Annotated in this window: 98 protein-coding genes and 2 tRNA genes (2 of these 100 cut by a window edge); 71 read left to right on the plus strand and 29 right to left on the minus strand. The window is 77.6% G+C overall.

The window, feature by feature from the left end; all coding sequences use genetic code 11:
- The 4 genes in view from glgB to D5H78_RS04595 are tightly spaced (each overlapping or abutting the next) and all read right to left on the minus strand, a layout consistent with a single transcriptional unit that may run on beyond the window.
- A protein-coding gene (glgB, locus tag D5H78_RS04580) for a 1,4-alpha-glucan branching protein GlgB (protein WP_119949112.1) crosses the window boundary here: on the minus strand, positions 1–623 show its beginning. It extends 1,741 nt beyond the left edge of the window; only the first 623 of its 2,364 coding nucleotides appear in the window; the start codon lies at positions 621–623; its stop codon lies beyond the left edge, outside the window.
- A complete protein-coding gene (locus tag D5H78_RS04585; RefSeq protein ID WP_119949113.1) occupies positions 623–2,026 on the minus strand; it encodes a maltokinase N-terminal cap-like domain-containing protein in 1,404 nt (467 codons plus the stop codon). The genes glgB and D5H78_RS04585 overlap by 1 nt, the downstream gene beginning before the upstream one ends.
- On the minus strand, positions 2,023–3,723 hold the full coding sequence (gene treS, locus D5H78_RS04590; protein WP_119949114.1) for a maltose alpha-D-glucosyltransferase: 1,701 nt from the start codon (positions 3,721–3,723) through the stop codon (positions 2,023–2,025). The genes D5H78_RS04585 and treS overlap by 4 nt, the downstream gene beginning before the upstream one ends.
- Complete coding sequence (locus tag D5H78_RS04595; RefSeq protein ID WP_165865598.1) at positions 3,720–5,717, minus strand: alpha-1,4-glucan--maltose-1-phosphate maltosyltransferase; 1,998 nt, start codon at positions 5,715–5,717, stop codon at positions 3,720–3,722. Before D5H78_RS04595 ends, treS begins: the two co-directional genes overlap by 4 nt.
- 178 nt (positions 5,718–5,895) lie before the next feature.
- Here D5H78_RS04595 and glgP point away from each other — a divergent pair, with 178 nt between their 5' ends.
- A complete protein-coding gene (gene glgP / locus D5H78_RS04600) occupies positions 5,896–8,502 on the plus strand; it encodes an alpha-glucan family phosphorylase (RefSeq protein WP_119949381.1) in 2,607 nt (868 codons plus the stop codon).
- Positions 8,503–8,598: 96 nt separating this feature from the next.
- Here glgP and glgX read toward each other — a convergent pair whose 3' ends face one another.
- The gene (gene glgX / locus D5H78_RS04605; protein WP_218566232.1) at positions 8,599–10,722 is read right to left on the minus strand and encodes a glycogen debranching protein GlgX; all 2,124 of its coding nucleotides are present in this window, start codon (positions 10,720–10,722) and stop codon (positions 8,599–8,601) included.
- Positions 10,723–10,821: 99 nt separating this feature from the next.
- Between glgX and D5H78_RS04610 the strand changes: the two genes are divergently transcribed.
- On the plus strand, positions 10,822–11,247 hold the full coding sequence (locus tag D5H78_RS04610) for an organic hydroperoxide resistance protein (RefSeq protein ID WP_119949384.1): 426 nt from the start codon (positions 10,822–10,824) through the stop codon (positions 11,245–11,247).
- A gap of 12 nt (positions 11,248–11,259) precedes the next feature.
- On the opposite strand, the gene D5H78_RS04615 is transcribed toward D5H78_RS04610, so the two are convergent.
- From D5H78_RS04615 to D5H78_RS04650, 8 genes are all read right to left on the minus strand, one after another.
- Positions 11,260–12,777, minus strand: a complete 1,518-nt coding sequence (locus D5H78_RS04615) for a DUF885 family protein (RefSeq protein WP_119949385.1) — start codon at positions 12,775–12,777, stop codon at positions 11,260–11,262.
- A gap of 25 nt (positions 12,778–12,802) precedes the next feature.
- Positions 12,803–13,948, minus strand: a complete 1,146-nt coding sequence (locus tag D5H78_RS04620) for an FAD-dependent monooxygenase (protein WP_165865599.1) — start codon at positions 13,946–13,948, stop codon at positions 12,803–12,805.
- Complete coding sequence (locus D5H78_RS04625) at positions 13,945–15,051, minus strand: 3-dehydroquinate synthase II family protein (protein ID WP_119949115.1); 1,107 nt, start codon at positions 15,049–15,051, stop codon at positions 13,945–13,947. Before D5H78_RS04625 ends, D5H78_RS04620 begins: the two co-directional genes overlap by 4 nt.
- Entirely contained in the window at positions 15,017–15,925 is a 909-nt protein-coding gene (locus D5H78_RS04630; protein WP_119949116.1) for a 2-amino-3,7-dideoxy-D-threo-hept-6-ulosonate synthase, read from the minus strand. Before D5H78_RS04630 ends, D5H78_RS04625 begins: the two co-directional genes overlap by 35 nt.
- A complete protein-coding gene (locus D5H78_RS04635; protein ID WP_119949117.1) occupies positions 15,916–17,544 on the minus strand; it encodes a class I adenylate-forming enzyme family protein in 1,629 nt (542 codons plus the stop codon). Before D5H78_RS04635 ends, D5H78_RS04630 begins: the two co-directional genes overlap by 10 nt.
- A 147-nt stretch (positions 17,545–17,691) precedes the next feature.
- Entirely contained in the window at positions 17,692–17,862 is a 171-nt protein-coding gene (locus D5H78_RS04640) for a thiazolylpeptide-type bacteriocin (RefSeq protein WP_119949118.1), read from the minus strand.
- 270 nt (positions 17,863–18,132) lie between these two features.
- On the minus strand, positions 18,133–19,650 hold the full coding sequence (locus D5H78_RS04645) for a SagB/ThcOx family dehydrogenase (protein ID WP_218566233.1): 1,518 nt from the start codon (positions 19,648–19,650) through the stop codon (positions 18,133–18,135).
- Between the two features lie 32 nt (positions 19,651–19,682).
- On the minus strand, positions 19,683–20,246 hold the full coding sequence (locus tag D5H78_RS04650) for a hypothetical protein (RefSeq protein WP_119949119.1): 564 nt from the start codon (positions 20,244–20,246) through the stop codon (positions 19,683–19,685).
- Positions 20,247–20,553: 307 nt separating this feature from the next.
- Here D5H78_RS04650 and D5H78_RS04655 point away from each other — a divergent pair, with 307 nt between their 5' ends.
- The 9 genes from D5H78_RS04655 (at position 20,554) to D5H78_RS19240 (ending at position 32,691) form a co-directional block, all read left to right on the plus strand.
- Positions 20,554–21,702, plus strand: a complete 1,149-nt coding sequence (locus D5H78_RS04655) for a hypothetical protein (RefSeq protein ID WP_218566234.1) — start codon at positions 20,554–20,556, stop codon at positions 21,700–21,702.
- Entirely contained in the window at positions 21,699–24,224 is a 2,526-nt protein-coding gene (locus tag D5H78_RS04660; protein ID WP_119949120.1) for a lantibiotic dehydratase family protein, read from the plus strand. The genes D5H78_RS04655 and D5H78_RS04660 overlap by 4 nt, the downstream gene beginning before the upstream one ends.
- Positions 24,221–26,023 (plus strand): hypothetical protein, encoded by a 1,803-nt coding sequence (locus tag D5H78_RS04665; protein WP_133412001.1) that lies wholly within the window; start codon positions 24,221–24,223, stop codon positions 26,021–26,023. Before D5H78_RS04660 ends, D5H78_RS04665 begins: the two co-directional genes overlap by 4 nt.
- Positions 26,020–27,960, plus strand: a complete 1,941-nt coding sequence (locus D5H78_RS04670) for a TOMM precursor leader peptide-binding protein (protein WP_218566235.1) — start codon at positions 26,020–26,022, stop codon at positions 27,958–27,960. Before D5H78_RS04665 ends, D5H78_RS04670 begins: the two co-directional genes overlap by 4 nt.
- Positions 27,957–29,471 carry a nitroreductase family protein gene (locus D5H78_RS04675; protein WP_218566236.1) on the plus strand — a complete coding sequence of 505 codons (1,515 nt, stop codon included), beginning with the start codon at positions 27,957–27,959 and terminating at the stop codon, positions 29,469–29,471. Before D5H78_RS04670 ends, D5H78_RS04675 begins: the two co-directional genes overlap by 4 nt.
- Before the next feature lie 24 nt (positions 29,472–29,495).
- A complete protein-coding gene (locus tag D5H78_RS04680) occupies positions 29,496–30,434 on the plus strand; it encodes a lantibiotic dehydratase C-terminal domain-containing protein (RefSeq protein ID WP_119949122.1) in 939 nt (312 codons plus the stop codon).
- 140 nt (positions 30,435–30,574) lie between these two features.
- Entirely contained in the window at positions 30,575–31,591 is a 1,017-nt protein-coding gene (locus tag D5H78_RS04685) for an ATP-binding cassette domain-containing protein (RefSeq protein ID WP_119949123.1), read from the plus strand.
- A complete protein-coding gene (locus D5H78_RS04690; protein ID WP_119949124.1) occupies positions 31,581–32,333 on the plus strand; it encodes an ABC transporter permease in 753 nt (250 codons plus the stop codon). Before D5H78_RS04685 ends, D5H78_RS04690 begins: the two co-directional genes overlap by 11 nt.
- Positions 32,334–32,472: 139 nt before the next feature.
- A complete protein-coding gene (locus tag D5H78_RS19240; protein ID WP_165865600.1) occupies positions 32,473–32,691 on the plus strand; it encodes a hypothetical protein in 219 nt (72 codons plus the stop codon).
- Between the two features lie 203 nt (positions 32,692–32,894).
- On the opposite strand, the gene D5H78_RS04695 is transcribed toward D5H78_RS19240, so the two are convergent.
- Complete coding sequence (locus D5H78_RS04695) at positions 32,895–36,044, minus strand: AfsR/SARP family transcriptional regulator (protein ID WP_133412002.1); 3,150 nt, start codon at positions 36,042–36,044, stop codon at positions 32,895–32,897.
- Positions 36,045–36,397: 353 nt separating this feature from the next.
- On the opposite strand from D5H78_RS04695, the gene D5H78_RS04700 reads away from it, so the two are divergent.
- The 8 genes from D5H78_RS04700 (at position 36,398) to ligA (ending at position 44,957) form a co-directional block, all read left to right on the plus strand.
- Entirely contained in the window at positions 36,398–36,805 is a 408-nt protein-coding gene (locus D5H78_RS04700) for a hydroxyisourate hydrolase (RefSeq protein ID WP_218566237.1), read from the plus strand.
- Between the two features lie 31 nt (positions 36,806–36,836).
- Complete coding sequence (locus D5H78_RS04705; protein WP_218566238.1) at positions 36,837–37,448, plus strand: response regulator transcription factor; 612 nt, start codon at positions 36,837–36,839, stop codon at positions 37,446–37,448.
- Between the two features lie 114 nt (positions 37,449–37,562).
- Positions 37,563–38,351: an electron transfer flavoprotein subunit beta/FixA family protein gene (locus D5H78_RS04710; RefSeq protein WP_119949127.1), complete on the plus strand. Its 789-nt coding sequence runs from the start codon at positions 37,563–37,565 to the stop codon at positions 38,349–38,351.
- Positions 38,352–38,392: 41 nt separating this feature from the next.
- Entirely contained in the window at positions 38,393–39,367 is a 975-nt protein-coding gene (locus tag D5H78_RS04715) for an electron transfer flavoprotein subunit alpha/FixB family protein (RefSeq protein WP_119949128.1), read from the plus strand.
- A gap of 40 nt (positions 39,368–39,407) precedes the next feature.
- On the plus strand, positions 39,408–40,598 hold the full coding sequence (locus D5H78_RS04720; RefSeq protein WP_119949129.1) for a cysteine desulfurase family protein: 1,191 nt from the start codon (positions 39,408–39,410) through the stop codon (positions 40,596–40,598).
- A 1-nt stretch (position 40,599) separates the two neighbouring features.
- The gene (gene mnmA, locus D5H78_RS04725; protein ID WP_119949130.1) at positions 40,600–41,769 is read left to right on the plus strand and encodes a tRNA 2-thiouridine(34) synthase MnmA; all 1,170 of its coding nucleotides are present in this window, start codon (positions 40,600–40,602) and stop codon (positions 41,767–41,769) included.
- Positions 41,766–42,812 carry a uroporphyrinogen decarboxylase/cobalamine-independent methonine synthase family protein gene (locus tag D5H78_RS04730; RefSeq protein ID WP_119949131.1) on the plus strand — a complete coding sequence of 349 codons (1,047 nt, stop codon included), beginning with the start codon at positions 41,766–41,768 and terminating at the stop codon, positions 42,810–42,812. Before mnmA ends, D5H78_RS04730 begins: the two co-directional genes overlap by 4 nt.
- Positions 42,813–44,957 carry an NAD-dependent DNA ligase LigA gene (gene ligA / locus D5H78_RS04735; protein ID WP_119949132.1) on the plus strand — a complete coding sequence of 715 codons (2,145 nt, stop codon included), beginning with the start codon at positions 42,813–42,815 and terminating at the stop codon, positions 44,955–44,957.
- Positions 44,958–45,054: 97 nt separating this feature from the next.
- Here the strand turns inward: ligA and D5H78_RS04740 are convergent, their stop codons facing one another.
- Genes D5H78_RS04740 through D5H78_RS04750 form a run of 3 tightly spaced genes read right to left on the minus strand, consistent with a single transcriptional unit; the run spans position 45,055 to position 48,601 of the window.
- On the minus strand, positions 45,055–46,329 hold the full coding sequence (locus D5H78_RS04740) for a S1C family serine protease (RefSeq protein WP_119949133.1): 1,275 nt from the start codon (positions 46,327–46,329) through the stop codon (positions 45,055–45,057).
- A 35-nt stretch (positions 46,330–46,364) separates the two neighbouring features.
- Positions 46,365–47,912, minus strand: a complete 1,548-nt coding sequence (locus D5H78_RS04745; protein WP_218566239.1) for a sensor histidine kinase — start codon at positions 47,910–47,912, stop codon at positions 46,365–46,367.
- Positions 47,909–48,601: a response regulator transcription factor gene (locus D5H78_RS04750; protein ID WP_119949134.1), complete on the minus strand. Its 693-nt coding sequence runs from the start codon at positions 48,599–48,601 to the stop codon at positions 47,909–47,911. Before D5H78_RS04750 ends, D5H78_RS04745 begins: the two co-directional genes overlap by 4 nt.
- 92 nt (positions 48,602–48,693) lie before the next feature.
- On the opposite strand from D5H78_RS04750, the gene gatC reads away from it, so the two are divergent.
- From gatC to D5H78_RS04775, 5 genes are all read left to right on the plus strand, one after another.
- Positions 48,694–48,993, plus strand: coding sequence for an Asp-tRNA(Asn)/Glu-tRNA(Gln) amidotransferase subunit GatC (gene gatC / locus D5H78_RS04755; protein WP_119949135.1), 300 nt, complete (start codon positions 48,694–48,696; stop codon positions 48,991–48,993).
- Positions 48,990–50,495, plus strand: coding sequence for an Asp-tRNA(Asn)/Glu-tRNA(Gln) amidotransferase subunit GatA (gene gatA, locus D5H78_RS04760; protein WP_119949136.1), 1,506 nt, complete (start codon positions 48,990–48,992; stop codon positions 50,493–50,495). Before gatC ends, gatA begins: the two co-directional genes overlap by 4 nt.
- Positions 50,492–50,704 (plus strand): hypothetical protein, encoded by a 213-nt coding sequence (locus D5H78_RS04765; protein WP_119949137.1) that lies wholly within the window; start codon positions 50,492–50,494, stop codon positions 50,702–50,704. The genes gatA and D5H78_RS04765 overlap by 4 nt, the downstream gene beginning before the upstream one ends.
- Positions 50,701–52,206 (plus strand): Asp-tRNA(Asn)/Glu-tRNA(Gln) amidotransferase subunit GatB, encoded by a 1,506-nt coding sequence (gatB, locus tag D5H78_RS04770; protein ID WP_119949138.1) that lies wholly within the window; start codon positions 50,701–50,703, stop codon positions 52,204–52,206. Before D5H78_RS04765 ends, gatB begins: the two co-directional genes overlap by 4 nt.
- A gap of 137 nt (positions 52,207–52,343) precedes the next feature.
- Complete coding sequence (locus D5H78_RS04775) at positions 52,344–53,177, plus strand: O-methyltransferase (protein ID WP_119949139.1); 834 nt, start codon at positions 52,344–52,346, stop codon at positions 53,175–53,177.
- A 9-nt stretch (positions 53,178–53,186) separates the two neighbouring features.
- On the opposite strand, the gene D5H78_RS04780 is transcribed toward D5H78_RS04775, so the two are convergent.
- A complete protein-coding gene (locus tag D5H78_RS04780; RefSeq protein WP_119949140.1) occupies positions 53,187–54,392 on the minus strand; it encodes a PQQ-dependent sugar dehydrogenase in 1,206 nt (401 codons plus the stop codon).
- Positions 54,393–54,487: 95 nt separating this feature from the next.
- On the opposite strand from D5H78_RS04780, the gene D5H78_RS04785 reads away from it, so the two are divergent.
- The 3 genes from D5H78_RS04785 to ilvD all read left to right on the plus strand — a co-directional run bounded on the left by D5H78_RS04785 (position 54,488) and on the right by ilvD (position 58,278).
- A complete protein-coding gene (locus tag D5H78_RS04785; RefSeq protein WP_119949141.1) occupies positions 54,488–55,588 on the plus strand; it encodes a patatin-like phospholipase family protein in 1,101 nt (366 codons plus the stop codon).
- Complete coding sequence (locus tag D5H78_RS04790) at positions 55,585–56,511, plus strand: 2-hydroxyacid dehydrogenase (RefSeq protein WP_119949142.1); 927 nt, start codon at positions 55,585–55,587, stop codon at positions 56,509–56,511. Before D5H78_RS04785 ends, D5H78_RS04790 begins: the two co-directional genes overlap by 4 nt.
- Before the next feature lie 78 nt (positions 56,512–56,589).
- Positions 56,590–58,278, plus strand: a complete 1,689-nt coding sequence (gene ilvD, locus D5H78_RS04795; RefSeq protein ID WP_119949143.1) for a dihydroxy-acid dehydratase — start codon at positions 56,590–56,592, stop codon at positions 58,276–58,278.
- Between the two features lie 107 nt (positions 58,279–58,385).
- On the opposite strand, the gene D5H78_RS04800 is transcribed toward ilvD, so the two are convergent.
- Positions 58,386–59,792 carry an MFS transporter gene (locus tag D5H78_RS04800; protein ID WP_119949144.1) on the minus strand — a complete coding sequence of 469 codons (1,407 nt, stop codon included), beginning with the start codon at positions 59,790–59,792 and terminating at the stop codon, positions 58,386–58,388.
- Between the two features lie 356 nt (positions 59,793–60,148).
- Here D5H78_RS04800 and D5H78_RS04805 point away from each other — a divergent pair, with 356 nt between their 5' ends.
- The 7 genes from D5H78_RS04805 to D5H78_RS04835 all read left to right on the plus strand — a co-directional run bounded on the left by D5H78_RS04805 (position 60,149) and on the right by D5H78_RS04835 (position 69,102).
- Positions 60,149–61,975 (plus strand): acetolactate synthase large subunit, encoded by a 1,827-nt coding sequence (locus D5H78_RS04805; RefSeq protein ID WP_119949145.1) that lies wholly within the window; start codon positions 60,149–60,151, stop codon positions 61,973–61,975.
- Between the two features lies 1 nt (position 61,976).
- Entirely contained in the window at positions 61,977–62,513 is a 537-nt protein-coding gene (gene ilvN, locus D5H78_RS04810; protein WP_119949146.1) for an acetolactate synthase small subunit, read from the plus strand.
- Between the two features lie 34 nt (positions 62,514–62,547).
- A complete protein-coding gene (gene ilvC, locus D5H78_RS04815) occupies positions 62,548–63,573 on the plus strand; it encodes a ketol-acid reductoisomerase (RefSeq protein WP_119949147.1) in 1,026 nt (341 codons plus the stop codon).
- 183 nt (positions 63,574–63,756) lie between these two features.
- Positions 63,757–64,941 carry a galactokinase gene (gene galK, locus D5H78_RS04820; protein ID WP_218566240.1) on the plus strand — a complete coding sequence of 395 codons (1,185 nt, stop codon included), beginning with the start codon at positions 63,757–63,759 and terminating at the stop codon, positions 64,939–64,941.
- A gap of 56 nt (positions 64,942–64,997) precedes the next feature.
- A complete protein-coding gene (gene serA / locus D5H78_RS04825; protein ID WP_177891097.1) occupies positions 64,998–66,629 on the plus strand; it encodes a phosphoglycerate dehydrogenase in 1,632 nt (543 codons plus the stop codon).
- 253 nt (positions 66,630–66,882) lie between these two features.
- Entirely contained in the window at positions 66,883–67,914 is a 1,032-nt protein-coding gene (locus D5H78_RS04830) for a 3-isopropylmalate dehydrogenase (protein WP_119949149.1), read from the plus strand.
- Positions 67,915–68,013: 99 nt separating this feature from the next.
- The gene (locus tag D5H78_RS04835; protein WP_119949150.1) at positions 68,014–69,102 is read left to right on the plus strand and encodes a branched-chain amino acid aminotransferase; all 1,089 of its coding nucleotides are present in this window, start codon (positions 68,014–68,016) and stop codon (positions 69,100–69,102) included.
- A 1,218-nt stretch (positions 69,103–70,320) separates the two neighbouring features.
- Here D5H78_RS04835 and D5H78_RS04845 read toward each other — a convergent pair.
- On the minus strand, positions 70,321–71,172 hold the full coding sequence (locus D5H78_RS04845; protein ID WP_119949151.1) for a 3-methyladenine DNA glycosylase: 852 nt from the start codon (positions 71,170–71,172) through the stop codon (positions 70,321–70,323).
- Positions 71,173–71,229: 57 nt separating this feature from the next.
- Between D5H78_RS04845 and D5H78_RS04850 the strand changes: the two genes are divergently transcribed.
- Both D5H78_RS04850 and gltX read left to right on the plus strand, forming a co-directional pair.
- Positions 71,230–72,003, plus strand: a complete 774-nt coding sequence (locus D5H78_RS04850) for a fumarylacetoacetate hydrolase family protein (RefSeq protein ID WP_119949394.1) — start codon at positions 71,230–71,232, stop codon at positions 72,001–72,003.
- On the plus strand, positions 71,996–73,480 hold the full coding sequence (gene gltX / locus D5H78_RS04855) for a glutamate--tRNA ligase (protein WP_119949152.1): 1,485 nt from the start codon (positions 71,996–71,998) through the stop codon (positions 73,478–73,480). The genes D5H78_RS04850 and gltX overlap by 8 nt, the downstream gene beginning before the upstream one ends.
- A 4-nt stretch (positions 73,481–73,484) precedes the next feature.
- Here gltX and D5H78_RS04860 read toward each other — a convergent pair whose 3' ends face one another.
- Entirely contained in the window at positions 73,485–76,124 is a 2,640-nt protein-coding gene (locus D5H78_RS04860) for a CHAT domain-containing protein (RefSeq protein WP_133412003.1), read from the minus strand.
- Positions 76,125–76,195: 71 nt separating this feature from the next.
- Here D5H78_RS04860 and D5H78_RS04865 point away from each other — a divergent pair, with 71 nt between their 5' ends.
- The 3 genes from D5H78_RS04865 to D5H78_RS04875 all read left to right on the plus strand — a co-directional run bounded on the left by D5H78_RS04865 (position 76,196) and on the right by D5H78_RS04875 (position 77,814).
- A complete protein-coding gene (locus tag D5H78_RS04865) occupies positions 76,196–77,524 on the plus strand; it encodes a S8 family serine peptidase (RefSeq protein WP_119949154.1) in 1,329 nt (442 codons plus the stop codon).
- Between the two features lie 75 nt (positions 77,525–77,599).
- A tRNA-Gln gene (locus tag D5H78_RS04870) sits at positions 77,600–77,671 on the plus strand.
- A gap of 70 nt (positions 77,672–77,741) precedes the next feature.
- A tRNA-Glu gene (locus D5H78_RS04875) sits at positions 77,742–77,814 on the plus strand.
- Between the two features lie 152 nt (positions 77,815–77,966).
- On the opposite strand, the gene D5H78_RS04880 is transcribed toward D5H78_RS04875, so the two are convergent.
- A complete protein-coding gene (locus D5H78_RS04880; RefSeq protein WP_119949155.1) occupies positions 77,967–78,686 on the minus strand; it encodes an IclR family transcriptional regulator in 720 nt (239 codons plus the stop codon).
- A gap of 54 nt (positions 78,687–78,740) precedes the next feature.
- On the opposite strand from D5H78_RS04880, the gene leuC reads away from it, so the two are divergent.
- The 4 genes from leuC (at position 78,741) to D5H78_RS20435 (ending at position 82,557) form a co-directional block, all read left to right on the plus strand.
- Entirely contained in the window at positions 78,741–80,141 is a 1,401-nt protein-coding gene (leuC, locus tag D5H78_RS04885; RefSeq protein WP_119949156.1) for a 3-isopropylmalate dehydratase large subunit, read from the plus strand.
- Positions 80,142–80,152: 11 nt separating this feature from the next.
- Positions 80,153–80,749: a 3-isopropylmalate dehydratase small subunit gene (gene leuD / locus D5H78_RS04890; RefSeq protein ID WP_119949157.1), complete on the plus strand. Its 597-nt coding sequence runs from the start codon at positions 80,153–80,155 to the stop codon at positions 80,747–80,749.
- A 7-nt stretch (positions 80,750–80,756) separates the two neighbouring features.
- Positions 80,757–81,566 (plus strand): class I SAM-dependent methyltransferase, encoded by an 810-nt coding sequence (locus D5H78_RS04895; protein WP_119949158.1) that lies wholly within the window; start codon positions 80,757–80,759, stop codon positions 81,564–81,566.
- Positions 81,567–81,711: 145 nt separating this feature from the next.
- A complete protein-coding gene (locus D5H78_RS20435; protein ID WP_119949159.1) occupies positions 81,712–82,557 on the plus strand; it encodes an HU family DNA-binding protein in 846 nt (281 codons plus the stop codon).
- Between the two features lie 73 nt (positions 82,558–82,630).
- Here D5H78_RS20435 and D5H78_RS04905 read toward each other — a convergent pair whose 3' ends face one another.
- Both D5H78_RS04905 and cofC read right to left on the minus strand, forming a co-directional pair.
- Positions 82,631–82,825, minus strand: coding sequence for a hypothetical protein (locus D5H78_RS04905; protein ID WP_119949160.1), 195 nt, complete (start codon positions 82,823–82,825; stop codon positions 82,631–82,633).
- 10 nt (positions 82,826–82,835) lie between these two features.
- Complete coding sequence (gene cofC, locus D5H78_RS04910) at positions 82,836–83,474, minus strand: 2-phospho-L-lactate guanylyltransferase (protein WP_119949395.1); 639 nt, start codon at positions 83,472–83,474, stop codon at positions 82,836–82,838.
- 73 nt (positions 83,475–83,547) lie between these two features.
- Between cofC and D5H78_RS04915 the strand changes: the two genes are divergently transcribed.
- Together D5H78_RS04915 and D5H78_RS04920 are read left to right on the plus strand one after the other, a co-directional pair.
- Entirely contained in the window at positions 83,548–84,306 is a 759-nt protein-coding gene (locus D5H78_RS04915) for a lysophospholipid acyltransferase family protein (protein ID WP_119949161.1), read from the plus strand.
- Positions 84,303–85,328: an NAD(P)H-dependent glycerol-3-phosphate dehydrogenase gene (locus D5H78_RS04920; protein WP_218566242.1), complete on the plus strand. Its 1,026-nt coding sequence runs from the start codon at positions 84,303–84,305 to the stop codon at positions 85,326–85,328. The genes D5H78_RS04915 and D5H78_RS04920 overlap by 4 nt, the downstream gene beginning before the upstream one ends.
- A 1-nt stretch (position 85,329) precedes the next feature.
- Here D5H78_RS04920 and D5H78_RS04925 read toward each other — a convergent pair whose 3' ends face one another.
- The gene (locus tag D5H78_RS04925; protein WP_119949162.1) at positions 85,330–86,397 is read right to left on the minus strand and encodes a trans-sulfuration enzyme family protein; all 1,068 of its coding nucleotides are present in this window, start codon (positions 86,395–86,397) and stop codon (positions 85,330–85,332) included.
- Between the two features lie 40 nt (positions 86,398–86,437).
- Here D5H78_RS04925 and D5H78_RS04930 point away from each other — a divergent pair, with 40 nt between their 5' ends.
- Positions 86,438–87,598, plus strand: a complete 1,161-nt coding sequence (locus D5H78_RS04930) for a D-alanine--D-alanine ligase family protein (RefSeq protein ID WP_119949397.1) — start codon at positions 86,438–86,440, stop codon at positions 87,596–87,598.
- A 52-nt stretch (positions 87,599–87,650) separates the two neighbouring features.
- On the opposite strand, the gene D5H78_RS04935 is transcribed toward D5H78_RS04930, so the two are convergent.
- Together D5H78_RS04935 and D5H78_RS04940 are read right to left on the minus strand one after the other, a co-directional pair.
- Positions 87,651–88,145, minus strand: a complete 495-nt coding sequence (locus D5H78_RS04935) for a DUF3515 family protein (protein WP_218566243.1) — start codon at positions 88,143–88,145, stop codon at positions 87,651–87,653.
- A 101-nt stretch (positions 88,146–88,246) separates the two neighbouring features.
- A complete protein-coding gene (locus D5H78_RS04940) occupies positions 88,247–88,483 on the minus strand; it encodes an Lrp/AsnC ligand binding domain-containing protein (protein ID WP_119949163.1) in 237 nt (78 codons plus the stop codon).
- Positions 88,484–88,602: 119 nt separating this feature from the next.
- On the opposite strand from D5H78_RS04940, the gene D5H78_RS04945 reads away from it, so the two are divergent.
- A complete protein-coding gene (locus tag D5H78_RS04945) occupies positions 88,603–89,580 on the plus strand; it encodes a thiamine-phosphate kinase (protein WP_119949164.1) in 978 nt (325 codons plus the stop codon).
- Between the two features lie 94 nt (positions 89,581–89,674).
- On the opposite strand, the gene rpmB is transcribed toward D5H78_RS04945, so the two are convergent.
- Entirely contained in the window at positions 89,675–89,860 is a 186-nt protein-coding gene (rpmB, locus tag D5H78_RS04950; protein ID WP_119949165.1) for a 50S ribosomal protein L28, read from the minus strand.
- Between the two features lie 181 nt (positions 89,861–90,041).
- Between rpmB and D5H78_RS04955 the strand changes: the two genes are divergently transcribed.
- From D5H78_RS04955 to rnc, 7 genes are all read left to right on the plus strand, one after another.
- On the plus strand, positions 90,042–91,631 hold the full coding sequence (locus tag D5H78_RS04955) for a DAK2 domain-containing protein (RefSeq protein ID WP_165865601.1): 1,590 nt from the start codon (positions 90,042–90,044) through the stop codon (positions 91,629–91,631).
- Positions 91,632–91,704: 73 nt separating this feature from the next.
- Entirely contained in the window at positions 91,705–93,984 is a 2,280-nt protein-coding gene (recG, locus tag D5H78_RS04960; RefSeq protein ID WP_119949167.1) for an ATP-dependent DNA helicase RecG, read from the plus strand.
- A gap of 1 nt (position 93,985) precedes the next feature.
- Positions 93,986–94,573 (plus strand): 16S rRNA (guanine(966)-N(2))-methyltransferase RsmD, encoded by a 588-nt coding sequence (gene rsmD / locus D5H78_RS04965; RefSeq protein WP_119949168.1) that lies wholly within the window; start codon positions 93,986–93,988, stop codon positions 94,571–94,573.
- A gap of 9 nt (positions 94,574–94,582) precedes the next feature.
- The gene (coaD, locus tag D5H78_RS04970; RefSeq protein WP_119949169.1) at positions 94,583–95,062 is read left to right on the plus strand and encodes a pantetheine-phosphate adenylyltransferase; all 480 of its coding nucleotides are present in this window, start codon (positions 94,583–94,585) and stop codon (positions 95,060–95,062) included.
- A gap of 102 nt (positions 95,063–95,164) precedes the next feature.
- Positions 95,165–95,728 carry a YceD family protein gene (locus tag D5H78_RS04975; RefSeq protein WP_218566244.1) on the plus strand — a complete coding sequence of 188 codons (564 nt, stop codon included), beginning with the start codon at positions 95,165–95,167 and terminating at the stop codon, positions 95,726–95,728.
- 2 nt (positions 95,729–95,730) lie between these two features.
- Entirely contained in the window at positions 95,731–95,934 is a 204-nt protein-coding gene (gene rpmF, locus D5H78_RS04980) for a 50S ribosomal protein L32 (protein ID WP_119949170.1), read from the plus strand.
- A 203-nt stretch (positions 95,935–96,137) separates the two neighbouring features.
- Positions 96,138–96,848 carry a ribonuclease III gene (gene rnc, locus D5H78_RS04985; protein WP_119949400.1) on the plus strand — a complete coding sequence of 237 codons (711 nt, stop codon included), beginning with the start codon at positions 96,138–96,140 and terminating at the stop codon, positions 96,846–96,848.
- A 27-nt stretch (positions 96,849–96,875) separates the two neighbouring features.
- Here rnc and mutM read toward each other — a convergent pair whose 3' ends face one another.
- A complete protein-coding gene (mutM, locus tag D5H78_RS04990) occupies positions 96,876–97,730 on the minus strand; it encodes a bifunctional DNA-formamidopyrimidine glycosylase/DNA-(apurinic or apyrimidinic site) lyase (RefSeq protein ID WP_119949171.1) in 855 nt (284 codons plus the stop codon).
- A gap of 61 nt (positions 97,731–97,791) precedes the next feature.
- Here mutM and D5H78_RS04995 point away from each other — a divergent pair, with 61 nt between their 5' ends.
- The 17 genes from D5H78_RS04995 to D5H78_RS05075 all read left to right on the plus strand — a co-directional run.
- Positions 97,792–98,079, plus strand: a complete 288-nt coding sequence (locus D5H78_RS04995) for an acylphosphatase (protein ID WP_119949172.1) — start codon at positions 97,792–97,794, stop codon at positions 98,077–98,079.
- A gap of 164 nt (positions 98,080–98,243) precedes the next feature.
- Positions 98,244–98,465: a hypothetical protein gene (locus tag D5H78_RS05000; RefSeq protein ID WP_119949173.1), complete on the plus strand. Its 222-nt coding sequence runs from the start codon at positions 98,244–98,246 to the stop codon at positions 98,463–98,465.
- 132 nt (positions 98,466–98,597) lie between these two features.
- The gene (gene smc / locus D5H78_RS05005; RefSeq protein ID WP_177891099.1) at positions 98,598–102,272 is read left to right on the plus strand and encodes a chromosome segregation protein SMC; all 3,675 of its coding nucleotides are present in this window, start codon (positions 98,598–98,600) and stop codon (positions 102,270–102,272) included.
- A gap of 83 nt (positions 102,273–102,355) precedes the next feature.
- Positions 102,356–103,051 (plus strand): hypothetical protein, encoded by a 696-nt coding sequence (locus D5H78_RS05010; RefSeq protein WP_119949174.1) that lies wholly within the window; start codon positions 102,356–102,358, stop codon positions 103,049–103,051.
- Positions 103,052–103,165: 114 nt separating this feature from the next.
- Positions 103,166–104,356 (plus strand): signal recognition particle-docking protein FtsY, encoded by a 1,191-nt coding sequence (gene ftsY / locus D5H78_RS05015; RefSeq protein ID WP_119949175.1) that lies wholly within the window; start codon positions 103,166–103,168, stop codon positions 104,354–104,356.
- A 217-nt stretch (positions 104,357–104,573) separates the two neighbouring features.
- Positions 104,574–105,923 carry an ammonium transporter gene (locus D5H78_RS05020; RefSeq protein WP_119949176.1) on the plus strand — a complete coding sequence of 450 codons (1,350 nt, stop codon included), beginning with the start codon at positions 104,574–104,576 and terminating at the stop codon, positions 105,921–105,923.
- The gene (locus D5H78_RS05025; protein ID WP_119949177.1) at positions 105,920–106,258 is read left to right on the plus strand and encodes a P-II family nitrogen regulator; all 339 of its coding nucleotides are present in this window, start codon (positions 105,920–105,922) and stop codon (positions 106,256–106,258) included. Before D5H78_RS05020 ends, D5H78_RS05025 begins: the two co-directional genes overlap by 4 nt.
- Positions 106,259–106,307: 49 nt before the next feature.
- Positions 106,308–108,665, plus strand: coding sequence for a [protein-PII] uridylyltransferase (locus D5H78_RS05030; RefSeq protein ID WP_119949178.1), 2,358 nt, complete (start codon positions 106,308–106,310; stop codon positions 108,663–108,665).
- A gap of 89 nt (positions 108,666–108,754) precedes the next feature.
- A complete protein-coding gene (ffh, locus tag D5H78_RS05035) occupies positions 108,755–110,332 on the plus strand; it encodes a signal recognition particle protein (RefSeq protein ID WP_119949179.1) in 1,578 nt (525 codons plus the stop codon).
- A 221-nt stretch (positions 110,333–110,553) separates the two neighbouring features.
- Entirely contained in the window at positions 110,554–111,021 is a 468-nt protein-coding gene (rpsP, locus tag D5H78_RS05040; RefSeq protein ID WP_119949180.1) for a 30S ribosomal protein S16, read from the plus strand.
- 1 nt (position 111,022) lies between these two features.
- Entirely contained in the window at positions 111,023–111,265 is a 243-nt protein-coding gene (locus D5H78_RS05045; protein ID WP_119949181.1) for an RNA-binding protein, read from the plus strand.
- A gap of 130 nt (positions 111,266–111,395) precedes the next feature.
- Positions 111,396–111,923, plus strand: a complete 528-nt coding sequence (rimM, locus tag D5H78_RS05050) for a ribosome maturation factor RimM (RefSeq protein WP_119949182.1) — start codon at positions 111,396–111,398, stop codon at positions 111,921–111,923.
- Positions 111,924–112,745, plus strand: a complete 822-nt coding sequence (gene trmD, locus D5H78_RS05055) for a tRNA (guanosine(37)-N1)-methyltransferase TrmD (protein WP_119949183.1) — start codon at positions 111,924–111,926, stop codon at positions 112,743–112,745.
- A 142-nt stretch (positions 112,746–112,887) separates the two neighbouring features.
- On the plus strand, positions 112,888–113,244 hold the full coding sequence (gene rplS / locus D5H78_RS05060; RefSeq protein ID WP_119949184.1) for a 50S ribosomal protein L19: 357 nt from the start codon (positions 112,888–112,890) through the stop codon (positions 113,242–113,244).
- Between the two features lie 118 nt (positions 113,245–113,362).
- Positions 113,363–114,181 carry a signal peptidase I gene (lepB, locus tag D5H78_RS05065; protein WP_119949185.1) on the plus strand — a complete coding sequence of 273 codons (819 nt, stop codon included), beginning with the start codon at positions 113,363–113,365 and terminating at the stop codon, positions 114,179–114,181.
- 100 nt (positions 114,182–114,281) lie between these two features.
- Positions 114,282–114,716 carry an NUDIX domain-containing protein gene (locus tag D5H78_RS05070; RefSeq protein ID WP_245941599.1) on the plus strand — a complete coding sequence of 145 codons (435 nt, stop codon included), beginning with the start codon at positions 114,282–114,284 and terminating at the stop codon, positions 114,714–114,716.
- An 11-nt stretch (positions 114,717–114,727) separates the two neighbouring features.
- Positions 114,728–114,909, plus strand: partial view of an NUDIX hydrolase gene (locus tag D5H78_RS05075; protein WP_119949187.1) — the start only. Its footprint extends 331 nt past the window's final position; the window shows 182 of its 513 coding nt (coding positions 1–182); it begins with the start codon at positions 114,728–114,730; the stop codon falls past the right edge of the window.

Below are 114,909 nucleotides of genomic sequence, written 5' to 3' on the forward strand. Positions count from 1 at the left end.
TCGCTGCCGAGGACCTCGAACTTGTAGTGGGTGCCGTCGCCCACGTCGGGGACGAACAGCTCCCACACGCCGCTCGAGCCGAGCGAGCGCATGGGGTGGGCCCGGCCGTCCCAGTAGTTGAAGTCGCCGATGACCCGCACGCCGCGGGCGCTCGGCGCCCACACCGCGAAGGACGTCCCGGTGATGTCGCCCTGGGCGGAGCGGTAGGTGCGCACGTGCGCGCCGAGGACGTCCCAGAGCCGCTCGTGGCGGCCCTCGCCGATGAGGTGCAGGTCGACCTCGCCGAGCGTCGGCAGGAACCGGTACGGGTCGTCCTGCCGGGTGGGCGGGCCGCCGTACGCGACCTCGAGGCGGTAGTCCGGGGCGTGCCCGCCCGGCGCGGGCAGCACGGCGACCCACACGCCCTCGTGCTCGTGCTCGAGCTCGTGCCGCTCGTCCCCGACGACGGCGGCCACCGCGGTGGCCCACGGGCGCAGCACGCGCAGGGTGGCGCTCGTCCCCTCGACGTGCGCCCCGAGGACGCCGTGCGGGTCGTGGTGGGCGCCGCCGACGAGGCGGTCGAGCTCCTCACGGCCGACGGGCCGCGGGGCGGGGGTGGTCGCGGTCGGCTTCGAGGGGGGCATCAGGACCTCCGCTCGCCCTGGGTGGCGAGCCGTTCGATGGCGGACAGGGGGATGCGCAGCCAGCCGGGCCGGTTGCGCGCCTCGTACACGGCCTCGTAGACCGCCTTGTCGACCTCGAAGGCGCGCAGGACGGCGCCGTCCTCCCGGGGGTCGCGCCCGGCGGCCTCGCCGTAGCCGGCGCAGAAGGCGTCGCGGTTGCGCTCGGCCCACTCCGTCGCCCGGTACTCCAGGTGCGGCTCCGGGCGGTCGACGAGCAGGTGCCGCGCGGCGTAGTCGAACGAGCGGAGCATGCCCGCGACGTCCTTGAGCGGGGAGTCCATCGCCTGCCGCTCGCGCAGCGGACGCGCCGGCTCGCCCTCGAAGTCGAGCAGCTTCCAGCCCTTGAGCGTGCGCATGGTCTGGCCGAGGTGGAAGTCGCCGTGCACCCGCTGCACCGGCAGCCCGCCCGGCAGCGCGGCGAGGTCGTCGAACGCCGCGGCGAGCGCGTCGGCGTGCTCCTCGAGCCCCGGCACCTCGGGCAGCGCGCGGCGCAGGCGCTCGTGCATGCCCTGCGCCAGGGCGCGCAGGGCGTCCTGGTCGAGCGTGCCGGTGCCGAGGGTCTCGCGCAGCGCCTGGTGCACCTGCGCGGTCGCCTCGCCCAGGCGCGAGGCCTCGCCGGCGAAGTCGCCGCCCACCTCGTCGGCGTGCAGGTCGCCCTCGGCGTAGAGGTCGCGGACGCTGGCCTTGGCCGACTCCCAGCCCTCGGTGGCCGTGGTGAGGAAGCACTGGAGCATCGCGAGGCTGCCGGTGCCCGCCTCGCCGGAGGCCGGGTCGGTCCAGCGGCCCTCGACCCAGCCGAGGATCTCGGCCACGTGCTCGGAGCCGGCGCGCACGAGCGCCTCGTGGATCTCGATGTCGGGGTTGAGCCCGAAGGAGACCTTGCGGAACACCTTCATGATGGTGCTGCCGCCGTACACGAGCGAGGTGTTGCTCTGCTCGGCGCCGATGACGATCGAGGTGGCGTCCTCGTCGACCTCCGCGCCGCCGTCGACCCGGTGGAAGACCACGCCGTCCTCCCTGCGCCCCGACGCCACCCCGCCCGTCCAGAGGCCGGTGGCCTCCTTGTCGTGCAGGGCGTCGTAGAGCCACGTCGTGCCGCCCCCGCCGGTCACCTCCTCGACGAGGACGTGCGCGAGGCCCTCGACCGGGGCGTCGCGGCGCACCAGGGGCAGCTGGTACGTCTCGGCCTCGCCGTCGGCGTAGCGCACGTGCACGAGGTCGAGCGTGGTGCGCTCGTCGAGCGCCGCCACCGTGGTCGTGCCGGTGACCTCCCACTGCCGGCTCTTGCCGGCGAACCACCGCTGGGCGGGCAGGAAGGCGGTCAGCGCCTCGACGGACGGGCGCACCGCGGGGTCCGCGCTCATGCGGGGAGCACCTCCTCCGGGGATCGGGCGAGCCGGAACCAGAGGAACCCGTGGCCCCCCAGCGTGAGCAGGTACGGCAGCTCGCCGACGGTCGGGAACTCCACCCCGCCGAGCAGCTCGATGGGCCGGTAGCCCTCCCAGCGCCGCAGGTCGAGCTCGACCGGCTGGGCGAAGCGGGACAGGTTGTTCACGCACAGGACGATGTCGTCGCCGAACTCGCGGATGAACGAGAAGACGCTGGGGTTGCTGCCGCCCAGGTCCTCCCACGAGCCCATGCCGAACGCGGGGTTCTCCCGGCGCACCGCGATGAGCCGGCGGGTCCAGTGCAGCAGCGAGGTGGTGTTCGCCAGCTGCGCCTCGACGTTCGTCACCTGGTAGCCGTAGACCGGGTCCATGATGACCGGCAGGTAGAGCTGGCCCGGGTTGCAGGTGGAGAACCCGGCGTTGCGGTCGGGCGTCCACTGCATCGGGGTGCGCACCCCGTCGCGGTCGCCGAGCCAGATGTTGTCGCCCATGCCGATCTCGTCGCCGTAGTACATGACCGGCGAGCCCGGCAGCGACAGCAGCAGGGCGTTGAAGAGCTCGAGCTGGTTGCGGTCGTTGTCCAGCAGCGGCGCCAGGCGCCGGCGGATGCCGATGTTCGCCTTCATGCGGGGGTCCTTGGCGTACTCGCCCCACATGTAGTCGCGCTCCTCGTCGGTGACCATCTCGAGCGTCAGCTCGTCGTGGTTCCGCAGGAACACGCCCCACTGGCAGCCCTCGGGGATCTTCGGCGTGGCCGCCATGATCTCCGAGATGGGGTAGCGCGACTCCCGGCGCACGCCCATGAACAGGCGCGGCATCACCGGGAAGTGGAACGCCATGTGGCACTCGTCGTCGTCGCCGAAGTACTCGACCACGTCGTCGGGCCACTGGTTCGCCTCGCACAGCAGCACGCGGTCCGGGTAGAGGCGGTCGACCTCGGCGCGGACCCGGCGCAGGAACTCGTGCGTCCTCGGCAGGTTCTCGCAGTTGGTGCCCTCCTCCTCGAAGAGGTAGGGCACGGCGTCGAGCCGGAAGCCGTCGATGCCGAGGTCGAGCCAGAAGCGCAGCGCCTCGAGGATCGCCTCCTGCACCCGCGGGTTCTCGAAGTTCAGGTCCGGCTGGTGGCTGAAGAAGCGGTGCCAGAAGTACTGCTTGCGCACCGGGTCGAACGTCCAGTTCGACGTCTCGGTGTCGACGAAGATGATGCGCGCGTCCTGGTACTTCTCGTCGGTGTCGGACCAGACGTAGAAGTCGCCGTACGGGCCGTCCGGGTCCGAGCGCGAGGCCTGGAACCACGGGTGCTGGTCCGAGGTGTGGTTCATGACGAAGTCGATGATCACGCGCAGCCCGCGCGAGTGCGCCTCGTCGACGAACTCGGTGAAGTCGCCGATCGTGCCGAACTCCGGCAGCACGTTGGTGTAGTCGGCCACGTCGTACCCGCCGTCGCGCAGCGGCGAGGTGAAGAACGGCGGGAGCCAGAGGCAGTCGACCCCGAGCCACTGGAGGTAGTCGAGCTTCTCCGTCAGGCCCTTGATGTCGCCGGTGCCGTTGCCGTCGCCGTCCTTGAAGGTGCCGACGAGCACCTCGTAGAAGAGGGCGCGCTTGAACCACTCCGGGTCGCGGTGGACGTCGGTCTCGTCGAGGAACGGCTCGATGGTGCCGTCGTCGTTCACGCGTCCCTCCGAACGGTGATCACGTGGGCGGGCTCGTGGTGCGGGTCCAGGCGGACGTAGTCGTACTCGCCCCACCGGTAGTCCTCACCGGTGATCTCGTCGTGGGCGGTGAAGCCCTCGTGCCACTGCATGCCCAGCGCGCCCATGTCGAGCTTGACCGTGGCCTCGCGCGTGGAGTGGGGATCGAGGTTGACCACGACGATGACGACGTCGTCGCCCTCGCGCTTGGACCAGGCCATGACGGCGTCGTTGTCGGTGGCGTGGAAGTGCAGGTCGCGCAGCTGCTGCAGCGCCGGGTGCGCCCGGCGCACCGCGTTGAGCCGGGTGAGGTACGGCGCGAGGCTGCGCCCCTCGCGCTCGGCCGCGGCGTAGTCGCGCGGGCGGTACTGGAACTTCTCCGTGTCGAGGTACTCCTCGCTGCCGGGGCGCACGGCGACGTGCTCGAAGAGCTCGTAGCCGCTGTAGACGCCCCACGTGGGGGAGAGCAGCGCCGCGAGCACGGCGCGGATCTTGAACATCGGCGGGCCGCCGTACTGCAGCGACGCGTGGAGGATGTCCGGGGTGTTCACGAAGGCGTTGGGGCGCATGTACGCCGCGGCGGGCCCGCTCAGCTCGCGGAAGTACTCCTCGAGCTCCCACTTCTCCGTGCGCCAGGTGAAGTAGGTGTACGACTGGTGGAAGCCCACCTTGGCCAGCGCGTGCATCATCGGCGGGCGGGTGAACGCCTCGGCGAGGAACACCACGTCCGGGTCGGTCTTGCGGACCTCGCCGAGCAGCCACTCCCAGAAGTTCACGGGCTTGGTGTGGGGGTTGTCCACGCGGAACACCCGCACCCCGTGCGCCATCCAGTGCCGCACGATGCGCAGCACCTCGGCGTAGATGCCCTTGGGGTCGCGGTCGAAGTTGACCGGGTAGATGTCCTGGTACTTCTTCGGCGGGTTCTCCGCGTACGCGATCGAGCCGTCGGCCAGGACCGTGAACCACTCCGGGTGCTCCTGCACCCACGGGTGGTCCGGCGCCGCCTGCAGCGCGAGGTCGAGGGCGACCTCCATGCCGAGCTCGCGGGTGCGCGCGACGAAGGCGTCGAAGTCCTCGATCGTGCCGAGGTCGGGGTGCACCGCGTCGTGCCCGCCGGCGGCCGAGCCGATCGCCCACGGCGAGCCCGGGTCGTGCGGGCCGGGGGTGAGCGTGTTGTTCGGCCCCTTGCGGTTCACCGTGCCGATCGGGTGGATCGGCGGCAGGTAGACGACGTCGAAGCCCATGGCCGCGATCGCCGGCAGCCGCTCCTGCGCCTGGCGGAACGTGCCGGACGCCCACGACCCGTCCTCGCGCTGCACCGCGCCCTCCGAGCGCGGGAAGAACTCGTACCAGCTGCCGTAGAGCGCGCGCACGCGGTCGACCTGCAGCGGGAGCCGGTCGCTGCTCGTCACGAGCTCGCGCAGCGGCGACTCCGCGAGCACCGCCTCGACCTCCGGCGCGAAGGCGGCCCCCAGGCGCACCTCCGGCGGGCGCGAGGCGTCGCGCAGCGCCACGGCCACGTCCTTGAGGAGCTGGCGCGGCTCCCCCTTGGGGGCCTGCCGGCTCGCCCGCTCGAACAGGCGCGCGCCCTCCTCGAGCATGAGCTCGACGTCGATGCCGGCCGGCACCTTGATCTCGGCGTTGTGGTGCCAGGTCGCGACCGGGTCGCTCCACGCCTCCACGGCGTACGTCCAGCGGCCCTCCACGTCGGGGCGCACCTCGGCGACCCAGCGGTCGGTGGCCCCGCCGAGCCCTGCCGGCACCGCGCCCTCGCCGGGCGCCAGCTTGCGCATCGGCGTCCAGGGCCCCTTCGTGCCGTCGGGCCGGCGCAGGGCCACGTTGGCGCTCACCGCGTCGTGGCCCTCGCGGAACACCGTGGCGCTCACCTCGAAGGCCTCGCCGACGACCGCCTTCGCCGGGTAGCGCCCGCAGCCCACGAGGGGCTGCACGTCCATGATCGGGATGCGTCCAGTCATCAGCGGCAACCTACCCAGGGGGTCCTGCGGGGGACACGTACGGAGGTCACGCTGTCCCGGTCGCGGCGGGTCGAAACCGCGGGGCGCGCCCGCCCTGGGCCGGACCGGTCGGCCGCAAGAAGTTGCGACACGTGCAAGGGAATGACGTGACGGACGGTGTGCCCGTATCGTCGTGCGGGTGAGAGCGATCCGACGGTTCACCGTCCGCACCGTGCTGCCCGCGCCCCTCGCCCCGCTCGGCGAGCTCGCGCTCAACCTGCGCTGGTCGTGGCACCCGCAGACCCAGGACCTGTTCCGGTCCGTGGACCCCGCCGCCTGGGAGGCGGTGGGGCACGACCCGCTGGCGCTGCTGGGGACGCTGACCCCCGCCCGGCTCGAGGAGCTCGCCGCCGACCGCGAGCTCGTCGCCCGGGTCGGCGCGGCCGCGGAGGACCTCGACGCGTACCTGACGGGGGACCGCTGGTACCAGGGGCAGCCCGCCGGGGCGCCCGCCTCGATCGCCTACTTCTCGCCCGAGTACGGCATCACCGCCGTCCTGCCGCAGTACTCCGGCGGCCTCGGCATCCTCGCCGGCGACCACCTCAAGACCGCCTCCGACCTCGGCGTGCCGATCGTCGGCGTCGGGCTGCTCTACCGGCACGGCTACTTCACCCAGTCGCTCTCGCGCGAGGGGTGGCAGCAGGAGCACTACCCGCTGCTCGACCCCGACGCGCTGCCCATCACGAAGCTGCGCGAGGCCGACGGCAGCCCGGTGCGCGTCGCCGTGGACCTGCCGGGCGGGCGCCAGCTGCACGCCGACGTCTGGAAGGCGCAGGTCGGGCGCGTGCCGCTCCTGCTGCTCGACTCCGACGTCGAGGACAACGACCCCACCGAGCGCGACGTCACCGACCGCCTCTACGGCGGCGGGTCCGAGCACCGCCTGCTGCAGGAGATGCTCCTCGGCATCGGCGGCGTGCGCGCGCTGCGCGCCTGGTCGCGCATCTCCGGCGCGCCCGCCCCCGAGGTGTTCCACACCAACGAGGGCCACGCCGGCTTCCTCGGCGTCGAGCGCATCCGCGAGCTCATGACCGGCGAGGGCCTGTCCTTCGACGAGGCGCTCGAGGCGGCCCGCTCCGCGACCGTCTTCACCACGCACACCCCCGTCCCCGCGGGCATCGACCGCTTCGGCCGCGACCTCGTCGCCCAGCACTTCGGCGGCGACAGCGCGACCCCGGGCGTGCCGGTCGACCGCATCCTCGCGCTCGGCGCGGAGACGTACGAGGGCGGCGACCCGGGCGTCTTCAACATGGCCGTCATGGGCTTCCGCCTCGCCCAGCGCGCCAACGGCGTGGCCAAGCTCCACGGCGTGGTCAGCCGGGGCATGTTCAACGGCCTCTGGCCGGGCTTCGACCGCCAGGAGGTGCCGATCGGCTCGGTCACCAACGGCGTGCACGCCCCGACGTGGGTGGCCCGCGAGGTCTTCGAGCTCGGCGAGAAGGCCGCCGGCGGCCCGCTGACCGAGCCCGACGACGCCTGGCGCGCGCTCGACACCGTGAGCGACGCCGACGTCTGGGGCCTGCGCCGCGTCCTGCGCGAGAAGCTCGTGCACGAGGCCCGCGCCCGCCTGCGCGCCGCGTGGGCCGAGCGCGGCGCCAGCGACGCCGAGCTGGGCTGGGTCCAGGACGTCCTCGACCCCGACGTCCTCACCATCGGCTTCGCCCGGCGCGTGCCGTCGTACAAGCGGCTCACGCTCATGCTCCGCGACCCCGAGCGGCTGCGCTCCCTGCTGCTGCACCCCACCCGCCCGGTGCAGATCGTCGTCGCGGGCAAGGCGCACCCGGCCGACGAGGGCGGCAAGCGGCTCATCCAGGACCTCGTCCGCTTCGCCGACGACCCGGCGGTGCGCCACCGGATCGTGTTCCTGCCGAACTACGACATCGCCATGGCGCAGACGCTCTACCCGGGCTGCGACGTGTGGCTCAACAACCCGCTGCGCCCGCTCGAGGCCTGCGGCACGTCGGGCATGAAGGCCGCGCTCAACGGCTGCCTCAACCTCTCCATCCTCGACGGGTGGTGGGACGAGATGTACGACGGCAACAACGGCTGGGCCATCCCCACCGCCGACGGCGTCGAGGACCCGGACCGCCGCGACGACCTCGAGGCCGCCGCGCTCTACGACCTCGTCGAGTCCAACGTCGCGGCGCGGTTCTACGACCGCGACGCCGACGGGCTGCCGCGCCGGTGGCTCGAGATGGTCCGGCACGACCTGAAGTCCCTCGGGCCCAAGGTCCTCTCGAGCCGCATGCTCGCCGACTACGTCCGCGACCTCTACGTCCCCGCCGGCGCCTCGGGCCGCGTCCTCGACGGCGCCGGGCACGAGCGGGCCAAGGAGCTCGCGGCGTGGAAGCTGCGCGTGCGCGGCGCCTGGGGCGGCGTGCGCGTCGACCACGTCGAGGCCGACGGCGTGGGGGACACCCCGCAGCTCGGCACGACGGTGGGCGTGCGCGCCTTCGTCAGCCTCGGCGCGCTCTCGCCCGAGGACGTCGAGGTGCAGGTCGTGCACGGCCAGGTCGACGCCCACGACGACCTGACCTCGACCACGGCGGTGCCCCTGCAGCACGCCGAGGCGTTCGAGCAGGGCCGGCACCGCTTCGAGGGGCAGATGCGCCTCGAGCGCACGGGCCCCTTCGGCTACACGGTGCGCGTCCTGCCCCGCCACGAGCTCACCGCCGGCCCCGCCGAGCTCGGCCTCGTGGCGCTGCCCACCGTCACCGCGTCGGAGCCGTCCACCGACTACCTGCGCTGACCCTCCCGATCCCCGGGATCCGCAGAAGGCGCCCTCCTGGCGGCTAGATCGCCAGAAGGGCGCCTTCTGCGGTTACGGAACGGGCCGGAGCACCGCTCAGGACGCGCGCAGCAGCACCAGCGAGCGCCCGGCCATGGGCACCGTCGCACCCGCGGGGTAGGCGAGGGCGACGTCGGGCGCGGCGGTGTCGAGCACGACGTCGTACCCCGACAGCGCCCACGGCGCGCCGGGCAGCGTGAACTCGACCGGCTCCGCCCCGGCGTTGAGCAGCAGCAGGAACGAGTCGTCGACGATGCGCTCGCCGCGGGCGTCGCGCAGCGGCATGGCGTCGCCGCCGAGCAGCATCCCGAGGGTCCGCAGCCCCGGGTCGAACCACGCCGCGTGGTCCATCTCGCGGCCGTCGCGGCGGAACCACGCGAGGTCCTTGCGCCCGCCGTCCTCGAGCGGGGCGCCGGCGAAGAACCGGGGCTGGCGCAGCACGACGTGCTCGCGGCGCAGCCGCAGGAGCAGGCGGGTGAAGCCGAGCAGCGAGCGCTGCTCCGCGTCGAGGTCCCAGTCGAGCCAGGAGACCTCGTTGTCCTGGCAGTACGCGTTGTTGTTGCCGCCCTGCGTGCGCCCCATCTCGTCGCCCGCGGTGATCATCGGCGTGCCGGCGGACAGCAGCAGCGTGGCGAGCAGGTTGCGGCTCTGCCGGGCCCGCAGCGCGAGCACCTCGGGGTCGTCGGTGGGCCCCTCGACGCCGCAGTTCCAGGACCGGTTGTCGTCGGTCCCGTCGCGGTCGTCCTCGCCGTTGGCGAGGTTGTGCTTGCGGTCGTACGACACGAGGTCCCGCAGGGTGAACCCGTCGTGGGCGGTGACGAAGTTGACCGAGGCGTACGGGCGGCGGTCGTCCGGCCCGCCGAAGACGTCCGAGGACCCCGTGAGCCGGTACGCCACCTCGCGCACCCCGTCCGAGCGCCCCCGCCACAGGTCGCGGACCGTGCCGCGGTACTTGTCGTTCCACTCCGCCCACGGCGGCGGGAAGGCGCCGACCTGGTAGCCGCCCTCGCCGAGGTCCCACGGCTCGGCGACGAGCTTGGCCCGCGAGAGCACCGGGTCCTGCCCGACCGCGGTGAGGAACGCGGAGGCCCGCGAGAACGCCTGCGGCCCGCGCGCGATCGCGCTCACGAGGTCGAAGCGGAAGCCGTCGACGTGCATCTCCTCGACCCAGTAGCGCAGCGAGTCCATGACGAGGGCCAGCGCCGCGGGGCTCGTCGTGTCCACGGTGTTCCCGCAGCCGGTGAGGTCGGTGTAGTGGCGCCCGTCGCGCAGCCGGTAGTAGCCGGCGTTCTCCAGCCCGCGGAACAGCAGCGTCGGGCCGGTCTCCGAGGCCTCGGCGGTGTGGTTGTAGACGACGTCGAGGACGACCTCCAGGCCCGCGGCGTGCAGGGCGCGGACCATGTCGCGGAACTCGCGCACCTGCTGGCCGCGGGTCCCCGACGCGCTGTAGCCGCTGTGCGGGGCGAAGAAGCCCACGCTGTTGTAGCCCCAGTAGTTCACCCGGCCGCCGGCGAGCAGGTGCTCCTCGCTGACGTGCTCGTGCACGGGCAGCAGCTCGACGGTCGTCACGCCGAGGTCGACGAGGTGCTGCACGGCGGCCGGGTGGGCGAGGCCCGCGTAGCTGCCGCGCAGCCCCTGCGGCACGCCCGGGTGCAGCATCGTGAAGCCGCGCACGTGGGCCTCGTAGACGACGGTCTCCTCCCACGGCACCGCGGGCGGGCGGTCGTCGCCCCAGTCGTACGGGTCGTCCACCACGACGCTGCGGGGGACGAACGGCGCCGAGTCGCGCTCGTCGCGCAGCGTGTCGTCCCCGGAGGCGCGCACGTGGCCGAAGACCGCGTCGTCGAGGACGAAGCGCCCGTCGACGGCGCGGGCGTACGGGTCGAGGAGCAGCTTGCGCGGGTTGCGGCGCTCGCCGTGCCAGGGGTCCCAGCGCCCGTGGGCGCGGAAGCCGTAGCGCCGGCCGTGCCCCACCCCGGGGACGAGGCCGTGGTGGACGCCGTGGGTGCGCTCGGCGAGCCGTACGCGCTCCTCGCGGCCGCGGTCGTCGAAGAGGCAGAGGTCGACCGCCTCCGCCCCCGGCGCCCACACCGCGAAGGACGTCCCGTCCGGGCCGGGCGTCGCGCCGAGCGGCCGGGGCCGCCCCGGCAGGGCGTCAGGGGGCTGCGGGCCGGTGCTCACCCGGGCGATCCTGGCAGACCGGGCCCCGCCGGGGCGGTCGGGACGGCCCGGACGCGGCGCCGGGGTGCAGGACGGCCGCGGCGGGGCAAGGGTGGGCGCATGGAGACGATCGACCAGCAGCTGTACACGACCACGGTGAGCTCCAAGGGCGGGCGCGACGGGCACGTCCGCTCCGAGGACGGCGTCATCGACCTCGAGATGAAGGCGCCGAAGGAGCTCGGCGGCCCGGGCGGGGCGAGCAACCCCGAGCAGCTCTTCGCCGCGGGCTACGCGGCGTGCTTCCACTCCGCGCTGACGCTCGTGGCGAGCAGCCAGGGCGTGGACACCTCGGACTCGACGGTCACGAGCACCGTGCACCTGGGCAAGGGGTCCGAGGGCCAGTACGTCCTCTCGGTGGAGATCGTCGCCGAGATCCCGTCGGCCGACGCCGAGACGACCCAGCGCGTGGTGGACCAGGCGCACCGGACCTGCCCCTACTCGCGGGCGACCACCGGCAACATCGAGGTCACCGTCCGCGCCGCCTGAGCGGCCGGCGGGTCAGCCGCGCTCGAGCGCCGTCGGCAGCAGCCCCAGGGGCGGGCTGCCGAGGGCGAGCAGGGCGCGGTGGAAGCGCGGCAGGGAGAAGCCCGGGCCCCAGGCGGCCCGGGCCTCCTCGCGCAGGCGCAGCAGGGCGAGCTTGCCCCAGGTGTAGCGCCCGTACGTGGGGTCGAACGTCCCGCGCCGCGCCTCCGAGGCGGCCGACGCGCGCGCCATGAGCGCGTCCTGCTCGAACCGCCGGGTCGCGTCCTCGACGGTCATCGCGCCGGTGTGCAGGCCGACGGCGCACGCCATGCGGGTCACCCGCACGAGGGCCTCCAGCCACACGCCGGCCGCGAAGCGCGGGTCGTCGCCGCGGAAGCCCTGCTCGACCATGACCTCCTCGGTGTAGTGCGCCCAGCCCTCGGCGAACGCCATCGACTGCAGGACCCGCCGCTCGGGGGTCGCGGCGCGGCGCAGCGAGCGCCCGTGCGCGAAGTGCCCGGGGGCGACCTCGTGCGCGGTCACCGCGGGCAGCGTGGTGCGGCTGAAGACCGACAGCCAGTCCTCGACGTCCTGCGCGGGCCAGGACGGGTCGGGCGGGGTGACCCAGTACCAGGACGGGCCGTCCGGCTCCTGGGGCGCGGCCCAGGCCATCATCGCCATCGACCACCGCTTGGACGCCGGCGCCGGGCCGACCCGGCACTCGCCGTCCAGGTGCGGGGCGAGGTCGTGCTCCCGGGCGAACGCGAGCACCTCGTCGACCTGCGCGCGCGCCTCGCGCAGCACGCCGGACGCGTCGGGGTGGTCCGCGAGCAGCCGCGGCACGACGTCCTGCGGCCGCTCGCCGGGGGCGATCCGGTCGCACGCCTCGGCGAGCAGCCCGTGCAGCCGGTCCCGCTCGGCGTCGGCGGCCGCGGCCAGCCGGCCGAGGTCGGCGTCCTGCTCGCCCAGCCCCTCGGGCAGCGCGAGCAGCCGGGTCAGGGCCCGCGCGCCGAGCGAGGGGTCGGGGTCGCCCTCGCGGGCCGCGCGCTCCAGGTGCGCCAGGAAGCGGTCGAGCGCGGCCAGGGCGGCCGGGTCCTCGACGTCCTCGCCGAGCCCCCGCGCCGCGCCCAGCAGGGCCTGCGCGACCGGCGCGCTCACCGCGTCCAGCGCCTCGACCGCCGCGTCGACGGCGTCGGGCCAGGCCGCGAGGTGCCGGCCCCGGGCGGCGGCGCGCTCCTCGAGCGGGGCGTACTCCCGGTCGTACCCCGAGACGTCGAGCGCCTCGACGTGCAGCCCCGGGTCGCGCCGGTGCATGCCCAGCTCGCCGAGCACGAGCCGCGCGCGGGCCTCGAACGCCGCGACGTGGCGCTCGTCGTGCGGGTCGGGGCGCTGCGGGCCCCCGAGGCGGGCCAGCCCCGCGCGCACGCCGTCGGGGGAGAGGTCCTGCACCGCGCCGTCGTACCGGTGCAGCCCGGCGCCGTCGCGCGCCTCGGGCACCGCGAGGTCGGTGAGGGCGTCCAGGCGCGGGTCGGCCGCGGGGTCGCTCGGGCTCATGCCCTGCACCCCACCACACGGCGGGTCACCGCGCGGCGGCGGCGTCGTGCCCGTACAGCCAGGCCATCCCCGCCAGGGCGGCGGTGCCGTCGTCGTCCCGCGCCGCCGGCGGCGGGGGCGGGTCGGGCAGGCGCGCGGCGGCGCGGGAGGCGCGCACGACGCGGGCGGCGCGGCCGGCGCGGCGGCGCTCGTACGCGGCGAGGGCGGTGGCGGTCCCGCCCGGCCCGGCGTCGCGCAGGCACGCGGCGAGCGCGGCCGCGTCCTCGACCGCCTGGTTGGCGCCCTGGGCGAGGAACGGGAGCATCGCGTGCGCCGCGTCGCCGGCGAGCGTGCAGCGCGCCGTCGACCACCGCCGGCGCGGCCGGCGGTCCTGCAGGGGACGGGCCGCCACGGCCGCGGCCTCGCGCCGGCCCGCGGCGAGCAGGGCGCGCACCCGCGGGTCCCAGGCGGCGTACCCGTCGAGCCCGTCCCCCTCCGGGACGGTCGCGACCCACGCGACCCGGCGCCCGCCGTCGACGGGGTAGTGCACGAGGTGCCGGTCGTGGGCCAGCCAGACGACGGCCCGCTCGGCCCACGGCCCGGGCCCCAGCGCGCCGACCGGGACGACCCCGCGGTGGGCGAGCTGGCCGGAGGGGCGCGGTGCGTCCGCGTAGAGGCCGGCGCGCACCGCCGAGCCGATGCCGTCCGCGCCGACCACGACGTCGGCCTCGTGCAGCGAGCCGTCCTCCAGGACGAGCCCCACGCCGTCGGCCGACTCCTCGACCCGCGCGACGCGCGAGCCGGTCCGGACGAGCCGGGGCCCGGCCAGCGCGAGCAGGGCCGCCTGCAGGTCGGGGCGCAGGAGCGTGAGGTACGGCGCCCCGTACGCCCCGGCGCAGGCCGCCCCGAGCGCGGTGCGCTGCACGACGGTGCCGTCGTCCCAGCGGCGCACCTCGCGCCCGTGGGGGAGGCCGACGCGGTCGGCGCGCAGGTGGCGCCCGAGGCCGAGCGCGCGCAGGTGGCGGGTGGCGTTGGGGGAGAGCTGGATGCCGGCGCCGACCTCCTCGAGGCGGCGGGCCCGCTCGTGCACGACGACCTCCGCGCCGTCGGCGGCGAGCGCCGCCGCCGTGCAGAGGCCGGCGAGGCCCCCGCCGGCGACGGCGACCCGCAGCGGGCGGCCCACGGCGCTCACTGCTCCAGGCAGAACTCGTCGATGGGGTAGCCGACGTGGCGGTCCGCCGTCGGCAGGTGCCCCAGCAGCCGGTGCCCGGGGCGCAGCTCGGTGCTGTTGAGCACCTCCGCGCCGGGGCCGAGCACCCGCACGTGCCAGTCGTGCTGCAGGATCAGGTTGACCGGCCGCCCGTCCGCGGACACCGCGTCGACGGAGATGAGCGGGCGGGTCTCCATCTTGACCCGGCCCACCGGCACCTCGCGGGTGCGCCCGTCCGCGCCGACGGCGGTGACGGTGCTGCCGGAGCGCAGCTCGGAGAGGTACTGGGTGCGGCCGCCGGCGCCGAGCGTGTACGAGTGGATCGCGCCCGCGTTGATGCGGAACGGCCGGGTCGGCATGTAGGGCAGCGGGTGGGTCTCGCTGACGCACAGCACCATGCCCTTGGAGTGCGAGCCGACGAGCAGGCCCTCGTCCTTGGCCAGGTAGGCGCAGGTGTCCACGCAGGCCCGCTCGCCCATCCCGATGTCGCTCGTGCGCACGACGGTGAGCTCCTCGAGCTCGAGCGTGCCGGCGTTCGCGGCGGCCGCGGCCCGCAGGCCCGTCGCGTCGCCGACGGCGCGGCCCGGCATGAGCACGCCGTCCGAGCCGAGCTCGAGGACGCCGAAGACGATGCGCGCCTCCGCCGGGTCGGCCGCGGTCGTGACGAGGGTGCCCTGCGCGCCGCTCGCCGCCGCGATGACGATCTCCAGCGGGATCTTCGTGGGGTCGCGGAACTGCAGGACCGTCCAGCGCTCGGTGCGCGCCGCCTGGCAGGCCCGCTCGAGGCTCTCGGCGTCGACCACCTCGATGAACACGCCGGTCTCGACGTCCGGCCGCTCGCGCTGCAGGTCCGCGCGGTCCACCGGGTCGCGCAGGACGACGACGTCCGCGGGGCCGGTCGCGTCGCCGGGGCGGCGCTGCTCGGGGAGCAGGACGCGCCGCACGCTCGGCGGCAGCCCCTCCAGGTCCGCGGGGTCCGAGGCCACGACGCCGTCGATGCCGGCGTGCAGGGCCTCCTCGACGACGGCCGGGCGGGACGCGCCCGCCTCCCTAACGTCGAGCCAGCACAGTCTGCTCGGTGCCACTGGTCTCTCCTCCCTGCTGCGTGCGGTCGCCGGTGCGGGCCGCGGTCCGGTCGGTGCGGTCGGTGCGGTCGGTGCGGTCGGTGCGGTGGTCCTGCTGCGGGAGGCCGTGCACGAGGCGGGCCACGACCTCAGCCGTCGTGCGGGGGTCCCGGGACCGGAAGACGCCGCGCCCCATGGCCACCCCGGCGGCCCCGCCGAGGATCGCGTCGCGGACGAACTCGATCGTGCTGCTCTCCTCGGGCCGCTGCGGGCCGCCGGCGACGAGGACCGGCACGGGGCTGGCCGAGGTCACCTCGCGCAGCGCGGCCACCGAGCCGGGGAACACCGTCTTGACGACGTCGGCCCCGAGCTCGGCGGACACGGTCACCGCGTGGGCGACGAGCTCCGGGTCGCGCGGGTCCGCCACCCGCGGCCCGCGCGGGTAGGCCATGACGAGCAGCGGGACGTTCCACCGGTCGCACGCCTCGCCGACGCGGCCGAGGTCCTCGAGCTGGCGCGCCTCGGTGTCCGAGCCCAGGTTGACGTGCACGCTCACGGCGTCCGCGCCGAGGCGCACCGCCTCGGCCACGTCGGTCACGAGGTACTTCGCGTCCGGGTCGGGGGCCGCGCGGGTGCTGGCGCTCAGGTGCAGGACGAGGGACAGGTCGCGGAAGCGCTCGGGCCGGACCTGGCGCAGGCTGCCCTTGTGCAGGCAGACCGCGTCGACGCCCGCGGCGGCGAGCCGGCCGACGAGGCCGTCGAGGGTGGTGCCGCGGGGGAGGACCGGGCCGTCGCTGACGGGGTGGTCCACCGGGACGACCATGAGCCGCTCCGGGTGGTGGCGGAAGAGCCGCCGCAGGCGCAGCGACCGGGCGGGGTGCGAGATCACGGGCATGGCGTGCTCCTGTCGGGGGTGGCGGCGGGTGCGGAGCCGGCGGCGAGCCGGGCGACGTCGGGCTTGCCGCTGGGGGTCAGCGGGAGCCGCGCGGCGACCTCGACCCGCTCGGGGCGGTACGGCCCGCCCAGCAGGCCGGCCACGTGGTCGGCGAGCGCTGTCCCGGTCGCGGTGGCGGCGGGCCGGACCTGCACGGCGGCGAGCAGGTGCTCGACCCGCTGCGCGTCGCTCACGCCCCAGGCGGCGGCCAGCACGACGTCGGGGTGGGCCAGGAGCGCCTGCTCGACGGCGGCGGGGTGGACCTTGAGGCCCCCGACCTTGAGGACCCGACCGCGGCGGCCGACGAGCTCGAGGTGCCCGGTGGGCGTGCGGCGGGCGAGGTCGCCGGTCCGCACGGCGCCGTCGGGCGCGCGTCCCGTGCCCGCCTCGCCGAGGTAGCCGTCCATGGTCGTGGGGCTGCGCACCCAGACCTCGCCGACCTCGCCCGGCGCGGCGTCGCGGCCGTCCTCGCCGACCAGGCGCAGGTCCACCCACGGGAACGGGCGCCCGACGGTGCCGTGCAGCTCCGGCTCGGCGTGGTCGAGGGCGTGCAGGCAGCTGATGCCGCCGGTCTCCGTGGTGCCGTAGACCTGCACCAGCGCCGGCCCGACGCGGCGGGCGGCCTCCGCGACGCGGTGCGGCGCCGCCGGGGTGCCGCTGTAGACGACCCGGCGCAGCCGGGACAGGTCGGTCGCGCCCAGGCGCGGGTGGTCGAGCAGCGCGTAGAGGTGCGGCACCGCGAGGTAGGCGTCCGTCACGGCGTCGGCGGCGACCGCGTCGAGCACGGCGCCGGCGTCGAAGCCGGCGTGCAGGACGACGGAGCCGCCGCGGGCCAGCGCGGCGTCGAGCATCGGCGCCACGGTGTGGCCGACCGGTGTCGCGGCGAGGACGCGCGGGCGGTAGTCACGCGCGTCCTCGCCGAGCAGGCGGACGAGGCGCTCGTACGTGCCCCAGGACTGGACGACGGCCTTGGGTCGGCCGCCGCTGCCGCTGGTGGAGGTGACGAGCGCGCGGTCGTCGGGTGCCGGCGCGGGCGCGTCGGCGGGGTCGAGGCGGTCGGGGCCCTCGAGCGGCGCCAGCCCCGTCCCGGGGCCGGTCGCCAGGAGGCGCACCCCGGTCGAGCGGGCCAGCAGGCGGCCTCGCGCCGCCTGCGGCGGGTCCACGACGAGCAGGTGGGCGCCGGTCAGGCGCAGCAGCCGCGCCTGCGCCGCGCCGTCGAGCTCCTCGTCGTCGGTGCGCGGGTTCATCGAGCGCACGTGCACCGCGCAGGCGCCGAGCAGCTGCGCGGCGTGGCGGGCGACGAGCTGGTCGACGCCGTTCCCGGTGAGCAGGAGGGCGACGGTGGTGCCGGGACCGGCGCCGAGCCGGCGCAGCGTGGCGGCGGCGGCGAGGACCCGGTGGGCGTACCGGGCGCCGGTCGTGGTGCCCGCGGGCCCCAGGACCGCGGGGCGGTCGCCGAGCCGGGCGGAGGCCGTGACGATCCGTACGACGGAGCGCTCTGCGCTCGCGGTGCCCGGCGTGGCCTGCTCGGAGCTCGGTGCTGCGGTGGCGGTGCTCGTGGGGGTCGCGGTGGTGGTCACGGTGCCTCCTCCCTGTGCCTCGGTCGTGCGGGTGGTGCGGTTCGTGCGGGTGGTGCGGGTCGTGCGGGTGGTGCGGGTCGCCGGCGCCGACGCGCCCGGCCGGCCCGAGGGCCGGACGGGCGCGTCGCACGGCGTGGGGGAGCGTCCTCAGCAGGCCGAGCAGGTGGAGCTGGAGGACGACGAGGTGCCGATGCTGCCGCTCGAGGCGCCCATCTCCGGCAGGGCCGTGCCCTGCGCGACGTCGAGCGTCTCGAAGCCGTCCACGTCGAACGCGCCGAAGACGTCGTCGGTGGTCGGCTGCTGCGTGTTCTTCGCCATGGTGCTGTCCTTCCGGTTGTCCCCGGCCCCTGCGGCCGGCGTGGTTCCAAGGTGCCCCACCCGGACGGCGGGGGGAAGGGTTTTCCCGCCCGTCCTGACGGTTGTCACCTGCGCGCTGAGAAACCGCTCTCCTGCGTCATGCGGGACTTGCGCGTCCTGCCGCCCACCGGTGCGCTGGGAGGTCGGCCCTGCGCGCCCGGGCGCCGGCCCCGCACGGCAGCGGCCCCGCGCTCGACGGACGAGCGCGGGGCCGCGGGGGGCGTGGCGGTGCTAGGGCAGCTGCTCCTGGGCGCGCACCGGCCAGTCGGACCCGTTGCCGAGGTGCCACCCCGGGTGCGGGCCGGGGTCGAGGCCGCCGTCCTCGGGCATGCTCCCGAGCATGAAGTCGCCGACGGACGACTCCTCGAGGTAGTCCAGGCCGAGGACGCGGGCGGACAGCGCCGCGTCGCCGTTGCCGAGCGCGCAGCCGGCGAGGCCCATGGCGGTGCCCACGAGGTACATCGTCTGGTAGAGCACGCCCGTGTGCCGCAGGGTCGTGGCGTAGGCGATGGCGCGGTACTTCCACGACAGCCGCTGGAACCGCGACGTCACGGTGACGAGGACGTCCGGCGTCACGTCGCTGCCGACCGCTCGGCGGGCGACGGCGAGGACGGCCTCGCGCGGGCCCGGGTCGCCCTCGACGAGGACGAGGCGGTGCGCGACGGGGTCGTGGTAGTAGACCCCGGGGTCGAGCCCGCGGCAGCGGGAGACGGTGAGGTACAGCTCGAGCTCGTACGCCCGCCCGCCGCTGGGGTAGGGGCGCGAGACCGCCTCGTCGGCGTCCGCGCCCCCGGGGTCGTCGTCCGGCACGTAGTGGGCGCGCACCCGGTGCACGCGCCAGAGGAACTCCCCGAGCTGCTCCAGCGTCAGCGGCTCGCGGCCGTGGTGGCGCACGGAGCGGCGGCCCTCCAGCGCGGCGGTCAGGCTCGGGTCCCGTACGGCGACCTCGTCCCACGCCGGGCGGTGCAGCGGCACGACGGGCCCCGCAGGCGGCTTCCGGACCGCGGGGCGCGGCGCGATGCTGCCGCGGTACGGGTAGAGGGCGCCGAGCGGCTCGTCGAAGCTGCCCGAGCGCACCCGGCCGTGGGCCAGCAGGTCGTGGTAGTCCCACTGGCGCAGCACCGGGTCCGCCTCCGAGGGGAACCGCTCTCCCGGGCCCGCGGCCTCGACCAGCCCGGCGTCCACGAGGGTGTCGACGAGCTGGCGCTCCACGGGTCCGCCGACCCCCGAGGTCTCCTGCGGTGCGCCCAGGCCGGCGACCAGCGCGCGGGCGCGGGCCGAGGTGAGCACCGCGCGCACCCCGGACAGCGGTGACTCGAGCACCAGCCGGTCGCCGCGGGTGCGGAGCAGCGCGAACCGGGAGAGGCGCACGCACGCCACCTGCACCGGCGGTGGCCCGGCCGGGGCGGTGCCGCCGGGCGAGGTCCGCTCCATGCGCAGCAGCTCGGTGCCGCCGTCGAGGAGCACCTCGGCGAGCAGCGGCCGGGCGCGGTCGAGCACCGCCCGCAGGACCCCGCGCGCGGACTCGTCGACGCCGTCGACGAGCCGCGCGGGGTCGGAGGGCCCGCGGGCCAGCCGCAGCAGCGCGTCGCGCACGCCGGGGGCGGGGCGGCGCAGCCGGAACGAGCCGGCCGGGCCGCGGACGACGACCGCGTCGGCCTCCAGCGCGAGCGACGCGTCGTCGCGCAGGACGAGGGCGCGCGCCAGCAGCGGGGCGGGCGCGCGGGACGGGAGGGGGAGGGTGGTCACGGCGCGCCTCCTGGGCGGGCGGGGACGGGGGGTCAGCCGCGCGACGCCACGCGCAGCGCGCTGCCCCAGAGGACGAGGGCCGCCACGGCGCCGACGACGAGGCGCGAGGCCTCGGCGTCGACCGCCGCGAGCAGCACGAGGCCCGCGACGGCGGCGGCGCACAGGCCGGCGGCCGTCGCGCGGTACTCCGGCTGGGCGAAGTCGCGGGCCAGCGGCACGAAGTGCACGCCCACGACGAGGCAGACCAGCGGCGGCACGAGCTGGGGGGCGTCGGCGACGAGGCACCCGACGACGACCAGGGCGATGACCACGAACTGGCCGGCGTTGACCAGCCCGACCCGGCGGTGCCACCCCTCGGGGAGGCTGCGCGGGCGGGGCGGGCGGCGCCGGGCGAGGGCGACGGCCCCCGCCACGACGAGCACGGCGGCGACCACCGCCGCGACGCGCAGCGCGGCGGCCGCACCGCCGGCGCCGGAGGCGGCCACCATGCCCCAGAGCAGGCCGAACGGACCGAGGACGAACGCCGCCCGGAGGGCGAAGGGCGCGTCCTCGCCGCGCGGTCCGCGGTGGGTGGGTCGTCCCGCCTGCATCGTCATCGCTCCGCTCCTGCCGTCGCCGGTCGTGCTCGGGCTGCCGTGCGCCGCCACGCTAGGGCGGCCACGCCCCACCCTGCCCGGCCCGCGCGCCGTGTCGACCCGATGTCACCAGGTCGATGACACCCGTCACGGGCGCCGCCCCGCCGCCGCCGCGGCCCCGCCCCCCGGGAGCAGTGTCCCGGCAGGAGCCGCCGCCGGGGCCGTCCCGACCGGACCCCGCAGCGGCGGCCCCAGGAGCCACCGCCCGAACGACCGCCCAGCCCATCCACCCACCCACCCACCCACTCCCGGAAGAGGTGCCTCACCGATGGCCGTCGCCGCACCCGAGCGGGCCCCGCAGGTCGCGCAGCGCCCCCACGGCGTCGCGACGGGGGTCCGGCTGCACACCCGCGGGCCCGTCACGCTCGCGTGGCTGTCCCGCACCGTCGTCCCCGTCGTGCGCCGCCTGCGCGAGCAGGGCGCCGGCACCGTCTACCTGCGCCGCGGCTGGCGGCACGGCCCGCACGTGGACGTGGTCGCCCGCGACCCGCGCGGCGCGGCCGTCGACTGGCCCGCCCTGGCCGTGCGCCTCGACGCGGGGCCGCTCGACCCGGCGCAGGCCCTCGACGAGGCCGACTACCTCGACAGCGCCCGCGAGCTCGGGCGGCTCGAGGACGTGCCGCCGCCGTACCTGCCGCTGCGCCCGCACGGGTGCGTCGAGCTGCTCGACGCCCCGGCCGCCGCGTCCGGGGACCCGCGCCTCGACGGGCTGCGCGAGGTCGTCGCCAACGCCTTGTGCCCGGTGGTCGTCGACACCGTCGACGAGCTCGCGGGGCACCCCGACCGGGGCGTGGAGCGCCTGGCCGAGGCGTTCGCCGCCGTCGCGGACACCCACGCGCTGGGGGCGGCGTACGGCGTCTTCTCCCTGCGCTCGCACGCCGAGGCCTTCCTCGCCTGGACCCGGCCGAGCCGCGACCTGCGCCCCGCCTTCCGCGAGCGGGCCGCCCGCGACGCCGCCGTCCTGCGCCCCGTCGTCGAGCGCCGCCTCGCCGGCGCGCCCGGCCCGTCCGGCGCCGCCTGGCGCACCGCCCTCGCCTACGGCCAGGGCGTGCTCGACGCCGCGGTCGCGGAGGGGCGGCTCACCAACGACCTGCTGGACAGCGTCACCGCCGGCGTCGACCAGGCGCGGCTCGGCCCGCCCGGTGCCGCGACGTCGGGACCGGCGGGTCCCTCCCCGGACAGCGACTTCCACCGCGACGTCGAGGCCTCCGGCGTCGTCGCCGCGCCCACGGAGTGGTTCGCGGCCTACCGGCTGCTCGTCAACCTCTTCTACCAGCAGCTGCCGCTGCTGACGGTGTCGCCGCTGCAGCGGGCGTACACCTGCTTCGCGGTCGCCGAGGCGGTCGACGAGGTGCTCGGGATCCCCTGGCAGGAGCGCCTCGTCCGCGAGCAGCTCGTGCAGGGCGGTGCCCGGTGAGCGCGCCCCTGTGGTTCCTGCGCGCCAACCCGCTGGCCCGCCGCCGCATCGCGGACCCCGCGCTGCGCGGCGCCGTCGCACGGCTGGCCGACGCCGAGCAGGCGCTCGCCGCAGAGGCCGGGCGGGCGTCCGACGCCCTGTACGCGCTCGTCGGCTCGGCCGACGACGACGCCGCGCGCCGCCGCCTCGTCGCCCTGCGCCGGGCCGTCCGCGACGACAAGGCCCCCAAGGGCGAGGTGCCGGCCGTCCTCGCGCCGTGGGCCGCGGCCCGCGCCGCCCGGGACGACGCCCGCGCCGCGCTGCTCGCCGCTGCGGAGGGTGCCGCCGACGCCGAGCGGCGCACCCTCGCCGGGCTGCTCGGCGACGAGGACCTGCGCCGCGCGCTCGCGCTGGTCGCTCCCGAGGTCGAGCAGGGGGCGCGGCGCTACCGCGAGGCGGTGCTCGCCGGCGGTGCCGTGCCGGCCCGCACCCGCAAGTCCGAGCGCGGGCTCCTGCAGTACCTCTCCCGCGCCCTGGTGCGCACCAGCCCGCTGTCCCGCTTCACCGCGGTGGGGCTCGCCGTCGAGGACCCCGCGGGAGCGCCGCTCGACGCCCCGTCCCTGGAGGGGGCAACCGCCTTCCCGGGCGTCGACCGGGTCATGCTCGACCACGTCCTCGGCGGTCTCGACGCGCCGGCCGCGCCCGAGGACGCGTACGTCGGCCTCGCGCCGACCTCCGCGCTCGACGCCGCCGCCGGCAAGCTGTTCTTCCTGCGCCCGACGCCGGAGGGGCTGCAGCGGATGGCCGCCCCCGTCACGCCGGGGCTCCGGCTGCTGCTCGACGCGGTGGCCATGGGTCCGCGGCCCGCGCGCCGGGTGGCGCAGGACCTCGCCGCCGCCGGCGGGGTCCCGTACGAGCAGGCCCTCGCGCACGTCCTCGGCTCGGTCGCCGGCGGCCTGCTGACCGCCTCGGCGCGCGAGGAGGACGGGCAGGCCGACCTGGCCGCCCTGCTCGACCGGCCGGGCGACGGCGCCGCCGCGCACCTGCGGGCCGCCGGTCAGCTGCTGCCGCGCCTGGCCGCCGCGCCCGCGGACGACCGCCCGGCCGTGCTCGCCGACCTCGAGCAGGCGCTGGCGGACGCGAGCCGCGCCGCGGGGCGCCCGGCACGGGTCGTGGTCCACGAGGACTACGTCCTGCCGCCGTCGACCGTGGCGACGCAGGGGTGGGAGGGACCGCTCGACGACCTCGGCGCCGCGACCGACCTGCTGTCGGTCTACGACTGGCTGCACGACGTCCGCGCGCTCATGGCCGCCGCGTTCGTCGAGCGCTTCGGCGCCGGCGCGGTCGTGCCGCTGGCCGAGCACGCGCCGTACCTCGTGGGGGAGGTCTCGCGCCGGGCCCTCGTCATGGACGAGGCCTTCCGCACCGGCGGGCGCCCCGCCGGGGTCGGCCCCGCCGACGGCAGCCTCGAGGCGCTGTGGGCGGTCCGGCGCCACGTCGAGGACGCCGTGCACGCGCACCTCGGCAAGGCCGCCGCCGCCGGCGACGCCGAGGTGGTGCTCCCCGCGCAGGACGTGCGCGAGCTCGTCGCCGGGGTGCCGGAGCGCTTCCGCCGGGACCCGCTGCTCTACGGCGTGCTCGTGCAGCCGTGGCAGGGCCGGCTCGTCCTCAACGACGGCCTGCCGGGGCACGGGATGCTCGTCGGCCGCTTCCTGGAGGCGGACCACCGCCTCGGCGGCGACGCCGTCCCGCGCCTGGCCGCCCGGCTGCAGGAGGTGTACGGCGCCGGGGGCGCCCGGGTCGTGGAGGACCTCGGCCTGCACGGGCTCAACGTCAACGTGCACCGCCGGGTGCTCCCGGACGGGCTGCGCCCCGACGACTGGTACGCGCTGCGCCTGCGCCACGACCCCGCCACCGACGCCCTCGCGGTCGAGGACGCCGAGGGGCGCACCCTGCGCGTGCTCCCGCTGGGGGCCGGGCACCCCGGGCTCTTCCCGCCGCCGCTGTCCGTCGCGACCGGGCTCGTCATCAGCGGCCGGCTGTACGGCGGGCTCGCGAGCAGCTGGCTGCGCACCACCGGCTGGGACGCGCGGGCCACCACGACCTGCCCCCGCCTGTCGGTCGGCGACGTCGTCGTCGGCCGCCGCCGGTGGTGGGGCGGGGACGAGCTGGCCGGCGCGGCCGGCGCCGCCACCGAGCAGGAGCGCCTCCTGGCGCTCACCACCTGGCGCGCCCGGCACGGCGTGCCCGAGGAGGTCGTGCTCAAGACGACCCCCGCCGACGAGGGGCCGCTGTCCGTCAGCGCGCCCGACGCGCAGGCCCGGCGCCTGCAGCAGAAGCCGCAGTACCTCGACCTCGCCAGCACGACGTACGCCCGGGTGCTCCCGCGGCTGCTCGAGCGGCGCGGGACCGAGGGGCAGGGCCACGGCTACCTCGAGGAGGCCACGCCCGCCGTCGGCGACGGCGGGCACGCCTCGGAGTGGGTCGTGGAGGTCGGCCGCCGCCCCGGCGGCCCGTTCCGCTCCGCAGGAGGCACCCGATGACCCGTACGACCGCTCCCGTGCTCCGGGCGCGACCCCACCTGCACTACGCCCCCGTCCCCGGCGGGGTGTACCTCGCGGGAGCGCGCGCCGAGCTCGTGCTCCGCGGCTCCGACGCGCTCTTCACCGTCGCCGACGCGTGCGTGCCGCTGCTCGAGGACGGTGCCAGCGAGGACGACCTCGTCGCGGCGCTGGGCACCGAGCGGGCCCGCCCGGCCGTGCGCCACGTCGTCGCGCAGCTGCGCCGGCACGACCTGCTCCTCGACGAGGAGCGCTTCACCGTGCCGGCGCCCCCGGCGCCGGTGCGCGAGCGGCACCCGGAGGTGCTGGCGCACCTCGAGGCGGTGAGCGACGACCCGTACGCCGCCTTCGCCCGCCTGCGCGCGGCGGTCGTCGTCCTGGCCGGGCCCGGGGAGGCGGTGGAGCCGGCGGCGCGGAGCCTGCGGCGCAACGCGGTGGGCGAGGTGCGCGCCGGCGGGGCCGGGACCGACCCCGCGGGCGCCGACGTGGTGCTGCTCTGCCTCACCACCCGCCCGGGGGCACCCGGGGAGGACGGGCTCGACGCCGCGGCCGCTGCGCTGGAGCGCACGCTCGCGGCGGGCGCGCCCGTGGTCCCGCTGCTCCTCGACGACCGCGCGGTGCTGGCCGGCCCGGCCGTGCGCGACGCCACGGGCGCCGCCGCCTGGCGCGGCGCCGCGCGACGGGTGCTGTCCCGCGCCGGCGCCGGGGTGGGCAGCGAGGGCAGGCCGGTCGCCGACGCGCTCGGCGGCGCCCTCTCCGCGGGGCTGCTCCTCGACGAGATCGCGGGCGTCGGCGAGCCCGGCGCCGCGCACGTCGTTCACGGGCCGGACCTCGCGGACGAGCGGGTCGTCGTCCCCGGCGTCGCCGCCCCGTGGCCCACCGGGCCGCAGGTGCTGCGGGACGCGCACGACGGTGCGGCGCCCGACGAGGACGAGGGCCTCGCGGCCGCGGAGGAGCTCACCGGCCGCTGGACCGGCCCGGTCGAGCTGCTCCCCGGCACCGACCTGCTCCAGCTGCCGCTCGCCCTGCGCCTCGCGCAGGTCGAGGTCGCGGGGGAGACCGTGGTGGGCGCCGGCGACGACCAGCGCGCGGCCACGCTGGCCGCGGTGCTCGAGGCGCTGCGCACCGGCGTCCGGCACGACGGCCCCGGCGACGGCCCCGAGGAGGAGGTGCCCGACGGCGTCCCGCCGTACGGCGCGCCGCCCCGGGGCGTCGCCGCCGCCGGGACGACGCGGGGCCGCTGGCTGCTCGACGCGGCGCTGCGCGTCCTCGCCGCCGACGCCCGTCCCGTCCCGGAGCCGGGGGACGACCCGGTCGCGGAGGCGGGGCCCCAGGCCGCGCGGCTGCGCGACGCGTACGTCGCCACCGGAGCCCCGCCGCCGCAGGCGGGCCTGCTGCGCGTGCCCGGCGTGGACTGGGTGCTCGCCCGGCTCGCCGACCCGGCGACCGGCGTCGAGCTGGGCAGCGCCTGGGGCGTCGACGCCGCCGCGGCGGTGACCGACGCCCTCGCCGCCGCGCTGGTGCCGCGGCTGGTGCCCGAGGCGCACCTGGTGCCCGGCACCCGCACCGACGCGCTCGTCCGGGCCGACGACGCCACCGTCGCCGCGCTGGCCAAGCAGGTCATCGCCGTGGCCCTCGCCGACGCGCTGCGCTTCGAGGGCCGGCGGCACCGCGACCCGGTGCTCGGCGACGGCCGGATCTGGAGCGGAGCCGTGCGGGCCCGCCCGCTGCACGAGGACGACGCCCCCGCGGGGGCCCGCGACGAGGAGGACAGGCCGTGACCGAGCTCGCCGACACCCGCCCGGCAGGGGCCGCCGCCCCGCCGACGCCGCCCGTGGCGCTGGGACCGGCCGCGGGACCGGCGCCCGCCTGGGCCGGCGCCGTCGCCGCGCTGGCCGGGGTGGTCGACGCGGCGGTCGTGGCCAACCGGGGCTGGGACCTGGCGTGGGAGCGGCAGTCCTGGCAGGACAGCGCTTCCCAGGGACGGGAGCACCTCAGCGTGCGCGTGCACGACGACGAGGTGCAGATCGGGCCCCGGTGGGTGCCGGGGACGACCGCGGGCTGCCCCGGGTGCGCGGAGGCGCGCTCGCGCAGCGCCGTGGGGCACCCCCTCGCCTCCAGCCCGGCCGTGCCGCGCCGCCGCGTGGGCGCCCTGGCGCCCGTGCTGCCCGAGCTGCTCGAGGCCGCCGCGCGCCACCTGGCGCGGGCCCCGCTCGGCCCCGGCGAGCTGCTCGCCGTCGGGCCCGCCGGCACGCGGCGGCACCGGGTCCACCGCAGCGTCCACTGCGCCCTGTGCGGCCCCGTCCCGGGGCCCGCCACGACGCCGGGCCCGCTGCGGCTCGTGGCGCGGCCCGTCGCGGCCGACGACCCCACGCGAGGCGCGGTCGGCACCCCGGTCCTCGACCGGGCGGCCCTGCACCGCGACCTCGTCGACGACCGCTTCGGCCCGGTGCGGGCGGTGCTGCGCGAGTCGCGCGTGCCGTTCGCCATGAGCATGGCCGTGCTGCCCGAGGCCCCGGCCATGGGGCACGGGCGGGCCAGCACCTTCGCGCAGACCGAGTCCGTGGCGGTCCTCGAGGCGTACGAGCGCCTCGGCGGCTTCCCCTTCGACGCGCCGGTGCTCGAGGACGTCCCGTGGTCGGAGGTCGCCGACCGCGCCGTCGACCCGCTCACGCTCGGCCGGCTGACCGGGGAGCAGCTCGCCCACCCCTCGTGCCGCGTGCGGCCCTTCGACGCCTCCACCCCGATGGACTGGGTGTGGGGCCACGACCTGGTCACCGGCCGGCCGCTGCTCGTCCCGGCGGACGTCGGCTTCTACCAGTACGACTACGCGTTCCGCCGCGACCGGCGCGCCGCGCGCGAGGCCGGGCCGGGGGCGCAGCGCCGCTGGTTCCACGAGTCCTCGAGCGGGTGCGCGGTCGGGTCGAGCTTCGAGGAGGCCGCGCTGCACGCCCTCTTCGAGGTGGCCGAGCGGGACGCGTTCCAGCTCGCCTGGCACGCCGCGCGCCCGCTGCCCGCGATCGACCCCGGCTCGGTGCCCGACGGCACGACGCAGGCGCTGCTGAGGCTCGTCGCCGCCCGCGGCTTCGACGTGCACCTGCTCGTGGCGACGCAGGACGTCGCCGTCCCGGTGGTGTGGGTGCTCGCCGTGGACCGGGAGGGCCGCTTCCCCGCCACGTTCTCCTCCGCCGGCTCGGGGGCCGACCCGGTGGGGGCCGTGCGCGGCGCCCTGCGCGAGGTGGCCCAGCTGGTCACCAACCCCGTGGACTGGACGCGCGCGCAGGCCGAGGCGATGCACGAGGACCCCTGGCTCGTCCGCGAGCTCGAGGACCACGTGCGCGTCAACTCGCTGCCCGAGGCGCTGCCGCGGGTGACCGCGGCGCTCGGCGGGCCGCGGACCACCTTGGCCGAGGCGTTCCCCGACTGGCCCGGGCGGGTCGGCCGGGCCGCGCGGGGGGACCTGCGCGGCAGCCTCGCCCTGGTGCGCGACCTCTTCGTGGCCGCGGGGCTCGACCGGCTCGTGCTCGTGGACCAGACGAGCCGCGACCACGCGGACGTCGGGATCTCCGTCGTCAAGGCCGTCGTGCCGCACAGCCTGCCCATGTGCTTCGGGCACGCCCACCAGCGCCTCGCCGGGCTGCCGCGCCTGGACCGGGCCCTCGCGGGCACGCCCCAGGCGGCGCGCCGCCCGCCCTACGACCCCCACCCCTTCCCGTGAGCCGCGCGGGCGCCGCGGGCGCCGTGGGCGCCCCACCGGGGGCGTGCCCCGTCCACGTGCCGGGGGACGAGGGCGCCACCGCCATCGCGCGCGAACCGCTGTGGCACGCGTACGCGACCGGCGTCGACCGGCCGGCCCCGCCCGCCTGGGCGGGGCTGGCCGAGCCGCCGCCGCCCGAGCACGTCCCGCCACCCGCTCCCGGGGGCGGGGCCCGCGCGCCGCTGCCGGTCGGCGCGGTGCGGCACCTGCAGGCCGCGCGGTACCCGACCGTCGGGGGCGCCCCGGCCGTCCCGCAGGCCCTGGGCCACGCCCTCGCCACGGCCTTCGCGCCGCTGCGCCGCGAGCCGGCCAACCCCTACAACGACCACCGGCCGTACGCCTCGGCCCGCTGCCTCTTCCCCGTGCAGGCGGTGCTCGCGGACCCGCACCGCGCGCGGCTGCTCGACCCCGCCCGCCGCGCGCTCGTCGACCTGCCCGGGCGCGGGCCCGGCGCCGGCGAGGAGGTGCTGCTGACCGGCCGGTACGCCGCCGTCCCGCGCGGCTACCGGTGGTTCCGGGGCTCCCTCGTCGACCTCGAGTCCGGGTTCGCGCTGCGCTCCCTGGCCCTGGCGCTCGGCCTGCACGGCGTCGCGGGGCGGCTCGTGCTGCCCGACGGGCAGCGCGACGCGGGCGTGCCGCACGCCCTGGGGCTGCCGGCCGGCGAGCACTGGTCCCTGCCGCTGCGCGTCCAGGTGGGTGCCGCCGCGGGCCCCGACCCCGCCCGGTCCACCGCCCGTGCGGAGCGGGTCGACGGCGACCCGGTGCTGGCCGAGGTCCTCGCCGCCGACCGGGCCCAGCGCTCCGACGGCGTCCCCGCCCCGGTGCACCACGGCGTGCCCGACGGTCTCGCGGCGCGCGACAGGACCTGGGCCGACGTGCTGTGGGACCGCACCAGCGGCCGGATGCCGCGCGGGCTGCACGGCATGGCCGGGCGGCGCCGGCGCGTCCCCCGCGCGGTCCTCGACGACGCCGCCCGGTGGGTCGCGGTGCCGCCACCCGGGACGACGCTCGCCGTCGCCCACGCGGAGCTGCGCGCGTCGGTGGCGGTGCAGGACGTCGAGGGGCACGGGGACGGGCTCCACGTCGTGCGGGACGGGCTGCCCGTGCCCGTGCGCCCGGAGGCCGGGCTGCCGGCGCTGCTGGAGCGGCACTACGGCTACCCCGCATCGCCCGTCAACGGCTGCGACGTCCGCCACGCGTCCGCCGTCTGGTTCCTGTCCTTCCGCCCGCGCGCCGTCGTCGACCGGATCGGCCCCGGCGGGTGGACCTCGGCCCTGCGCGCCGCGGGCTGGGCCGCCCACGGGCTCTGCCTCGCCGCCGCTGCGCACGGCCTGTACGCCCGGCCGGTACGCGCTTTCCGCGAAGAGCCGCTCCAGAGCGTGCTGGGCCTCGCCCCGGACGAGACCGTCGCCCTCGCCGTGGTCGTCGGCACGCCCCGGCACGCCGACGCGCTGCTCGACCTCCGCCTCTGACCACCGCCACCCAGGAGCCGCCCCGTGACCGCCACCGCCGACCAGCCCGCAGCCGTCGCCGCCGCCCCCGACCCCGGGGCCGCCTGGACCGCCTGGCACCTGCACCTGGCCTCGCCCGCCCGCTCGCTGCACGACCGCGTCGCGCTCGGCGTCGTCGCGCCCGTCGTCGCGGCGCTGCCCGGGCACCCCTGGTTCTTCCTGCGGTTCTGGCAGTCCGGGCCCCACCTGCGGCTGCGGGTGCGCGACCTCGACGCGGGCACCGCCGACGCGGTCGAGGCCGAGCTCGCGTCGCGCCTGGTGGGCGTCGGCGCGCTGCGGCCCGGGGAGGTGCCGGTCGACGCGTCGGCGTACGCGGACGGGGCCGCCCGGCTCGCCGCGGGCGAGCGCGGCCGCGACGCGACGGTGCGCGACCTGCTGCCGCCGGGGGTGCACCGGACCCCGTACCAGCCGGAGGTCGACCGGTACGGCGGCCCCGCCCTCCTCCCCGACAGCGAGGCGCTCTTCCAGACCTCCAGCGAGGCGGTGCTCGCGTACCTGGCGTCCGGGCGCGGCGGGGAGCCGCCGGTGCCCCGGACGGCGCTCGCCGCCCGCGCGACCGCGGTGGCGGCCGCGGTGCTGGACGGGCCGGGGGAGCGGGCGGACTACTACGCGCACGGCGTGCGGGCCTGGCGGGAGTGGGCGCTGCTCTCGCACCCGGCGGAGGTCGTCGGCGCCGCCGTGCGCGTGGGGGCCGACGTGCCGCCCGTGCCGGACGCGCCGGGCCCGTTCGCGCCCTGGCAGCGCGGCCTCGCCGGGCTCGTGCGCCGGGTGCGGGCCGAGACGCCGTACCCCCCGGGCGGGCTGCTCTCCAGCCACGTGCACATGCTCCACAACCGGCTCGGCCTGACCCTGCTCGACGAGCTGCGGACGTACGCCTGGCTCGCCGCGACCGCCGGGGACCGACCCGCGCCCCCGCGCGGCTGACCGGCGTCACGACCGCCCTGACGGGCGTCACCGGTCGCACGCTCCCCGGGCCCCGCGGCCCGGTGCCCGGGGAGCGTGGACGGCGCCCGTACCCGCCCGACGACGAACCGCCGACGGACCACCGACGAGACGAGGACGACATGATCAGAGCGCGCGGGCTCGCCCGCAGCTTCCGCAGCCGGGCCGGCACCGTCCGCGCCGTCGAGGGGGTCGACCTCGACGTCGCGGCGGCCGAGGTCGTCGGCTTCCTCGGCCCCAACGGGGCCGGCAAGACCACGACGATGCGCATGCTCACCACCCTGCTGCGCCCCGACGCCGGCGAGGCCGTCATCGCCGGGGCCGACCTGCGCCGCGACCCCGTCGGGGTGCGCCGCCGGATCGGCTACGTCGGCCAGTCCGGCGGCTCCGGGCCGGAGGTGCCGGTCCGCGAGGAGCTCGTCGTCCAGGGCCGGCTGCAGGGGCTGGGGGCGGGGCGGGCCCGTGCCCGGGCCGACGCGCTGTGCGGCGCGCTCGACCTCACGGGGCTCGAGGCGCGCCCGACCCGCGCGCTCTCCGGCGGCCAGCGCCGCCGGCTCGACCTCGCGATGGCCCTCGTGCACGAGCCGCCGGTGCTCTTCCTCGACGAGCCGACCACGGGCCTCGACCCGCACAGCCGCGCCGACGTCTGGGACCACCTGCGGTCGCTGCGCGCGCGGACCGGGACCACGGTCTTCCTGTCCACCCACCACCTGGAGGAGGCCGAGGCGCTCTGCGACCGGGTCCTCGTCATGGACGCCGGGCGCATCGTCGCCGCCGGCACCCCCGACGAGCTCAAGGCGCGGCTGCACGGCGACGCCGTCGAGCTCGTCGCCGCCGCGCCGGGCACCGCGGCGGCCGTCGCGGACGCGTGCGCCCGGGTGCCCGGCGTCGAGGGGCTGGCCGTCGACGGCGACGCGGTGCGCCTGCGCGTGCCGCGCGGGGACACCGCGCTCCCGCTGCTGCTGCGCGCCGCCGACGCCGCCGGGCACGGGCTCGCGAGCGTCGCCGTGCGGCGCCCGAGCATGGACGACGTCTTCCTGGCCCTCACCGGCCGACCCCTCGACGGGCCCGCCCCGGCGCCCGTCCCCGCCCCCGCGCCCCGCCGCGCCGACGAGGAGCTGGTCCTCGATGCTGTCTGACACCCTCCAGGTCCTCGGGCGCACCGCCCGCCAGGACCTGCGCAGCCCCGCCTGGGTCGTCGCCGGGCTCGCGCAGCCGGTGCTCTACCTGCTGCTCTTCGCCCCGCTGCTCGAGGCGGTCGCCGCGGCGCCCGGCTTCGGCCCCGGTGACCACCTGCAGGTCTTCGTGCCGGCCCTGCTCGTGCAGCAGGCCCTCTTCGGCTCGCTCTTCGTCGGCTTCGGCCTCATGGCCGACGTGCGGGCCGGGGTCCTGGACCGCATGCGGGTCACGCCGGTGCCCCGCGCGGCGCTGCTGCTCGGGCGCGTCCTGCGCGACGTCGCGGTGCTCCTCGTGCAGGCGCTGCTCCTGCTCGGCTGCGCGACCCTGCTCGGCCTGCGCGCCCCGCTGCTCGGTGTCGCCGTCGGCCTCGTCCTCGTCGCGCTCGTCGGCGCCGCGCTGTCCGCGGTCTCGTACGCCCTCGCCCTGCGGATCCGCTCGGAGGGGGCCTTCGCGCCGCTGCTCAACGCGTTCTCGCTGCCGCTGCTGCTCCTGTCCGGGGTGCTGCTGCCCATGGGCCTCGCGCCGGCCTGGCTGCACGCGGTGTCGCGGGCCAACCCCTTCGCCCACGTCGTCGACGCCGAGCGCGCCGCCTTCGTCGGGGACCTCGGGCGGGTCGCGCTCACCGGCGGCGCCGTCGCCGCCGCGCTGGCGCTCGCCGCCGGTGCGTGGGGCGTGCGGACCTTCCACCGCGAGGCGGCCTGAGGGCCGTCCCCGACGGGGCGCCGGTGCGGGGATGGCGGGCGGCTGGCGCGGTGATAGCGGGGCAATAGGGGGCGTCCCTACGTTCTCGTGCATCAGCCCGGACGGACCGGGCGGACCGCCGAGAGACGCAGGAGCAGCCATGAGCACCGTCGCCCGCACCGCCACCCGTACCCGCTCCGCCGCCGCCCGCACCGCCCTCGCGCTGGCGCTCGCCGCCGGCGCCCTGACCCTCGGCGCCGGCGCGGCCGCCGCCGGTGACCCGGCCCTCGCCCCGGTCGGGCCCGTCGTCGCGGGCGAGCCCGCCGGCGGCGCCAAGGGCGGCACCAGCACCCCGTGGGACGCCCCCGGCCGCGGCTGAGGCCGGCCGGCGCCCACGGGGGGCGCCGGGGGCGCGCGCAGCACGGCGCACGAGGGGCGCCCGGCACCGGCCGGGCGCCCCTCGCCGCGTCACGGGCCGGGCCGGGGCGGGGGGCTCGGGCGGGTCGCCCGGAGGGTGCTCCGGTGCGTGCCCGGTCAGGCGCGCGGCGGCGCGTCCGCGACGCGCGGGTGGAGCCGGTCGGGTCAGCCCCGCCCTGCCGCGGTGGCGCCGGGCAGCGCGGCGTCGGCCCCGGGCGCGGGTGCGGGCACCGCCGGGCCCGGGCGCGCCAGCGCGGTCAGCAGGTCGCGCGCGGCCTCGGCGGCCCGCTGCGCGCCGAGGCGCTCGGCGACGGCCAGCGCCTGCTCGGCGGCGCCGCGGGCGGCGGGCAGGTCGCCCGCCCGCTGGTCGAGCGCGGCCAGCTCGAGCAGCACCTGGGCCCGCATGCGGTCCTGGCGGCGCTCGAGGGCGAGGTCGGCGGCGCGCTCCAGCCGCTCGTGCGCCAGCCCCTCGTCCCCGGCGCGCGCGCTGGCGACGCCGAGCCCGGCCAGGCCGTACAGCTCGGCGATGGGGTCGCCGCTGGCCCCCGCGAACTCGAGCACCCGGCTGAAGCAGGCGCGGGCCTCGTCCACCCGCCCGTGCGCGAGGTGCACCTCGCCGAGCGCGTGCTCCACCTGCGCGCCCACCCGGCGCGACGTGCCCGTGCACAGCCTGGACGCCTCGTCCAGCGCGGCGACCGCCTCGTCGCCGCGGCCGAGGGCGATGCGGATCTGGGCCAGGCCGCGCAGGGCGTGCGCCTCGCCGAGGCGGTCGCCGAGCCGGCGGAACAGCGCCAGGGCGCTCTCCTGGCGGGCCGCGGCCCGCCCGAGGTCGCCGCGGACCCGGTCGACGTACGCGAGGTGGCGCAGCACCATCGCCTCGCCCAGCGGCTGGTCGAGGGCCCGGAAGGTGGCGAGCGAGGCGGTGAGCTCCTCCTGGGCGGGCCCGAGCTGCTGCACGGCGACGCGCAGCGCGGCGAGCGAGGCGCGCACCGCCGCCTCGCCGAGCTCGTCGCCCGCCGCGCGGGCCGCGGCGAGCGCGACCTCGTGGGTCTCGCGCCACTCGTCGAAGTGCGCGTGCGCCTCGAAGAGCGTCACGGCGCTGACCGCGAGGTCCCAGCACAGCCGCTCCTCGCCCGCGGCCGCGGCCTGCGCGACCGCGGCGACGAGGGCGGCGCGCTCGCTGGCGAGCCAGCGCAGGGGGTCGCGCAGGAGGCGCCGCGCGAGGGCCGGGTCGACGGGCTCGCGGGGCGCGTCGCCGTGCAGCTGGAGGTAGTCGCCGCCGTGCTCGGCGGCGTGCGCGGCGCCGACCAGGTGCAGCAGGCTCGCGAGGTAGCGCCGCACGGCCCCCTCCCGCAGGGCGGCGGCGTCCTCCTGGGCCGCGCGCTCGCGGGCGAAGAGGCGCACGAGGTCGTGCAGCCGGTAGCGCGTCGTCGCCTCGTCGGCCCCCGCGCCGGTCACCACGGCCAGCAGGTGCACCTCGACGAGCTCGTCGAGGACGTCCTCGGCCACCCGGACCGGCACGCCGAGCAGCGCGGGCGCCGCCCAGCCGCCCACGTCGGGCGCGTCCACGAGCGCCAGCAGGCGCAGCAGGGCGCGGGGCCGCTCGTCCAGGGTGTCGTAGGCCAGCTGCAGCGTCGCGCGGACCGCGAGGTCCTCGTGGCGGAGCTCGTCGAGCGGCCCCGCCTCGTCGGAGAGGCGCTGCACCATCGTCGCCAGCGACCAGTGCGGCCGGGCGGCGAGCCGCGCGGCCGCGATGCGCACCGCGAGCGGGAGGTGCCCGCAGAGGCGGACGACCTCGGCGGCGTCCTCCGGCGCCGCGCGCACCCGCTCCGGCCCGACGACCCGCTCCAGCAGCGCCACCGCGCTCGCCGTGCTGAAGGTGCCGAGGTCGACCCGGTGCGCGCCCGGCAGGGCGGTGACCCGGCGCCGGCTCGTGAGCAGCACCGCGCTCGAGCCGTCCGGCGGCAGGAGCGGGAGCACCTGCGCGGCGGTCGCCACGTCGTCGAGGACGACGAGCAGGCGCCGCCCGGCCAGGCGGTCGCGGTAGAGCTCGGCCCGCTCCTCCTCGCCGTCGGGCACCGCGGGCCCGGGGACCCCGAGGGCGCGCAGGAAGCGCTCCAGCGTCTGCGCGGCGCGCACCGGGCGCGTCGCGCCGTGCACGTCGGCGAAGAGCTGCCCGTCGGGGAAGCGCTCGGCGAGCCGGCGCCCCACGTGCGCGGCGAGCGCGGACTTGCCCACCCCGCCGGGGCCGCTGACGACGACCACCGGGGCCGGGCCGTCCGGGCAGCCGCCGGACAGCGCGGCCTCCACCTCGGCGACGGTGCCGCTGCGGCCGGTGAAGTCCGCGACGGCCGCCGGGAGCAGGTGCGGCGGCCCCGCGCGCTCGGGGGTCGGTGCGGGCCCGGGCTCCGCCGGCGGGACGGGCGTCGCCGCTGCCGTCCCCGGGTCGGTCGCCGCCTCCACGGCCGGCCCGGCGGGGGGAGCGGCCGCCGGCGCTGCCGGCACCGGGGCGCCGCGCAGCACCGCCGCCTCGATCCGGCGCAGCTCCTCGCCGGGCTCCAGGCCGAGCTCGTCGACGAGCACCCGGCGGGCGCGCTGGAACTCGGCCAGGGCCTCGGCCTGCCGCCCCGACGCGTGCAGCGCGAGCATCGTCTGCGCGCGCAGCCGCTCGCGCAGGGGGTCGCGGTCGACCTCCGGGCCCAGCACCGCGAGCGCCTCGCCGTGCTCGCCGGCGGCGAGCAGCAGGTCGACGAGCTCCTCGAGCGCGGAGACCCGGTGCTCGTCCAGGCGGGTCGCCGCGTCGCGCACCATCGGGCTCTCGATGCCGGCGAGGGTCGGGGGGCGCCAGGCCGCCAGCACCGGGCCGAGCAGCGCCGCGCCCTCGCCGGGGCGGCCCGCCGCGCCGGCCGCGCGCGCCCCGGCGCGGGCCGCCCGGAAGCGGGCCAGGTCGAAGGTCGCGTCGCCGAGGTGCAGGGCGTACCCCGGGGGGCGGGTCAGGATCGCCGCGGGGTCCCCGGCGCCGCCCGCACCCGCGCCGAGGCGCTGGCGGAGCTTGGAGACGCAGATCTGCACCTGCGCGCGCGCCGTGGCGGGCGGGTCGTCGGGCCAGACCGCGTCGACGAGGGCCTCGACGCCCACCGGGTCGGGGGCCGCGAGCAGGAGCACGGCGAGCACGCACTGCTGGCGCGGTCCGCCCACGTCGACGGGCCGCCCGTCCGCGAGGACGGTCAGCGGTCCGAGGACCTTGAACTCCATGGCGCTCCAGGGCCGGTGCGCGGGCACGGGGCCCGCGGCATCGCTCGTGGTCGACGTCACGCTAGCCGATCGGTGCCCCCGCGTCGTGCGCCGCACCGCCCGTGCGCTCACGCAGCGTCACCGCTGGGCCGGCCGCAGGGCGCCCGGAGGGCCCCGGTACGTCCCGCCGCGGGGCCCGCGACCGACCCGGCCGGGCTCCCCGGCCGCCGCGTCCGGGCCCCCCGTCGCCCCCGCCCGCGCTATCGGCGCACCGATAGCGCGGCGAGAGCCGGGCGATGGGGCCGCTCGCCACGATCGCCGTACCCGCCGGGGAGCGCCGCGAGGCGCCCCGCCGCAGGGGACGGACGGGGCCGGCGCACGGCCGGCCCGACGGAGCGCGCGGCCCCTGCCCGGGGCCGCCGGAGGAGGCGGACGTGCCGGTGTCGGTGGAGGTCGTGGACGTGGTGCACGGAGCGGCCGCGTCCGGGGTCGAGGTGCGCCTGGAGGCGCGCGACGGCTCCGGGTGGCGCGAGGTGGCCACGGTCGCGGCCGACGACGACGGGGCCGTCCCGGCGAGCGCCTGGGGCGCCGCCGCCGGGCCGCTCGGCCCCGCCGCCGCGCTGCGGGTCGTCGTCGCGTCGGGGCGGTTCTTCGCCTCGCTCGGGCTGGCGTCCGCGCAGACCGAGGTCGCGGCCGCGCTGCGGGCCGCCGACGCCGGCGAGCAGCGGGTCAGCGTCCTGCTGGCCCCCTCGGCCTGCACCGTCCACACCGCGCCGGCCGGCGCGCCCACGAGCACGAGCGCCGGCAGCACCGCCGGCACCCCCACCACCACCGCCCCCTGAGGGGCCCGCCCGCCCGAGGAGGGCACGGACCATGGCCGTACGGATCATGATCGGCAACGCGCACCACCTGCTGCTCGACGCCCTGGCGCACACCCTCGCCGCGGTGCCCGACTTCGAGGTCGTCGGGATGGCCCGCGAGGAGGCGGCCGTCGTCCCCGTCGCCGAGCGCACCAGCCCCGGCGTGCTCGTCCTCGGCGCCGCCGGCACCGGGACCACCGGCACCGCGCTCGCGCGGCGGGTGCTCGCGGTGCGCCAGGGCTGCAAGGTCGTCCTCGTCGCCCCCAGCCCCACCCGGGGCCTCGTGGAGCAGGCGGGGCGGGCGGGGGTGTGGGCGGTCGTGCCCATGGACGCCTCGCTGGGGCACCTCGTGCGCACCGTGCGCGCGGTGTCCGTCGGCTGCGTGCCGATGCACCTGCCGGGCCCGCGCGAGCGCCGCGAGCCCTCGCGGGAGTGCACCCTGACCGACCGCGAGCGCGACGTCCTGCGCCTGACCTGGGCCGGCGCCTCGGCCAAGGAGGTGGCCAAGGAGCTGTGCCTGGCCTCCGGGACCGTCCGCAACGTCACCTCGACCGCGCTGCGCAAGCTCGACGGGCGCAACCGCTTCGACGCCGCGCGCATCGCGCAGGAGCGCGGCTGGCTGTGAGGGCGGGGCGCGCGCGGGACCGGGAGGAGCGGGTGGAGCCGGGGGCTACCGGCGGGTAGCGTACGGCCCGCCGGGCACCGTCGCCCGGCCCCGACGAGGAGGTCGCGACCGCCCATGCCCGAGCCCCTGAGGATCGTCGTCTGCGTCAAGCACGTGCCGGACGCGGCGGGGGAGCGCGGCTTCGCCGCCGACGGCACCACCGACCGCGCGGCCGTGGACGGCCGGCTCTCCGAGCTCGACGAGTACGCGGTGGAGCAGGCCCTGCAGGTCGCCGAGGCGGTCGGGGCCCGGGTCACCTACCTCACGATGGGGCCGGCGCAGGCCGCCGACGCGCTGCGCAAGGCGCTGTCCATGGGCGGCGACGCCGCGGTGCACGTGCAGGACGACGCCCTGCACGGCAGCGACTACCTCGCGACCAGCCTGGTGCTCGCCGCGGCCCTCGAGCGCACCGGGTACGACCTCGTCGTCTGCGGCATGGCCTCCACCGACGGCGCCGGCTCGGTGGTGCCGGCGATGCTCGCCGAGCGGCTGCGGGTGCCCCAGGCGACGCTCGCCGGCGAGCTGGCCGTCGAGGGCGGCGAGGTGCGCGCCCGGCGCGACGGCGAGCTGGCCAGCGAGGTGGTGCGCGCACCGCTGCCGGCCGTGGTGTCGGTGACCGACCAGACCGGCGAGGCCCGCTACCCCTCGTTCAAGGGGATCATGGCGGCGAAGAAGAAGCCCGTGACGACGTGGTCGCTGGCCGACCTCGGCATCGACCCGTCGCAGGTCGGCCTGGCCGCGGCCGCCACCGTCGTCGAGGAGGTCGTCCCCCGCCCGGCCCGCACCGCGGGCACGGTCGTCAGGGACGAGGGCGACGGGGGCCGGCGGATCGCCGCCTTCCTCGCCGAGCAAAAGCTCGCCTGACCGGCGACGACCCCGCCCCCGCACCCGAGCAGGAGACCCCTGTGAGCGACGTCCTCGTCCTCGTCGGCCCCGCCGACCACCCCGACCCCGCCGGCGGGGTGCGCAAGCCCGCCCTCGAGCTGCTGGCCCTCGCCCGGAGCCTCGGCGACCCCGCCGCGGTCGTCCTCGGCACGCCGTCGCCGGAGGCGGTCGAGGCCCTCGGCGCCCACGGCGCCACCACGGTCTGGGCCGTGCAGGTGCCCGGCGCCGGCGAGCGCGTCGTCGCCCCCGCCGCCGCGGCGCTCGAGGCGGTGGTGCGCGAGGTCGGCGAGCCCGCGGCCGTGCTCGTCGGCGCCGCCCACGACGCGCGCGAGGCCGCGGCGCGGCTCGCCGTGCGCCTCGGCGCGGGGCTGCTCACCGACGCGGTCGACGTCCAGGCCGGGCCCGAGGGGCCCGTCGTCGTGCAGAGCGTGTTCGCGGGGGCGTACGTCGTCCGCTCCCGCGCCGTGCGCGGCGTCCCCGTCGTCGTCGTGAAGCCCAACTCGGCCGCGCCGGAGCGCACCGGCGGCACCGCCGCGGTGCGCGAGCTCGCCGTCGCGGACGACGGCGTCCCGGCCGCGGCGGTCGTGGAGCGCAGGGAGCGCGCCGGCACCGGTCGGCCCGAGCTCACCGAGGCGTCCGTCGTCGTCGCCGGCGGGCGCGGCCTCGGCTCCGGGGAGGGCTTCGCCCTCGTCGAGCGGGTCGCGGACGCGCTCGGTGGCGCGGTCGGCGCCTCGCGCGCCGCGGTCGACGCGGGGTGGTACCCGCACAGCCAGCAGGTCGGGCAGACGGGCAAGACCGTGTCGCCGCAGCTCTACCTGGCTGCCGGCATCTCCGGCGCCATCCAGCACCGCGCGGGCATGCAGACCTCGCGCACCATCGTCGCGGTGAACAAGGACCCCGAGGCGCCGCTGTTCGAGATCGCCGACCTCGGCGTCGTCGGCGACGTCAACGAGGTCCTGCCGCAGCTCGCCGAGGAGCTCGAGGCCCGCGGCTAGGGCGGCGGGTGCGCCGCGGCCCGACTACGCTGGCCGGGCCATGGCGTACCTCGACCACGCGGCGACCACCCCGATGCTGCCGGCGGCGGTCCAGGCCCTCACCGAGCAGCTCACCGCCGTCGGCAACGCCTCCTCCCTGCACGCCGCCGGGCGCCGCGCGCGCCGGGTCGTCGAGGAGTCGCGCGAGGCGCTGGCCCGCGCGCTGGGCGCCACGCCGAGCGAGGTCGTGCTCGCCGGGTCGGGCACCGAGGCGGACAACCTCGCGGTCAAGGGCCTCTACTGGGCCCGCCGCGCCGAGGACCCGCGCCGCGACCGCGTCCTCGTCAGCGCGGTCGAGCACCACGCCGTGCTCGACGCCGCGCAGTGGCTGGCCGAGCACCAGGGCGCGCGGCTGGAGGTCCTGCCCGTCGACGCGCAGGGGCGGCTGCGGCTCGACGCGCTCGAGGCCGCGCTCGCGGCCGACCCCGCGTCCGTCGCGCTCGTGAGCGTGATGTGGGCCAACAACGAGGTCGGCACCGTCCAGCCGGTCGCCGAGGTGGTCGCGCTGGCGCACCGGCACGGCGTGCCGGTGCACTCCGACGCCGTGCAGGCCCTCGGGCAGGTCCCGCTCGACTTCGCGGCGAGCGGGCTCGACGCCCTGACCGTCACCGCGCACAAGGTCGGCGGCCCGGTGGGCGTCGGCGCGCTGCTCCTGGGCCGCGCGGTGCGCGCCGTGCCGCTGCTGCACGGCGGCGGGCAGGAGCGCGACGTCCGCTCGGGCACGCTCGACGCCGCCGGCGCCGCAGCCTTCGCGGTCGCCGCCGGGGCGGCCGTCGAGGGGCTGGCCGGGCGCGCGGCCCGCGTCGCCGCCCTGCGCGACGACCTCGTGCGCCGGGTGCTCGCCGAGGTGCCCGACGCGGTGCTCAACGGCGCGCCGCTCGACGTGCCGGGCGCCCGGCTGCCCGGCAACGCCCACCTGTCGTTCCCGGGGTGCGAGGGCGACGCCCTGCTCATGCTGCTCGACGCGCAGGGCGTCGAGTGCTCCACCGGCTCGGCCTGCTCGGCCGGCGTGCCGCGCGCGAGCCACGTCCTCGTCGCGGCCGGCGTCCCCGACGACCTCGCCCGCGGCTCGCTGCGCTTCTCGCTGGGGCGCACGTCCACCCGCGAGGACGTCGACGCGGCCGTCGCGGCGCTCGGCCCCGCGGTGGCCCGCGCCCGCGCCGCCGGCCTGGCGACGGCGGGGAGGGGCTGAGGTGCGGGTGCTCGCCGCGCTGTCCGGCGGCGTCGACTCCGCGGTCGCCGCGGCCCGCGCCGTCGACGCGGGGCACGACGTCACCGCCGTGCACCTCGCCCTGTCGCCGTCGCCGGCGTCGCTGCGCGCGGGGGCGCGCGGCTGCTGCTCGGTCGAGGACGCCCGCGACGCCCGCCGCGCGGCGGACGTGCTCGGGGTGCCGTTCTACGTGTGGGACCTCGCCGAGCGGTTCCGCGAGGACGTCGTGGAGGACTTCGCGGCCGAGTACGCCGCCGGGCGCACGCCCAACCCCTGCCTGCGCTGCAACGAGCGCATCAAGTTCGCCGCCGTCCTGGACCGCGCCCGCGCCCTCGGCTTCGACGCGGTCTGCACCGGCCACTACGCCCGCCTCGTGGACGGCCCCGCCGGGCGCGAGCTGCACCGCGCGCTCGACCCGGGCAAGGACCAGTCGTACGTCCTCGGCGTCCTCACCCCCGACCAGCTCGCGGGTGCGCTGTTCCCGCTCGGGGGCACCCCGAAGGCGGACGTGCGGCGCGAGGCCGCGGCCCGCGGGCTCGGCGTCGCCGACAAGCCGGACAGCCACGACGTCTGCTTCATCGCCGACGGCGACACCGCGGGCTGGCTGCGCGGACGGCTGGGCGCGGCGCCCGGCGACGTCGTCGACGAGGAGGGTGCCGTCGTCGGGCGCCACGAGGGGACGCACGGCTTCACCGTGGGGCAGCGCCGCGGGCTGCGGCTCGGCGTCCCGGCCGCCGACGGCAGGCCGCGCTACGTCCTCGACATCAGCCCGGTCGAGCGCCGGGTCGTCGTCGGCCCGGCCGAGCGGCTCGACGTGGCCGCGCTGGAGGGGGTGCGGCCCCGCTGGTGCGGCCCCGCCCCCGCCGGGCCGCTGGAGTGCCGGGCGCAGGTGCGCGCGCACGGCGCCGCCGTGCCGGCCACCGCCCGCGCGGAGGGCGACCGGGTGCTCGTACGGCTGCACGCCCCCGTCCGCGGCGTCGCCCCCGGCCAGGCCGTCGTCCTCTACGACGGCACGCGCGTCGTCGGCTCCGCGACGGTCGACCGGACCACCCCCGCCGCCCCTCCTGGCCGCGACCGTGCAGCCGGCCGCCGTGATCATGCAGCCCCCGGGGAGCGCGCGCCCGCCCGCGACGGCGCCGGGGCCCGCGCATGAGCGCCGACGGCCCGGCCCTCGCGCTCCCGCCCGGCGCCGCGAGCGGCGTGGGGTCGCTGCCGGGCACGGACCCGCGCGAGGCCGCGCGGCTCGTCGTCGGCGAGCTGCCCGACCTGCCGCACCTGCCGGAGCTGCCGGAGCGCGGGCCCGGCAGCGACCTGCTGGGCCGCACCGCGACGCACCTCGTCGACCTGCACGTCGACCTGCAGCCCGCCGGCTGGCGGCTCGTGCAGCGCCCGGGCCGCGACGCGGCGCGCGGGCGCGCCGCCCTGCGCGAGGACCTCGACGCCCTCGAGGAGGCGGCCCAGGGGTACGACGGGCTGCTCAAGGTGCAGCTCGCCGGTCCGTGGACGCTGGCCGCCGGCGTCGAGCTGCCGCGCGGGGGAGCGGTGCTCGGCGACCCCGGTGCGGCCCGCGACCTCGCCGCGTCGCTCGCGGAGGCGGCCGCCGCGCACGTCGCCGAGGTCGCGCGGCGCGTGCCCGGCGCCCGCGTCGTGCTCCAGCTCGACGAGCCGTCGCTGCCGGCCGTCCTGGCCGGGAGGGTGCGCACCGCGTCCGGCTTCTCCGCGCTGCGCGCGGTCGAGGAGCCGGACGCCGAGCAGGCGCTGCGCGGCGTCGTCGCGGCGGCGGGCGTGCCCGTGGTCGTGCACTGCTGCGCCGGCGCGCCGCCGGTCGGGGTGCTGCGCCGGGCCGGCGCGGCCGGCGTGGGGCTGAACGCCCTCGCCGCCGGGCTCCTGCGCGAGAGCGCGCTCGACGAGCAGCTCGGCGAGGCGCTCGAGGCGGGCGTCGTGCTCTGGGCCGGGGTCGTGCCCGCCGTGCCCGCGCAGGGCTCGGCCGCCGCGGCGCTGTCGGACCCCGGCACTACGGTCGAGCCCGTACGGCGGCTGTGGCGCCGCCTCGGCCTCGACCCGGCCTCGCTGGGCGGGCGGGTGGTCGCCACGCCGACGTGCGGGCTCGCCGGGGCCCCCGCGCCGCACGCGCGGGCGGCCCTCGCCGCGGCCCGCGCGGCGGGCCGCGTCCTCGTCGACGACCCGGAGGGCTGAGTGTCCAGCGAGGTGCAGGAGGTCCCCGCCGCGCCGGAGGACGCGCGCGAGCGGCACGCCGAGCTGTCCCAGCGGCTCGACGAGCACGCCTACCGCTACTACGTGCTCGACCGCCCGGTCGTGAGCGACGCGGAGTACGACGCGCAGATGGGCGAGCTGCGGGCCCTCGAGGAGCGCTACCCCGAGCTGCGCACACCGGACTCCCCGACGCAGAAGGTGGCGGGGTCGTACTCCACGCTCTTCACCCCCGTCGACCACGTCGAGCGGATGCTCTCGCTGGACAACGTGTTCAGCGACGAGGAGCTCGCCGCCTGGGCGCAGCGCGTCGAGCGCGAGGTGGGGGCCGACGCGTCGTACCTGTGCGAGCTGAAGGTGGACGGCCTGGCCATCGCCCTGCTCTACGAGCGGGGCCGCCTCGTGCGGGGCGCGACCCGCGGCGACGGGCGCACCGGCGAGGACGTGACGCAGAACGTCCGCACGATCGACGGCGTCCCGCACCACCTCGCCACGGGCGACGGGGTGCCCGCGGTGCCCGAGCTGCTCGAGGTGCGCGGCGAGGTCTACTTCCCGGTGGCGCGGTTCGAGGAGCTCAACGCCGCGCTGGTCGAGGCGGGCCGGGCGCCGTTCGCCAACCCGCGCAACGCCGCCGCCGGCTCGCTGCGGCAGAAGGACCCGCGGGTCACCGCCACCCGCCCGCTGCGCATGGTCGTGCACGGCATCGGCGCCGCGCGCGGGTTCGCGCCGGGGCGCCAGTCCGAGGCGTACGACTGCCTGCGCGCCTGGGGCCTGCCGGTCAGCGACCGGTTCCGCGTCGTCCCGACGCTGGAGGAGGTGTCGGCCTACGTCCGGCACCACGGCGAGCACCGGCACGACGTCGAGCACGAGATCGACGGCGTGGTCGTCAAGGTCGACCAGGTGCCGCTGCAGCGCCGGCTCGGGTCGACGGCCCGGGCGCCGCGCTGGGCCATCGCGTACAAGTACCCGCCGGAGGAGGTCACGACGAGGCTCCTCGACATCCGGGTCAACGTCGGGCGCACCGGCCGGGTCACGCCGTTCGGCTACATGGAGCCGGCCAAGGTCGCCGGGTCGACGGTGTCGCTCGCGACGCTGCACAACGCGGCGGAGGTCGAGCGCAAGGGCGTGCTCATCGGCGACACCGTCGTGCTGCGCAAGGCCGGCGACGTCATCCCCGAGATCGTCGGGCCGGTGGTCGACCTGCGCGACGGCACCGAGCGCGCCTTCGTCATGCCGACGCACTGCCCGGAGTGCGGCACCGCGCTGCGCCCCATGCGCGAGGGCGACGTCGACATCCGCTGCCCCAACAACCGCTCCTGCCCCGCGCAGCTGCGCGAGCGCATCTTCCACGTCGGCGGCCGCGGGGCCATGGACGTCGACGTGCTGGGCTACGAGGCGGCCATCGCCCTGCTGCAGGCGCACGTGGTCGAGGACGAGGGCGACCTCTTCGGCCTCGACGAGGCCGCGCTGCTGCGGGTGCCCCTGTTCACCCGCAAGGACGGGGCGCTGTCGGCCAACGGGCGCAAGCTGCTCGAGGCGCTGGAGCGGGCGAAGCGCCGGCCGCTGTGGCGGGTGCTCGTGGCCCTGTCCATCCGGCACGTCGGACCGACCGCCGCGCAGGCGCTGGCGCGCGAGTTCCGCACCCTCGACCGCGTCGTCGCCGCGTCGGAGGAGGAGCTCGCCGCGGTCGACGGGGTCGGACCCACCATCGCCGCGGCGCTGCGCGCCTGGTTCGACGTGGACTGGCACCGCGAGCTGGTGGAGAAGTGGCGCGCGGCCGGCGTCTCCCTCGAGGACGAGGGCGCCGACGAGGGCCCGCGCCCGCTCGAGGGGGTGAGCGTCGTCGTCACCGGCTCGCTCGAGGGGTTCAGCCGCGACCAGGCGACCGAGGCCGTGCAGCGCCTCGGCGGCAAGGTGACCGGGTCGGTGTCGAAGAGGACGGGGTTCGTCGTCGTCGGCGACGCCCCGGGCTCGAAGTACGACAAGGCGCTGTCGCTCGGGGTGCCCGTGCTCGACGAGGCCGGGTTCCGGGTGCTCCTCGACGAGGGGCCGGACCGGGCCCGCGAGGTCGCCGAGCGGCCGGCCGCCGCGGGCGCCGACGCCGGGGCGCCCCCGCCGGCCGACGCCTGAGCCCCGCCCGGCAGGGGGCCGGGCGGGGCTGGTGCGGGCAGGGTGGTCCGGGCGGGCAGGGCGGTCCGGGCGGTCCGGGCGGTCCGGGCGCGGGGCGTCAGTCCGACTCGACGGTGTCGAGCGTGACCTGGACGGTGCGCTCCTCGCCGTCGCGCACGTACGTCAGGTCGACCGTGCTGCCCGGCACCGCCGAGCGGACCGCGGACACCAGCGCGTCGGCGCCGTCGACGACCTGCTCGCCGAGGCGGGTGACGACGTCGCCGTCCTGCAGGCCCGCCTCCTGGGCGGCGCTGCCCGGCTCGACGGTGCCGAGCAGGGCACCGCCGTCCTGGGCGTCCGAGACCTGGGCGCCGATGCGGGCGTACGACGCCGTGCCGTCCTCGATGAGCTCGGCGGCGATGCGCGTCGCCTGGTCGACGGGGATGGCGAAGCCGATCCCGATGTTGCCGGACTGGCCGGACGAGCCGCCGACCGTGGCGATCGCCGAGTTGATGCCGACGAGCCGCCCGCGCAGGTCGACGAGCGCGCCGCCGGAGTTGCCGGGGTTGATGGCGGTGTCGGTCTGGATCGCGTTGAGCACCGACGCCTGCCCGCCCTGCTCGCCGCCGGCGAAGACGGGGCGGTTCTTGGCGCTGACGATCCCCTCGCTCACCGAGCCGGCCAGCCCGAGCGGCGAGCCGAGCGCGAGGACGCTGTCCCCGACCTGCAGGTCCGCGGAGCTGCCGACCTCGATCGGCGCCAGGTCGTCCACGCCCTGCACCTGGACGACGGCCAGGTCGGCGCTCGGGTCGGTGCCCACGACCCGCGCCTCGGCGCGGGTGCCGTCGTCGAAGACGACGGTGAGCGTGCCCTGCTGGGCCGCGCCCTCGATGACGTGGTTGTTCGTCAGGACGTGCCCCTCGTCGTCGAGCACGACGCCGGAGCCCGTACCGCTGCCGGAGACGCCCTGCGCCTCGATCATGACGACGCTGGGCAGCACGCGGGCCGCGACCTCGGCGACGGTGCCCTGGGCGGGCACGACCGTGCCGGTGTCGGAGGTGCGCTGCGCGGCCGGCGCGGCGCTGCTCGTCGTCGCCACCGGGTCGTCGTCCAGGACCGTCGCGGTGACCGCGCCGGCGCCGCCGCCGAGCAGCGCCGCGAGCACCGCGGTCGCGGCCAGCGCGGCCACCGGCCGGCGCGCCCGCGGCGCGGGGGCGGTGCCGGGGACGGGGGCCGGCGGCCACTGCCCCGCGCCCGAGCCGCTGCCGAGGGGCGCGTGCCCGGGGCCGTACGGCCCCTCGGTGCCGGCGTGCTGCACTGGCGCCTGCGGCGTGGTCGGCGCCGCCCAGGGGTCGCGGTGCGGGGGGAGCGGGGAGGTGGGCGTCTCGGTCATGGCCACGATGCTCGCCGGCCCACCTGAGAGCAGCCTCAGAAGCGTCGGAGAGGTCCCTGAGACATCGCTGTGGATCCGCTGTGCGCGGCCGGCGCGGCGGGCGCGGCGGGCAGCGTCAGCGTGAAGCGGGCCCCGCCCCCGGGCGCCGCGCCCGCGGTCACCGACCCGCCGTGCCGCTGCGCGGTCTGCGCGACGATCGCCAGGCCGAGCCCGGAGCCGGGCATGGCCCGCGCGGCCGCGGAGCGGTAGAACCGCTCGAACACGTGCGGCAGGTCCTCCGGGGCGATGCCGGGCCCCTGGTCGCTGACCACGAGGGTCCCGCGGCGCAGGGCGACCGAGACCGTGCTGCCCGCCGGGCCCCACTTCGCGGCGTTGTCCAGCAGGTTGGTGACGGCGCGCTCGAGGGCCGCCGGGTCCCCGACGACCGTCCACGGCTCGAGCCGCACGTCCCAGGCCAGGCCCGGGCCGCGACGGCGCGCGCGCTCCACGGCCCGCCCCACGAGGGCGGCGAGGTCGAGCTGCTCGGCCCGCGGCCGCTGGCGGTCGTCGCGGCTGAGCTCGACGAGGTCGCCCACGAGGCCGCCGAGCTCGGCCACCTGGGCCCGCACGTCGTCGAGCAGCTCGGCGCGCACGCCCGGGTCGAGCCGCGCGCCCGCGGGCGCGGCGTCGCTCTGCGCGAGCAGGTCGAGGTTGGTGCGCAGGCTGGTCAGCGGCGTGCGCAGCTCGTGCCCGGCGTCGGCCACGAGCCGGCGCTGGCGCGTGCGGGCCTGGTCCAGCGCCGCGAGCATGGCGTTGAACGCCACCGCGAGGCGGGCGAGCTCGTCGTCGCCGGTCACCTCGATGGGCTCCAGCTCCTCGGTGCGGGCCACGGTCTCGGCCGCGTCGGTGAGCTGCTGCACCGGGCGCAGGGCGCTGCGGGCGACCGCGCGCCCCGCGAGCGCGGCCCCCGCGACGCCCAGCAGGCCCACCGCGAGCAGGACCAGGCCCAGCCGGCGCAGCGTCCGCTCGGTCGGCGCCGTGGGCTGGGAGACGACGAGCGCCAGGGGCTGGAGGGTGGCGCGCACCGGCACCGCGGCGACCCGCTGCCCGTCGACCGTGCGCAGCGACTCCTCGAGGCGCCCGGCCGCGACGGCCAGCTCGGGGTCGCCGACCGGCGGCAGCCGGCTGCCCGCCGGGTACGCCGAGCCGTCGGCCGCCACGAGCCGCACCGACGCGTCGCTGGTGAGCGTGAGGGCCCGCGCGACGCCGACGATCTGCTGCGGGCTGGCCAGGTCGCTCGTCGCTGCGAGGCGGGCCCGGCCGAGCAGCTCCTCGTCGACCCGGTCCGCGAGCTGGTCGCGCACCACGACGTACGCCGCGAGGGCCACCAGCGCGGCCGCGAGCGCGACGGCGGCCGCGACCAGCCAGGTGATCCGCCGCCGCAGGCTGGTGCGCCGCGCACCCGCCCGGCGCAGCGGCGCCGACCGCTCGCGCAGCCACTCGGCCATGCCCTCCGGGGCCTGCTGCGGGTCCTGCTGCGGGTCCTGCGACGGGGCCCGCGACGGGTCCTGCGACGGGTCCTGCGACGGGTCCCGGGCGCTCACGGCGGGGTGTCCCGCAGGACGTACCCGACCCCGCGCACCGTGTGGACGAGGCGCGGCTCGCCGCCCTCCTCGGTCTTGCGCCGCAGGTAGCCGATGTAGACGTCGAGGCTGTTCGCGCTCGTCGGGAAGTCGAAGCCCCAGACCTCCTCGAGCAGCTGGGCGCGGGTGAGGACCTGGCGGGGCCGGCGCGCCAGCGCCTCGAGGAGGTCGAACTCGGTGCGGGTCAGGCGCACCGGGCGCTCGCCCCGGCGCACCTCCCGCGCGGCCGGGTCGAGGACGAGGTCGGCGTAGCGCAGCGCGCCGCCGCTCGCGGCGCCGTGCTCGCGCGGGGCCGCCCGGCGCAGCAGGGCGCGCAGGCGCGCGAGCAGCTCCTCGAGCGCGAACGGCTTGGGCAGGTAGTCGTCGGCCCCCGCGTCGAGCCCGGCCACCCGGTCGGAGACGTCGTCGCGGGCGGTGAGCATGAGCACCGGCACGTCCGAGCCCCCGGCCCGCAGCCGCCGGCAGGCCTCGAGCCCGTCCATCCGCGGCATCATCACGTCGAGCACCACCGCGTCGGGGCGGCGGGCCGCCACGGCCTCGAGGGCGGCGGCGCCGTCCGCGGCGGCCACGACCTCGTACCCGTTGAAGGCCAGCGAGCGCTGCAGCGACTCGCGCACCGCGCGGTCGTCGTCCGCGACGAGGATGAGCACCGGGCCAGTCTGCCGGGTCGGGGGGCGCCGGGCGTGCCGCCCTAGGATGGGCGGCGCCCGCACCGCCTACCGACGAGGAGCGACGCCGCCGCATGGCCTCCATCTCGCGGGACGAGGTCGCCCACCTGGCGCGCCTCGCCCGCATCGACCTCGACGACGCCGAGCTCGACCACCTCGCCGGGCAGGTCGAGGGGATCCTCGACCACGTCGCCCGCATCCAGGGGGTGGCCGCCGACGACGTGCCGCCGATGTCGCACCCGGTGCCGCTGACCAACGTCATGCGCGAGGACGTCGCCCGCCCGGGGCTGACCACCGAGCAGGCGCTCGCCGGGGCCCCTGCCGCCGAGGACGACCGCTTCCGCGTGCCGCGCATCCTCGGGGAGGAGGCGTGAGCGCGGGCGGCGGCGACCTCACCCGCCGCGACGCCGCGTCCCTGGCCGCGCTCGTCGCCTCCGGCGAGGCCTCCGCCGTCGAGGTCGCGCAGGCGCACCTGGGCCGGATCGCCGCCGTCGACGCGCGCGTCCACGCCTTCCTGCACGTCGACGCGGAGGGCGCGCTCGCCGCGGCCCGCGCCGTCGACGCGCGCCGCGCCGCCGGCGAGCCGCTCGGCCCGCTCGCGGGCGTGCCGCTGGCGCTCAAGGACGTGCTGACGCAGGAGGGCGTCCCCACCACCTGCGGCTCGCGCATCCTCGAGGGCTGGCGCCCGCCGTACGACGCCACGGTCACCCGCCGCCTCAAGGAGGCGGGCGTCGTGATCCTCGGCAAGACCAACATGGACGAGTTCGCCATGGGCTCCTCGACGGAGCACTCGGCGTACGGCCCGACGCACAACCCGTGGGACCTCGACCGCATCCCGGGCGGGTCCGGCGGCGGCTCGGCCGCGGCCGTGGCGGCGTACGAGGCGCCGGTCGCCATCGGCACCGACACCGGCGGCTCGATCCGCCAGCCCGCGGCGGTCACCGGCACGGTCGGCGTGAAGCCGACGTACGGCGGGGTCTCGCGCTACGGCCTGGTGGCCCTCGCCTCGTCGCTGGACCAGGCCGGGCCCTGCTCGCGCACGGTCCTCGACGCGGCCCTGCTGCACGCGGTCGTCGGCGGGCACGACCCGCTGGACTCGACGTCCATCGACGCGCCGGTGCCCCCGGTCGTCGAGGCGGCCCGCGCGGGCGACGTGCGCGGCCTGCGGGTCGGGCTCGTCGAGGAGCTCTCCGGGGAGGGCTTCCAGCCCGGGGTCCGCCAGCGGTTCGAGGAGGCCGTGGCGCTGCTCGAGGGCCTGGGCGCGGAGGTCGTGCGGGTGTCGTGCCCGCGCTTCGAGGACGCCCTCGCCGCGTACTACCTCGTGCTGCCGAGCGAGTGCTCGTCGAACCTCGCCAAGTTCGACGCGATGCGCTTCGGCCTGCGCGTCGGCGACGACGGGGAGCGCAGCGCCGAGGAGGTCATGGCCCTCACCCGCGACGCCGGCTTCGGCGACGAGGTGAAGCGGCGCATCGTCCTCGGGACGTACGCGCTGTCCAGCGGCTACTACGACGCCTACTACGGGCAGGCGCAGAAGGTGCGCACGCTCGTGGCGCGCGACTTCGCCGCCGCGTTCGAGCAGGTCGACGTCCTCGTCTCGCCCACGGCGCCCACGACGGCGTTCCGGCTGGGGGAGAAGCTCGACGACCCGCTGGCGATGTACCTCAACGACGTGGCGACCATCCCGGCGAACCTCGCGGGCCTGCCCGCGATGTCGCTGCCGGTGGGCCTCTCGCCCGACGACGGCCTGCCCGTCGGCCTGCAGGTCATGGCCCCCGCCATGGCCGACGACCGCCTCTACCGCACCGGCGCCGCGCTCGAGCGCGCGCTCGCCGAGCGGTGGGGTCACCTGCTCATCGAGGAGGCTCCGGCCCTGTGAACCCGCTCACGAAGAACGCCCGGATCAGCGCGGCCGTCAGCTTCGCCACCGCGGCCATCAGCCTCGGCAGCGCCGTGCGCGACCTGCGCAGCGCGCGCAGCAAGGGCGACCGGCTGGCCATGGTCGACGGCCTGGTGAGCGCCGCCGCGGTGGTCACCGGCCTGCTCGTCGTCTACCGCGCGCTGCGGCACCCGGAGGAGGAGGCGTGACGACGACGGCCGACGCCGCGCTCGTCCCGTACGACGACGCGGTCGCCGCGTTCGACCCGGTCCTCGGCCTCGAGGTGCACGTCGAGCTCGGCACGGCGTCGAAGATGTTCTGCGGCTGCTCGACGGCCTTCGGCGCGCGCCCGAACAGCCAGGTCTGCCCGGTGTGCCTCGGCCTGCCCGGCTCGCTGCCCGTCGTCAACGCGACGGCGGTGGAGTCCGCGGTGCGGATCGGGCTGGCGCTGCACTGCGACATCGCGCAGTGGTGCCGCTTCGCGCGGAAGAACTACTTCTACCCCGACATGCCGAAGAACTTCCAGACCTCGCAGTACGACGAGCCGATCTGCACCGACGGCTACCTCGACGTCGAGGTCGACGGCGAGACGTACCGCGTGGAGGTCGAGCGGGCGCACATGGAGGAGGACACCGGCAAGTCGCTGCACGTCGGCGGCGCGACCGGGCGCATCCACGGCGCGGACCACTCGCTCGTCGACTACAACCGGGCCGGCATCCCGCTCATCGAGATCGTCACCAAGCCGATCACCGGCACGGGGGCCAAGGCCCCGCAGGTGGCGCGGGCGTACGTCGCCGCGCTGCGCGACGTGCTCCTCTCGCTCGGGGTGTCCGAGGCGCGCATGGAGCTCGGGCAGCTGCGCTGCGACGTCAACCTCTCGCTGCGGCCCTCGCCCGACGCCCCGCTCGGCACCCGCTCGGAGACCAAGAACGTCAACAGCCTGCGCTCGGTCGAGCGGGCCGTGCGGTACGAGGTCTCCCGCCACGCCGCGCTGCTGCAGGCCGGGCGTGCGGTGGTCCAGGAGACCCGGCACTTCCACGAGGCCGACGGCACCACCAGCCCCGGGCGCTCGAAGGAGCAGGCCGAGGACTACCGCTACTTCCCCGAGCCGGACCTCGTGCCGGTCGCCCCGTCGCGGGAGTGGGTGGAGCAGCTGCGCGCGACGCTGCCCGAGCCGCCCGCGCAGCGCCGGCGGCGCCTGCAGGGCGAGTGGGGCGTCTCGGACCACGACATGCAGTCGATGCTCAACGCCGGCGCGGTCGACCTCGTCGAGGCGACCGTCGCCGCCGGTGCCGACGCCGCGAGCGCGCGCAAGTGGTGGATGGGCGAGCTCGCCCGGCGGGCCAACGAGGACGGCGTCGACCTGGGCGCCCTGCCCATCGGCCCGGCCGACGTCGCGCGGGTCGTCGCGCTCGTGGACGAGGGCGCGCTCAACGACAAGCTGGCGCGGCAGGTCATCGACGGCGTGCTCGCCGGGGAAGGCCGGCCCGACGACGTCGTCGCCGGGCGCGGGCTGGCCGTCGTCTCCGACGACGGGGCGCTGCTCGCCGCGGTCGACGAGGCGCTCGCGGCCAACCCGTCCGTCGCGGACAAGGTGCGCGCCGGCAACGCCAAGGCCGCCGGGCCGATCATCGGCGCGGTCATGAAGGCCACCGGCGGGCAGGCCGACGCCGCCCGGGTCCGCGAGCTCGTCCTGCAGCGCCTGGCCTGACCCCCGGCGCCGCCTGCGCGGCCCGCCCGGCCGCGGCGGTCAGCGCAGGTGGCGCCCGCGCGGTCCCTGGACCGGCGCGGGCGCGCCTGCCATGATCACCGGCGACCACGACGGCGTGGACGCGGAGGTGGCGGGCCATGGACGGCCGGGCGGGCGCCCTGCTGCGGGGGCGGGACGTGCGGGAGGCGCTGCCTCCCCGGTGGCACCACGGCGTGGTGGCGGCGGGTGCGGCGGCGCGGGCACCGCTGCTCGCCCGCGGGGCGCGCGCGCAGGCCGCGGCGCTGGAGGCCTCGGAGAGCCCCGGCGCGCACCGGCTCGCCGGGCTGCTGCGCCGCGTCGCCGACGGGCGGCTCGACCCGGCCGGGCGGGTGCGCCTCGCCGCGGTCGAGGCCGCGCGGCGGGACCTGCTGGCCAGCCGGGAGGAGGTGCTGCGCCGCGGCGGCGCGCCGCAGGTCGTCGGCCGGGTCTGCGCCCGCGCCTCCCAGCCGCCGGCCGGCGCGCGCGTGCTCTACCAGGCGGTCCGTGCCTGGGCGCCGGCGCGCGCGCTGGAGCTCGGCACCTGCCTCGGGGTCTCCGCGGCCTACCAGGCGGTCGCGCAGGAGCGCTGCGGCGGCGGGGACCTGCTCACGCTCGAGGGGTACCCGGGGCTGGCGGAGCGTGCGGAGCGGCTCTGGGACCGGCTCGGCCTGCAGCGGGTCCGGGTGGTCGTCGGCCGGTTCGCCGCGACGCTGCCGGACGCCCTCGCCGAGGGGCCCTACGGGTACGCGTACGTCGACGGCCACCACGACGGCGCGGCGACCCGCGGCTACGTCGAGCGGATCGCGGCGGCGTGCGCGCCCGGCGCGCTGCTCGTGCTCGACGACGTCGACTGGTCGCCGTCGATGGCCGGCGCCTGGCACGACGTGCGGCACCGGCCCGACGTGGTCGCGAGCGCCCGGCTCGGCAAGCTGGGCCTCGCCGTGCTGCGCTGAGCCCCGCGCTCAGACCAGGGAGAGCCGCAGCAGCCGGTCGTCGCCGTCGTCCACGTCGCCGCGCCCGTCGGTGTCGCTGGTGAGCAGCCACAGCCCGCGCCCGTCCGCGGTCGGCTCCACCGTGCGCAGCCGGCCGAGCTCGCCCTCGAGCCACGCGCGCGGCTCCCCGCCCTGCAGCGGCACCTGCCAGAGCCGCTCGCCGCGCAGCCCCGCGACGTAGACCGCCCCGCCCGCGACGGCGATGCCGCTGGGCGAGGCGTCCTCCGGGCGCCACTGGACGACGGGGTCGACGTACCCGTCCTCGCCGGCCCGCCCCTCGACCTCGGGCCAGCCGTGGTCGCCGCCGGGGCGCAGCCGGTTGAGCTCGTCCCAGGTGTCCTGGCCGAACTCCGCCGCCCACAGCCCGCCCCGGCCGTCGACGGCGATGCCCTGCACGTTGCGGTGCCCGGAGGTGAGCACCGGTGAGGACGGGTCGGGGTTGCCCGGCGCGGGGGCGCCGTCGGGCGTGACCCGCAGGACCTTGCCGTTGAGCGAGGACGGGTCCTGCGACGACGAGCGGTCGCCCGCGTCGCCGGTGCCGACGAGCAGGGTGCCGTCGGGGGCGAAGACGATGCGCCCGCCGTTGTGGGTGCTCCCCGCCGCGATGCCGTCGAGGACCACCTCCGGCTCGCCGAGCCCGCGGCCGTCGTACGTCATCCGCACGACCCGGTTGCCGTCCTCGGCGGTGTGGTACGCGTAGAGCAGCCGGTCGCGCGCGAAGCCGGGGGAGAGCGCGATCCCCAGCAGGCCGCCCTCGCCGCCGTGCTCCACGCCCGGCACCGCGCCGACGGCGCGCACGGACCCGTCGGGCGAGACCCGCACCACGTCGCCCTCGTCGCGCTGGCTCACCAGCACGTCGCCGCCCGGCAGCGGGGCCAGGCCCCACGGTGCGTCGAGCCCCTCGGCCACGACCGCCTCGACCCGGACCTCGGCGTCGGCCGGCGGGGCGGCGGCGGGCGCGGGGGCCGCGGCGGGGGTGCCGGCGGGGGTCGCCGCGGGGGTGCCGCCGGCGGCCGGGGTCCCCTCGCCCGCCCCGCCGTCCGGGGTCGCCCCGACCGTCGCGGTCGCGGGGTCCGGGGGGCCGATGTCCTCGTCGGGGTCGCCCCCGGCGCAGCCGGCGAGCAGCAGCGCGGCGGCGGCGAGCGCGGTCGTACGGGGCCGGCCTGGGGTCCTCATGCCCCCAGGGTCGCCCGCCGCGGCGCCCGGGCGCGACCCGGAGGGGGCGCTCCTGCCGGCCGGACCCCGTCGGGGGCCGGGGCTAGGGTCGGCCCGTGCCCGAGCAGCCGTACGCCCCGAGCGGCGCGCCGCGCGCCGACCTCGTGCTCGAGGGCGGCGGGGTCAAGGGGCTGGGCCTCGTCGGCGCGGTGTCGGTGCTCGTCGAGGCCGGGTACGCCTTCCCCCGCGTCGCGGGCTCCTCGGCCGGCGCGATCGTCGGTGCCGTGCTCACCGCGCTGGAGCGCGCGGGCGAGCCGCTGTCGCGCCTGGAGGACGTCGCCCGCACCCTCGACGTCCCGCGCCTGCGCGACCGCGGCCCGCTGGCCCGCTTCGCCGGGCCGCTGGCCCCGCTCGTCGACGGGCTGTCGCTGGCCCTCGACAGCGGCGTCTTCGAGGGGGAGTACCTGCGCACCTGGATGGAGGGCGTGCTCGGCGACCTCGGCGTCGCGGTCTTCGGCGACCTGCGGCGCGAGGACCCCGAGGACGACCCGGCGACGGGGGTGCCCGCCCGGGCCTGGTCGCTCCTGGTCACCGCGAGCGACCTGTCCCGCCAGCGCCTGGTGCGCCTGCCCTGGGACTACGAGGAGGTCTACGGCCTCGACCCCGACGAGCAGCGGGTGGCCGACGCCGTGCGCGCCTCGGCCTCCATCCCGTTCTTCTACGAGCCGGTGACGCTGCGCTCGGGGCGGGACGGCGGCGTGTCGACCCTCGTCGACGGGGGCGTGCTGTCGAACTTCCCCATCGAGCTCTTCGACCGCACCGACGGGCGGGTCCCGCGGTGGCCGACCTTCGGCGTGCGGCTGTCCTCGCGCCCCGGCCGGGTGCTGACCCAGCAGGTGCGCGGGCCGGTGTCGCTGGCGCTCGCGGTCGTCGAGACGCTGCTCGAGGCGTCCGACGCGCAGCACATCGACGCCCCCTGCGTCATGGCGCGCAGCGTCTTCGTGGACACGACCGGCATCTCGGCGACCGACTTCGGCATCGGCCCGGAGCAGCAGGCCGAGCTCGTGGCCCACGGGCGCGCCGCCGCGGGCGCTTTCCTCGCCGGCTGGGACTGGCGGCGCTACCTGCGCGAGTGCCGCGGGTTCGAGCAGGACCAGGTGCCGCCGCCGGCCGCCCCGACGACCCCCGCGCCCCCCGCCACGGACGGAGCCCCATGAGCCGCACGGTCCTGCTGCCGGTCCCGCCCGGGGAGCTGGGCGACCTGCCCGGGTCCCTCGAGGTCCGGGTGTGGGACGGCAGCGGCCCCGCGCCCGAGGACCTGTCCGACGTGGCGTTCTACGTGCCGCCGTACATGGCGGGCAGCGGCGCCGTGGACGTCGTCGCCCGGATGCCGGCGCTGGAGGTCGTGCAGACCCTCACCGCGGGGGTCGAGCAGGTGCGCGGCGCGGTGCCCGAGGGCGTCGTGCTGTGCAACGCGCGCGGCCTGCACGACGCGTCGACCGCCGAGCTCGCCGTCGCGCTGGCGCTCGGCGCGCTGCGCGGCTTCCCCGGCTTCGTGCGGGCGGCCGGGCGGGGGGAGTGGGCGCCGGAGCACCGGCGCAGCCTCGCCGACCGCACCGTCCTGGTCCTCGGGTACGGCAGCATCGGCGCGGCCGTCGAGCGCCGGCTCGCCGGGTTCGAGGTGGCCGAGGTGCTGCGGGTCGCGCGCCGGGCGCGCGAGGCCGAGGCGGGCCCGGTGCACGCGTTCGGCGACCTCGACGGGCTGCTGCCCCGGGCGGAGGTCGTCGTGGTGGTCGTCCCGCTCACCGACGAGACCCGCGGGCTGCTCGACGCGCGGCGGCTCGCGCTGCTCCCGGACGGTGCGGTCGTGGTGAACGTGGCGCGCGGGCCGGTGCTCGCCACGGACGCCCTGCTCGCCGAGCTGCGCTCCGGGCGCCTGCTCGCCGGCCTCGACGTCACCGACCCCGAGCCGCTGCCCGCGGACCACCCGCTGTGGTCGGCGCCGGGCCTGCTGCTGTCCCCGCACGTGGGCGGCAACACCACGGCGATGCTGCCGCGGGCGCGCCGGCTGCTGCGCGAGCAGCTCGGGCGCTGGGCGGCGGGGGAGCCGCTGGCCAACGTCGTCACCGGGGCGTACTGAGACCTCCTGCGCTGTCTCAGCACGTGGGACGCCGGCCCGCATGCTGGACGGGCGCGCCGACGGTCGTACCCTTGCTGCATGAGCGACCTCAAGCCCCGCAGCAAGGACGTGACGGAGGGGCTCGAGCGCGCGGCCGCGCGCGGCATGCTCCGCGCCGTCGGCATGGGCGACGACGACTTCGCCAAGCCGCAGATCGGCGTGGCCTCGTCCTGGAACGAGATCACCCCGTGCAACCTCCCGCTCGACCGGCTGGCGAAGGCGTCCAAGGACGGCGTGCACGCCGCCGGCGGCTTCCCCATGGAGTTCGGCACGATCTCGGTGTCCGACGGCATCTCGATGGGCCACGAGGGGATGCACTTCTCGCTCGTGTCCCGCGAGGTCATCGCCGACTCCGTCGAGGTCGTCATGCAGGCCGAGCGCCTCGACGGCTCGGTGCTGCTCGCCGGCTGCGACAAGTCGCTGCCGGGGATGCTCATGGCGGCCGCCCGGCTCGACCTCGCCTCGGTGTTCATGTACGCCGGGTCGATCCTCCCCGGGCGCGCCAAGCTCTCCGACGGCTCGGACCGCGAGGTCACGATCATCGACGCCTTCGAGGCGGTCGGCGCGTGCGCGCGCGGGCTCATGAGCCGCGAGGACGTCGACGCGATCGAGCGCGCCATCTGCCCGGGCGAGGGCGCCTGCGGCGGCATGTACACGGCCAACACCATGGCCGCCGCCGCCGAGGCCCTCGGGATGTCGCTGCCCGGCTCGGCCGCGCCGCCGGCGACCGACCGCCGCCGCGACGGGTACGCCCGCAAGTCCGGCGAGGCGGTCGTGGAGCTGCTGCGCCGGGGCATCACCGCCCGGCAGATCCTCACGCGCGAGGCGTTCGAGAACGCGATCGCCGTCGTCATGGCCCTCGGCGGCTCGACCAACGCCGTGCTGCACCTGCTCGCCATCGCCCGCGAGGCCCGCGTCGACCTCAGCCTCGACGACTTCGCCCGCGTCGGGGCGAAGGTGCCGCACCTGGCGGACGTCAAGCCCTTCGGCCGGCACGTCATGCCCGACGTCGACCGCATCGGCGGCATCCCCGTCGTCATGCAGCTCCTCCTCGAGGAGGGCCTGCTGCACGGCGACACGCTCACGGTGACCGGGCGCACCATGGCGGAGAACCTCGAGGACCTGCGCGCCCCGAAGCCCGACGGCACGGTGCTGCGCCGCTTCGACGAGCCGATCCACCGCACCGGCGGCATCACGATCCTGCGCGGCTCGCTCGCCCCCGAGGGCGCCGTCGTCAAGAGCGCCGGCTTCGACAGCACCGTCTTCGAGGGCACCGCGCGGGTGTTCGACGGCGAGCAGGGCTGCATGGACGCGGTCGAGAAGGGCGACCTGCAGCCGGGCGACGTCGCCGTCATCCGCTACGAGGGCCCCAAGGGCGGCCCGGGCATGCGCGAGATGCTCGCCGTCACCGGCGCCATCAAGGGCGCGGGCCTGGGCAAGGACGTCCTGCTCATCACCGACGGGCGCTTCTCCGGCGGCACCACCGGGCTCTGCGTCGGTCACGTGGCCCCCGAGGCCGTCGACGGCGGCCCCATCGCCTTCGTCCGCGACGGCGACCGCATCCGCCTCGACGTCGCCACCGGCGCCCTGGACCTCCTCGTCGAGGAGGGCGAGCTCGCCCGCCGCCGCGAGGGCTGGACCCCCCTGCCCCCGCGCTACACCACCGGCGTCCTCGCCAAGTACGCCAAGCTCGTCGGCTCCGCCGCGCACGGCGCCGTCTGCGGCTGACGCCCGCCGCCGCGGTACCCCGGGTACCGCAGAAGGCGCCCTCCTGGCGACTAGATCGCCAGAAGGGCGCCTTCTGCGGTTCCGCAAGGAACCGGCGCGGCGTCCGCTCACACCCCCGCGAGCCGCCGCGGCGACGGGCGCAGGTACACCGCCCACGTCACGAGCACGCACACCGCGTAGAACGCGAGGAAGGCGACGTACGCCCCGTCGCCGCTGCCCGTGGCCAGGAACGACTGGCGGAAGGCGAGGTTGACGAGCACGCCGCCGGAGGCGCCGATGGCGCCGGCCAGGCCGATGAGGGCGCCGGACAGGCGGCGCGCCTCGCGCTCGGCGGCCACCGCGTCGGCCCCGTGGCGGGTGCCGAGGCCGGTCCGGGCGCGGAAGATCGCCGGGATCATCTTGTACGTCGAGCCGTTGCCGACGCCGCTGACGACGAACAGCGCCACGAAGCCGGTGACGAAGAGCGCCAGGGAGCCGGCGCGCGAGGCGGTGAGCACCAGGCCCGCCGCGAGCGCCATGAGGACGAACGACCACGCCGTCACCCGCGCCCCGCCGAGCCGGTCGGCGAGGCGGCCGCCGACCGGGCGTACGAGGGAGCCGAGCAGCGGGCCGAGGAAGGTCAGGGCCGCGGCCTCGGCGGGGGTGGAGAAGTCGGCCGCGAACTGCACCTGCAGCACCTGGCCGAAGGCGAAGCCGAAGCCGATGAACGAGCCGAAGGTGCCGACGTAGAGGAACGAGACGACCCAGGTGTGCGGCTCGCGCGCCACGTCGCGCATGCCGCGGCGGTCGTTGCGGGCCGTCGCGAGGTTGTCCATCCGCAGCGCGGAGGCGAGGGCGGCGAGCACGACGAGCGGCACGTACACGCCGAGGACGAGCCGCGGGTGCGCGGCGCCGGCCGTGGCGAGCACGAGCAGGCCGACGAGCTGCACGACGGCGACGCCGAGGTTGCCGCCGCCGGCGTTGAGCCCGAGCGCCCAGCCCTTGAGCCGGTCGGGGTAGAACGCGTTGATGTTCGCCATCGACGAGGCGAAGTTGCCGCCGCCGACGCCCGCGAGGGCGGCGACGAGCAGGAGCGTGCCGGACCCGACGCCCGGCTCGAGCACGACGGCGGCCGCGACGGTGGGCACGAGCAGCAGCAGGGCGCTGGCCACCGTCCAGTTCCGCCCGCCGAAGCGGGCGACGGCGAAGGTGTACGGCACCCGCAGCACCGCCCCGACGAGCGCGGGCAGCGAGGTGAGCAGGAACTTCTGCGCCGGGTCGACGCCGTACTCGGGCCCCATGAAGAGCACGAGCACCGACCACATCGTCCACACGGAGAACCCGATGTGCTCCGACAGGACCGACAGCACGAGGTTGCGCCGGGCGACCCGGGCGCCGGTGCGCTCCCAGAAGGCGGGGTCCTCGGGCCGCCAGTCCTCGACCCAGCGCCCGCGCCGGGCGGCGGCGGGCCGTGCGGCGGGGGCGGCGTACGGGGGAGCGGGCGTGCGGCTGGTCTCGGGCTGGGTCGCGGTCACGGGGCCTCGCTCGGGTCCGTCGGGGGCGGTCGGACCGGACGCTAGGCAGGGGGCGTGACGGGGGTGCGCCGCCGCGTGGTCGCCCGCGCAACATCGCCCTCACGCGGGTGCGGGGGCGCCGTGCGCTCGCCCGGCGTGTCCAGGATGCGGACGTCGTGTCTCACCTGGTTGACATCGTCCGGGCGCGGGTGCACGGTAGGGGCATGCGCCTGATCGTCGTACTCTGGAAGCGTGCCGGCTGACCCTGCTCTCCGCAGCCAGCCAGCACGCCGACCCCTCGTGGCCCGCCGGGCCGAGGGGTTCTTTTTTGCCCGCGGCACGACGCACCACCCAGCACCGGAGCACAGGAGCACCGCATGAGCCAGCCGTCGCCGAGCCCCTCCCAGGTCGCGGCCCAGCAGGGCCAGGCCCAGCAGGTCACGGGCTCGCAGAGCCTCATCCGCTCGCTCGAGTCCGTCGGCGCCGAGGTGGTGTTCGGCATCCCGGGCGGCGCGATCCTGCCGGCGTACGACCCCCTCCTCGACTCCGACTCGGTGCGCCACGTCCTCGTGCGCCACGAGCAGGGCGGCGGGCACGCCGCGACGGGGTACGCGCAGGCCACCGGCCGGGTCGGCGTCTGCATGGCGACCAGCGGCCCGGGCGCGACGAACCTCGTCACCCCGATCGCGGACGCCTACATGGACTCGGTCCCGGTCGTCGCCATCACCGGGCAGGTGGCGAGCCAGGCCATCGGCACGGACGCCTTCCAGGAGGCGGACATCCGCGGCATCACCATGCCGATCACCAAGCACAACTACCTCGTGACGGACCCGGCGGAGATCCCGCGGGTGGTCGCCGAGGCGTTCCACATCGCCGGCACCGGCCGACCCGGCCCGGTGCTGGTCGACATCAGCAAGGACGCGCTGCAGGCGCGCACCTCGTTCCGCTGGCCGGTCGAGATGGACCTGCCGGGCTACCGCCCGCCGGGGCGCCCGCACGGCAAGCAGGTGCGCGAGGCGGCGCGGCTGCTCGTCGAGGCCCGCCGGCCGGTGCTCTACGTCGGCGGCGGCGTCATCAAGGCGGGCGCCTCCGAGGCCCTGCTCGCGCTGGCCGAGCTCACCGGCGCGCCCGTCGTCACCACCCTCATGGCGCGCGGCGCGTTCCCCGACAGCCACCCGCAGCACCTGGGGATGCCGGGCATGCACGGCTCGGTCGCCGCGGTGACCGCGCTGCAGAAGGCCGACCTGCTCGTGAGCCTCGGGGCCCGCTTCGACGACCGGGTCACCGGCAAGCTGTCCTCGTTCGCGCCGCACGCGACCGTCGTGCACGCGGACATCGACCCGGCCGAGATCAGCAAGAACCGCACCGCGGACGTGCCGATCGTCGGCGACTGCCGCGACGTCGTCACCGACCTCGTCGCCGCGGTCCGCGCGGAGCACGCGGCCGGGCGCCAGGCCGACCTCGGCGCCTGGTGGTCCACGCTCGACGAGTGGCGCACCACGTACCCGCTGGGCTTCGAGGTGCCCGCCGACGGCTCGCTCGCCCCGCAGCACGTGATCCGGCGGCTCGGCGAGATCGTGGGCCCCGACGCGATCTACGCCTCCGGCGTCGGCCAGCACCAGATGTGGGCGGCGCAGTTCATCCGCTACGAGAAGCCGCGGACCTGGCTGAACTCCGGCGGGCTCGGGACCATGGGCTACGCCGTGCCCGCGGCGATGGGCGCCAAGGTCGGCATGCCGGGCACGACGGTGTGGGCGATCGACGGCGACGGCTGCTTCCAGATGACGAACCAGGAGCTCGCCACCTGCGCGATCAACGGCATCCCGATCAAGGTGGCCGTCATCAACAACGGCACGCTCGGCATGGTGCGCCAGTGGCAGACGCTGTTCTACGGCTCGCGCTACAGCAACACCGACCTGCGCTCGGCGACCCGCTCGGTGCGGATCCCCGACGTGGTCAAGCTCGCCGACGCGTACGGGTGCGTGGGGCTGCGCTGCGAGACGCCCGACCAGGTCGACGCCACGATCGAGAAGGCCATGGCCGTGGACGACGTGCCGGTCGTCGTGGACTTCACGGTGCACCAGGACGCGATGGTGTGGCCGATGGTCGCCGCCGGCACGAGCAACGACGACATCCGGTACGCCCGAGGCCTCGCCCCCGTCTGGGACCGCGACCTCGGCGAGACCGGCGTCCAGGGGGTCTGACATGAGCAAGCACACGCTTTCCGTCCTCGTCGAGAACAACCCCGGTGTGCTCGCGCGCATCGCCGGGCTGTTCTCCCGCCGCGGGTTCAACATCGACTCGCTGGCGGTCGGCCCGACCGAGCGCCCCGACGTGTCCCGGATGACGATCGTCGTCAACGTCGAGGAGCTCCCGCTCGAGCAGGTGACCAAGCAGCTCAACAAGCTCGTCGAGGTCATCAAGGTCGTCGAGCTCGACCCCGCGTCCTCGGTCCAGCGCGAGCTCCTGCTCGTCAAGGTCAAGGCCGACGTCGCCACCCGCTCGCACGTGCTCGAGACCGTGCAGCTCTTCCGCGCCAAGGTCGTCGACGTCTCGCAGGACGCCGTGACCGTCGAGGCGACCGGCAACGCCGACAAGCTCGAGGCGCTCCTGCGCCTGCTCGAGCCGTTCGGCGTCAAGGAGCTCGTGCAGAGCGGCATGGTCGCCCTGCAGCGCGGACCCCGCTCCATGACCGACCGCTCGGTGCGCGCGGTGGACCGCCCGCACGAGCGCACCGCCTGACCCCGCACACCACCAACCCGAGGAGAACGCCCCCGTGGCCGAGCTGTTCTACGACGACGACGCCGACCTGTCCGTGATCCAGAACCGCGTGGTCGCGGTGATCGGCTACGGCAGCCAGGGCCACGCCCACGCGTTGAGCCTGCGCGACTCCGGCGTCGACGTGCGCGTCGGCCTGCCCGAGGGCTCCAAGAGCCGCGCCAAGGCCGAGGCCGAGGGGCTGCGGGTCGTCACGCCGGCCGAGGCCGCCGCCGAGGCGGACCTCATCATGCTGCTCACGCCGGACCACGTGCAGCGCCACGTCTACGCCGAGGCGATCGAGCCCAACCTGCAGGACGGCGACGCGCTGTTCTTCGGCCACGGCTTCAACATCCGCTTCGGCTACATCAAGCCGCCGGCCGGAGTCGACGTGGCGATGGTCGCCCCCAAGGGCCCCGGCCACCTGGTGCGCCGCGAGTACGTCGAGGGCCGCGGCGTCCCCGTCATCGTGGCGGTGGAGCAGGACGCGTCGGGCGAGGCGTGGGGGCTCGCGCTGTCCTACGCCAAGGGCATCGGCGGCCTGCGCGCCGGCGGCATCCGCACCACGTTCGCCGAGGAGACCGAGACCGACCTGTTCGGCGAGCAGGCCGTGCTCTGCGGCGGCGTCTCCCAGCTCGTCATGGCCGGCTTCGAGACGCTCACCGAGGCGGGCTACCAGCCCGAGGTGGCGTACTTCGAGTGCCTCCACGAGCTCAAGCTCATCGTCGACCTCATGTACGAGGGCGGCATCGCCAAGCAGCGCTGGTCCGTGTCCGACACCGCCGAGTACGGCGACTACGTCTCCGGCCCGCGGGTCATCGACGCGTCGGTGAAGCAGCGGATGCAGGAGGTGCTCGCCGACATCAAGGACGGCTCCTTCGCCGCCCGCTTCATCGCGGACCAGGACGCGGGCGCGCCGGAGTTCCAGCGCCTGCGCGCCGAGGGCGCCCAGCACCCCATCGAGGCCACCGGCAAGGAGCTGCGCCAGCTCATGGCGTGGGTGCGCACCGACGACGACTACACCGAGGGCAGCGCCGCGCGCTGACCCCGCGGTGCCCATGAGGGGCACCCCCAGGCGCGCACGTCCCTTGAGGGGCACCCTCAGCAGACTCGACCCTGCTGAGGGTGCCCCTCAGGCGTCCCCGGCGCGTGAGGGTGCCCCTCAGGCGTCCGTGCGGCGTGAGGGTGCCCCTCAGGCGGAGCCGCCGCGCGGGCGTACTGTCGCCCCGTGCCGGACGACGCCGCCCCCCACCTGCCCACGCCCGACGAGGTGCGCCTGCTCGACGGCGTGCTGGAGGAGTTCGACCGCCGGCACGGCGGGGAGCCCGAGGGGGTCTGGCTGGCGCCGGGGCGGGCCAACCTCATCGGCGAGCACACCGACTACAACGACGGCTGGGTCCTGCCGTTCGCCATCGACCGGGGCACGTACGCCGCCGTCCGCCGCCGCGACGACGGGCGGGTGTCGGTCGCGACGACCGCGCCGCTGCCCGCGCTCGAGGTCGGCCTCGACGACGTGGGCCCGGGGCGGGTCGAGGGGTGGGCGGCGTACCCGCTGGGCGTGCTCTGGTCGCTGCGCCAGGACGGCCACGACGTACCGGGCCTGGACCTGGTGCTGCACTCGACGGTGCCCTCGGGCGCCGGGCTGTCCTCGAGCGCCGCGCTGACCTGCTCCGTCGCGCTCGCCGTGGACGAGCTGCTCGGCCTGGGGCTGCACCGCTCGGACCTCGCCGCGCACGCGCGCCGCGCCGAGAACGAGGTGGCGGGCGCCCCGACCGGTCCCATGGACCAGCTCGCCTCGGTGCACGGCGCGCAGGACCACGCGGTGCTCATCGACTGCCGGTCCGTCGAGGTCACGCAGGTCGCCCTCGGGCTGGAGCAGGCCGGGCTGGCCCTGGTCGTCGTCGACACGAAGGCGTCGCACCAGCTGGTCGACGGCGGGTACGGCGACCGCCGCCGCGCCTGCGAGGAGGCTGCCCGCGCCCTCGGGGTGCCGGCCCTGCGCGACGCCATGCTCGACGCGCTGGCGGCGGCGGACCTCGACCCGGTGGTCGCCCGCCGCGCCCGGCACGTGGTCACCGAGGACGCCCGGGTGCTCGAGGTGGTGGACCTCGTCCGGGCCGGGCGACCGCGCGAGGTGGGGCCGCTGCTCGACGCCTCGCACGCGTCGCTGCGCGACGACTTCGAGGTGTCGGTGCCCGAGCTCGACGTCGCGGTCGACGCGGCCCACGAGGCGGGCGCCCTCGGGGCCCGCATGGTGGGGGGCGGCTTCGGCGGCTCGGTGCTCGCGCTCGTGCCCCAGGGGCAGGAGGAGGCCGTCGGGCAGCGGGCCCGGGAGCGGTTCGCCGAGCGCGGCTGGGACGCCCCCGAGGGCTTCGTCGTGGCGCCGGCCGCGGGGGCGCGCAGGGTCCGCTGACGCGGGGCCGTCTCGCGCAGCGGACGGGCCGTACCAGCTGGCGGACGCGGTCTACGATGGCAGCGGTCCCCGGTCCGACGTACGCGAAGGATGCCCTCGTGAGCAAGCCCGTCGTCCTGATCGCCGAAGAGCTCAGCCCCGCGACGGTCGAGGCCCTCGGGCCCGACTTCGAGGTGCGGCACTGCAACGGGGCCGACCGCTCCGAGCTGCTGCCGGCCATCGCGGACGTCGACGCGGTGCTCGTGCGGTCCGCGACGAAGGTCGACGCGGAGGCCATCGCCGCGGCGAAGCGGCTCAAGGTCGTCGCCCGCGCGGGCGTCGGCCTGGACAACGTGGACGTGCCCGCGGCGACGCAGGCCGGCGTCATGGTCGTCAACGCGCCGACCTCCAACATCGTCAGCGCCGCCGAGCTCGCCATCGGGCTGCTCATCGGCGTCGCGCGCAACATCCCCGCAGCCAGCGGCGCGCTGCGCGACGGGCAGTGGAAGCGCAGCAAGTACACCGGCGCGGAGCTCTACGAGAAGACCCTCGGTGTCGTGGGCCTCGGGCGCATCGGGGTGCTGGTCGCGCAGCGGCTGTCCGCGTTCGGGATGAAGGTCATCGCGTACGACCCCTACGTCCAGGCCGGGCGCGCCGCGCAGATGGGCGTGCGGCTCGTGTCGATGGACGAGCTGCTCGCCGAGGCCGACTTCATCACGGTGCACCTGCCCAAGACGCCGGAGACGGTCGGGCTCATCGGCGAGGAGGCGCTGCGCAAGGTCAAGCCGACCGTGCGCATCGTCAACGCCGCGCGCGGCGGGATCGTCGACGAGGGCGCCCTGCACGCCGCGCTCAAGGAGGGCCGCGTCGCCGGGGCCGGCCTCGACGTGTTCGCCAAGGAGCCCTGCACCGACTCGCCGCTCTTCGAGCTCGACAACGTCGTGGCCACCCCGCACCTGGGCGCCTCCACCGACGAGGCGCAGGAGCGCGCCGGCATCGCCGTCGCGAAGTCGGTGCGCCTGGCCCTGGCCGGGGAGCTCGTGCCCGACGCGGTCAACGTCAAGGGCGGCGTCATCGCCGAGGACGTGCGCCCCGGCATCCCGCTCGCCGAGAAGCTCGGGCGCATCTTCACCGCGCTGGCCGGTGGAGGGGCGCAGTCGCTCGACGTCGAGGTCCGCGGCGAGATCGCCGCGCTCGACGTCAAGGTGCTCGAGCTCGCCGCCCTCAAGGGCGTCTTCACCGACGTCGTCGAGGAGCAGGTGTCGTACGTCAACGCCCCCGTCCTCGCCGCCGAGCGCGGGCTCGAGGTGCGCCTCACGACCGACCCGGTCAGCGAGGACTACCGCAACGTCGTGACCCTGCGCGGGACGCTCGCGGACGGGCAGCAGGTGTCGGTGTCGGGCACGCTCTCCGGCCCGAAGCACATCGAGAAGATCGTCGAGGTCGACGGCTTCGACGTCGAGATCGTGCCGTCCGGGCACATGGCCTTCTTCCGCTACACCGACCGCCCCGGCGTCGTCGGGACCGTCGGGCGGATCCTCGGCGACGCCGGCGTCAACATCGCGGGCATGCAGGTCTCCCGCGACACCAAGGGCGGCCAGGCGCTCGTCGCCCTCACCGTGGACAGCGCTGTCCCGGCCCCGCTGCTGGCCGAGCTCGTCACCGAGATCGGCGCCGAGCAGGGCCGCACGGTCGACCTCGTGGACTGAGCCCCACCCTCGTGCGCCTCGGGGGCACCCTCACGCGCACGGTCGCCTGAGGGGCGCCCTCACGCGCACCGGTCGCCTGAGGGGCACCCTCACGCGTGCATCCCGCCTGAGGGGCACCCTCAGCAGACTCGACTCTGCTGAGGGTGCCCCTCAGGCGCGTACGGCGCCTGGGGGTGCCCCTCATGGGCCCGGCAGTCGTCCACTCCCCGGGACGCCGTGGCCAGCATGCGGACGCCCGCGCTAGGGTCGGGCCATGCCCACCCCGCTCCGCCTCGGCGTCATCCCCGGCGACGGCATCGGCCCGGAGGTCGTCGCCGAGGGCCTCAAGGTGCTCGACGCCGTGCTGGGCGGCGCGGCGGTGGAGACGACGCACTACGACCTCGGCGCCCGCCGCTGGCACGCGACGGGGGAGACGCTGCCGGACGCCGTGATGGAGGAGCTGCGCGGCTACGACGCGCTGCTGCTCGGGGCCGTCGGCGACCCGGGCGTGCCGAGCGGCGTCCTCGAGCGCGGGCTGCTGCTCAAGCTGCGCTTCGCCTTCGACCACTACGTCAACCTGCGCCCGTCCCGGCTCTACCCGGGCGTCGCGTCCCCGCTCGCCGCGCCCGGCGACGTCGACTTCGTCGTCGTCCGCGAGGGCACCGAGGGTCCCTACACCGGCAACGGCGGCGTCCTGCGCGCCGGCACCCCCGCCGAGGTCGCGACCGAGGTCAGCGTGAACACCGCGTACGGCGTGGAGCGCGTCGTCCGCGACGCGTTCGACCGCGCGCGCTCGCGCCGCGGGCACCTCACGCTCGTGCACAAGACGAACGTCCTGTCCCACGCCGGGCGCCTCTGGCAGCGCACCGTCGCCGCGGTCGGGCAGGAGTTCGCGGACGTCCGGGTCGACTACCTGCACGTCGACGCGGCGACCATCTTCCTCGTCACCGACCCGGCCCGCTTCGACGTCATCGTCACCGACAACCTCTTCGGCGACATCCTCACCGACCTCGCCGCCGCGGTCACCGGCGGCATCGGCCTCGCGGCCAGCGGCAACGTCAACGCCGCCGGCACGGCCCCCAGCATGTTCGAGCCGGTGCACGGCTCCGCCCCCGACATCGCGGGGCAGCAGAAGGCGGACCCGACGGCGACGGTCCTGTCCGTCGCGATGCTCCTCGAGCACGTCGGCCGCGTCGACGAGGCCCGCCGGGTCGAGGCGGCCGTCGAGGCCGACCTCGCCGAGCGGGGGGACCGAGTACGCAGCACGGCGCAGGTGGGCGACGCGATCGCCGCGCGCCTCGCCTGACGCCGTACCCCTCGCCCGACCGACCTCCGCCGCGCAGCGCCCCGCGCCGCCCCGCGGGGGTCGGCTACCGTCGTCCTGCCGCGCCACCAGGAGGTCCCCGTGTCCCTCGACATCGCCGTCCACGCCAGCACCAGCCCGCGCCCCGACGAGGAGCGCGCGTCCGTCCTCGCCGCCCCCGGCTTCGGCCAGACGTTCACCGACCACATGGTGACCGCCCGCTGGACCCCCGACGGCGGCTGGCACGAGGCGCAGGTCCGGCCGTACGCGCCCCTGCAGCTCGACCCCGCCACCGCGGTCCTGCACTACGCCCAGGCGATCTTCGAGGGGTTCAAGGCGTACCGGCACGCGGACGGGTCAGTCTGGACCTTCCGGCCCGAGGCCAACGGCGAGCGCTTCGCCCGCTCCGCCCGGCGCCTGGCCCTGCCCGAGCTGCCCGTCGAGGACTTCGTCGCCGCCGCCGACGCGCTCATCCGCACGGACGAGGCGTGGGTGCCCGAGGGCGGGGAGAAGAGCCTCTACCTGCGCCCGTTCATGTTCGCCCAGGAGGCGTTCCTCGGGGTCCGCCCGGCGAAGGACGTCCTGTTCTGCGTCATCGCCTCGCCCGCCGGGGCGTACTTCGCCCGCGGCGTCCGCCCGGTCTCCATCTGGCTCAGCGAGGACTACACGCGCGCGGCGCCGGGCGGCACCGGCGCGGCCAAGTGCGCCGGCAACTACGCCGCGAGCCTGGTCGCCCAGCAGGAGGCCATCGAGCAGGGCTGCGACCAGGTCGCCTTCCTCGACGCGGTGGAGCGGCGCTGGGTCGAGGAGCTCGGCGGGATGAACCTCTACTTCGTCCTCGACGACGACAGCATCGTCACCCCCGAGCTCACCGGGACCATCCTCGAGGGCATCACCCGCGCGTCGATCATCCAGCTGGCGGGCGAGCTCGGGCACAAGGTCGAGGAGCGCCGCGTCGGCATCGACGAGTGGCGCGAGGGCGCCGCGAGCGGGCGCATCCGCGAGGTCTTCGCCTGCGGCACGGCCGCGGTCGTCACCCCCGTCGGGCGCCTCGCCTGGCGCGGCGGCGAGGTCACCACCGGCGACGGCGAGACCGTCGGCCCCGTCACCAGCGCCGTCCGCCAGGCCCTGCTCGACGTCCAGCACGGCCGCCGCCCCGACGAGCACGGCTGGCTCCACCGCGTCTGCTGACGCCCCACCCCGCCGCGACCATGCGCAGGTGGCGCACCCCTCCTGCGGTGATCTTGCGCAGGTGGCGCACCCCTCCTGCGGCGATCATGCGCAGATGGCGCTGCCTGTGGACGGCGCCCGACGCCCGCCCGCCGTGCCCGGCACCCTGCCGCCGTGGACGCACCCCTGCTCGACGGCCGGCCCTCCACCTACCGGCAGGCGCTCGACGCCGGGCTGAGCCGGCACCGCCTGCGCAGCGCCGTCGCCGCCGGCACGGTCCGGCGGGTGGTGACCGGCGCCTACGTCGACGCGGCCGTGCCCGACGGCGCGGCCCTGCGGGCTGCGGCGGTACGGCTGGTCGCCCCGCCCGACGCGGTGGTGACCGGCCTGGCGGCGGCGTGGCTCCACGGCATCGACCTGCTGCTGCCGGGCCAGGAGGGGCGCGCGGTGCCGCTCGAGGTGTCCCGCCCCGCCGGCGCGGCGGCCCTGCGGCGCCCCGGCGTCGCGGCCCGGACCCGTGCGCTCGTCGCGGACGAGGTCGTCGACGTGCACGGCCTGCCCGTCGCGTCGCCCGCCCGTACGGTGGTGGACCTCGCGCGCGACCTCGAGCGCCCGGACGGGCTCGCGTACCTCGACGCCGCCCTGCGTCGCGGCCTGGTCGACGCCGACGAGCTCGTGGGCGTCGTCGAGCGGATGGCCGGCCTCGCCCGGGTCGACCAGGCGCGGGGGCTCGTGGCGCTGGCCGACGGCCGCTCCGGGTCCCCCGGGCGAGTCGTGGATGCGGCTGCGGTGGCACGACGCGGGCCTGCCCCCGCTGGACCTGCAGGTGCCCGTGGTGGAGCTGGGACGCGAGGTGGCCCGGCTCGACGCCGCGCTGCCGGGGACCGGCCTCGGCCTGGAGTACGACGGCGAGGCCTTCCACGGCCCGGAGCGGCAGGCGCACGACCTCGCCCGCCGGCGCCGGATGCGCGAGCGGCACGGGTGGGACGTCCTCGTCGTCGGCGAGGAGGCCGTGCTCGGGCGCTCGCACGCCTTCGAGGCGGCGGTGGCCGAGCGCACCGGGCTGGAGCCCCGGCTCGTCCCGTGGCCCCTGCGCCGGCGCTTCCCGCTGGCGCACTGGCGGCCCCGCGAGCGGCGCGGAGCGCCGCAGGCGAGCGCCATCCCCGCATGGTCGCCGCTGGTCGGGCCATCCCCCCTTGGTCGCCGCCCGTCCGGGCATGGTCGCCGCGGGAGCGCCGGTCAGGCGAGCAGGGCGTCCAGGGCGGCGACGAGCCGGGCGCGCAGCGGGGCGGCGCGCTCGGCGAAGGCGCGCTGGGCGGCGGCGTACTCGGCGCGCCCGGCCGGCTCCTCGACCGCCACCGGGGCGTAGCCGAGCGCGGAGAGGTCGTACGGGCTGGCCCGCATGTCGAGCTCGCGGACCTCGCGGGCGAGGGCGAAGCAGTCGCCGACGAGCTCAGAGGGGACCTGCGGCGAGTGCTTGTACGCCCACTTGTAGAGGTCCATCGTCGCGTGCAGGCAGCCCGGCTGCTCCAGGTCGGCCTGCGTCGCGCGCGTCGGCTGCAGCTCGTTGAGGGGGCGCGCCGTGGGCGTGAAGAAGCGGAACGCGTCGACGTGGCTGCACCGCACCCGCGAGCGCTCGACGACGGCGGTCGTCCCCTTGGGGCCGAGGCGCAGCGGCCACGCCGCGTGGCGCACCTCCGCCTGCTCCTGGCGGTGGACCATCGCCCACTCGTGCAGCCCGAAGCAGCCGTACGAGGGCGCCCGGCCGGCGGTGCGGGCCAGCAGGGTCCGCACCGACGCCGCCGCGGCGCGCCGGGCCGCCGGCAGCGGCTCGACCGCCGCGCCGCCGTCGACGGCGACGAAGCCCGGCGTCCCGAGCAGCTCGTCCCCGCCGGCGCAGACGACGCCGGCGCCGGGGGACCAGCGGCGCAGCCGCGCCGGGCGCTGGGAGTAGTACGTGAAGAGGAAGTCCTCCACCGGGTGGGCCCGGCCCGTGCGCGCCCGCTCGCGGTGGCCGGCGGTCCAGGCGTCCACGCGGGCCTCGTGCGCGGCCCGGCGGGCGCGCCACACGGGCTCGGCGAGGACCTCCACGAGGGTCCAGGGTACGAGCCCCGAGGGGCTCCCCGCCGTCCGCTAGCCTCGACGACCGTGCGCATCGCGAGGTTCTCCCACGGGGAGACGGTCTCCTTCGGCGCCGTGGGCGGTGAGCCCGACGACCTGTCGGTCGTGCCGCTCGACGGCCACCCCTTCGGCCAGCTGACGCCCGCGGGCATGCCCGTCAAGCTCAGCGAGGTGCGCCTGCTGGCGCCCGTGCTGCCGAGCAAGGTCGTCGCCATCGGGAGGAACTACGCCGACCACGCCAAGGAGATGGGCGGCGACGTCCCCGAGGTCCCCGTGGTCTTCCTCAAGCCGTCGACCTCGGTCGTCGGGCCCGGCGAGGCGATCCGCTACCCGGAGATCAGCAACGAGGTCTCGTACGAGGCCGAGCTCGCCGTCGTCATCGGCCGGCTGTGCCGCCAGGTGCCGGTCGAGAAGGTGCCGGAGGTCGTCCTCGGCTATACCTGCGCCAACGACGTGACCGCGCGCGACCTGCAGCGCGCCGAGGCGCAGTGGGGCCGGGCCAAGGGCTTCGACACCTTCTGCCCGCTGGGGCCGTGGGTCGTCACCGACGTGGACCCGGCCGACCTGCGCGTCACCTGCACGGTCGACGGCGAGGTGCGCCAGGACGGGCGGACGTCGCAGATGGTCCGCAGCGTCGCCGAGCTGGTGGCGCACGTGAGCGAGGCGATGACGCTGCTGCCCGGCGACGTCATCCTCACCGGCACCCCCGCCGGGGTCGGCCCGCTGCGCCCCGGCGACAGCGTGACCGTCGAGATCGAGGGCATCGGCTCCCTGACGAACGAGGTGGTCTCCCGTGGCTGAGGGCAGCAGCGTGCGCGTCCGGTTCGCGCCGTCGCCGTCGGGCGACCTGCACGTCGGCAACATCCGCACGGCGCTCTACGACTGGGCGTACGCCCGCCACACCGGCGGGACCTTCGTCTTCCGCATCGAGGACACCGACCGCTCGCGGGTGACGGACGAGTACATCGCCGCCGCGGCCGAGACGCTGCGCTGGCTGGGCCTGGACTGGGACGAGGGCCCCGAAGTCGGCGGCGACCGCGGGCCGTACCAGCAGTCCCAGCGGATGGACCTCTACCGCGAGTGGGCCCAGCGCTTCCTCGACGAGGGGCACGCGTACCGCTGCTACTGCTCGCCCGAGGAGCTCGACGAGCGCCGCGAGGAGCAGAAGCGCAAGGGGCTGCCGCCCGGCTACGACGGCCGCTGCCGCACCCTCAGCGCCGAGCAGGTCGCCGCGTTCGAGGCCGAGGGCCGCCAGCCGGTGCTGCGCTTCCGCATGCCCGAGGGGTCCACGACCTTCGTCGACGCGATCCGCGGCGAGGTCACCTTCGACCACGCCAACGTGCCCGACTTCGTGCTGGTGCGCGCCGACGGCTACCCGCTCTACACGCTCGCCGTCGCGGTCGACGACGTCCTCATGGGCATCACCCACATCCTGCGCGGCGAGGACCTGCTGTCCTCCACGCCGCGGCAGATCGCGGTCTACCGCGCCATGGGCGTCACCGAGGAGCGGACGCCGGTGTTCGGGCACCTGCCGTTCGTCATGGGCCAGGACAACGTCAAGCTGTCCAAGCGCAACGGCGAGGTGTCGATCGCCTGGTACCGCCGCGAGGGCTTCCTGCCGGAGGCGCTGTGCAACTACCTCGCGCTGCTGGGCTGGTCGCCGGGCGAGGACCGCGAGGACTTCACCCTCGAGGAGATGGCCCGCGACTTCACCATCGAGCGGGTCGGCAAGAACCCGGCGCGCTTCGACATGAAGAAGCTCGAGGCCATCAACGGCGACAAGGTCCGCGCGCTGCCCCTCGAGGACTTCGTCGGGCGGATCCTGCCGTTCCTGCAGCAGGCCGGCCTCGTGTCGGCGGAGCCGACCGCGCAGGAGCGCGCGCTCGTCGAGGGCCTGGCGCCGCACGTGCAGGAGCGCATCGCGCGCCTGTCCGAGGTGCCCGGGCTCATGGCGTTCCTGCTCGTCGACGACGCGCACTTCACCGTCGACCCCGAGGCGGCGGCCCGCCTGCTCACCCCCGAGCAGCGCCCGGTCCTCGAGGCGTCGGTCGCGGCGCTCGAGGCCCTGGGGGAGTGGACGCACGGCGCCATCGAGGCGGCGCTGCGCTCGGCGCTGCTCGCGGACGGGCTGGGCCTCAAGCCCAAGCACGCCTTCGGCCCCGTACGGGTCGCCGTCACCGGCGCGCGCATCTCCCCGCCGCTCTTCGAGTCGATGGAGCTGCTGGGCCGCGAGCGGTCCCTGGCGCGCCTGCGGGCCGCGCTGGAGCAGGCGGCCTGAGGGCTCAGGCCGCGCCGAAGGCCGTGTAGGCGGCCCAGCTCACGAGGTTCACCGGGTCGTCGAGGTCGACGGCGGCCCGGGCGCCGTGCAGCGCCACGGACATCGTGGCCCCGCGGGCGAGGCCCTCGTGCAGCGCCCGCATGAGCGGCACGCTCCCGACGTCGGGCACGGGCACCCCGCTGGCGACGAGCCCGGCGGTGCCCCGCTCGACGAGCGCGCCGACGAAGCCGAGCATCTCCCCGCCCGCGTACGTCGTGTCGGCGGCCGAGTCGCACGCGGCCAGGACGACCCGCCGCGGGGCCGCGCGGCGCAGCGCCAGCTCGTGGACGGTGAGCGGGCCGTCGCTGAGCAGCAGCGCGCTGAAGAGCGGGTTGTCCGCGCGCAGGACGCCGTGGCAGGCCAGGTGGGCGAGGTCCGCCCGGGCGAGGGACGCGGTGACCGCCGCGGCCGTGCTGCGCGGCGGCTCGAGCACCTCGGCGCCCGGGTGCAGCGCGGCGAGCGCGCGCACCTCCGGCACGGCGCCCTGCAGGTCCGGCCCGGCCGCGAGCAGCACGCCGCCCGCGCGCGGCGCGCCCGCGCGGGTGCGCGCCCACAGGGTCGCCGACGGCGCCGCCGCCACCGGCCCGTCGTGCAGCGCGCTCCACGGCACTCCGTGCAGCGCGGCGGACGGCACGACGACGAGCGGGGCGTCGGGCCGTACGCGCAGGGGGTCGAGCAGCGCCGCGCGCAGCCGGGCCAGCCCGCCCTCGGCGCTGCGGCGCAGGGCCGCGGTCACCGCCGGCGGGCGCGGCGTGGACAGGCCGCGCAGGGTGAACAGCAGCGCGTCGCGCTCCCGGCGCACCGGCTCGAGGGGGCCGAGCTCGACGACCCTGCTGCGCCGCGCCTCGAGGACGACCGCGAGGAGCCGGTCGTCCACGGCGGCCAGCTCGACGAGCGGCGTGCCGTCGAGCAGGCGCCGGAGCTCGGCCACGGGCACGGGCCGCTGGTGCCGCCGCGCGCGCTCGGCGCTGCGCGACCACGCGCCGCGGCGCAGCCGCTCCTCGACCTCCTGGACCTCCTGGCGCAGGGCCGGCGCCGCCGACGGGTCGTCGTCGACGCGGCGGTGCAGCAGGCGCAGGCGCGCCAGCAGCTCCTCCTGCTCCGGGTCGGCCGGGCGCGGGACGAGGGTGCGCTGCTCGGCGGGCGGGGCGGTGAGGGCGGCCGCGCGCGTGCGCTCCATCCAGTCGAGCAGCCGCACGGGGGCCGCGCCCCCCGCCGCCGAGCGCAGGGTGCGCAGCGCGAGCACGCCGAGCTCGGCCCCGTGCCCGGAGGCGAGCGCGCGCAGCTCCACCGAGCCGAGCGCGTCGCGGTGCTCGGCCAGGTCGCGCATCCCCGCCCGCGCCAGCTGCGTGACCCGGGCGACGTCGCCGCCCGCCGCGAGCGCCGCCGCGAGCCGCCCCTTGAGGCGCAGCAGGACCGTGCCGCCGCGGCTCAGCTCCTCGGCGCGGCGCAGCAGCGCCTGCGCGGGCACCTGCCGGTCCTGCGCCAGCGCGCAGCGCCCCGCCACGAGGTACGCGTCGACCGCCTCGCCGACCTGCCCCAGCCGGTCCAGCGTGCGCGCGCTGCGCCGGGCCCGGTCGAGCTCCTCCGCGGTGCAGCGACCCGTCGCCAGCCGCGCCTCCGCGAGGACCGCGCCCGCGCGGGCCCGCCACGCCGGGCGGTCCTGGCCGTCCAGCAGGGCCTCGAGCGCCTCCGCCTCGCGCAGGGCGTCGTCCGGCCGGCCCGCCCGCAGCGCGAGGCGCGCCACGCGGTGCTGCGCCTCCACCGCGAGGAGCAGGGCGCCGTGCTCGCGGAACGACGCGGCGGCCGCCCGCGCCAGCCCCAGCGCCTCCTCGACGAGGCGCAGGTCCGCGAGGGCGTCGGCCTGCTCGACGTACGGCTCCCCGGGGGGCAGCCCGGCCGCGCGCCACAGCGCGGCGGCCGTGTCGAGCTGGGCCATGCTGTCCGGCAGGCGGCCGGCGTGCAGGAGGACCCAGCCGCGGCTCTGCGCCACCACCGCCACGAGGGTCGTGCTCCCGCCCGCCACGGCGAGGGCGGCAGCCTCGTCGAGGTGCTGCAGGGCCGCGCCCGCGCGGCCCGTCTGCGCCTCGACGAGCGCCAGGTTGTTCGCCGCCTTGGCGCGGAGCAGCGCGGGGGCCGAGGGGTCGGCGAGCAGCGCGGCGTACAGCGCCTCGGCGCCCGCGCCGTCGCCGCTGTTCTGGCGCAGGACCGCCTGCTGCAGCGCCAGCTCGGGGCCGAGGGCGTGCCCGGCGCTGGCCAGCGCGCCCGCGGCGTCGAGGTCGCGGCGGGCGGCGGCGGCACGGCCGAGCTCCTGGTTCACCACCGCGCGGGTCGTCAGCACCTCCGGCAGGCGGTGCACCGGCCCGGAGCGGGCCAGCCGCACGGCCTCGTCGAGCAGCTCCTTGGCCGCGGGGGCCCGCAGCAGCGTGCGCTCCACCCAGGCGCTGGCGCGCAGCGCCACGACGAGGGCCTCGCGGTCGCGCGAGGCCCGCGCCTGCGCGACGAGGTCGACGACGTCACCGCGCCGGGCGCCGGGATCTGCGACGACCTCCTCGTACACGCGCTCGGCCTGTATCAGGATGGCCGTCGCGCTCTCCGCTCCCATGGTGCGCCCTCGGTGTGCCGGCTGGGACGGGAGCGACAGTAGCGCCCATCGGACGAGCGTGGAGGCCAGACGTGGCAGGCAGCGACTACCGGGACGGCTTCCCCGACCCGCGGCCCGAGGACGTGCGCGCGGCGCACCGCGCGGCGGTCGGCGCGCAGGTCGGCGCGCTCTCCTCCGGCGCGCAGCGCGAGGCCTTCGTGCGCCGGGTGGACGAGCGCCGGCTGGAGCGCCGCCGCGGGCGCCGGGACCTCGAGCCCGTGGAGGTGCTCGACGACGGCGCGGGGCGCACCCTCGTGCGCCCGGGGGACCTGCTGGCCGGGGCGACCGCCGCGGACGACGAGCGCGCGGTGCGCCTGCTCGCGGATGAGGGCTTCACCGTCGAGCCGGTCGCCGAGCTCGGCGGTCGCGTGCTGCGCTGCCGCCGCGACGGCGTCCCCCCGGCCCGCCTCGAGGGGCTCGCGGGCGAGCTGCGCGCGCTGGGGCACCTCGCCAGCGTCGACCACGTCGTGCCGCTCGCCCCCGTCGTCAAGGGCCTCAGCGGGCCGGAGCCCTCGCCGGTGGGCGTGCCCCGGCCCACCGCGTCCGCGCGGGCCGGGGCGGGCGTGCGGGTCGCGGTCGTCGACACCGGGATCACCCCGGAGCGCCGCGCGGACGGCTGGCTCGACGCGGTGCCGCGCGAGGGCGAGGTGGACCCGCTCGACGACCTGCCCGAGCCCAACGGCCTGCTCGACCTCGCCGCCGGGCACGGCACCTTCGTCGCCGGCGTGGTGGCGCAGGTGGCGCCGGGGGCGGAGCTGCGGGCGTACCGCGCCGTGGACAGCGACGGCATCGGCAGCGACCTCGAGATCGCCCTCGCCCTGGTCCGCGCGCTGCGCGACGGCGCCGACGTCGTCAACCTCTCCTTCGGGGTGCAGACCCCCGGCGACGTGCCGCCGGTCGCGCTGCAGGCCGCCGTCGACATCCTCGCCGAGGAGCACCCCGAGGCCCTCGTCGTGGCCGCCGCCGGCAACGACGGCAGCGACCGCCCGAGCTGGCCCGCGGCCTTCCGGGAGGTCGTCGCGGTCGGCGCGCTCGACGTCGACCTCGCGCCCGCGCCGTGGAGCAACCGGGGGCACTGGGTCGACTGCTCGGCGGTGGGGGAGGGCGTCCTGTCGACGTACGTGCCCGGCGTCGAGGACCCCGAGTTCGACCCGGCCCCGGACACGTACCCGGCCGACGCCTGGGCGGTGTGGACCGGCACGTCCTTCGCGGCGCCGCAGGTCGCCGGCCTCGTGGCGCGCGTCGCGGCCGAGCGCGGCACGGGCGTGCAGGAGGCCTGGCGGACGGTGCAGCGCGCCGCCGTGCGGGTGCCCGGCGCCGGGCGCGTGGTCCCGGTGCTGCAGGGCACGACGCGCGGCTGACCAGCCGGTTTGGTGCCGGGTCGGCGGGGCGGGTAACGTACTCCCCGTCGACACGGCCCCCGGGCCGTGGACCCATGGGGTATGGGGTAATTGGCAGCCCGGCTGATTCTGGTTCAGCTAGTCTAGGTTCGAGTCCTGGTACCCCAGCTGGTCGGGACGGCCGGAGCGATCCGGTAAGGTCTCAGACACCTCCTCCGGTTCGCCGGGGGAACGCCGCGGCCCCGTTGTGTAGCGGCCTAGCACGCCGCCCTCTCAAGGCGGTAGCGCCGGTTCGAATCCGGTCGGGGCTACGTAGAGCCGAAGGGCCCGTCCACCAGGACGGGCCCTTCGGCGTTCCCGGGGTCGTCGCGGGGCCGCCCTCCCTCCGCCGCCCTCCGCGCATGATCGCGGCGGGGTGGTGGGTCGTCTCCGCCGCGATCGTGCGCGGAGGGCGCCGGCGGGGTCAGGAGGGGCCGCCGGCCAGGGACTCGCTCAGGGCCGCGGCGGCGGCGAGGACGGGGGCGGCGTGCAGCCCCCCGGGCTGGCGGGTGAGGCGCTCGATGGGGCCCGAGATGGACACGGCCGCGACGACGCGCCCGCTGGGGCCGCGCACGGGTGCGGAGACCGACGCGACCCCGGCCTCGCGCTCGCCGACCGACTGGGCCCAGCCGCGGCGCCGTACGGCCGACAGGGCGGTCGCGCTGAACCGCGCGCCCTGCAGGCCGCGGTGCAGGCGGTCCGGCTCCTCCCAGGCGAGGAGCACCTGGGCCGCGGAGCCCGCGAGCATGGTGAGGGTCGCGCCCACGGGGACGCTGTCGCGCAGGCCCGACGGGCGCTCGGAGGCGGCGACGCAGACCCGGGCGTCGCCCTGGCGCCGGTAGAGCTGCGTGCTCTCCCCGGTGTGGTCGCGCAGGCCCGCGAGGACGGGGCCGGCGGCGGCCAGGAGGCGGTCCTCGCCGGCGGCCAGCGCGAGCTCGCCGAGGCGCGGGCCGAGGACGAAGCGGCCCTGCAGGTCGCGCGCGACGAGCCGGTGGTGCTCGAGGGCGACGGCCAGCCGGTGGGCCGTCGGGCGGGCCAGCCCGGTGGCCGCGACGAGCCCGGCGAGGGTCTGCGGGCCGGGCTCCAGGGCGGCCAGCACGGTGGCGGCCTTGTCGAGCACGCCGACGCCGCTAGACTTGTCCATGACTCGATACTGCAGTCTCAGCAAGTGAGACCGCAAGTCTGCAGGAGGTGGACGGTGGGACGCACGCTCGCGGAGAAGGTGTGGGACGCGCACGTGGTGCGCCGGGCCGAGGGCGAGCCCGACCTGCTCTACGTCGACCTGCACCTCGTGCACGAGGTCACCAGCCCGCAGGCCTTCGACGGGCTGCGCCTGGCCGGCCGGCCCGTCCACCGTCCCGACCTCACGATCGCGACCGAGGACCACAACGTCCCGACCGTCGACTGGGACCAGCCCATCGCCGACCCCGTCTCGCGCGCGCAGGTCGACACCCTGCGGCGCAACTGCGAGGAGTTCGGCGTCCGCCTGCACCCCATGGGCGACGCGGAGCAGGGCATCGTCCACGTCATCGGCCCGCAGTTGGGCCTGACCCAGCCGGGGATGACCATCGTCTGCGGCGACTCGCACACCTCGACGCACGGCGCCTTCGGCTCGCTCGGCATGGGCATCGGCACGAGCGAGGTCGAGCACGTGCTCGCCACGCAGACCCTGCCGCTCAAGCCCTTCAAGACCATGGCGGTCACCGTCGAGGGCTCGCTGGGCCCGGGCGTCACGGCGAAGGACATCATCCTCGCCGTCATCGCGCGGATCGGCACCGGCGGCGGCCAGGGGTACGTGCTCGAGTACCGCGGGCAGGCGGTCCGCGAGCTCTCCATGGAGGGCCGCATGACCATCTGCAACATGTCCATCGAGGCGGGCGCCCGCGCCGGGATGGTGGCGCCGGACGAGACCACGTTCGCGTACCTGCAGGGGCGCCCCCACGCGCCGCAGGGCGCCGACTGGGACGCCGCCGTCGCGTGGTGGCGCACCCTGCGCACCGACGACGACGCGGTCTTCGACGCGGAGGTCGTCCTCGACGCCGCCGAGCTCACGCCCTTCGTCACGTGGGGCACCAACCCCGGCCAGGGCGCGCCGCTCGGCGCGAGCGTCCCCGACCCGGCCTCGTTCGACGACGAGAGCGCACGCACCGCGGCCGAGCGGGCGCTGGCGTACATGGACCTGCGCCCCGGCACCCCGCTGCGCGACATCGCCGTCGACACCGTCTTCATGGGCTCGTGCACCAACGGGCGCCTGGAGGACCTGCGGGCCGCCGCCGCCGTCCTCAAGGGGCGCCGGGTGGCCGAGGGCGTACGGATGCTCGTCGTCCCCGGGTCGGCGCGGGTGCGGCTCGAGGCCGAGGCCGAGGGCCTCGACGTCGTGTTCAAGGACGCCGGCGCGGAGTGGCGGGGGGCGGGGTGCTCGATGTGCCTCGGCATGAACCCGGACCAGCTCGCCCCCGGCGAGCGCAGCGCGTCGACGTCCAACCGCAACTTCGAGGGCCGCCAGGGCAAGGGCGCGCGCACCCACCTGGTGTCGCCCCTCGTGGCGGCCGCCACCGCCGTCACCGGCCGGCTGTCCGCGCCGTCGGACCTGGACTGAGGGAGCTCACCGTGGAGAAGTTCGACGTCCACACCGGGACGGCCGTGCCCCTGCGGCGCAGCAACGTCGACACCGACCAGATCATCCCGGCGGTGTACCTCAAGCGCGTCACGCGCACCGGCTTCGAGGACGGCCTCTTCGCCGCCTGGCGCGGCGACCCGACCTTCGAGCTCAACCGCCCCGAGCACCAGGGGGCGACGATCCTCGTCGCGGGCCCCGACTTCGGCACCGGCTCCTCCCGGGAGCACGCGGTGTGGGCGCTGCAGGACTTCGGCTTCCGGGTCGTGCTGTCCTCGCGCTTCGCCGACATCTTCCGCGGCAACTCCCTCAAGGGGGGGCTGCTCACCGGTCAGCTCGACCAGGCCGACGTGGAGGCCCTCTGGGCCCTCGTGGAGGCGGACCCGGCCCTGCCGGTCACCGTCGACCTCGTCGCCAAGCAGGTGCGCGCCGGCGCCGCCGCGTTCCCCTTCGACATCGACGACTACGGGCGCTGGCGCCTGCTCGAGGGGCTCGACGACATCGGGCTGACCCTGCGGCACGAGGAGGAGGTCGCGCGCTTCGAGGCGCGACGCCCCTCCTTCCTGCCGACGACGCTGCCCGTCCGCTGAGGCCGGCGTGACCGCCGTGTGGGACGGCGAGCTCTACGCCGCCAACACCGCCCACCACCGCCGCTTCGACGACCACGTCCTCGCCGGCCTCGCCCCGCCGCCGGACGGCACCGTGCTCGACCTCGGCTGCGGCGCGGGCGACCTCACGCGCCGCCTCGTCGGGCTCGTCCCGCGGGGGCGGGTGCTCGGCGTGGACGCCGACCCGTCGATGGTGCGCGTCGCCGCCGCTGCCGGCGGCGGGCCCGAGTACGCGGTCGCGCGGGCGCAGGACCTGCGCGGCGCCGTCCCCGACGCGAGCGTCGACCTCGTCGTGAGCACGGCCGCCCTGCACTGGGTGCCGGCCGACGAGCAGGCGCTCGTGCTCGCGGAGGTCGCCCGGGTGCTGCGACCGGGCGGGACGTTCCGCGCCGAGCTCGGCGGCGCCGGCCAGATCGCCGCCGCCCGCGCGGTCCTCGACGAGGTCTCGCGCGAGCACGGCGGCGGCGCCGGCCCCTGGTGCTTCCCCTCGCCGCAGGAGTACGCGCCGCTGCTCGCAGCCGCGGGGCTCGGCACCGACGGCGGCTGGCTGCGCCTGGTCCACCAGCGCCGCTCGATGCCCGACGCGGACGCCCTCGTGGGATGGCTGCGGAGCCAGGTCCTCATCGCGTACGAGCCGGCGCTGGAACCCGCTTCCCGAGCGTCGTTCCGCGCCGAGGCCGAGCGCCGGGCGCTCGCGGCCCTGCGCCGGGACGACGGGACCTACGACCAGGACTACGTCCGGCTGGACCTGCTGGCCCGGCGCGCCGGCGAGCAGGAAGCCTTGCGCAGCAGGGGTTAGCGCCGCAGGGTTGGACCCCGCCACCCCGGGAACCGTTGCGACACAAGCGGTCCGCGTCCCCCGGGGTGTTTGTGCGTGCCCGCAGGGGGGCCTACCGTCGACGACAGTCGGATGAGGGTCCGGCACGTCTCCCCGGAGGGCATGGATGAACAAGGCTCAGCTGGTCGAGGAGCTGTCGGGCCGGTTCGAGGGCAACCGCAAGCAGGCCCAGCACGCGCTCGAGTCCGTCATCGACGTCATCCAGCGCGCGCTGGTCAAGGGCGAGAAGGTCGGCATCACCGGCTTCGGGTCCTTCGAGAAGGTCGAGCGCGCGGCGCGCACCGCGCGCAACCCCGCCACCGGTGCCGCGGTCCGCGTGAAGAAGACCTCCGTGCCGCGGTTCCGCGCGGGCACCGAGCTCAAGGCCGTCGTCAGCGGCGCGAAGAAGCTCCCCAAGGTGGCGCCCGGCGGCGCTCCCGCCCCGGCCCGCGGCCGTGCAGCCGCCGGCACGGCGGGCACCGCGGCGACGGGGGCGGCCGCGACGAGGGCGGCGGCGACGAAGGCGCCGGCGCGCACCGCGGCGTCGAGGTCCGCGACCACGGGGTCCGCCGCGACGGGGACGGCTGCGACGAAGGCGCCGGCCCGTACCGCCGCGACGAAGGCACCGGCGAAGACCGCCGCCACGAAGGCCGCCGCGACGAAGGCAGCGGCGAAGACCGCCGCCACGAAGGCCGCCGCGACGAAGGCGCCGGCGAGGTCGACGGCGGCGAAGTCGACGGCGGCGAAGTCGACCGCGGCGAAGAGCGCTCCCGCGAAGAGCGCGCCGGCGAAGTCCACCACCGCGAAGAGCCCGGCGAAGTCGACCGCGGCGAAGTCGACCGCGGCCAAGAGCGCGCCGGCGAAGAGCGCCGCGAAGTCGACGGCCTCGAAGGCCTCGAAGGCCGCGAAGGCCCCGACCGGGGCGGCGAAGGCCGCGGGCACGACGGCGAAGCGGGCCGCGAAGAAGTCCTGAGCGCCCGGCACGGCCGACGGGCCGGTCCCCACGGGGGCCGGCCCGTCGGCGTACGGGGACCGGCGCCGGACCCTCAGAAGGTCGCGAGCGTGAGGGCGAGGACGCGACCGGACGCGTCGAGGTCGAGCCGCACCCGCTGGCCCACGCGCAGGCGCAGGACCCGCAGCGGGTCGACCGTCCCCGGGCCGTACGCCAGCTCCACGCCGTCGTCGCTGAGCACGGTGCCCGAGCGGGTCGCCGCGTCGTAGGTCCGGACGGTCGCCTGCACGGGGCGCAGGCTACCCGCGCCCGCACCGCTCGGGGGTGGCGAGCGCGTGCGCAGCCAGTGCGGCCACGGCGGCCGCGGTGCGGGGCCCGGTGCCCAGCCGGACCGCGGCGGCGAGGTCCGCGGCGGTGTCGACGTCGCGGCGGAGCCCGTCCGCGGCCGGGAGGGGAGCGGCGCCGCCGCCGACGTGGCGCGCGGCCGAGCCCGGGCCGAAGGACGGGCGCAGCGCGCCGTCGGGCGCAGCGAGCAGCGTCGTGCCCGTCGCCTCGGCGTCGAGGACGCAGGCCCGGGCGCGCGCCGCGGCGAGGACCGCGGCGAGGTCGGCCGTACGGGCGGCGGGCAGGTCGGCGGTCAGGGCGGCGACGGGCCCCGGGGCGGCGGCCGCGGCGCCGGCCCGCAGCGCGGCGTCGAGGCCCCCGCCCGGGTCGGCCACCGTCCGGGCACCGAGGGCGGCCAGCGCGGGCCCCGCGACCGGGTCGCCGGTCACCACGAGCACCTCGCCCACCGCGGGCACCGCGAGGGCGGCCGCCACGACGTCGGCGGCGAAGGCCAGGGCGAGCGCCTCCCGCTCGGCCGGGGAGGGTCCGACGAGGCGGGTCTTGGCGGCCTCGAGGCGCTTCACCGGCACGACGACCGACCAGGGCGCGGGCAGGGGCACCGCACCAGCGTGCCAGGGCGCCGGGGTGCGCTCGACACCCGTGCGCGCCGCGAGCGAGGATGGGCGGGTGGGCAGCGGCGGGGGACGGCGACGGCGCGAGCGGGCCCGGCCCGCCCTGCGGGTCGCGGTGGCGCTCGTGGAGCCGCTGCTCCTGCTGCTCACGCGCCGGGACTGGCAGGGCGGCGAGCACGTGCCCCGCCGCGGCGGGGTCGTCCTGTGCCCCAACCACCTGTCGCACGTGGACCCGCTGACCTTCGCGCACTTCCTGTGGCGCCAGGGCCGCAGCCCCCGCTTCCTCGCCAAGGAGTCGCTGTTCCGCGCCCCCGTGCTGGGCGCGGTGATGCGCGGGGCGGAGCAGATCCCGGTGCTGCGCGGCGCCGGGTCCGCGGGCGGGGCGTACGCCGCGGCGCTGGAGGCGCTGCGCGGCGGCGCGGCCGTGTGCGTGTACCCCGAGGGCACCATCACCCGCGACCCCGACGGCTGGCCGATGCTCGCGAGGACCGGCGCCGCCCGGCTGGGCCTGGAGACCGGCGCGCCGGTCGTGCCCGTCGCGCAGTGGGGGCCGCAGGAGCTGCTGCCGCCCTACACGCTCCGGTTGCGCCTGCGGCCGCGCACGCTGGTGCACGTGCACGCCGGGCCGCCGGTGCCGCTCGACGACCTGCGCGGGCGGCCCGTGGACGCCGAGCTGCTCGCCGAGGCCGCGCGGCGCATCACCGACGCGACGACCGCCCTGCTGGCGCGGGTGCGCGGCGAGGCGCCGCCGCCGGAGCCGTACGACCCCCGGCGGCACGCCGGCCCCCTCCCGGGCGGGAGGATGCCGGCGTGAGCCCCGCCCCGACCCGCGTCGCGGTCATGGGCGCCGGGTCGTGGGGGACCGCCTTCAGCGTGGTCCTCGGCGACGCGGCCCCCTCGACCTCCGTCACCCTGTGGGGCCGCCGCCCCGAGCTGTGCGCGGCGGTGCAGAGCCGCCGCGAGAACCCGGACTACCTGCCGGGCGTGCGCCTGCCCGACGCGCTCACGGCCACGAGCGACCCGGCCCGCGCCCTCGACGGCGCCGCGGTGGTCGTGCTCGCCGTGCCGTCGCAGACCCTGCGCGCGGGCCTCGGGCAGTGGGCGCCCCACGTGCCGGCGGACGCGGTGCTCGTCAGCCTCATGAAGGGCCTCGAGCGCGGCACGGCCCGGCGGATGAGCGAGGTCGTGCGCGAGGTCACCGGGGCCGGCCCGGAGCGCGTGGCCGTGGTGAGCGGGCCGAACCTCGCCGGCGAGATCGCGGAGCGCCAGCCCGCCGCCTCGGTGGTCGCCTGCGCCGACGCGGGGGCGGCCCTGCGGCTCCAGGCCCTGACGCAGACCCCGTGGTTCCGGCCCTACACGACCCCCGACGTCGTCGGCGTGGAGCTGTGCGGGGTCGTCAAGAACGTCATCGCGCTGGCGTGCGGCATGGCCAAGGGCCTCGGGTACGGCGACAACACCGCCGCGTCGCTCGTCACCCGCGGCCTGGCGGAGACGACCCGGCTCGGGCTGGCGGTCGGCGCGCTGGCGCCGACCTTCCCGGGGCTCGCCGGCCTGGGCGACCTCGTGGCCACGTGCGCCTCGCCGCGCTCGCGCAACCGCACCTTCGGCGAGCAGCTCGGCCGGGGGCGCTCGGTGGCCGAGGTCGCCGGTGCCACCCGCCAGGTCGCCGAGGGGGTGACCTCGTGCGAGTCGGTGCTGCAGCTGGCGCGTGCGCACGGGGTCGACATGCCCATCGTCGAGGCCGTGGCCGCGGTGGTGCGCGGCGAGGCCACGGCGGGCGAGGCGACGGGGATGCTCATGGGGCGCGCGGCGACCGCCGAGCACGCCCACGACTGACTCACCCCATCGCAGCAAGCGCTTGCTCGAGGTCGGCCCAGAGGTCCTCGACGTCCTCGACACCGACCGAGAGCCGTACGAGCCCCTCGGGGATGGTCGGGCTCTCCGCCGGCCAGCGCCGTCGCCGCTCGAGGCTCGACTCGACACCGCCGAGGCTCGTCGCGTGCACCCAGAGGGAGCAGGCGGCGACGAGGCGGTCCGCCCGCTCGGCGCCGTCCACCTCCACGGCGACGACCCCGCCGAAGCCCGGGTAGCGGACCCGCTGCACCCCGGGCGCCCCCGCGAGCCGGCGCGCCAGCTCGCGCGCGTTGTCCTGCGAGCGCTCGACGCGCAGGTGCAGCGTCCGCAGCCCGCGCAGCGTGAGGAAGGCCTCCAGCGCGCCCGGCACGGCCCCGGTCGCGGAGCGGTGCGCGACGAGCGCCGCCGCGCGCGCGGGGTCGGTGACGACGGCGCCGAGCAGCGCGTCGGAGTGCCCGGCGAGCCACTTCGTGGCCGCGTGCACGACGAGGTCGGCCCCCTGCTCCAGCGGGCGCTGCAGCACCGGCGTCGCGAACGTGCCGTCCACGACGACCGTGGTGCCGTGGGCCCGCGCCGCGGCCGCCGCGGCGGGCACGTCGGCGACCTCGAGGGCCGGGTTGGTCGGCGTCTCGAGCCAGAGCAGGTCCGCGCCGTCCACGGCGGCGGCGACCGCCGCGGCGTCGTCCACGGCGACGTGCCGCACCGCGACCCGCCCGCGCTCCTGCCACTGCTGCAGCAGCGCCAGCGTCCCCGAGTACGCCCGGGCCGGCGCCACGACCGTCCCGCCGAGCGGCACCTGCTCCAGGACCGCGGCGACCGCGGCCATGCCGGAGGAGAACGCGACGGCGGTACCCCCGTCGAGCGCGCCGAGGGCCTCCTCCAGGGCGGCCCAGCCGGGGTTGGCGTACCGGCCGTAGCCCATCGCGCCGCCCGCGTGGTAGGTCGCCGCCGGCACCAGCGGGGCGTTGAGCGGCGCGTCGGGCAGGCGCCCGGGGCGCCCGGCGGTCACGGCGGTGGTCGACAGGCTGCGCGGGGTCGGCCGGTGCGTCATGCCCGGAGTCTGGCAGGCCCCGCCGGTAGGCTCGCGCGCGATGGACGAGCGACGCGACCCCCTGCCCGCAGCGCCCGCCGACCCGGCGCCCCCGGCGGCCCGGCGGCGCGTCGCCGTCGTCTTCGGGGGGCGCAGCACGGAGCACGCGGTGTCCTGCGTGTCGGCCGGCAGCGTGCTCGCCGCGCTCGACCGCGACGCGTGGGACGTGGTGCCGGTCGGGATCACCCCCGAGGGGCGGTGGGTGCTCGTCGCGGACGAGCCGGAGAAGCTCGCCATCCGCGGCGGCGCCCTGCCCGGCGTCGAGGAGTCCGGCACCGGCGTCGTCCTCGCGGGCGACCCCACCCGGCGGGGCCTCGTCGTGCAGGAGCCGGGGCGCGTACCGGCCCCCCTCGCCGAGGTCGACGTCGTGTTCCCCGTGCTGCACGGGCCGTACGGCGAGGACGGCACGCTGCAGGGGCTGCTCGAGCTGGCCGGGGTGCCCTACGTCGGCTCCGGCGTCCTCGCCTCCGCCGCGTCGATGGACAAGGGCGCGATGAAGGCGCTGCTGCGCGACGCCGGCCTGCCCGTCGGGCCGTACGTCGTGCTGACCCCGCGCGCCTGGGACCGCGACGCCGAGGCCTGCCTGGCGCGCGTGCGCGGGGAGCTGGCGCTGCCCGTCTTCGTCAAGCCGTGCCGCGGCGGGTCCAGCCTCGGGATCGTCAAGGTCACCGACTGGGACGACCTGCCGGCCGCGGTGGCGACCGCCCGGTCGCACGACCCGCGGGTCATCGTGGAGCAGGGCATCGCCGGGCGCGAGGTGGAGTGCGGCGTGCTCGACGCCCCCGGCGGGGAGCGCCCGCGGGCCAGCGCGCTCGCCGAGGTGCGGGTCACCGGCGACCACGCGTTCTACGACTTCACGGCGAAGTACCTCGACGGCTCCGCCGAGTGCGACGTGCCCGCGGACCTGCCCGGCGAGGTCGCGGACCGGGTGCGCGACCTCGCGGTCACCGCGTTCGAGGCGATGGGCTGCGAGGGGCTCGCCCGCGTCGACTTCTTCGTGCTCGACGACGGCGGCGTGCTCGTCAACGAGGTCAACACCATGCCGGGCTTCACGCCGACCTCGATGTTTCCCCGGATGTGGGCGGCGAGCGGGGTGGACTACCCCGAGCTCGTCGGGCTGCTGCTCGAGGACGCGCTGCGGCGGGGGACCGGGCTGCGCTGACGCCCCGCGCCGCCGGGCTGCGACCCGTCGGGGCCCGCCCCCCCGGGCAGCCTCAGCCGCCGGACGGGCCGACGCACTCGATGCCGGTGCGCGGCACCGGGGCGACGTGCCCGGCGAGCGGCACGAGCACCTCCGCCTCCGGGGCGTGCTCCGGGGGCACGACGACCTCGACGACCGGGTCGCGGCCGTAGGTCCGGAACGCGAAGCCGAACGGCGCCGGCCCCGCCGCGTCGGCCCCGTGCCCCGTGTGGCCGCCCGCGTGGCCCTCCCCGGCGTCCTCGCCGCGGCGCAGGAACGCCCAGTCGACCCCGTCGACGGCGACGCACTGCACCGTCACCGGGTCCGGGGGAGCGGCGCCGCAGCGCAGCACGATGGCCGGGTCGCCCCAGGCGGCGGTCGTGCCGTCGTCGGGCTCCACCTCGCGCCGCGCGGCCCCGTCGAGCTCCGCGGGCAGGCCGGCGACGAGGTCGCGGCACGCGGCGAGGGCCTCGCCCCGGGGCGCGGCGCTGTCGACCCGCGCCGGCCCCGGCGGACGCAGCAGCAGCACCACGGGCAGCGTCACCGCGGTGGCCGCGGCGGCCGCGGCGACGAGCGTCCACCGCCCCCGGCGCGCGGGGGCGCCGGGGGCCGCGGGCTCCTGGAGCTGGGTCAGAGGTGCACCACCGGGCAGGTCAGCGTGCGGGTGATGCCCTCCACGCCCTGGACCCGGGCCACGACGAGCTTGCCGAGCTCGTCGACGCTGCGCGCCTCGGCCCGGACGATGACGTCGTACGGCCCGGTGACGTCCTCGGCCAGCGTGACGCCGGTGATGCCGGCGATCTCGCCGGCGACGGCCGCGGCCTTGCCGACCTCGGTCTGGATGAGGATGTAGGCCTGGACGACCACGGGAGCACCTCTGCGCGCGAACGGGGGGCCAGCACCTGGCGCGCCCTCGCGCTGGCATCCTTCCGGTCGCCGACCCTACCGCCTCCGCGCGGTCCCCCCACGACAGGAGCACCCACCGCATGCAGCCCCCCTCCACCGGCGGCGACGGCACCGTCGCCGGCCTCGGCGAGCGCGCGCTCGTCGCGGCCGTCACGGCGCGCTACCCCCAGGGGGAGGGGGTCCTCGTCGGGCCCGGCGACGACGCCGCCGTCGTCGCCGCCCCCGACGCGCGCGTGGTCGTCACCACCGACGTGCTCGTCGAGGGCGTGCACTTCCGCCGCGACTGGTCCCCGGCGCACGACGTGGGCCGCAAGGCCGCGGCGCAGAGCCTGGCCGACGTCGCGGCCATGGGCGCGGTGACCACCTCGCTCGTCGTCGGCCTCGCCGCCCCGGCGGACCTGCCGGCGTCGTGGGCCCTCGAGCTCGCCGACGGCCTGCGCGAGGAGAGCGCGCTCGTCGGGGCGTCGGTCGTGGGCGGGGACGTCGTGTCCTCGCCCGTGCTCACCGTCGCGGTCACCGCGCTCGGCGACCTGCAGGGCCGCGCCCCGCTGACCCGTACGGGCGCCCGCCCCGGCGACGTCGTCGCCGTCGCCGGGCGCCTGGGCTGGTCCGCGGCGGGCCTCGCGGTCCTGCGCCGCGGCTTCCGCTCGCCGCGCGCGCTCGTGCAGGCCCACCGGTGCCCGGAGCCCCCGTACGCCGCCGGGCCGCTCGCCGCCGCCCTCGGCGCGACGAGCCTGGTCGACGTCAGCGACGGGCTCGTCCTGGACCTCGGGCACGTCGCCCGCGGCTCGGGGGTGGACCTGCTGCTGCGCCGCGACGCCCTCGAGGTGCCCGGCCCGGTCCGCGACGCGGCGGCCGCGCTGGGGGCGGACCCGTACGCCTGGCTGCTCGCCGGCGGGGAGGACCACGCCCTGGCCGGGACCTTCCCGGCCGGCGCGGAGCTCGGCGCCGCCTGGACCGTGCTCGGCGAGGCCGCTGCGGCGGGGGAGGGCGGCCCGCGGGTGCTCGTCGACGGCGCGCCCTGGGAGGGCGAGGCCGGGTACGACCACTTCGGCTAGCGGCGGCGCGGGCGCCACTCGCGGCCCCCGCGCACGACGGAGGGCCGGCCCCCTGCGGGACCGGCCCTCCGTCGTGCTCCGTGCGGGCGCTGCGTCAGCGCGAGACCTTGCCCGCCTTGATGCAGGAGGTGCAGACGTTGAGGCGCTTCGGCGTGCGACCGACCAGCGCGCGCACCGTCTGGATGTTCGGGTTCCAGCGGCGGCGGGTGCGGCGGTGCGAGTGCGACACGTTGTTGCCGAAGCCCGGGCCCTTGCCGCAGACGTCGCAGGTGGCAGCCACGGGAGAACTCCTAGCGGGGTGGTCGGGAAGGTCGTCGGGCCCGGGGTCGTCCCCGGGCAACCTGGCGAGGATAGCCGACCGCGCGCACCCGGCGCCAACCTGCCCGGCGGGCCCCGCCGGGACTAGGCTCCCCGCCCGTCCGGCGGGCCCGTCCGCCGGCCCTGCCGGGAGGGGGCGAGCCGTGGCCGCCGTCCTGGAGCGCCTCGACGCGCGGGCCGCGCGCGCCTGGCTGGCCGAGGCGCGCGCCGCCCTCGCCCGCGAGCGCACCGGCATCGACGGGCTCAACGTCTACCCGGTCCCGGACGCCGACACCGGCACCAACCTGCACCTCACCCTCGACGCGGGGGCGCGCGCGGTCGCGGCGCTGCCCGAGGACGCCGGGCTGCGGGCGGTGCTGCGCGCCCTCGCCGACGGCGCGCTGCGCGGTGCCCGCGGCAGCTCCGGCGCCATCCTCGCCCAGCTGCTGCGCGGGCTCGTGCCGGAGGCGGCACCGGCGGGCCCCGGGCACCGGCGCCAGGACGGGGAGGCGGCGGCGCTCGCCCGGGCGCTCGCCCGCGGCGCCGCCGCGGCCCGCCGGGCGGTGGCGCGGCCGGTCGAGGGCACGATGCTCACCGTCGCCCGCGCCGCGGGGGAGGCCGCGGAGGCGTCCGCCCGGCGCGCCGGCGCCGACCTGCCCGCGGTGGCGCGCGCCGCGGCCGGGGCCGCGCGCGAGGCGCTGCACGCCACCCCGCGCCAGCTCGAGGCCCTGCGCCGGGCCGGGGTCGTCGACGCCGGGGGCCGCGGCCTCACCGTCCTGTACGACGCCCTCGCGGCCGTCGTCGGCGGGGCCGCGGCGCTGCCGGCGCTGCCCCCGGCCGCGCCGGCGCGACCGGGCGCGACCGGGGCCCGCGACGCCGAGGACCCGGGGACGGGCGGGCCGCGGGCCGAGCTGACGTACCTCCTCGACGTGCCGCCGCGCGCGCCGCGCCCCGGCGCCCCGCGCGCCGCCGAGGCGCAGGACGGCCCCGCCGCGCTCGCCGGGGAGCTGGCCGCGCTGGGCGACGACGTGGTCGTCGGCGGCGGCAGGGGTGACGGCGACGACGGTGCGGGCACGTGGGCCGTGCACGTGCACGTCGCCCCGCAGGCGGTCGCCGCCGCGCTCGCCGCCGGCGCGGCGCGGGGCAGGGTCCACGCCGCCCGGCTCGAGCCGCTGGGCCCGGGGACGCTCCTCGTCCTCGTCGCCGAGGGCGAGGGCCTCGCCGCGCTCGCCGCGGGGGCCGGGGCCGCCGCGGTGCCGCCCGGCGCCCTGGCCGGCGCCGCGCACGGCGCGCTGCTGCTGCCGGCCGACGGCGCGGCCCTGCGGGCGGCCCGCGCGGCGGCCGCCGCGGACGGCGGCGCCGTGGTGCCCTGTGCGGCGGCACCGGCGGCGGTGGCCGCGCTCGCCGTCCACGACCCCGCGCTCGCGCCGGCCCGGGCGCTCGACGTGCTCGGGGCCGCGGCGCGCGCGGCGCGGTGCGGAGCCGTCCGCGCCGAGCGCGACGGCTGGCGGGCGGTCGCCGACGGCGCCGCCGTCGCGGCCGGGCGGGCCACGCACCCCGTCGACGCCGTGCTCGCCCTCGTGGACGCGCTGGCGCACGGCGGCGCCGAGCTCGTCACGCTCGTCGCGGGCCGCGGCGGCGCCGACGTCGCCCGGCGCGCGGCCGCGCTCGTGGCCCGGCGGCGCCCCCCGCTCGAGGTCGCGGTGCACCTCGGCGGGCAGCCCGGCGAGCTCGTCGCGGTCGGGGTGGAGTAGCGCGAGGGCGAGCGCCCGCGGGTCCCGCGCGCCGAGTGGCGCGCGCGGCGCGGGGTGACGTAGGACTACGACCGTGGCGACGGCAGGCGGCGACGGCTCCCTCGACCTGCGCACGCCCCTCGCGCGCGTCCTCGGCCCCCGCACGGCCACCGCCCTCGAGGAGGGGCTCGGCCTGCGCACCGTCGACGACCTCCTGCACCACTACCCCCGGCGCTACGACGAGCGGGGCCGGCTCACCGACCTGCGCGGGGTGGAGACCGGCGAGCAGGTGACGGTGCAGGCGGTGGTGCGCCGCACCCGGGTGCAGCGCATGACCAAGCGGCGCGGCACCCTGCTCGAGGTCGTCGTCGGCGACGCCGCCGGCGGGACGCTGCGGCTGACGTACTTCAACCAGCACTGGCGCGAGCGCGAGCTCGCCGTGGGGCGCGAGGGGCTCTTCGCGGGCAAGGTCACGACCTTCCGCGGCGAGCGCGAGCTGTCCCACCCGAGCTACCTGCTGCTCGACGCCGAGGACCCGGACGGGCAGGCGCGGGCGCAGGCCGACGCCTGGGCCCGCGGGCTGCTGCCCATCTACCCCGCGTCGGAGAAGGTCTCCACCTGGCAGGTGCAGAAGGCGGTGGCCGTCGTCCTCGACGTGCTCGGGCCGGTCCCCGACCCGGTGCCCGTGGACGTCCGGGTGCGCCAGGGCGTCGGCGACCTCGGCGACGCCCTGCGCCGGATCCACCAGCCGCGCAGCGTGGCCGAGCGCGGCGCGGCCGAGCGCCGGCTGCGCTTCGACGAGGCCCTCGTCCTGCAGCTGGCCCTGGCCCGGCGCCGCGCCGCCCAGCGGGCGCTGCCCGCGACCCCCCGGCGGGGGCGCACCGACGGCGTGCTGGCCGCCTTCGACGCCCGGCTGCCGTTCGCGCTGACCGAGGGCCAGCGGTCCGTCGGCGCCGAGGTCGAGCACGACCTCGCGCAGGAGCAGCCCATGCACCGGCTGCTGCAGGGCGAGGTGGGCTCCGGCAAGACCGTGGTGGCGCTGCGGGCCATGCTGGCCGTCGTCGACGCGGGGGGCCAGGCCGCGCTGCTGGCGCCCACCGAGGTCCTCGCCCAGCAGCACCACCGCTCGATCAGCGCGATGCTCGGCCCCCTCGCCCAGGGCGGCATGCTCGGCGGGGCGGACGGGGGCACCCGGGTCGCGCTGCTCACCGGCTCGCAGGGCGCCGCCGAGCGCCGGCGCAACCTGCTCGACGCGGCCTCCGGGGCCGCCGGCATCGTCGTGGGCACCCACGCGCTGCTGCAGGAGCACGTCGACTTCGCCGACCTCGGCCTCGTCGTCGTCGACGAGCAGCACCGCTTCGGTGTCGAGCAGCGCGACGCCCTGCGCGCCAAGGCGTCCCGGTCCCCGCACGTGCTCGTCATGACCGCCACCCCGATCCCGCGCACCGTCGCGATGACGGTGTTCGGCGACCTCGACGTCTCCACGCTCAGCGAGCTGCCCCGCGGGCGCTCGCCGATCGCCACGCACGTGGTGCCCGTGCGGGAGAAGCCGGCGTTCCTCGACCGCGCCTGGCAGCGGGTGCGCGAGGAGGTCGCGGCGGGGCACCGCGCGTACGTCGTGTGCCCCCGGATCGGCGACGAGCCGGGCGCGGCCCCCGCGCCGCGCCGGCGCGAGGACCCCGCCCGCGACGCCCAGGAGGAGGTCGAGCTGCTGCAGGCCCTCTGGGACGGCGAGGAGCCCGACGCCCCCGACGAGCGGCGACCCGCCGCGGCGGTGCTCGAGGTCGCGCCGATGCTCGCGGAGGGTCCGCTGCACGGGCTGCGGGTCGGCGTGCTGCACGGGCGGATGGCCCCGGAGCACAAGGACGAGGCGATGCGCCGGTTCGCCGAGGGCGAGACCGACGTCCTCGTCGCCACGACCGTCGTGGAGGTCGGCGTCGACGTGCCCGAGGCGACGGCGATGGTGGTCCTCGACGCCGACCGGTTCGGCGTCTCGCAGCTGCACCAGCTGCGCGGGCGGGTCGGCCGCGGCGCCGGCGCGTCGGTCTGCCTGCTCGTCACCGAGGTCGACGGGGAGAGCCCGGCCGGGGCGCGGCTGCAGGCCGTCGCCGCGACGACCGACGGGTTCGAGATCGCCCGGGTCGACCTCGAGACCCGCCGCGAGGGCGACGTGCTCGGCGCCTCGCAGTCGGGCCGGCGCTCCAGCCTCAAGCTGCTGCGGGTCCTGCGCGACGAGGACGTCATCCGCGGGGCCCGCGCCGAGGCGCAGGCGCTCGTCGACGCCGACCCGACCCTGGCGACGTACCCGGGCCTGCACGACAGCGTCGCCGCCTTCCTCGACGACGAGCGCACCGGCTTCCTCGAGAAGGGCTGAGGTGAGCCGCATCGTCGGGGGCGCGGCCGGGGGCCGTCGCCTGGCCGTCCCGCCGCGCGGCACCCGCCCCACGTCCGACCGGGCCCGCGAGGCGCTCGCCAGCGCCCTCGAGGCGCTGCTCGGCGGCCCCGGCGCCCTCGCCGGCGCGCGCGTGCTCGACCTGTACGCCGGCTCGGGGGCCCTCGGGCTCGAGGCGCTGAGCCGCGGCGCCGCCGCCGTGGACCTCGTGGAGTCCGACGCCCGCGCCGCGCGGGTGCTGCGCGCGAACGTCCGCGCCGTCGCGCTGCCCGGGGCGCAGGTCCTCGAGCGCCGGGTCGAGGACGTGCTCGCCGGTCCGCCGCCCGGGCCGCCGTACGACGCCGTGCTCGCCGACCCGCCGTACGCGCTGGGCGAGGACGCCCTGGCGGCGGTGCTCGCGCGCCTGGCCGACGGGTGGATCGCGCCCGGCGCGGTGCTCGTCGTGGAGCGCTCCTCGCGCGGCCCCGCGGTGCCGTGGCCGCCGGGCGTGGAGGGGCTGCGCTCGCGGCGCTACGGCGAGGCCGCGCTCTGGTACGGTCGCGCGGCCCCGCCCCCGACCGCCCAGCCGTAGGAGGACCCGGTGCGTCGGTGCGTGTGCCCCGGCTCGTTCGACCCCGTCACCAACGGGCACCTCGACGTGGTGCGCCGGGCGGCGGAGCTCTACGACGAGGTGACCGTCGCGGTCCTCGTCAACCGCTCCAAGCAGGGCCTGTTCACCGTCGAGGAGCGCATGGGGCTGCTGCGTGAGGTGACCGCGGACGTGGGCAACGTCGTCGTCGACTCGTTCCAAGGGCTGCTCGTCGACTTCTGCCGCGCCCGGGGCATCCCCGCCGTGGTCAAGGGCCTGCGCGCCGTCAGCGACTTCGACTACGAGCTGTCGATGGCGCAGATGAACCTGCGCCTCACCGGGGTCGAGACCCTGTTCCTCGCGACCAACCCCGAGTTCTCGTACCTCTCCTCGAGCCTGGTGAAGGAGGTCGCCCGCTGGGGCGGCGACGTCCAGGGGCTCGTGCCGCCGGCGGTGCTCGACGCGCTGGCCGGCAAGCTCGCCGGGGGCTGAGCCGCGGGTTCGCGCCGCGGCGGGCCCGTCCGGTAGTCTCGACGTTCGGCCCGGGCGACCGGGCCGGATCCATGTCGTCGCGAGCGAGGGAGCAAGGGGACCGTGGACCGCCTCGATCCGCGCGACCCCCTCGTGGTCGACACCCGCGAGCTGGGTCGGCGCGCCGGCTCGATGAAGCGCGTGGCGCGCACCGTGCCGGCGCCGGCGCACTTCGGCAACGACGTGCTGCAGGTGCCCGAGGGCGAGGACATCGCCCTCGAGCTGCGCCTCGAGGCCGTCATGGAGGGGGTCCTCGTCAGCGGCGAGGCCACCGCCCGGGTCACCGGCGAGTGCGTGCGCTGCCTCGACCCCGTCGAGCAGCGCCTCGACGCGGACTTCCAGGAGCTCTACGTCTACCCTGACGTGGAGGTCGAGGGGGAGGACCCCGACGACGTCCTGCGGCTGCACGGGGACCTGCTCGACCTCAACCAGGTGCTGCGGGACGCGGTGGTGCTCGCGCTGCCGCTCCTGCCGCTCTGCCGGGACGACTGCCCGGGCCTCTGCGTCGAGTGCGGCGCGCGGCTCGCGGACGACCCGGAGCACGACCACGCCGCCACCGATCCCCGGTGGGCGGCCCTGCACAGCATGTTCGACAGCGCGTCCAGCGCCGACCCCCAGGAGAAGTAGCCGTGGCCGTCCCGAAGCGGAAGATGTCGCGCAGCAACACCCGTTCGCGGCGCAGCCAGTGGAAGGCGAAGCTCCCGCAGCTCAACAAGCAGGTCGTCGGCGGGCGCACCGTCTGGTCCGTCTCGCACCGCGCGCGCGTGGTCGAGGACGCCAACGGCACGCCGATCCACCTCGAGTACGACGGCCGCCAGGTCCGCGACGCCTGACGGGCTGGCACCGACCCGGTGACGGTCACCACGACCCGCGCCCGACGCCCCCGGCCCCGCGGCCGGGGGCGTCGCGCTGCGCAGCCCGGCCGGGCGCCCGCGTGAGCGGCGCCCGCCGCCGGCGCGCCCTCGAGCCCGCGCCCGCCGCGGCGCTGCTGGAGCGCCTCGCCGAGCGGGTCGACGGGACCGGGCCCGGCGCGGCCCTGGCCGCGCGGCTGCGTGGCGACCTCGACGCGTCCCTGCTCGAGCGGGCCCTCGTGCACCGCTCCTACGCCTACGAGCACGGCGGCCTGCCCACCAACGAGCGCCTGGAGTTCCTCGGCGACTCGGTGCTCGGCCTCGTCGTCACCGACGCGCTGTTCCGGGGGCACCCCGACCTCCCCGAGGGGCAGCTGGCGAAGTTGCGCGCGGCCGTGGTCAACATGCGCGCCCTCGCGGACGTCGCCCGCGGGCTCGACCTCGGCGGCTTCCTGCGCCTCGGCCGCGGCGAGGAGACCACCGGCGGGCGGGACAAGTCCTCGATCCTCGCCGACACCCTCGAGGCCGTCATCGGCGCGGTCTACCTCGGCCTGGACCTCGAGTCCGCCGCGACGCTGGTGCGCCGGCTCTTCGACGAGCTCATCGCCACCGCCGCGACGCTCGGTGCGGGGCTGGACTGGAAGACGAGCCTGCAGGAGCTCGCGGCGACCCACGAGCTCGGCGTCCCGGAGTACTCCGTGCAGGAGAGCGGGCCGGACCACGCGAAGAGCTTCGTGGCGCTGGTGCGCCTCGGCGAGGCCGTGCGCGGCGAGGGGTCCGGGCGCAGCAAGAAGGAGGCCGAGCAGGGCGCGGCGGCCGCGGCGTGGGCCGCGGTGCGCGCCGAGCACGCCGCCGACGCGGTGGCGCCCCTGCCGGCCGCGTCCGACCGGGCCTGAGCCGAGGCCGCCGCGGCCCGTACGGGCTCAGGGGTGCGCGTCGCGCGGCCAGGGCTGGCAGGTCGGGCACCAGTACGCCGACCGGTTCATCCAGCGGTCGCGCCGGACCGGGGTGCCGCAGCGCCGGCAGGGCTCGCCGCCGCGGCCGTACGCGTCGAGGGAGCGGTCGAACCAGCCGGACTCGCCGTTGACGTTGACGTACAGCGCGTCGAAGGACGTGCCGCCGGCCGCGATGGCGTCGCCGAGCACCTCCCGGACCGCGGCGAGCAGGCGCCGCACCGCCGGGCGGGAGGCCGTGGCGGTGGGCAGCGCCCAGTGCAGGCGCGCGCGCCACAGCGCCTCGTCCGCGTAGATGTTGCCCACGCCCGAGACGAGCGTCTGGTCGAGCAGGGCGCGCTTGAGCCCGGTGCGCCGGCGCCGCACCCCCTCCACGAACGCCTCGTCGTCGAACTCCGGGTCCACCGGGTCGCGCGCGATGTGGGCGAGCGAGCCGGGCAGGGCCGCGCCGCCGGCGCTCACGGCGAGCCCGCCGAAGGTCCGCTGGTCGACGAAGCGCAGCTCGCGCCCGTCGTCGGCGAAGCGCAGCCGCACCCGCAGGTGGGCCTCGTCCGGGGCCTGCGGCGGCTGCACGAGCAGCTGCCCGCTCATCCCCAGGTGGCCCACGAGGGCGTCGCCGGAGTCGAGGGGCAGCCACAGGTACTTGCCGCGGCGCAGCGCCGCCTCGAGGACGCGGCCCTCGAGCAGCGCCGCGAAGTCCTCCTCGCCCGCGGGGTGGCGGCGGACGGCCCGCGGGTGCAGCACCTGCACGTCGCGCACCCGGCGCCCCACGACGTACCGCTCCAGGCCCCGGCGGACCGTCTCGACCTCGGGCAGCTCGGGCACCCCCCTAGTCTCGGGCACGCCCGGCACCGGGCCGGGCGGCGGGTACGGCGAGGGGGCGCTCGTGGAGGGGGCACGGCTCACGGCGTGGGTGCGCGGGCGGGTGCAGGGCGTCGGCTTCCGCTGGTGGGTGCGGGCGCGCGCCCTCGAGCTGGGGCTCGCCGGGACCGCCACCAACAAGGAGGACGGGCGGGTCGAGGTCGTCGCGGAGGGGTCGCGGGAGGCCTGCGAGCGGCTGCTGGCCCTGCTCGGCGAGGAGCCGTCGTCCACCGGCCGACCGGGCCGGGTGAGCGGCGTCACGTCCCGCTGGGACGCACCGCGGGGGCTGGCACCCGGCTTCCGCGAGTGCTGACGGGGAGGTTGACCGGGCGTCGCCGCGGTGCGACCCTGGAGGCACCCCGACCGGTCCGCCCGCCGCCCGACGTGCGCTCCGCGCCCCGCGGGCGACGGCGCCGCTGCCCGGTCGGCACCCGGCACACCGACCCCCCACGAGGGGCAGAGCACGAAGGACGTCCCATGGCGAAGGCGCTTCTCGGCCACATGGGTGGCACCGACCTGCGACTGGTCGCGGAGCTGCGCCGGCTCCAGCTGCGCGTGAAGGAGCTCGAGGCGGAGGTCGCCGACCTTCAGCGCGAGAACGACGCGCTGGGCGCGGAGGTCCAGGGCCTGCACGGCACCGGGCTCATCGAGCTCGAGGCCGAGGTCAACGGCTCGGCGCTGGCCGGCACCCGCGCCTGACGGCGCCCGCAGCACCCGCACGACCCGCACCACCGCCCGAGGGGGGCGCCGCACCGCGCGGCGCCCCCCTCGGCGCGCGGGGGCCGGGGTACGGTCGTCGCCGTCCGGACCGTCCCCCAGCGAGGCGAGCGCGTGCACCTGAAGAGCCTGACGCTCAAGGGCTTCAAGTCCTTCGCGAGCGCGACGACCCTGCGCTTCGAGCCGGGCATCACGTGCGTCGTCGGGCCCAACGGCTCGGGCAAGTCCAACGTCATCGACGCCCTCGCCTGGGTCATGGGCGAGCAGGGGGCCAAGTCCCTGCGCGGCGGCAAGATGGAGGACGTCATCTTCGCCGGCACGGCCGGGCGCCCGCCGCTGGGCCGCGCCGAGGTCAGCCTGACGATCGACAACACCGACGGGGCGCTGCCGATCGAGTACTCCGAGGTGACGATCACCCGGACGATGTTCCGCAACGGCGGGTCGGACTACGCCATCAACGGGCAGTCCTGCCGCCTGCTCGACGTGCAGGAGCTGCTCAGCGACTCCGGCATCGGCCGCGAGATGCACGTCATCGTCGGGCAGGGCCAGCTCGACTCGGTGCTCTCCGCCTCGCCCGAGGAGCGGCGCGGCTTCGTCGAGGAGGCCGCGGGCGTCCTCAAGCACCGCAAGCGCAAGGAGAAGGCCCTGCGCAAGCTCGACGCGATGCAGGCCAACCTCACGCGCGTGCAGGACCTCACCGCGGAGCTGCGCCGCCAGCTCGGCCCGCTCGGGCGCCAGGCCGAGCTCGCCCGCCGCGCCGCGACGGTGCAGGCCGACGCGCGCGACGCGCGCTCGCGGCTGCTCGCCGACGACCTCGTGCAGCTGCGCTCGTCCGCGGGGGCCGGGCGCGAGGACCGCGCCGCGCTGCAGCAGCGCCGCGAGGAGGCCGAGCGCGCGCTCGCCGCGGTCGCCGGGGAGCAGCGCGCCCTCGAGGAGCAGGGGCGCGACGCCGCCCCGCGCCTGGCGCGGGCGCAGCAGACGTGGTTCGAGCTCTCCGCCCTGCGCGAGCGGCTGCGCGGCACCGCCGGGCTGGCCCGCGAGCGGCTGCGCGCCGCGTCGGCGCAGGACGGGGCGGACGACCCGCGAGGGCGCGACCCGGAGGAGCTCGAGCGCTCGGCCGCGCGGGTGCGCGAGGAGGAGGCCGCGCTCACCGCCGAGGTCGCCGCCCTGCGCGGGCGCCTCGAGGAGGCGCTGGCGCAGCGCGAGGCCGCCGAGCGCGCCTTCGCCGAGGAGGACCGCCGGGTCGTCGCCGCCGCCCGCGCCGCCGCCGACCGCCGGGAGGGCCTGGCCCGGCTGCGCGGCACCGTCGACGCGCGCCGCTCCCGCGTCGAGGCCGGCGAGGCCGAGGCCGGCCGCCTGGGCGAGGCCCTCGCCGGCGCCGCCGAGCGCGCCCGCCGCGCCCAGCAGGACTACGCGGCCCTGGAGACGCAGGTCGCGGGCCTGGACGAGGGCGAGGAGGACCTCGACGCGGCGCACGAGGACGCCGCGGCGGCCCTCGGCGCCACCGAGGAGCGCCTCGCGGCGCTGCGGGTGCAGGAGCAGGAGGCCGAGCGGGAGCGCGCCGCGGCCACGGCCCGGCGCGACGCCCTGCGCCAGGGCCTGGTGCGCGACGGCACGGGCGCGCTGCTGGGCGCGACCGACGGCGCGACCGACGGCGCTCCCCGCGGCGTGCTCGGCACCGTCGCGCAGCTCCTCGAGGTCGAGCCCGGGCACGAGGCCGTCGTCGCGGCGGCGCTCGGCGCGGTCGCCGACGGCGTCGCGGTGGCCGACGCGGCCGCCGCCGCGGGGGCGCTCGCGGCGCTGCGCGGCGCCGACGCGGGGCGCGCCGCCCTGCTCGTCGGCGGCGGAGCACCGGGAGCACCGGGAGCGCCGGCGCCCGCCCTGGCCGGCGGGCTGCCCGCGGGAGCCCGGCCGGTGCTCGAGCTCGTCACGGCCCCGGACGGCCTCGCCGGGGCGGTGCGGCGCCTGCTCGGCGCCGCGGTCGCCGTCGAGGACCTCGACGCCGCCCGGGCGCTCGTCGCCGAGCACCCCGCGCTCGTGGCCGTGACGTCCCTGGGGGACGTCCTCGGCAGCGCCAGCGCGGCCGGTGGCGCCGGCGCCGGCCAGTCGCTGCTGGAGGTGCAGGCCGCCGTCGACGCGGCCGAGGCCGCGGCCACGGAGGCGGCGCACCGCTGCGAGCGGCTGCGGTTCGAGCTCGGCGGCCTCGAGGAGGAGCGCCGCGCCGCGGCCGAGCGCGTCGAGGCCAGCCTCGAGCGGCTCCACGAGTCCGACGCGCGCATGTCCGCCGTCGCCGAGCAGCTCGCCCAGCTCGGCGGCGCCGTGCGCGCCGCGGGCGGGGAGACCCAGCGCCTCGAGCGGGCGCGCGAGGCGGCCCTCACCCAGCTCGCCGCGGACCGCGAGGCGCTCGCGGGGCTGCAGGAGCGCCTCGCCGCCGCCGAGGCCGCCCCGGACGAGGGGGAGCCGGGGCACGAGGAGCGCGACCGGCTGTCCGCGGTGGCCGTGGAGGCCCGCCGGCAGGAGACCGAGCTGCGCCTCGCCGCGCGCACGGCGGAGGAGCGGGTCAAGGGCCTGGGCGGGCGCGCCGAGGGCCTGGAGCGGGCCGCCCGCCAGGAGCGCGAGGCGCGGGCCCGCGCGGCCCGCCGCCGCGCGCGGCGCCTGCAGGAGGTGGAGCTGGCCACCGCCGTGGCCACGGCCACGGCACGGGTCCTCGAGGTGCTCGACCGCTCGCTCACCGCAGCCGCCGCGGCCCGCGACGAGGCCGAGGCGTCGCGCGGCGCCCGCGAGGGCGCGCTGGGGGAGCTGCGCCGGCGCGAGCGGGCGCTCGGCGAGGAGCTCGAGCGCCTCGTCGACGCCGCGCACCGCGACGAGGTGGCCCGCACCGAGCACAGGCTGCGCACCGAGGCGCTCGAGCAGCGCATCCGCGACGAGCTCGGCGTCGACCCGGACGTCCTCGTCGAGGAGCACGGGCCCCACCGGCCGGTGCCGCTGCCGCGGCCCGAGGGGGAGGCGGGCGCCGAGGGCGCCGCCGCCGGGCCGCACGACGACGACGCGGAGCCGCGCACCGCGCCGTACGTCCGCGCGGAGCAGGAGAAGCGGCTGCGCACCGCCGAGCGCGCCCTGGCCCGCCTGGGCCGGGTCAACCCGCTGGCGCTCGAGGAGTTCGCGGCGCTCGAGGAGCGGCACCGGTTCCTCGTGGAGCAGCTCGAGGACCTCAAGAGCACGCGCAGGGACCTGCTCGACATCGTCGCGGAGGTCGACGCCCGGGTGCAGGAGGTGTTCGCCGCGGCGTACGAGGACACCGCGCGCGAGTTCGAGCACGTCTTCGCCCGACTGTTCCCGGGCGGCGAGGGCCGGCTCGTGCTCACGCAGCCGGACGACATGCTCGCCACGGGCATCGAGGTCGAGGCGCGCCCGCCCGGCAAGAAGGTCAAGCGGCTCTCGCTGCTGTCCGGCGGCGAGCGCTCGCTCACCGCCGTCGCGCTGCTCGTGGCGATCTTCAAGGCCCGCCCGAGCCCGTTCTACGTCATGGACGAGGTCGAGGCCGCGCTCGACGACACCAACCTCGGCCGGTTGCTCGTCATCCTCGAGGAGCTGCGCGCCTCCTCCCAGCTCATCGTCATCACGCACCAGAAGCGCACGATGGAGGTCGCCGACGCGCTGTACGGCGTCTCGATGCGCGGCGACGGCGTGACCACGGTGATCAGCCAGCGGCTGCGCGAGCCGGGGGAGGCGCCCGCCGCCGCGCCCTCCCAGCAGGCGGAGCGGGCGCCGGCCGGCGTCGGCGCCTGACGGCCCGCGCGCCGGGGCCGGGCGACGCGCCGGGCCCCGCGACGTGCACGGGCGCGGGGGCGTGCGCGCTGCATCATGGGCGCATGCTCGTGCTGGGCGTCTCGCTGGTCGTCATCGCGGTGGTCGGCGCGGTCGTGCTGGTGCTCGCCGCGGGCCCGAGCCGCGTCGGTGCCGTCCCCGTCGTCAACGACCTGCGCGAGCGGGCCCGGCGGGCGCTGCCGGAGGGGGAGGCCTCGCCGGCGTACGGGGTGCTGTCCGACCCCGACGCCGCGCGGCGCGCCGCCGAGCGGTTCCTGCGGGTCGAGACCCGGGTCCAGCGGGCGGTGCGCCTCACCCTGCTCGTGCTCACCGCCCCGGTCGTGCTGCCCGTGCGCCTCGTGCTCCTGCTCGCCCGGCGGGCGCGCGCCGCCGCCCGCGCGACGGCGGCGGCCCTGGCCGCCGCCCGGCTCCGCCGCGACGAGCGGCGCCGCGCGGCCGCCGTGCGCCACGCCACGGCGGTCCGCGAGCGGGCCGAGCGCCGCGCCGCCGCGGCCGCCGCGGCCGAGGCCGCGGCGGCCCGGCGGGCCGCCGAGCGGGCGCAGGCCGAGCGGCTGGCGGCGCAGCGGCTCGCCGAGGAGCGGCCCGCCCCCGCCCCCGCCCCCGTCACCGCCCCCGCCCCCGTCACCGAGCACCGGGTCCCGGCCCGGCCGCCCGTACGGCCGCCCGCGCCGCGGAGCCGCGCCGCGGCGGCCGCCCCGGCGCGCCGCAGCGGGGCGGGCCCGGCGCGCCACGCGGCCTGAGCCGCCCGCGCCCGGCCGGCCGAGCCCGCCCGAGCGCGCCCCGGCGCCGCGGGCGCGCCCCCGCCGCGGCGGTGGTGCGGGCGGGGGCGCCGTCGTCTGGGAGACTGCGGCCCCGTGGACCTCGTCGACTACCTGATCCTGGGCATCACCGTCCTCGTCGTCGCCGTCGGCACGACGGTGGGGCTGCTCACCGGCGCCCGCCGGCGCCGCCGCGAGCTGCCGCCCCCGCCCGCGACCCGCCCGCGGCCCGGCACCGACTACGCGCCCGGCGTCGGCGACGACGCCGAGGTGCCGCGCGACACGCCGCTGCGCACCGTCGACACGGTCGAGCTGCCCGACGACGTCGTGCTCGAGGAGCCGGCGCCGGCGCTGGAGCGCCCCGAGCCCGTGCAGGGCCGTCTCGTGCGCCTGCGCGCCCGGCTGGCGCGCTCGCAGACCTCGCTGGGGAGGGGCCTGCTCGCGCTGCTCTCGCGCGACCACCTCGACGAGGACGCCTGGGAGGAGGTCGAGGACGTCCTGCTCTCCGCCGACGTCGGCGTGCGCCCCACCCAGGAGCTCGTCGAGCGCCTGCGCACCCGCGTGCAGGTGCTCGGCACCCGCAGCCCGCAGGAGGTGCGCGACCTGCTGCGCGAGGAGCTCGTCGCGCTCGTCGGGCCTGACCTGGACCGCTCGCTGCGCACGGCGCGCCACGACGGGCGCCCGGCCGTCGTCCTCGTCGTCGGCGTCAACGGCACCGGCAAGACGACCACGGTGGGCAAGCTCGCCCGCGTGCTCGTCGCGGAGGACAAGGACGTGCTGCTGGGCGCCGCCGACACCTTCCGCGCCGCGGCCGCGGACCAGCTGCAGACCTGGGGCGAGCGGGTCGGCGTGCCGACGGTGCGCGGCCCGGAGGGCGGCGACCCCGCCAGCGTCGCCTTCGAGGCGGTCAAGGCCGGCATCGAGGCCGAGGCCGACGTGGTCCTCGTCGACACCGCGGGGCGCCTGCAGAACAAGGCCGGCCTCATGGACGAGCTCGGCAAGGTCAAGCGGGTCGTGGAGAAGCACGGCCCGGTCGACGAGGTGCTCCTCGTCCTCGACGCGACGACGGGCCAGAACGGCCTCGTCCAGGCCCGGGTGTTCGCCGAGGTCGTCGAGGTGACCGGCATCGTCCTCACCAAGCTCGACGGCACCGCGAAGGGCGGCATCGTCGTCGCCGTGCAGCGCGAGCTGGGGGTGCCCGTGAAGCTCGTCGGGCTCGGCGAGGGCGCGGACGACCTCGCCCCCTTCGAGCCGGGCGCGTTCGTCGACGCGCTGCTCGCCGACTGACCCGTGCGCCCGAGGGCGTCACCGGCCGTGACGAGCCCGGCCCCGGCGGTGCGAGCCGCGGGGGCCGGGGTCGTGGCCGTAACGGACCCGTAACCGCGCCGTGCCGGACGTCACGGCCCGGAAACAGCGGCGGGCACGACCCGCAACACGGCGGGCCGACCCTCCTGGGGAGCGTTCCGACCTCCTGGTCCCGACCTCTTCGAGGGAGTCCCGTCCGATGCCCGAAGCCTTCAGCGCCGGCGACACCGCCTGGCTGCTCACGAGCGCAGCGCTCGTGCTGCTCATGACCCCCGGCCTCGCCCTGTTCTACGGCGGCATGGTCCGCGCCAAGAGCGTGCTCAACATGATGATGATGAGCTTCGGCGCGATGGCCGTCGTCACCGTCCTGTGGGTGCTCTTCGGCTACTCCATGGCCTTCGGCGACGACGTGGGCGCCGGCCTGCTCGGCGACCCCACGCAGTTCCTCGGCCTCGACGGCCTGATGAGCGCCGACTCGCTGGTGTTCGGCATCCCGAGCCTGGTCTTCGTCGGCTTCCAGGGCTGCTTCGCCGTCCTCACCGTCGCGCTCATCAGCGGCGCCATCGCGGACCGCGCGAAGTTCAGCGCCTGGATGGTCTTCGTGGCCGTCTGGTCCGTCGTCGTCTACTTCCCGGTGGCGCACTGGGTCTTCGCCTTCGACGGCGCCACCGCGGGCGAGGACAGCCTCGGCGGCTGGATCGCCAACGACCTGCTGGCCCTGGACTTCGCCGGCGGCACGGCGGTCCACATCAACGCCGGTGCCGCGGGCCTGGCGTGCGCGCTCGTGCTCGGCAAGCGCATCGGCTTCGGCAAGGAGCCGCTGCGCCCGCACAACCTCACGCTCGTCATGCTCGGCGCGGGCCTGCTGTGGTTCGGCTGGTTCGGCTTCAACGCCGGCTCCGCCGTCGCGGCCAACGACTTCACCGCGCTGGCCTGGATCAACACCTTCGTCGCCCCCGGCGCGGCCGTCCTCGGCTGGCTGCTCGTCGAGCGCCTGCGCGACGGGCACGCCACCTCGCTCGGCGCGGCCAGCGGCGTCGTCGCGGGCCTGGTCGGCATCACGCCCGCCGCCGCCTCGGTCACGCCCGTCGGCGCGATCGTCCTCGGCGCGGTCGTCGGCGCGGTGTGCGCCCTCGCGGTGGGGCTGAAGTACCGCTTCGGCTACGACGACTCGCTCGACGTCGTCGGCGTGCACCTCGTCGGCGGCCTCGTCGGCACCCTGCTCATCGGCCTGCTGGCCTCGGACAGCACCCCGGCCGGCGTGGCCGGCCTGCTGTACGGCGGCGGGGTCGACCAGCTCTGGCGCCAGGCCGTCGGCGCGTTCGCGGTCCTCGCCTTCTCCTTCGTGCTCTCCTGGGTCATCGCCAAGGCCGTCGACGTGGCGATGGGCTTCCGGATCACCGAGGAGGACGAGGTGACCGGCGTCGACGTCACGACGCACGCCGAGTCCGCGTACGAGCTCGGCACCGGCCCCACCGGCTCGGGCTTCCACCCGACCCGCAGCACCACCCCCACCAGCGAGATCCCCGGGCAGAAGGTGGACGCATGAAGCTCGTGACCGCGGTCATCAAGCCGTTCAAGCTCGACGACGTCAAGACCGCCCTGGAGTCCTTCGGGGTCAACGGCCTCACCGTGACCGAGGCCAGCGGCTACGGCCGGCAGAAGGGCCACACCGAGGTCTACCGCGGCGCCGAGTACACCGTGGACCTCGTCCCCAAGGTCCGCATCGAGGTGCTCGTCGACGACGCCGACGCGCAGGACGTCATCGACGTCGTCGTCAAGAGCGCGCAGACCGGGCGCATCGGCGACGGCAAGGTCTGGTCGGTCCCCGTGGAGACGGCCGTGCGGGTGCGCACGGGCGAGCGGGGGCCCGAGGCGCTGTGAGCCGCCACCACCGGAGCCCCCGGGGCCCCCGGGCCGGCCGGGGGCCCCGGTGAGCGGTCTGGTCGCCGAGCTCGGGGCCTCGTACGGGGCCCAGCGCGCCCGCCTGCTGGCCCGGCCCGGTCCCTCCGGGCCGGGCCGCCGGCGCGCCCTGGCCGACCTCACCGACTCCTGGCTGCGCGGGGTCGCCGGCGCCGCCCCGGGCTGGGACGACGAGGGCCTGGCCCTCGTCGCGGTCGGCGGGTACGGCCGCCGCCAGCTCTCGCCGGGCAGCGACGTCGACCTGCTCCTGCTGCACGACGGGCGCGAGGGCGTCTCCGCGGTGGCCGACGCGGTCTGGTACCCGGTGTGGGACGCGGGGGTGCGCCTCGACCACGCGGTGCGCCGTCCGGCCGAGGCGCGCGCCGTGGCGACCGAGGACCTCCCCGCGCTGCTGGGCTTGCTCGACGCGCGCTGCGTGGCCGGCGACGACGGGCTCGTGCAGGCCCTGCGCGCCCAGGTGCTGGCGGACTGGCGCGCGGCGGCCCGGCGCCGGCTGCCGGCGCTGCGCGAGGGGTGCCGCGAGCGCGGCGAGCGCGCGGGCGACGTGGCGTTCGCGCTCGAGCCCGACCTCAAGGAGGGCGCCGGCGGCCTGCGCGACGTGCACTGCCTGCGCGCCGTCGCGGCCTCGTGGGTCGCCGACCGGCCGCACGGCGACGTCGACGGGGCGCTGGAGCAGCTGCTCGACGTGCGCGACGCGCTGCACCTGACGACCGGGAGGGCGCTGGACCGGCTGCTCCTGCAGGAGCAGGACGCGGTCGCCTCGCGGCTCGGCCTGGCCGACGCGGACTCGGTGCTGCGGGTCGTGGCGAGCGCCGCGCGCACCGTGGACTACGCCGCCGACGTCACCTGGCGGCGGGTGGAGCGCGTGCTGGCCCCGCCGCGGCGGGGGCTGCGCCTGCGCCGCCCGCCGCGCCTCGTCCCGCTCGGGGGCGGGCTGTTCGAGCACGAGGGCGAGGTCGTCCTCGGCGACGGCGCCCGCCCCGACGACCCCGTCCTGCCGCTGCGGGCCGCCGCCGCCGCCGCCCAGCGCGGGCTGCCGCTCTCGCCCGGGGCCGTGGCGCGCCTGGCCGCCGCCCCACCGCTGCCCGACCCCTGGCCGGACGAGGCGCGCGACCTGCTCGTGGCGCTGCTCGGGGCCGGTCCCGGCACCCGCGCGGTGTGGGAGGCGCTCGACCAGGAGGGCGTCGTCACCGCGCTGCTGCCCGAGTGGGCGCCGGTGCGCAGCCGGCCCCAGCGCACGGCCGTGCACCGCTGGACCGTGGACCGCCACCTCGTGGAGACGGCCGTCGAGGCGGCCGCCCGCGCGCGGCGCACCGACCGGCCGGACCTGCTGCTCGTCGCGGCCCTGCTGCACGACCTCGGCAAGGGGCGCCGGCGCGGCGACCACTCCCGCGAGGGGGCCAAGATCGTGCGCCCGCTGGCGCGCCGGATGGGCTTCGCGCCCGTCGACGTCGACGTGCTGTGCGACCTCGTGCTGCACCACCTGCTGCTCGTCGACACCGCCACGCGGCGCGACCTCGACGACCCCGCCACCGCGGCGGCGGTCGCGCAGGCGGTCGGCAGCGCGCAGGTGCTCGAGCTGCTGCACGCGCTCACCGAGTCCGACGCGGTCGCGACGGGCACCGGCGTGTGGACCGACTGGCGCGCCGGCCTCGTCGCGGACCTCGTGCGCCGCGCCGGCGCGGCGCTGCGGGGGGAGCAGCCCGGCCCGGGCGCGCCCCGCGAGGCCGAGCTGGCCGAGCAGGCCGACCTCGTCGCGCGGGTCGCCGAGGACGGGGCGCCGCTGCTGACCGTACGGGCCCGCGGGCGCCACCACGCGGTCACCGTCGTCGCCCCCGACCAGCGCGGGCTCATCGCCGCCGCGGCCGGCGTGCTCGCCCTGCACCGGCTGTCGGTGCGCTCGGCGGACATGCGCACGCGCCCGGCGCCCTCCGGGGAGGGCGCCGACGTCGCGGTCGACACCTGGCTCGTCGTCCCCGAGTACGACGACGAGCCCGTCGCCGACCGGCTGCGCGAGGACCTCGTACGGGCCCTCGAGGGCCGCCTCGACGTCAACGGCCTGCTCGACCGCCGCGAGGCCGCGCGGGGGCCGGTCCGCGTGCCGGTGCAGCCGGCCCGGGTCGAGGTGGTGCCGGGGGCCTCGGGCAGCGCGACCGTCCTGGAGGTGCGCGCGCACGACCGCCCGGCGCTGCTGCACCGCCTCGGCCGGGCGCTGTCGCTGTCCGGGCTCGACGTGCGCGCGGCGCGGGTGGCGACGATGGGCGCCGAGGTGGTCGACGTGTTCTACGTCGTCGACGGCGAGGGCCGGCCCCTCACCGACGACCGCGCCCGCGAGACCGCGCGCATCCTGCGCGACGTCGCGGGCTGACGCCCCCCCCGGGCGCCCGCGGCCGGGCTCCGGGCCCGCGCCCGGCGGCTACCCTGGGCCCATCCCACCGCCTCTCTCGAGGGACGCCTGTGTTCGACACGCTGCACGACCGCCTCGCCGCGACCTTCCGCGACCTGCGCGGCAAGGGCCGGCTCTCCGACGCCGACATCGACGCGACCGCGCGCGAGATCCGCGTCGCGCTGCTCGAGGCCGACGTCGCGCTGCCGGTCGTCAAGGCGTTCATCGCCGCGGTCAAGGAGCGCGCCCGGGGCGCGGAGGTCTCGCAGGCCCTGAACCCGGCGCAGCAGGTCGTCAAGATCGTCAACGACGAGCTGGTGCGCATCCTCGGCGGCGAGACCCGCCGGCTGCGCTTCGCGAAGAACCCGCCGACCGTCGTCATGCTCGCCGGCCTGCAGGGCGCGGGCAAGACCACGCTCGCCGGCAAGCTCGCCCTCTGGCTGCGCGAGCAGGGCCACCAGCCGCTGCTCGTCGCCGCCGACCTGCAGCGCCCCAACGCCGTCAACCAGCTGCAGGTGGTGGGGGAGCGGGCCGGGGTCTCCGTGTACGCCCCCGAGCCCGGCAACGGCGTCGGCGACCCGGTCGCCGTCGCGCGCGGCTCGCTCGAGCACGCGCGGGCCAAGCAGTACGACGTCGTCGTCGTCGACACCGCCGGGCGCCTCGGCATCGACGCCGACCTCATGCAGCAGGCCGCGGACATCCGCGACGCCGTGCAGCCCGACGAGGTCCTCTTCGTCCTCGACGCCATGATCGGCCAGGACGCCGTCGTCACGGCCCAGGCGTTCCTGGACGGCGTCGGCTTCGACGGCGTGGTGCTGACCAAGCTCGACGGCGACGCGCGCGGCGGTGCGGCGCTGTCGGTCGCCCAGCTCACCGGCCGCTCGGTGATGTTCGCGTCCAACGGCGAGAAGCTGCAGGACTTCGACGTCTTCCACCCCGAGCGCATGGCCTCGCGCATCCTCGGCATGGGCGACGTGCTCACGCTCATCGAGCAGGCCGAGAAGACCTTCGACGCCGAGCAGTCGGCGAAGATGGCCGGCAAGCTCCAGAGCGGCGAGGACTTCACCCTCGACGACTTCCTCGCCCAGATGCAGGCCGTGCGCAAGATGGGCAGCTTCGGCAAGATCCTCGGGATGCTGCCCGGGATGGGGCAGTTCCGCGAGCAGATCGACAACCTCGACGAGCGCGAGCTCGACCGGGTCACGGCGATCATCCAGTCCATGACGCCGGCCGAGCGCGCCGCGCCGAAGATCCTCAACGGCTCGCGGCGCGCGCGCATCGCCCGCGGGTCCGGCACCAAGGTCTCGGACGTCAACGGCCTGGTCGACCGCTTCGCCGAGGCGCAGAAGATGATGCGCAGCCTCGCGGGCGGCGGCGGGATGCCGGGCATGCCGGGGATGCCCGGGATGCCGGGCATGGGCGGCGGCGGCAAGAAGTCCCGCGGCCGCGCCATGGCCGCGGCGCCGAAGCAGAAGGGCAAGGGCGGGCGCAAGGGCGGGGCGCGCTCGGGCAACCCCGCCAAGCGGGCCCTCGAGCTCCAGCAGGCCGCCGAGCGCTCGGCCGAGCGCCGCGCCGGCGCCCTGGAGGTGCCGGCCGACCTCGAGCTGCCGCCGGAGCTCAAGGGGATGCTGCCGCCGTCGCAGCGCTGAGCGGCGGGCGCCCGGCGCACGCGACGGGGTGGGCGCGGGGGAGGGCGGGAGGTCCCGCGCGGGCCGGAGCACCCCCCGGCGTCTGGCACAATGGCAGGCTGAACCGACTCGTGCACGGGCCCTCTTCCCCGCACGGGACGCGTCCACCGGGCCGACGGCACCGCCCCCCACGCGGCGCCCGACGCCCACCCGTACCCGATGTGGCAGGAGACACCACTTCCGTGGCAGTCAAGATCAAGCTGATGCGCCTGGGCAAGATCCGGGCCCCGCACTACCGCATCGTCGTCGCCGACGCGCGCACCAAGCGCGACGGCCGGGCGATCGAGACGATCGGCAAGTACCACCCGACGGAGGAGCCCTCGCTCATCGAGGTCGACTCCGAGCGGGCGCAGTACTGGCTCGGCGTGGGGGCCCAGCCCACGGAGCCGGTCCAGGCGATCCTCAAGGTCACCGGCGACTGGCAGCGCTTCAAGGGCGAGCCGGGCGCGGAGGGCACCCTGCGCACGGCGGCCCCGCGGGCCGACAAGCGCGCGGCCTTCGAGGCGGCGGCGAAGTCCTCCGAGGCGCAGGGCGACGGCGGCGCGACCACCCCCCGGGGCGGGCGCAAGGGCGACGAGACCGCCCCCGACTCGGCCGTGTCCCCCGCCGAGGCGGCCGCGGCCGCCGACGCCCCGGCCACCGAGGGCTGACGTGCTCGACGAGGCCCTCGAGCACCTGGTCAAGGGCATCGTGGAGCACCCCGACGAGGTGCAGGTGCGCGACCGCGCCCTGCGCCGGGGCCGGGTGCTCGAGGTCCGGGTGCACCCCGACGACCTCGGCAAGGTGATCGGGCGCGGCGGGCGCACCGCCAAGGCGCTGCGCACCGTGCTCGGGGCCCTCGGCGGCGGGCGCTCGGTCCGCGTCGACTTCCTCGACGTCGACGAGGTCCGCTGACCGGTCGGAGCCACGCTCCGCCGCCCGGCAGCACCCGCACCGCCGCACCACCCGTACGACCCCGACGCCCCGGCCCGCCCGTCGAGCCGGGGCGTCGGCGCGCCCACCCCCTCGACCACCCGGAGGTCCCGTGCAGCTCGTCGTCGGCCGCGTCGGGCGCGCGCACGGCATCCGCGGCGACGTGGCGGTCGAGGTGCGCACCGACGACCCCGAGCGCCGGCTCGGCCCCGGGGCCGTGCTCGCCACCGACCCGCCCGAGCGGGGCCCCCTCGTGGTGGCCACCGGTCGGGTGCACTCGGGGCGGCTGCTCCTGCGCTTCGAGGGCGTGCACGACCGGACCGGCGCCGAGGCGCTGCGCGGCACCCTCCTCGTCGCCGACGTGGACCCCGAGGAGCGGCCCGAGGACCCCGAGGACTTCTACGACCACCAGCTCGAGGACCTCGAGGTCGTCCTCGCCGACGGCACGGTGCTCGGGCGGGTCGAGGAGATGCTGCACCCGCCCGGGCAGGACCTCGTGCTCGTGCGGCGCCCGGACGGCGCCGAGCTGCTCGTCCCGTTCGTCGCCGCGATCGTGCCGGAGGTCGACCTCGAGGCCGGGCGGATGGTCCTCGACCCGCCGCCGGGCCTGCTCGGCGACGCCCCGGACGAGGGGGCCTGAGTGCGCGTCGACGTCGTGACGATCTTCCCGGACTACCTCGCGCCGCTCGGGCTCTCGCTCATCGGCCGTGCGCGCGAGGCCGGCCTGCTCGACCTGCGCGTGCACGACCTGCGCGACTGGACGCACGACCGCCACCGCACCGTCGACGACACCCCGTACGGCGGGGGCGCCGGCATGGTCATGCGCCCGGAGCCCTGGGGGGAGGCGCTCGACGCGCTCACCCCGGCGCCTGGCGGGGGCGCGGGCCCGCGGCTCGTCGTGCCCACCCCCGCGGGGCGCCGGTTCGACCAGGCGATGGCCCACGAGCTCGCCGCGGAGCCCTGGCTGCTCTTCGCCTGCGGGCGGTACGAGGGCATCGACGCCCGCGTCGTGGAGGAGGCGGCTGGCTCGGGGCGGGTGTCCCGCGTCGACGAGGTCTCGCTCGGCGACTACGTGCTCAACGGCGGCGAGGTCGCCGTGCTCGCGGTCGTCGAGGCGGTCGCCCGGCTGCTGCCCGGCGTCGTCGGCAACGCGGAGAGCCTCGTCGAGGAGAGCCACGCCGCCTCGCGCCACGGCCTGCTCGAGCACCCCGTCTACACCAAGCCGGCCGCCTGGCGCGGGCGCGAGGTCCCGCCGGTGCTCCTCTCGGGCGACCACGGCGCCGTCGCGCGCTGGCGCCGCGACGAGGCGCTGCGCCGCACGGCCGCGCGCCGCCCCGACCTCGTCGCGCGCCTGGACCCGGCGGCCCTCGACCGGCGCGACCTCGCGGTGCTCGCGGACGCGGGCTGGGCCCCCGGCGCCGACGGGCGATTCGGCCGCACGTCCCCCGCTGTGGCAGACTGACCCGGTTGCCGCCGGTCCGCCGCGCCCCGCCACGGGGGAAGCGCACCCGCCGACCCGGTGGCCAGACCGACCACACGCCGCCCGGGCGACCCGCCCGGGCCCTGTTCCGCGGGTGACCTGTGGCACCCGTGAGGAGACCGAGATGAACACCCTCGACGCGCTCGACGCCGGCAGCCTGCGCTCCGACGTCCCGAGCTTCCGCCCCGGCGACACCCTGAAGGTCCACGTGCGCGTGGTCGAGGGCTCGCGCTCGCGCATCCAGGTCTTCCAGGGCGTGGTCATCCGCCGCCAGGGCGACGGCGTGCGCGAGACCTTCACGGTCCGCAAGGTCAGCTTCGGCGTCGGCGTCGAGCGCACCTTCCCGGTGCACACCCCGATCGTGGACAAGATCGAGGTCGTGACCCGCGGCGACGTGCGCCGCGCGAAGCTCTACTACCTGCGCGACCTGCGCGGCAAGGCCGCCAAGATCAAGGAGAAGCGGGAGCCCGCGGGCCGCTGAGCCCGTCCCGCCCCTGCACGCCGGCCCGGCGCACCACCGGGCCGGCGTGCCTAGGATCGACCCCCGGCGGGGCACCCGCCGGCCCGCCGCGGGCGGGCACCGCCGACCGAGGAGCAGCATGGGCGACTGGCGGCGCAGGCACCGCGACGGGACCGCCCCCGACGAGCCGCCGCGCGAGGGCCAGGACAGCGGGCCCGCCGGCCCCGGCGACGCGCGCGACGAGGGCGCGGGCGAGCCCGCCGGTGCCCCCCGGCGCCCCGCGCGGCGCGGCTCCTTCCTGCGCGAGCTGCCCGTCATCCTCGTCGCGGCGCTGGTGCTGAGCCTGCTCATCAAGAGCTTCCTCGTGCAGGCGTTCTACATCCCCTCCGGCTCGATGGAGGAGACCCTCGCCGTCGGCGACCGGGTGTTCGTCAACAAGCTGGCGACCCGCTTCGGCGAGGTCGAGCGGGGCGACATCGTCGTGTTCCGCGACCCAGCCGACTGGCTGCCCGACGTGCAGGAGCCCGAGGGCGCCGGCCGGCTCGGGGACGCCCTGCGCGACGGCCTGGAGTTCGTCGGCCTCGCCCCGTCCGCCAGCGGCGACGACCTCATCAAGCGCGTCATCGGCGTGGGCGGCGACACCGTGGCGTGCTGCGACGCCGAGGGCCGGGTCACGGTCAACGGCGTGCCGCTCGACGAGGAGGGGTACCTCTTCCCGGGCAACGAGCCCAGCGCGTCGCCCTTCGAGGTCGAGGTCCCCGAGGGCTACCTCTGGGTCATGGGCGACCACCGGGAGGAGAGCCTCGACAGCCGCGCCCACACCGGCGAGCCCGGCGGCGGGTTCCTGCCCGAGGACGACGTGGTCGGGCGCGCCTTCGTCGTCGTGTGGCCCTTCGACCGTTTCAAGGGCCTGACGCGCCCGGACACGTTCGACCAGGCCGGCCTGTCCGGGGACTGAGGGCCGGCCCCTGCCCGCCGACGACGCCCCGCCGCCCGGCCAGGGCTGGCGGCGCTCGGCCAAGGCCCTGCTCGTCGACCCCGCCGGGCGCGTCCTGCTCCTGCACGTCCACGACCCGCTCGACCCGGCGCTCGGGCGGTGGTGGGAGCTGCCCGGCGGCGGGGTGGAGCCGGGCGAGACCGACGAGGCGGCGTGCGCGCGCGAGGTGCGCGAGGAGACCGGCTACGCCGTGGACCCGGCCGACGTCGGCCCGGCCCTGTGGCGGCGCCGAGCGACCTTCCGCTGGCTGGGGGTGCGGCGCTGGCAGGTCGAGACGGTGCACGTGGTGCGCCTCGCGCCGGGCGCCGTGCCGGCCGCGACGGCGCCGACCGACGAGGAGACCGGCGCCTTCCTCGGCCTGCGCTGGTGGTCGCCGGCGGACCTGGGTGCCCTCGCGGCCTCCGGCGAGCGGCTCTACCCCGGCCGCCTGGACGAGCTCGCGCCGCGGCTGCTGCGCGGCGAGGTCCTGCCCGACGGCTTCGAGCGGTGGAGCTAGGCTCGGCACCCGTGCAGGACGAGGTCCCCGAGGTCGAGCCGCGGCGCCGCGAGGCGGCCCGCGTGCTCCTGCTCGACGGGCACGACCGGCTCCTGCTGTTCCGCGGCTGCGACCCCGACCGCCCCGCGGCCACCTTCTGGTTCACCCCCGGCGGCGGGCTCGACCCGGGGGAGTCGTACGAGGACGCGGCCCG

It is taken from the genome of Vallicoccus soli, assembly GCF_003594885.1.
GTDB lineage: Bacteria > Actinomycetota > Actinomycetes > Motilibacterales > Motilibacteraceae > Vallicoccus > Vallicoccus soli.

Excerpts from the sequence above, each read along its gene's own strand:
- D5H78_RS04880 (WP_119949155.1), bottom strand. The coding sequence starts at position 78,686 with ATGGACAAGTCTAGCGGCGTCGGCGTGCTCGACAAGGCCGCCACCGTG.
- serA (WP_177891097.1), top strand. The coding sequence starts at position 64,998 with ATGGCAGCGGTCCCCGGTCCGACGTACGCGAAGGATGCCCTCGTGAGC.
- D5H78_RS04685 (WP_119949123.1), top strand. The coding sequence starts at position 30,575 with ATGATCAGAGCGCGCGGGCTCGCCCGCAGCTTCCGCAGCCGGGCCGGC.
- D5H78_RS20435 (WP_119949159.1), top strand. The coding sequence starts at position 81,712 with ATGAACAAGGCTCAGCTGGTCGAGGAGCTGTCGGGCCGGTTCGAGGGC.
- D5H78_RS04740 (WP_119949133.1), bottom strand. The coding sequence starts at position 46,329 with ATGACCGAGACGCCCACCTCCCCGCTCCCCCCGCACCGCGACCCCTGG.
- D5H78_RS04860 (WP_133412003.1), bottom strand. The coding sequence starts at position 76,124 with ATGGGAGCGGAGAGCGCGACGGCCATCCTGATACAGGCCGAGCGCGTG.
- D5H78_RS05010 (WP_119949174.1), top strand. The coding sequence starts at position 102,356 with ATGCTCGTGCTGGGCGTCTCGCTGGTCGTCATCGCGGTGGTCGGCGCG.
- D5H78_RS04595 (WP_165865598.1), bottom strand. The coding sequence starts at position 5,717 with ATGACTGGACGCATCCCGATCATGGACGTGCAGCCCCTCGTGGGCTGC.
- D5H78_RS04655 (WP_218566234.1), top strand. The coding sequence starts at position 20,554 with ATGGCCGTCGCCGCACCCGAGCGGGCCCCGCAGGTCGCGCAGCGCCCC.
- D5H78_RS04640 (WP_119949118.1), bottom strand. The coding sequence starts at position 17,862 with ATGGCGAAGAACACGCAGCAGCCGACCACCGACGACGTCTTCGGCGCG.
- D5H78_RS04705 (WP_218566238.1), top strand. The coding sequence starts at position 36,837 with ATGGCCGTACGGATCATGATCGGCAACGCGCACCACCTGCTGCTCGAC.
- D5H78_RS04710 (WP_119949127.1), top strand. The coding sequence starts at position 37,563 with ATGCCCGAGCCCCTGAGGATCGTCGTCTGCGTCAAGCACGTGCCGGAC.
- D5H78_RS04650 (WP_119949119.1), bottom strand. The coding sequence starts at position 20,246 with ATGACGATGCAGGCGGGACGACCCACCCACCGCGGACCGCGCGGCGAG.
- D5H78_RS05000 (WP_119949173.1), top strand. The coding sequence starts at position 98,244 with ATGGCGAAGGCGCTTCTCGGCCACATGGGTGGCACCGACCTGCGACTG.
- D5H78_RS04775 (WP_119949139.1), top strand. The coding sequence starts at position 52,344 with ATGGACGGCCGGGCGGGCGCCCTGCTGCGGGGGCGGGACGTGCGGGAG.
- D5H78_RS04720 (WP_119949129.1), top strand. The coding sequence starts at position 39,408 with ATGGCGTACCTCGACCACGCGGCGACCACCCCGATGCTGCCGGCGGCG.
- D5H78_RS04665 (WP_133412001.1), top strand. The coding sequence starts at position 24,221 with ATGACCCGTACGACCGCTCCCGTGCTCCGGGCGCGACCCCACCTGCAC.
- ilvN (WP_119949146.1), top strand. The coding sequence starts at position 61,977 with ATGAGCAAGCACACGCTTTCCGTCCTCGTCGAGAACAACCCCGGTGTG.
- D5H78_RS05020 (WP_119949176.1), top strand. The coding sequence starts at position 104,574 with ATGCCCGAAGCCTTCAGCGCCGGCGACACCGCCTGGCTGCTCACGAGC.
- D5H78_RS04690 (WP_119949124.1), top strand. The coding sequence starts at position 31,581 with ATGCTGTCTGACACCCTCCAGGTCCTCGGGCGCACCGCCCGCCAGGAC.
- D5H78_RS04805 (WP_119949145.1), top strand. The coding sequence starts at position 60,149 with ATGAGCCAGCCGTCGCCGAGCCCCTCCCAGGTCGCGGCCCAGCAGGGC.
- lepB (WP_119949185.1), top strand. The coding sequence starts at position 113,363 with ATGGGCGACTGGCGGCGCAGGCACCGCGACGGGACCGCCCCCGACGAG.
- D5H78_RS19240 (WP_165865600.1), top strand. The coding sequence starts at position 32,473 with ATGAGCACCGTCGCCCGCACCGCCACCCGTACCCGCTCCGCCGCCGCC.
- D5H78_RS05025 (WP_119949177.1), top strand. The coding sequence starts at position 105,920 with ATGAAGCTCGTGACCGCGGTCATCAAGCCGTTCAAGCTCGACGACGTC.
- rplS (WP_119949184.1), top strand. The coding sequence starts at position 112,888 with ATGAACACCCTCGACGCGCTCGACGCCGGCAGCCTGCGCTCCGACGTC.
- D5H78_RS04730 (WP_119949131.1), top strand. The coding sequence starts at position 41,766 with ATGAGCGCCGACGGCCCGGCCCTCGCGCTCCCGCCCGGCGCCGCGAGC.
- D5H78_RS04610 (WP_119949384.1), top strand. The coding sequence starts at position 10,822 with ATGGAGACGATCGACCAGCAGCTGTACACGACCACGGTGAGCTCCAAG.
- D5H78_RS04930 (WP_119949397.1), top strand. The coding sequence starts at position 86,438 with ATGGACGAGCGACGCGACCCCCTGCCCGCAGCGCCCGCCGACCCGGCG.
- D5H78_RS04780 (WP_119949140.1), bottom strand. The coding sequence starts at position 54,392 with ATGAGGACCCCAGGCCGGCCCCGTACGACCGCGCTCGCCGCCGCCGCG.
- ilvD (WP_119949143.1), top strand. The coding sequence starts at position 56,590 with ATGAGCGACCTCAAGCCCCGCAGCAAGGACGTGACGGAGGGGCTCGAG.
- gatC (WP_119949135.1), top strand. The coding sequence starts at position 48,694 with ATGGCCTCCATCTCGCGGGACGAGGTCGCCCACCTGGCGCGCCTCGCC.
- D5H78_RS04830 (WP_119949149.1), top strand. The coding sequence starts at position 66,883 with ATGCCCACCCCGCTCCGCCTCGGCGTCATCCCCGGCGACGGCATCGGC.
- D5H78_RS04615 (WP_119949385.1), bottom strand. The coding sequence starts at position 12,777 with ATGAGCCCGAGCGACCCCGCGGCCGACCCGCGCCTGGACGCCCTCACC.
- D5H78_RS04925 (WP_119949162.1), bottom strand. The coding sequence starts at position 86,397 with ATGACGCACCGGCCGACCCCGCGCAGCCTGTCGACCACCGCCGTGACC.
- D5H78_RS04945 (WP_119949164.1), top strand. The coding sequence starts at position 88,603 with ATGCAGCCCCCCTCCACCGGCGGCGACGGCACCGTCGCCGGCCTCGGC.
- D5H78_RS04630 (WP_119949116.1), bottom strand. The coding sequence starts at position 15,925 with ATGCCCGTGATCTCGCACCCCGCCCGGTCGCTGCGCCTGCGGCGGCTC.
- D5H78_RS04585 (WP_119949113.1), bottom strand. The coding sequence starts at position 2,026 with ATGAGCGCGGACCCCGCGGTGCGCCCGTCCGTCGAGGCGCTGACCGCC.
- D5H78_RS04790 (WP_119949142.1), top strand. The coding sequence starts at position 55,585 with ATGAGCCGCACGGTCCTGCTGCCGGTCCCGCCCGGGGAGCTGGGCGAC.